The 109391-nt window shown below is 68.9% G+C and carries 99 protein-coding genes, 1 tRNA gene and 1 pseudogene; 57 read left to right on the forward strand and 44 right to left on the reverse strand.

The genetic code is table 11. From position 1 onward, the window contains the following. Positions 1–108, reverse strand: a 108-nt coding sequence (locus AB4112_RS29155) for a twin-arginine translocation signal domain-containing protein (protein ID WP_441724819.1), incomplete at its 3' end; no start/stop codon positions are given. Positions 109–390: 282 nt separating this feature from the next. Here AB4112_RS29155 and AB4112_RS29160 point away from each other — a divergent pair. From AB4112_RS29160 to AB4112_RS29170, 3 genes are all read left to right on the forward strand, one after another. Next, a complete protein-coding gene (locus AB4112_RS29160) occupies positions 391–1449 on the forward strand; it encodes an ABC transporter ATP-binding protein (protein ID WP_309792513.1) in 1059 nt (352 codons plus the stop codon). Positions 1450–1535: 86 nt separating this feature from the next. Further along, on the forward strand, positions 1536–2114 hold the full coding sequence (locus AB4112_RS29165) for a TetR/AcrR family transcriptional regulator (protein ID WP_309792512.1): 579 nt from the start codon (positions 1536–1538) through the stop codon (positions 2112–2114). Between the two features lie 68 nt (positions 2115–2182). Beyond that, the gene (locus AB4112_RS29170) at positions 2183–2359 is read left to right on the forward strand and encodes a hypothetical protein (RefSeq protein ID WP_309792511.1); all 177 of its coding nucleotides are present in this window, start codon (positions 2183–2185) and stop codon (positions 2357–2359) included. A 25-nt stretch (positions 2360–2384) separates the two neighbouring features. Here AB4112_RS29170 and AB4112_RS29175 read toward each other — a convergent pair whose 3' ends face one another. Then, on the reverse strand, positions 2385–3155 hold the full coding sequence (locus AB4112_RS29175; RefSeq protein ID WP_441724623.1) for a DsbA family protein: 771 nt from the start codon (positions 3153–3155) through the stop codon (positions 2385–2387). A 116-nt stretch (positions 3156–3271) separates the two neighbouring features. Continuing rightward, positions 3272–4576, reverse strand: a complete 1305-nt coding sequence (locus AB4112_RS29180) for a M48 family metalloprotease (RefSeq protein WP_441724822.1) — start codon at positions 4574–4576, stop codon at positions 3272–3274. 144 nt (positions 4577–4720) lie between these two features. On the opposite strand from AB4112_RS29180, the gene AB4112_RS29185 reads away from it, so the two are divergent. From AB4112_RS29185 to AB4112_RS29200, 4 genes are all read left to right on the forward strand, one after another. Further along, positions 4721–5863 carry a pyridoxal phosphate-dependent aminotransferase gene (locus tag AB4112_RS29185; RefSeq protein WP_441724625.1) on the forward strand — a complete coding sequence of 381 codons (1143 nt, stop codon included), beginning with the start codon at positions 4721–4723 and terminating at the stop codon, positions 5861–5863. Between the two features lies 1 nt (position 5864). Then, positions 5865–6635 carry a monofunctional biosynthetic peptidoglycan transglycosylase gene (mtgA, locus tag AB4112_RS29190; RefSeq protein WP_309792505.1) on the forward strand — a complete coding sequence of 257 codons (771 nt, stop codon included), beginning with the start codon at positions 5865–5867 and terminating at the stop codon, positions 6633–6635. Positions 6636–6701: 66 nt separating this feature from the next. Continuing rightward, a complete protein-coding gene (locus AB4112_RS29195; RefSeq protein WP_441724627.1) occupies positions 6702–7277 on the forward strand; it encodes a flavin reductase family protein in 576 nt (191 codons plus the stop codon). A 370-nt stretch (positions 7278–7647) separates the two neighbouring features. Then, positions 7648–12225, forward strand: coding sequence for a hypothetical protein (locus AB4112_RS29200; protein WP_441724629.1), 4578 nt, complete (start codon positions 7648–7650; stop codon positions 12223–12225). Between the two features lie 31 nt (positions 12226–12256). On the opposite strand, the gene gcvA is transcribed toward AB4112_RS29200, so the two are convergent. Further along, the gene (gene gcvA, locus AB4112_RS29205; protein ID WP_441724631.1) at positions 12257–13144 is read right to left on the reverse strand and encodes a transcriptional regulator GcvA; all 888 of its coding nucleotides are present in this window, start codon (positions 13142–13144) and stop codon (positions 12257–12259) included. A gap of 93 nt (positions 13145–13237) precedes the next feature. On the opposite strand from gcvA, the gene AB4112_RS29210 reads away from it, so the two are divergent. Next, positions 13238–13945, forward strand: a complete 708-nt coding sequence (locus AB4112_RS29210) for an SDR family oxidoreductase (RefSeq protein ID WP_441724633.1) — start codon at positions 13238–13240, stop codon at positions 13943–13945. Between the two features lie 132 nt (positions 13946–14077). Here AB4112_RS29210 and pncA read toward each other — a convergent pair whose 3' ends face one another. From pncA to AB4112_RS29225, 3 genes are all read right to left on the reverse strand, one after another. Continuing rightward, positions 14078–14794, reverse strand: a complete 717-nt coding sequence (gene pncA / locus AB4112_RS29215) for a bifunctional nicotinamidase/pyrazinamidase (RefSeq protein WP_441724635.1) — start codon at positions 14792–14794, stop codon at positions 14078–14080. Between the two features lie 78 nt (positions 14795–14872). Continuing rightward, a complete protein-coding gene (locus AB4112_RS29220) occupies positions 14873–15919 on the reverse strand; it encodes a bile acid:sodium symporter family protein (protein WP_441724637.1) in 1047 nt (348 codons plus the stop codon). A 146-nt stretch (positions 15920–16065) separates the two neighbouring features. Continuing rightward, positions 16066–16554 carry a class I SAM-dependent methyltransferase gene (locus tag AB4112_RS29225; protein ID WP_441724639.1) on the reverse strand — a complete coding sequence of 163 codons (489 nt, stop codon included), beginning with the start codon at positions 16552–16554 and terminating at the stop codon, positions 16066–16068. Between the two features lie 265 nt (positions 16555–16819). Between AB4112_RS29225 and AB4112_RS29230 the strand changes: the two genes are divergently transcribed. Beyond that, positions 16820–18436: a glucan biosynthesis protein gene (locus tag AB4112_RS29230; protein ID WP_441724641.1), complete on the forward strand. Its 1617-nt coding sequence runs from the start codon at positions 16820–16822 to the stop codon at positions 18434–18436. A 58-nt stretch (positions 18437–18494) separates the two neighbouring features. Continuing rightward, positions 18495–19274: a GNAT family N-acetyltransferase gene (locus AB4112_RS29235; protein ID WP_309792496.1), complete on the forward strand. Its 780-nt coding sequence runs from the start codon at positions 18495–18497 to the stop codon at positions 19272–19274. 95 nt (positions 19275–19369) lie between these two features. Here the strand turns inward: AB4112_RS29235 and AB4112_RS29240 are convergent, their stop codons facing one another. Together AB4112_RS29240 and AB4112_RS29245 are read right to left on the reverse strand one after the other, a co-directional pair. Continuing rightward, positions 19370–20035: a hypothetical protein gene (locus AB4112_RS29240; protein WP_441724644.1), complete on the reverse strand. Its 666-nt coding sequence runs from the start codon at positions 20033–20035 to the stop codon at positions 19370–19372. Further along, positions 20032–20580, reverse strand: a complete 549-nt coding sequence (locus tag AB4112_RS29245) for an RNA polymerase sigma factor (protein WP_441724646.1) — start codon at positions 20578–20580, stop codon at positions 20032–20034. Before AB4112_RS29245 ends, AB4112_RS29240 begins: the two co-directional genes overlap by 4 nt. 190 nt (positions 20581–20770) lie before the next feature. Between AB4112_RS29245 and AB4112_RS29250 the strand changes: the two genes are divergently transcribed. Next, the gene (locus tag AB4112_RS29250; RefSeq protein WP_441724649.1) at positions 20771–21577 is read left to right on the forward strand and encodes a hypothetical protein; all 807 of its coding nucleotides are present in this window, start codon (positions 20771–20773) and stop codon (positions 21575–21577) included. A 45-nt stretch (positions 21578–21622) separates the two neighbouring features. Here the strand turns inward: AB4112_RS29250 and AB4112_RS29255 are convergent, their stop codons facing one another. Then, a complete protein-coding gene (locus AB4112_RS29255) occupies positions 21623–22411 on the reverse strand; it encodes an aldolase (protein ID WP_441724652.1) in 789 nt (262 codons plus the stop codon). Positions 22412–22445: 34 nt separating this feature from the next. Beyond that, positions 22446–23147 carry a haloacid dehalogenase type II gene (locus AB4112_RS29260; protein ID WP_309792491.1) on the reverse strand — a complete coding sequence of 234 codons (702 nt, stop codon included), beginning with the start codon at positions 23145–23147 and terminating at the stop codon, positions 22446–22448. Positions 23148–23345: 198 nt separating this feature from the next. Here AB4112_RS29260 and AB4112_RS29265 point away from each other — a divergent pair, with 198 nt between their 5' ends. After that, positions 23346–24179, forward strand: a complete 834-nt coding sequence (locus tag AB4112_RS29265) for an AraC family transcriptional regulator (RefSeq protein WP_441724656.1) — start codon at positions 23346–23348, stop codon at positions 24177–24179. Here AB4112_RS29265 and AB4112_RS29270 read toward each other — a convergent pair. Together AB4112_RS29270 and AB4112_RS29275 are read right to left on the reverse strand one after the other, a co-directional pair. Further along, positions 24169–24918 (reverse strand): helix-turn-helix transcriptional regulator, encoded by a 750-nt coding sequence (locus AB4112_RS29270; RefSeq protein WP_441724659.1) that lies wholly within the window; start codon positions 24916–24918, stop codon positions 24169–24171. The two genes, AB4112_RS29265 and AB4112_RS29270, sit on opposite strands and share 11 nt — an antisense overlap. 118 nt (positions 24919–25036) lie before the next feature. Next, the gene (locus AB4112_RS29275) at positions 25037–27697 is read right to left on the reverse strand and encodes an ATP-binding protein (protein ID WP_441724662.1); all 2661 of its coding nucleotides are present in this window, start codon (positions 27695–27697) and stop codon (positions 25037–25039) included. 334 nt (positions 27698–28031) lie between these two features. Between AB4112_RS29275 and AB4112_RS29280 the strand changes: the two genes are divergently transcribed. The 6 genes from AB4112_RS29280 to AB4112_RS29305 all read left to right on the forward strand — a co-directional run bounded on the left by AB4112_RS29280 (position 28032) and on the right by AB4112_RS29305 (position 36242). Further along, positions 28032–29693 carry an NAD+ synthase gene (locus AB4112_RS29280; RefSeq protein ID WP_309792487.1) on the forward strand — a complete coding sequence of 554 codons (1662 nt, stop codon included), beginning with the start codon at positions 28032–28034 and terminating at the stop codon, positions 29691–29693. A gap of 201 nt (positions 29694–29894) precedes the next feature. Further along, positions 29895–30926 carry a cupin domain-containing protein gene (locus AB4112_RS29285; RefSeq protein WP_441724665.1) on the forward strand — a complete coding sequence of 344 codons (1032 nt, stop codon included), beginning with the start codon at positions 29895–29897 and terminating at the stop codon, positions 30924–30926. A 206-nt stretch (positions 30927–31132) separates the two neighbouring features. After that, positions 31133–32008: a hypothetical protein gene (locus AB4112_RS29290; RefSeq protein ID WP_441724668.1), complete on the forward strand. Its 876-nt coding sequence runs from the start codon at positions 31133–31135 to the stop codon at positions 32006–32008. 397 nt (positions 32009–32405) lie between these two features. Then, positions 32406–35057, forward strand: a complete 2652-nt coding sequence (gene alaS, locus AB4112_RS29295) for an alanine--tRNA ligase (RefSeq protein ID WP_441724671.1) — start codon at positions 32406–32408, stop codon at positions 35055–35057. A 115-nt stretch (positions 35058–35172) separates the two neighbouring features. Then, positions 35173–35625: a GcrA family cell cycle regulator gene (locus AB4112_RS29300; RefSeq protein ID WP_309792482.1), complete on the forward strand. Its 453-nt coding sequence runs from the start codon at positions 35173–35175 to the stop codon at positions 35623–35625. An 80-nt stretch (positions 35626–35705) separates the two neighbouring features. Further along, positions 35706–36242: a hypothetical protein gene (locus AB4112_RS29305; protein ID WP_441724674.1), complete on the forward strand. Its 537-nt coding sequence runs from the start codon at positions 35706–35708 to the stop codon at positions 36240–36242. Positions 36243–36315: 73 nt separating this feature from the next. Here AB4112_RS29305 and AB4112_RS29310 read toward each other — a convergent pair whose 3' ends face one another. Both AB4112_RS29310 and AB4112_RS29315 read right to left on the reverse strand, forming a co-directional pair. Further along, positions 36316–37530 (reverse strand): NADP-dependent isocitrate dehydrogenase, encoded by a 1215-nt coding sequence (locus tag AB4112_RS29310; protein WP_309792480.1) that lies wholly within the window; start codon positions 37528–37530, stop codon positions 36316–36318. Between the two features lie 84 nt (positions 37531–37614). After that, positions 37615–38199: a TIGR00730 family Rossman fold protein gene (locus tag AB4112_RS29315; protein ID WP_441724677.1), complete on the reverse strand. Its 585-nt coding sequence runs from the start codon at positions 38197–38199 to the stop codon at positions 37615–37617. Between the two features lie 598 nt (positions 38200–38797). On the opposite strand from AB4112_RS29315, the gene AB4112_RS29320 reads away from it, so the two are divergent. Then, the gene (locus AB4112_RS29320) at positions 38798–39778 is read left to right on the forward strand and encodes a LysM peptidoglycan-binding domain-containing protein (RefSeq protein ID WP_441724680.1); all 981 of its coding nucleotides are present in this window, start codon (positions 38798–38800) and stop codon (positions 39776–39778) included. A gap of 147 nt (positions 39779–39925) precedes the next feature. On the opposite strand, the gene AB4112_RS29325 is transcribed toward AB4112_RS29320, so the two are convergent. Together AB4112_RS29325 and AB4112_RS29330 are read right to left on the reverse strand one after the other, a co-directional pair. After that, on the reverse strand, positions 39926–41302 hold the full coding sequence (locus AB4112_RS29325) for a formimidoylglutamate deiminase (RefSeq protein ID WP_441724683.1): 1377 nt from the start codon (positions 41300–41302) through the stop codon (positions 39926–39928). After that, positions 41299–42645, reverse strand: coding sequence for a Fic family protein (locus AB4112_RS29330; RefSeq protein WP_441724686.1), 1347 nt, complete (start codon positions 42643–42645; stop codon positions 41299–41301). The genes AB4112_RS29325 and AB4112_RS29330 overlap by 4 nt, the downstream gene beginning before the upstream one ends. Positions 42646–42702: 57 nt before the next feature. Here AB4112_RS29330 and hutI point away from each other — a divergent pair, with 57 nt between their 5' ends. The 7 genes from hutI (at position 42703) to AB4112_RS29365 (ending at position 52301) form a co-directional block, all read left to right on the forward strand. Then, positions 42703–43914: an imidazolonepropionase gene (hutI, locus tag AB4112_RS29335; RefSeq protein WP_441724688.1), complete on the forward strand. Its 1212-nt coding sequence runs from the start codon at positions 42703–42705 to the stop codon at positions 43912–43914. Positions 43915–43995: 81 nt separating this feature from the next. Beyond that, positions 43996–44559 (forward strand): lytic transglycosylase domain-containing protein, encoded by a 564-nt coding sequence (locus tag AB4112_RS29340; RefSeq protein WP_441724691.1) that lies wholly within the window; start codon positions 43996–43998, stop codon positions 44557–44559. A 118-nt stretch (positions 44560–44677) separates the two neighbouring features. After that, positions 44678–47443: an SLBB domain-containing protein gene (locus AB4112_RS29345; RefSeq protein WP_441724693.1), complete on the forward strand. Its 2766-nt coding sequence runs from the start codon at positions 44678–44680 to the stop codon at positions 47441–47443. Between the two features lie 170 nt (positions 47444–47613). Further along, positions 47614–48927 (forward strand): NAD(P)/FAD-dependent oxidoreductase, encoded by a 1314-nt coding sequence (locus AB4112_RS29350; RefSeq protein WP_441724696.1) that lies wholly within the window; start codon positions 47614–47616, stop codon positions 48925–48927. Continuing rightward, positions 48924–49706, forward strand: coding sequence for a DUF1365 domain-containing protein (locus AB4112_RS29355; protein WP_309792471.1), 783 nt, complete (start codon positions 48924–48926; stop codon positions 49704–49706). Before AB4112_RS29350 ends, AB4112_RS29355 begins: the two co-directional genes overlap by 4 nt. Before the next feature lie 12 nt (positions 49707–49718). Further along, a complete protein-coding gene (locus tag AB4112_RS29360; protein WP_441724699.1) occupies positions 49719–50954 on the forward strand; it encodes a class I SAM-dependent methyltransferase in 1236 nt (411 codons plus the stop codon). Between the two features lie 12 nt (positions 50955–50966). Further along, positions 50967–52301 carry an MFS transporter gene (locus AB4112_RS29365; RefSeq protein ID WP_441724702.1) on the forward strand — a complete coding sequence of 445 codons (1335 nt, stop codon included), beginning with the start codon at positions 50967–50969 and terminating at the stop codon, positions 52299–52301. 31 nt (positions 52302–52332) lie between these two features. Here the strand turns inward: AB4112_RS29365 and AB4112_RS29370 are convergent, their stop codons facing one another. The 3 genes from AB4112_RS29370 to AB4112_RS29380 form a co-directional block, all read right to left on the reverse strand. Next, the gene (locus AB4112_RS29370) at positions 52333–55392 is read right to left on the reverse strand and encodes a beta strand repeat-containing protein (protein ID WP_441724705.1); all 3060 of its coding nucleotides are present in this window, start codon (positions 55390–55392) and stop codon (positions 52333–52335) included. Between the two features lie 112 nt (positions 55393–55504). Continuing rightward, a complete protein-coding gene (locus AB4112_RS29375) occupies positions 55505–56266 on the reverse strand; it encodes an SDR family NAD(P)-dependent oxidoreductase (RefSeq protein WP_441724708.1) in 762 nt (253 codons plus the stop codon). 6 nt (positions 56267–56272) lie between these two features. After that, complete coding sequence (locus AB4112_RS29380; RefSeq protein WP_441724711.1) at positions 56273–56974, reverse strand: DUF6134 family protein; 702 nt, start codon at positions 56972–56974, stop codon at positions 56273–56275. A 167-nt stretch (positions 56975–57141) separates the two neighbouring features. Here AB4112_RS29380 and AB4112_RS29385 point away from each other — a divergent pair, with 167 nt between their 5' ends. From AB4112_RS29385 to AB4112_RS29395, 3 genes are all read left to right on the forward strand, one after another. Further along, positions 57142–58071 (forward strand): esterase-like activity of phytase family protein, encoded by a 930-nt coding sequence (locus AB4112_RS29385; RefSeq protein ID WP_441724714.1) that lies wholly within the window; start codon positions 57142–57144, stop codon positions 58069–58071. A gap of 83 nt (positions 58072–58154) precedes the next feature. After that, complete coding sequence (locus AB4112_RS29390) at positions 58155–59471, forward strand: malonyl-CoA decarboxylase (protein WP_441724717.1); 1317 nt, start codon at positions 58155–58157, stop codon at positions 59469–59471. 13 nt (positions 59472–59484) lie between these two features. After that, positions 59485–61005 carry a malonate--CoA ligase gene (locus tag AB4112_RS29395; RefSeq protein ID WP_441724720.1) on the forward strand — a complete coding sequence of 507 codons (1521 nt, stop codon included), beginning with the start codon at positions 59485–59487 and terminating at the stop codon, positions 61003–61005. A 9-nt stretch (positions 61006–61014) separates the two neighbouring features. Here the strand turns inward: AB4112_RS29395 and AB4112_RS29400 are convergent, their stop codons facing one another. After that, positions 61015–61347 (reverse strand): hypothetical protein, encoded by a 333-nt coding sequence (locus AB4112_RS29400; protein ID WP_441724723.1) that lies wholly within the window; start codon positions 61345–61347, stop codon positions 61015–61017. 173 nt (positions 61348–61520) lie between these two features. Here AB4112_RS29400 and AB4112_RS29405 point away from each other — a divergent pair, with 173 nt between their 5' ends. Further along, positions 61521–61712, forward strand: a complete 192-nt coding sequence (locus AB4112_RS29405) for a hypothetical protein (RefSeq protein WP_441724726.1) — start codon at positions 61521–61523, stop codon at positions 61710–61712. A gap of 43 nt (positions 61713–61755) precedes the next feature. Here AB4112_RS29405 and AB4112_RS29410 read toward each other — a convergent pair whose 3' ends face one another. The 5 genes from AB4112_RS29410 to AB4112_RS29430 form a co-directional block, all read right to left on the reverse strand. After that, complete coding sequence (locus tag AB4112_RS29410; protein ID WP_441724728.1) at positions 61756–63015, reverse strand: glycosyltransferase; 1260 nt, start codon at positions 63013–63015, stop codon at positions 61756–61758. Between the two features lie 7 nt (positions 63016–63022). Next, positions 63023–64156, reverse strand: coding sequence for a radical SAM protein (locus AB4112_RS29415; RefSeq protein WP_441724731.1), 1134 nt, complete (start codon positions 64154–64156; stop codon positions 63023–63025). Further along, positions 64153–64392: a hypothetical protein gene (locus AB4112_RS29420; RefSeq protein ID WP_309792458.1), complete on the reverse strand. Its 240-nt coding sequence runs from the start codon at positions 64390–64392 to the stop codon at positions 64153–64155. Before AB4112_RS29420 ends, AB4112_RS29415 begins: the two co-directional genes overlap by 4 nt. 14 nt (positions 64393–64406) lie before the next feature. Further along, positions 64407–64751, reverse strand: a complete 345-nt coding sequence (locus AB4112_RS29425; protein WP_309792457.1) for a hypothetical protein — start codon at positions 64749–64751, stop codon at positions 64407–64409. 311 nt (positions 64752–65062) lie between these two features. After that, positions 65063–65138: transfer RNA gene (locus AB4112_RS29430), tRNA-Thr, on the reverse strand. A 376-nt stretch (positions 65139–65514) separates the two neighbouring features. Here AB4112_RS29430 and AB4112_RS29435 point away from each other — a divergent pair. From AB4112_RS29435 to AB4112_RS29460, 6 genes are all read left to right on the forward strand, one after another. Continuing rightward, entirely contained in the window at positions 65515–65838 is a 324-nt protein-coding gene (locus tag AB4112_RS29435) for a hypothetical protein (protein ID WP_309792456.1), read from the forward strand. Between the two features lie 191 nt (positions 65839–66029). Continuing rightward, entirely contained in the window at positions 66030–67376 is a 1347-nt protein-coding gene (locus AB4112_RS29440; RefSeq protein ID WP_309792455.1) for an RsmB/NOP family class I SAM-dependent RNA methyltransferase, read from the forward strand. Continuing rightward, positions 67373–67894, forward strand: coding sequence for a GNAT family N-acetyltransferase (locus tag AB4112_RS29445; RefSeq protein WP_309792453.1), 522 nt, complete (start codon positions 67373–67375; stop codon positions 67892–67894). Before AB4112_RS29440 ends, AB4112_RS29445 begins: the two co-directional genes overlap by 4 nt. Positions 67895–67900: 6 nt before the next feature. Further along, positions 67901–68197 (forward strand): DUF1294 domain-containing protein, encoded by a 297-nt coding sequence (locus AB4112_RS29450; RefSeq protein ID WP_441724738.1) that lies wholly within the window; start codon positions 67901–67903, stop codon positions 68195–68197. Positions 68198–68312: 115 nt separating this feature from the next. Continuing rightward, on the forward strand, positions 68313–69887 hold the full coding sequence (gene guaA / locus AB4112_RS29455; protein WP_441724740.1) for a glutamine-hydrolyzing GMP synthase: 1575 nt from the start codon (positions 68313–68315) through the stop codon (positions 69885–69887). Positions 69888–70073: 186 nt separating this feature from the next. Next, on the forward strand, positions 70074–70532 hold the full coding sequence (locus AB4112_RS29460) for a transglycosylase domain-containing protein (protein ID WP_374710602.1): 459 nt from the start codon (positions 70074–70076) through the stop codon (positions 70530–70532). Here the strand turns inward: AB4112_RS29460 and AB4112_RS29465 are convergent. Then, positions 70449–71111, reverse strand: coding sequence for a hypothetical protein (locus tag AB4112_RS29465; protein ID WP_309792450.1), 663 nt, complete (start codon positions 71109–71111; stop codon positions 70449–70451). The two genes, AB4112_RS29460 and AB4112_RS29465, sit on opposite strands and share 84 nt — an antisense overlap. A gap of 109 nt (positions 71112–71220) precedes the next feature. On the opposite strand from AB4112_RS29465, the pseudogene AB4112_RS29470 reads away from it, so the two are divergent. Further along, a pseudogene (locus AB4112_RS29470) lies at positions 71221–71316 on the forward strand (GMP synthase (glutamine-hydrolyzing)); the annotation flags it as partial. Positions 71317–71634: 318 nt separating this feature from the next. Here the strand turns inward: AB4112_RS29470 and AB4112_RS29475 are convergent. Then, the gene (locus AB4112_RS29475) at positions 71635–72540 is read right to left on the reverse strand and encodes a LysR substrate-binding domain-containing protein (protein WP_441724745.1); all 906 of its coding nucleotides are present in this window, start codon (positions 72538–72540) and stop codon (positions 71635–71637) included. A gap of 123 nt (positions 72541–72663) precedes the next feature. Here AB4112_RS29475 and AB4112_RS29480 point away from each other — a divergent pair, with 123 nt between their 5' ends. Next, complete coding sequence (locus AB4112_RS29480; protein WP_309792447.1) at positions 72664–73086, forward strand: DoxX family protein; 423 nt, start codon at positions 72664–72666, stop codon at positions 73084–73086. 45 nt (positions 73087–73131) lie between these two features. Continuing rightward, positions 73132–74004, forward strand: coding sequence for an NmrA family NAD(P)-binding protein (locus tag AB4112_RS29485; RefSeq protein ID WP_441724748.1), 873 nt, complete (start codon positions 73132–73134; stop codon positions 74002–74004). A gap of 229 nt (positions 74005–74233) precedes the next feature. Here AB4112_RS29485 and AB4112_RS29490 read toward each other — a convergent pair whose 3' ends face one another. The 5 genes from AB4112_RS29490 to AB4112_RS29510 form a co-directional block, all read right to left on the reverse strand. Continuing rightward, positions 74234–74866, reverse strand: a complete 633-nt coding sequence (locus AB4112_RS29490) for a hypothetical protein (protein ID WP_441724750.1) — start codon at positions 74864–74866, stop codon at positions 74234–74236. A gap of 108 nt (positions 74867–74974) precedes the next feature. Beyond that, positions 74975–75388: a nuclear transport factor 2 family protein gene (locus AB4112_RS29495; RefSeq protein WP_441724753.1), complete on the reverse strand. Its 414-nt coding sequence runs from the start codon at positions 75386–75388 to the stop codon at positions 74975–74977. 84 nt (positions 75389–75472) lie between these two features. Then, positions 75473–76072 carry an NADPH-dependent F420 reductase gene (locus AB4112_RS29500; protein WP_441724756.1) on the reverse strand — a complete coding sequence of 200 codons (600 nt, stop codon included), beginning with the start codon at positions 76070–76072 and terminating at the stop codon, positions 75473–75475. Between the two features lie 30 nt (positions 76073–76102). Beyond that, the gene (locus tag AB4112_RS29505; RefSeq protein WP_441724759.1) at positions 76103–76855 is read right to left on the reverse strand and encodes an SDR family NAD(P)-dependent oxidoreductase; all 753 of its coding nucleotides are present in this window, start codon (positions 76853–76855) and stop codon (positions 76103–76105) included. A 47-nt stretch (positions 76856–76902) separates the two neighbouring features. Next, positions 76903–77637 carry an SDR family NAD(P)-dependent oxidoreductase gene (locus AB4112_RS29510; RefSeq protein ID WP_441724762.1) on the reverse strand — a complete coding sequence of 245 codons (735 nt, stop codon included), beginning with the start codon at positions 77635–77637 and terminating at the stop codon, positions 76903–76905. Between the two features lie 271 nt (positions 77638–77908). On the opposite strand from AB4112_RS29510, the gene AB4112_RS29515 reads away from it, so the two are divergent. The 6 genes from AB4112_RS29515 (at position 77909) to AB4112_RS29540 (ending at position 85431) form a co-directional block, all read left to right on the forward strand. Next, on the forward strand, positions 77909–78805 hold the full coding sequence (locus AB4112_RS29515) for a LysR family transcriptional regulator (protein ID WP_309792440.1): 897 nt from the start codon (positions 77909–77911) through the stop codon (positions 78803–78805). A 290-nt stretch (positions 78806–79095) separates the two neighbouring features. Then, entirely contained in the window at positions 79096–80226 is a 1131-nt protein-coding gene (locus AB4112_RS29520; RefSeq protein WP_309792439.1) for an ABC transporter substrate-binding protein, read from the forward strand. Between the two features lie 19 nt (positions 80227–80245). After that, positions 80246–82000: an ABC transporter permease gene (locus tag AB4112_RS29525; RefSeq protein WP_309792437.1), complete on the forward strand. Its 1755-nt coding sequence runs from the start codon at positions 80246–80248 to the stop codon at positions 81998–82000. Positions 82001–82013: 13 nt separating this feature from the next. Then, a complete protein-coding gene (locus tag AB4112_RS29530; protein WP_441724766.1) occupies positions 82014–83105 on the forward strand; it encodes an ABC transporter ATP-binding protein in 1092 nt (363 codons plus the stop codon). Between the two features lie 9 nt (positions 83106–83114). Then, complete coding sequence (locus AB4112_RS29535; RefSeq protein WP_441724768.1) at positions 83115–84278, forward strand: mandelate racemase/muconate lactonizing enzyme family protein; 1164 nt, start codon at positions 83115–83117, stop codon at positions 84276–84278. A 25-nt stretch (positions 84279–84303) separates the two neighbouring features. Next, positions 84304–85431 carry a mandelate racemase/muconate lactonizing enzyme family protein gene (locus AB4112_RS29540; protein WP_441724771.1) on the forward strand — a complete coding sequence of 376 codons (1128 nt, stop codon included), beginning with the start codon at positions 84304–84306 and terminating at the stop codon, positions 85429–85431. Positions 85432–85864: 433 nt separating this feature from the next. On the opposite strand, the gene AB4112_RS29545 is transcribed toward AB4112_RS29540, so the two are convergent. Further along, positions 85865–86782, reverse strand: a complete 918-nt coding sequence (locus AB4112_RS29545; protein WP_441724774.1) for a LysR family transcriptional regulator — start codon at positions 86780–86782, stop codon at positions 85865–85867. 124 nt (positions 86783–86906) lie between these two features. On the opposite strand from AB4112_RS29545, the gene AB4112_RS29550 reads away from it, so the two are divergent. After that, complete coding sequence (locus tag AB4112_RS29550) at positions 86907–88076, forward strand: mandelate racemase/muconate lactonizing enzyme family protein (RefSeq protein WP_309792432.1); 1170 nt, start codon at positions 86907–86909, stop codon at positions 88074–88076. Positions 88077–88081: 5 nt separating this feature from the next. On the opposite strand, the gene AB4112_RS29555 is transcribed toward AB4112_RS29550, so the two are convergent. Next, the gene (locus AB4112_RS29555; protein ID WP_441724777.1) at positions 88082–88783 is read right to left on the reverse strand and encodes a GntR family transcriptional regulator; all 702 of its coding nucleotides are present in this window, start codon (positions 88781–88783) and stop codon (positions 88082–88084) included. Positions 88784–88953: 170 nt separating this feature from the next. Here AB4112_RS29555 and AB4112_RS29560 point away from each other — a divergent pair, with 170 nt between their 5' ends. The 5 genes from AB4112_RS29560 (at position 88954) to AB4112_RS29580 (ending at position 95693) form a co-directional block, all read left to right on the forward strand. Beyond that, the gene (locus AB4112_RS29560; RefSeq protein ID WP_441724780.1) at positions 88954–90105 is read left to right on the forward strand and encodes an ABC transporter substrate-binding protein; all 1152 of its coding nucleotides are present in this window, start codon (positions 88954–88956) and stop codon (positions 90103–90105) included. An 8-nt stretch (positions 90106–90113) separates the two neighbouring features. Further along, positions 90114–91859: an ABC transporter permease gene (locus AB4112_RS29565; RefSeq protein ID WP_309792429.1), complete on the forward strand. Its 1746-nt coding sequence runs from the start codon at positions 90114–90116 to the stop codon at positions 91857–91859. A 29-nt stretch (positions 91860–91888) separates the two neighbouring features. Next, positions 91889–92974: an ABC transporter ATP-binding protein gene (locus tag AB4112_RS29570; RefSeq protein ID WP_441724785.1), complete on the forward strand. Its 1086-nt coding sequence runs from the start codon at positions 91889–91891 to the stop codon at positions 92972–92974. A 33-nt stretch (positions 92975–93007) separates the two neighbouring features. Further along, complete coding sequence (dgoD, locus tag AB4112_RS29575) at positions 93008–94165, forward strand: galactonate dehydratase (RefSeq protein ID WP_309792427.1); 1158 nt, start codon at positions 93008–93010, stop codon at positions 94163–94165. Positions 94166–94310: 145 nt separating this feature from the next. Beyond that, positions 94311–95693: a DHA2 family efflux MFS transporter permease subunit gene (locus tag AB4112_RS29580; RefSeq protein ID WP_441724789.1), complete on the forward strand. Its 1383-nt coding sequence runs from the start codon at positions 94311–94313 to the stop codon at positions 95691–95693. A gap of 66 nt (positions 95694–95759) precedes the next feature. On the opposite strand, the gene AB4112_RS29585 is transcribed toward AB4112_RS29580, so the two are convergent. The 7 genes from AB4112_RS29585 to leuC all read right to left on the reverse strand — a co-directional run bounded on the left by AB4112_RS29585 (position 95760) and on the right by leuC (position 102498). Continuing rightward, positions 95760–96527, reverse strand: coding sequence for an SDR family NAD(P)-dependent oxidoreductase (locus AB4112_RS29585; protein ID WP_441724792.1), 768 nt, complete (start codon positions 96525–96527; stop codon positions 95760–95762). A 73-nt stretch (positions 96528–96600) separates the two neighbouring features. Further along, a complete protein-coding gene (locus tag AB4112_RS29590) occupies positions 96601–97407 on the reverse strand; it encodes an ABC transporter permease (RefSeq protein ID WP_441724795.1) in 807 nt (268 codons plus the stop codon). Beyond that, on the reverse strand, positions 97388–98242 hold the full coding sequence (locus AB4112_RS29595; protein WP_441724798.1) for an ABC transporter ATP-binding protein: 855 nt from the start codon (positions 98240–98242) through the stop codon (positions 97388–97390). Before AB4112_RS29595 ends, AB4112_RS29590 begins: the two co-directional genes overlap by 20 nt. Next, complete coding sequence (locus AB4112_RS29600; RefSeq protein ID WP_441724801.1) at positions 98239–99261, reverse strand: ABC transporter substrate-binding protein; 1023 nt, start codon at positions 99259–99261, stop codon at positions 98239–98241. Before AB4112_RS29600 ends, AB4112_RS29595 begins: the two co-directional genes overlap by 4 nt. A 110-nt stretch (positions 99262–99371) precedes the next feature. Beyond that, positions 99372–100424 carry a 3-isopropylmalate dehydrogenase gene (gene leuB, locus AB4112_RS29605; protein WP_441724827.1) on the reverse strand — a complete coding sequence of 351 codons (1053 nt, stop codon included), beginning with the start codon at positions 100422–100424 and terminating at the stop codon, positions 99372–99374. Positions 100425–100498: 74 nt separating this feature from the next. After that, the gene (leuD, locus tag AB4112_RS29610; protein ID WP_441724804.1) at positions 100499–101098 is read right to left on the reverse strand and encodes a 3-isopropylmalate dehydratase small subunit; all 600 of its coding nucleotides are present in this window, start codon (positions 101096–101098) and stop codon (positions 100499–100501) included. Positions 101099–101100: 2 nt separating this feature from the next. Further along, complete coding sequence (gene leuC, locus AB4112_RS29615; RefSeq protein WP_441724830.1) at positions 101101–102498, reverse strand: 3-isopropylmalate dehydratase large subunit; 1398 nt, start codon at positions 102496–102498, stop codon at positions 101101–101103. 320 nt (positions 102499–102818) lie between these two features. On the opposite strand from leuC, the gene AB4112_RS29620 reads away from it, so the two are divergent. The 4 genes from AB4112_RS29620 to AB4112_RS29635 all read left to right on the forward strand — a co-directional run bounded on the left by AB4112_RS29620 (position 102819) and on the right by AB4112_RS29635 (position 106154). Continuing rightward, a complete protein-coding gene (locus AB4112_RS29620; protein ID WP_441724806.1) occupies positions 102819–103709 on the forward strand; it encodes a LysR family transcriptional regulator in 891 nt (296 codons plus the stop codon). Between the two features lie 128 nt (positions 103710–103837). Next, positions 103838–104551, forward strand: a complete 714-nt coding sequence (locus tag AB4112_RS29625) for an ABC transporter permease (protein ID WP_309792419.1) — start codon at positions 103838–103840, stop codon at positions 104549–104551. Further along, on the forward strand, positions 104548–105258 hold the full coding sequence (locus tag AB4112_RS29630) for an ATP-binding cassette domain-containing protein (protein ID WP_309792418.1): 711 nt from the start codon (positions 104548–104550) through the stop codon (positions 105256–105258). Before AB4112_RS29625 ends, AB4112_RS29630 begins: the two co-directional genes overlap by 4 nt. 71 nt (positions 105259–105329) lie before the next feature. Continuing rightward, positions 105330–106154, forward strand: a complete 825-nt coding sequence (locus tag AB4112_RS29635) for a substrate-binding domain-containing protein (RefSeq protein ID WP_441724810.1) — start codon at positions 105330–105332, stop codon at positions 106152–106154. A gap of 154 nt (positions 106155–106308) precedes the next feature. Here AB4112_RS29635 and AB4112_RS29640 read toward each other — a convergent pair whose 3' ends face one another. Beyond that, entirely contained in the window at positions 106309–106869 is a 561-nt protein-coding gene (locus AB4112_RS29640) for a YdeI/OmpD-associated family protein (RefSeq protein ID WP_309792416.1), read from the reverse strand. Between the two features lie 69 nt (positions 106870–106938). After that, positions 106939–107853 carry a LysR family transcriptional regulator gene (locus AB4112_RS29645; RefSeq protein WP_309792414.1) on the reverse strand — a complete coding sequence of 305 codons (915 nt, stop codon included), beginning with the start codon at positions 107851–107853 and terminating at the stop codon, positions 106939–106941. A 208-nt stretch (positions 107854–108061) separates the two neighbouring features. On the opposite strand from AB4112_RS29645, the gene AB4112_RS29650 reads away from it, so the two are divergent. Beyond that, positions 108062–108763: an alpha/beta fold hydrolase gene (locus AB4112_RS29650; RefSeq protein WP_441724814.1), complete on the forward strand. Its 702-nt coding sequence runs from the start codon at positions 108062–108064 to the stop codon at positions 108761–108763. Between the two features lie 392 nt (positions 108764–109155). Then, the coding region (locus tag AB4112_RS29655; protein ID WP_441724816.1) for a hypothetical protein at positions 109156–109391 on the forward strand (236 nt) is incomplete at its 3' end.

A 109391-nucleotide genomic window follows, 5' to 3' on the forward strand; every position in this document is an offset into this window, starting at 1 on the left:
GGCCGGGGTCGCGGCGCGGGCGGGGCCGCCCGTCGCCAGCACGGCGGCGCCGCCCGCGGCGGCCAGCCCCATCAGGAATTCACGACGGTCGATCGCGTTCAGCATCATTCGTCTCCGGCTGATCTTGGTCCCCGGCCCGGCCGGAGACGGCGTTCAGTGTTTGTGCATGCATAATGGCGGGTGAGTGCCATATGCGTATTCGAATGCGATGATGGGTGAGTTACATGAACACATAGTAAGATTTTTGGGGCCTCGGCGGATTTCCAGGTCACGCCGGCGGAACTTGTAAGACCACTCGGTCGAAACCGGTTTGACCGGCCCCGGCCATCGGTTACCCTTCCGGCAACGATCGGGCGGCCGCGACACCGCCGGCATGACAGGGAGGGTGCGATGGCTTCGGTCTCGATCCGCGGTGTCACCAAGTCGTTCGGCGCGGTCCCGATCATCCACGGCGTCGACATCGAGATCGGCGACCATGAATTCGTCGCCCTGGTCGGCCCGTCCGGCTGCGGCAAGTCCACCCTGCTGCGCATGATCGCCGGGCTGGAGCGGATCACCGGCGGCGAGATCGCCATCTCCGGCCGCCGCATCAACGAGGTCCCGCCGAAGGAGCGGGACATCGCCATGGTGTTCCAGAACTACGCGCTGTACCCGCATATGACGGTGCGGGACAACATGGCCTTCGCCCTGATGCTGGCCAAGACCGACAAGGCCGAGATCGACCGGCTGGTCGGCGACGCCGCCGCCATTCTCGGCCTGTCCGCGCTGCTCGACCGCTATCCGCGCCAGCTCTCGGGCGGGCAGCGCCAGCGGGTGGCGATGGGCCGGGCCATCGTGCGCGACCCGCAGGTGTTCCTGTTCGACGAGCCGCTGTCCAACCTCGACGCCAAGCTGCGGGTGCAGATGCGCACCGAGATCAAGCTGCTGCACCAACGGCTGCAGACCACCTCGGTCTACGTCACCCATGACCAGGTCGAGGCCATGACCATGGCCGACCAGATCGTGGTGATGCGCGACGGGCGGGTGGAGCAGTCGGGCCGGCCGCTGGACCTCTATGACGAGCCGGCCAATGTCTTCGTCGGCGGCTTCATCGGGTCGCCGGCCATGAACGTGATCGACGGCACGGTGGGCGAGGGCGGGGTGCAGGCGGCCGACGGCACGGTGCTGCCGCTGCCGCCCGACGCGCGGGTGACGATGGGCCAGAAGCTGCGCTACGGCGTGCGGCCGGCGCATCTGCGGGTGATGGCGGACGGCGCCGGCCTGCCGACCCTGGTCGAGGTGGTCGAGCCGACCGGCGACGACACCTTCGTCTATGGCCGCATGGCCGGGCAGGAGATCTGCGCCCTGTTCAACCAGCGCCAATCCTTCGGGCCGGGCGACACCATCCGTCTGCAGCCTGACGTGACCCGGATCCACCTGTTCGACGCCGCGACCGAACGCCGCCTGTAGGGCATGGAATCGCGGCGAAGGGGCTTGACGGTCCTCCGCTGCGGCGATAAGTTAGTTAACGATCACTTACATCGTGAGTCGAGGCGATGGCCGGCAAGGGCAGGGACACACGGGCGCGGATGGAGGTGGAGGCGATCCGCCTCTTCGCCGAACGCGGCGTGGAGGGCACTTCGGTCCGCGACATCGCCGCCGCAGTCGGGGTCACCGAGGCGGCGCTGTACCGCCACCTGTCCTCGAAGGACGAATTCGTCGCCGAGCTGTTCGCGGTCCGCTACCTCGAGCTGGGGCAGAAGGTCTTCGCGGCGCAGGAGGGGCTGGCCGGCTTCGCTGCGCGGATGGGGGCGATGGTCGAGGCCTGCTGCCGGCTGCACGACCAGGACCCGTCGCTGTTCCGCTTCCTGCTGATCGTGCAGCACCGGGCGCTGCCGGCCTTCGATCCGGCCCAGCCCAATCCCGGCGACGTCATCGGCGCCGTCATCGCCGACGGCATCCGCGAGGGCGCCGTCACCATCGCCGATGCCCAGCTGGGCACCGCCATCGTCTTCGGCTGCGTGCTGCAGCCGGCGATCTTCCGCCTCTACGGCAGGCTGGAGCACGGCCTGTCGCACTACGCCCCGGCCCTCACCGCCGCGATCCTGCGGGCGCTGGGCGTCCGGTCCGCCTGACACCGCCGGGCCGTCACCGACGGCAAACTGGCACCATCCCCCAACCGTCTCAGCGAATGGAGACGTTCATGATCGACCCGATCGTGTTCCTGTTGATGATCGCCGCCATGGTCTGGCTCGGCGTCCAGGTGCTGACCCAACGCAGCGCCATCCGCGAGCTGGAATCCCGGCTCGACCACATCGACGATGCCGAGGCGGCCCTGCCGCCGGCGGGCCGTCACGCGAACCGGCGAGTCTCCGCCTGAGACCCGCCGATGCCTGTACTCCGGTTCAGCCCGCCCGGTCCTTGTCGATCTGGCTCTTCAGCGCGTCGAAGCCGACGGCGCCGGGGATGATCTGGTCGTTGATCACGAAGGCCGGCGTGCCCTGCACGCCCAGCTTCTGGGCCAGGTCCATGTTGTCGCGCAGCTCGGCCACCACCGACGGGTCGTTCATGTCCCGCTTCAGCTTGTCGAGATCCAGCCCGACCTGCCCGGCGACGGTGTAGACCACCTCGTCGGTCAGCGGGCCCTTGAAGCCCATCAGCTTGGTGTGGAAGTCGAGGTACTTGTCCTGCTTCTGCGCTGCCAGCGAGGCGCGGGCCGCGGTCACCGAGGCCGGCCCGAGGATCGGGAACTCCTTCAGCACCACGCGCAGCCCGGTGTCCTGCTTCAGCAGCTTCTCCAGATCGGGCTGGCTGCGCTTGCAGTAGCCGCAATTGTAGTCGAAGAACTCGACCAGGGTGACGTCGCCCTTGGGGTTGCCGATCACCGGCGAGGTCGGGCTGCGGAAGATCTGGTCCGCCTGGCTGGTCAGCGACGTGGCCTGGGCCTTGCGCTCATCCTCGTCCTTCTTGGCCTGATAGGCGTCCAGCGCCTCGACCACCACCTCGGGATGCGCGCGGATGTACTCGCGCACGATCTGCTCGATCGCATCCTTCTGCGCCGGGTCGATGGTCTGCTGGGCCTGCACCGCGGGCGACGCGACCGCCAGGGCGGCGACGGCGGCCAGGGCGGCGAGGCCCAGGCCGGCGAACCAGGGGCGGTGGCTGGGGCGGAACATCCGTGCGTCCTTTCGGTGGGGCATGTCTCTCTACTCGCCTTTCGCGGCGACGGGATCAATGGTAACGCGGCTGGCAGCGTCGTTCAGCCGCGAATTTCCGCAATCGGTGGTCTCGGTCAGCCCGGCTTGTCCTCGGCCTCGCGCTGCAGGTCCTGGGCCCGCCGCCACCCCGGGGATCCGCGCGGCAGCAGCTGCAGCGCCCGCGCGACCTGGGCCCGGGCGTTGGGCAGGTCGCCCCGCGCCAGGTTGTCCTCGGCCAAAGCGAGCGATGCCTTGCCCATGTCGCCGGTCTTGCCATAGGCGGTGCCGAGCAGGCGCCAGACGATCGGCAGCGTCGTCTCCGGGTCGACGCTGGCCCGCTCCAGGTCGCGGATGGCGCTGCGCAGCTCGGCATCCGAGCCGCGGTCGATCTTGGTCTGCGCCAGGGGGATCAGCAGCTGCGGCTCGCCCGGCAGCAGCGCCAGGGCACGCTCGTAATAGGGCCGGGCCTCGGCCAGCCGGCCGGTCTCGAGCAGGATCTGGCCGCGCAGCTCCAGGAAATACGGGTTGCGCGGCTCGGCCTTGATCAGCGCGTCGGTCCGGCCGAGGGCGTCGGCGAAGACGTTGCGGCGATAGGCGCCGATCGCTCGGGCATATTGCGCGGGAAGGCTGGTGTCGCTGGCGGGGTAGACGCGGCCCACCGTCTCCGGCTGGGTGAATCCGATCAGCTTGGCGCGCATCCGGGCGAACTGGTCGTCATAGCCCGGCGGCACCGGGCCGCCGCGCAGCGCCGACTTGTCGACCGCCTCCTGCACCGCCTCGATCCGGTCGGCGGTCAGCGGATGGGTGCGGCTGTAGTCGGAGCCGCGGGGATGCGCCAGCTCGGCATCCTGCATGCGCTTCAGGAAGCTCAGCATGCCGTCCGCCGGGATGCCGGCCTGGGCCAGGAAGCGCAGGCCGGCCTGGTCGGCCGAGCTTTCGATCCCCCTGGTGAAGTTGACCATGTTCTGCCGGACCATGTCCTGGGCGGTGAAGGCGCCGGCCATGGCGGCGTCGCCGCGGCCGGCTGCGGCCCCGGCGGCGGCGCCCAGCAGCGAGCCGATGGTGGCGATCAGCTTGCTGCGCTCCACCATCTCCTGGCCGCGCACCAGATGGCCGCCGGCGATGTGCCCGGTCTCGTGGGCCAGCACGCCCATCAGCTCGTCGGCGTTCCGCGCCTCGATGATCAGCCCGGTGTTAACGAAGATGTTCTGGCCGCCGGCGACGAAGGCGTTCACTCCGTCGTCCTGGACCAGGAAGATGCTCACCGCCTCCGGGGTCAGCCCGGCGGCCCGGAAGATTGGCGTCAGCATCCGGTGGATGCTAGTTTCGATCTCGGCGTCGCGGACCACCGGAATGCGTTGCGCCTGGGCTGCCGCAAGGGGCCCGACGACCGCCGCCACCGCCAGCGCCAAGATTCGAATGACCCGTCCCAACGCTCCGCTCCCTCCGTGCCGGCGATCCGCGCCCCTGGATCATCACGCTAGAAACGGAATGTGTCGAGCCGGCGGCGTCATGCCCTGTTCTGTCGAAGAGACCCACCTGTCATGAAGATCTCCCGCCGCGGCCAGGTGCCGCCCTTCATCGTCATGGATGTGATGAGCGTGGCCGCAGCGCGCGAGAAGACGCATGGCGACGTGCTGCATCTCGAGGTCGGCCAGCCCAGCACCCCGGCGCCGGCCGGGGTGCTGGCGGCGGCGCAGGCAGCGCTGCGCGACGACAGGATCGGCTACACCGTGGCGCTGGGCATTCCGCCGCTGCGCCAGGCCATCGCCGGCCATTACGGCCGGGCCTATGGCAGCACGGTGACGCCGGAGCAGGTGGTGGTGACCACCGGGTCCTCCGGCGCCTTCCTGCTGGCCTTCCTGGCCGCCTTCGATGTCGGCGACCGGGTGGCGCTGGCGGCGCCGGGCTATCCCGCCTACCGCAACATCCTGGGCGCGCTGGGCATCGAGGTGGTGGAGATCCCGGCCGGGCCGGAGACGCGCTACCAGCCGACTCCGGAGCTGCTGGAGCGGTTCGGCGGCAAGCTGGCCGGGCTGATCGTGGCCAGCCCGGCCAACCCGACCGGCACCATGCTGTCGCCCGAAGCGCTGGCCGAACTGACCGCCTATTGCGACGCCAACGCGATCCGGCTGGTGTCGGACGAGATCTACCACGGCATCACCTATGGAATGGGCACCAGGACGGCGCTGGAGACCAGCCGCAGCGCCATCGTCGTCAACAGCTTCTCGAAATACTATTCGATGACCGGCTGGCGGCTGGGCTGGCTGGTGCTGCCGGAAGAGCTGGTGCGGCCGGTCGAATGCCTGGCGCAGAACTTCGCCATCTCGCCGCCCACCCTGTCGCAATACGCGGCGGTGGCGGCCTTCGATTGCGGCGAGGAGCTGGATCGCAACGTCGTCCGATACAGCCGCAACCGCAGCCTGCTGCTGGAGGCGCTGCCGCGCGCCGGCTTCGACCGGCTGGCCCCGGCCGACGGCGCCTTCTACCTCTATGCCGAGATCGGCCACCTCACCAATGACAGCCTGGAGTTCTGCCGGCGCATGCTGGCCGAAACCGGGGTGGCGGCGACGCCGGGCGTCGATTTCGACCCGGTGCGCGGCCACGCGACCATGCGCTTCTCCTTCGCCGGCGCGACCGAGGAGATGGCGGAGGCGGCCGACCGGCTGCAGCGCTGGCTGCGCTGACATGGCCCGGCGCGCCGCGTCCCGCTGGCGGCCGCGCCTGCCGAGCTTGCGGCTGCCCAGCCTTCGGCTGCCGGGCGGGCTCGGCCGCTGGTGGGGCCGCCGGCGCTGGTGGTCGAAGATCCTGTGGGGCCTGTTCGCCCTGCTGGTGCTGGCACCGCTGGCGCTGACCATCGTCTACCGCGTGGTGCCGGTGCCGGCGACGCCCCTGATGGTGCTGCGCCTGTTCGAGGGCGAGGGCTGGCATCGCGACTGGGTGGCCTGGGACGACATCGCGCCGGTGATGGGCAAGGCGGCGGTGGCGGCCGAGGACAACCTGTTCTGCCGGCACGACGGCTTCGACTGGGTGTCGATGCGCGCGGCCTGGGACCGCTACCGCTCCGGCGTCGGCCGGCTGCGCGGCGGCAGCACCATCTCGAACCAGACCGCCAAGAACGTCTTCCTGTGGGACGGTCGCACCTTCATCCGCAAGGGCTTCGAGGCCTATCTGACCGTGATGATCGAGGCCCTGTGGCCGAAGCGCCGGATCATGGAGGTCTATCTCAACGTGGTCGAGCTCGGCCCCGGCATCTATGGCGTCGAGGCGGCGTCTCAGGCCTATTTCGGCAAGAGCGCCGCGCAGCTCTCGGCGCGCGAGGCATCGCTGCTGGCCGCGGTGCTGCCGAACCCGCGCGGCTGGTCGGCCGGCAAGCCGTCGCGCTACGTCGCCGGCCGCGCCGCCACCATCCAGCGCCGCATCGGCCAGCTCGGCGACCTGCTCGACTGCCTGGGTTGATGATGGCTGCCGCTTCACCGACTCCAACCTCCCGGGTAGGACCCCATGACTGCCGGACATGATCGCATGGACCCACACGTCTCTCCTGTCGGCCTCGACAAGGCCTACAGGCTGATCAACCACGGCCCCACGGTGCTGGTCTCCGCCCGTGCCGGCGGCGTGGACAATGTGATGGCCGCGGCCTGGGCCTGCGCGCTCGACTTCGCGCCGTCCAAACTGACCGTGGTGCTGGACAAGATCGCCGCGACGCGCGGGCTGGTCGAGGCCAGCGGCAGCTTCGTCATCCAGGTGCCGACCGTCGCGCAGCTCGAGCTGACGCGCGCGGTGGGCACACGCAGCCTGGGCGACGAACCCGACAAGCTGGAGCGCATCGGCGTCGAGCTGTTCCGGATGGCCGACATCGAGGCCCCTTTCGTCCGGGGGTGCTCGGCGTGGCTGGCCTGTCGGGTGATTCCCGAGCCGCATATCCAGCAGGCCTACGACCTGTTCATCGCCGAGGTCGTCGGCGCCTGGGCCGACACCCGGGTGTTCCGGGATGGTCGCTGGTTCTTCGAGTCCGCGGGACCGGAATGGCGAAGCCTGCACCATGTCTCGGGCGGCCATTTCTATGCGATCGGCGAGCCCCTGGCCGCCCCGGCGTAGAGGGCGGGCCAGGTTCGGGCGGCCCCATCGGGGCCGCTCGTCCTCTTCCATCGCCGACCGCGCTCCGTCGCCGACCGCGCCGTCGGGCTTGTGGATATGATCTTAAATTACGTCGAAAATTCAATTTGTTGCGCTGACCGGCCGCCTTGCCGATAGTGCGTTCGTCGCGGTCGGCCGCCACATCGCGCCGGACCGCGCCGCTTCGATCTCGCCGCAGACGCTCATGCCCTGCGGGGCTGGGATGTCCGCCCGAACGATCGCAGCGTGCGGAAGGCCATGCTCTCACGGGCTCATTAAGTCCGGGGGCGTCGCGACCGATCGGCCTTTGACGGCAACGGCATTGATTGCGGCATTGATTTGAGGAGGCATTATGCAAACCCCATTTCCGCCCTTCGCCAGCCTGGCGCTGCACAAGGGAAACAGCCAGAATCTCCAGCTCATCGGTCTCGGGACCGACGGCAGCCTGTGTCTGCCGGCCTGGCAATCCCACGCATCGGGGACCTGGACGATCCAGCCTTCCAACCGGCTGTCATTCCAGCACGGGACGTTCTCGGCCCTGGCCCTGGGCACCGGCAATCGCGGCTTCCTGCAGGTTCTCGCGCTGGGCGCGGACCGGCACATCTACCTGGTCGCATGGCAGGATGGATCGGGCGACTGGCATCCGCCTTCCGCTGTCACCAGCGGGCCGCTCGGCGATCCGGCGCGGACCTATGCGGCGGTGACGACCTGCCCCGGCAACAGCGGCTTCCTCCAGGTGTTCGGCCTGGGCACGGACGGCAAGATCTATCTGGTCGTCTGGCAGGACCAGAACGGCGACTGGCATCCGCCATCCGCGGCCACCAACGGGCCGCTCGGCGATCGGAGCTACTCCGCCATGGTCGCGGCCAATGGCAACAGCGGCTATCTGCAGGTGATCGGGCTGGGCACCGACCAGCAGGTCTACCTTGTCGCCTGGCAGGACCAGAAGGGCGACTGGCATCGCGACGGCCGCCTGCTTTCGAAGCCGGGGCGGCACTATTCCGAGGTGGTGGCGGCGAACGGCAACAGCGGCTTCCTGCAGGTGCTGGCCCTGGGCACCGACCGGAAGGTCTACCTGGCCGCCTGGCAGGACGGGAAGGGCAAGTGGCACCTCCCGGACACCTATGGCGGCCCGCTCGGCAACGAGAGCCGGCCCTATGTCGCGCTGGCCGCGGGCATGGGCGCCGACCGCAACCTCCAGGTCCTGTGCCTGGGCACGGACGGCAAGCTCTACCACCCGGCCTATCAGGACAAGTCGGGCGACTGGCACGCGCCGTCGTCCAAGACCTACGGCCCGCTGGGCGACCCGGCGTTGAGCTACCGGGCCCTGGTGCTGGGCAACGGCGACCAGGCCGGCAAGGATCATCCGGGGAACCTGCAGGTGGTCGGCCTCGGCGCCGGCGAGGTCGGCGACGGCCTGGCCTTTCTCGCCGCCTGGCAGAGCGGGGACGGCCATTGGCATGCGGGCAAGCCCCTGGGCAAGGTCCGGTCGCCGATCGTCAACTGGGAGGGCGCGACCGGGCAGAAGGTCGATGGCGGCTGCGTCGCCTTCGGGCGGTTCTGGGTGGCGCAGGGCAGCGCGGTCATCTCCTTCGATGCGATCTCCGGCGCGCGCGGGCGGAAGCTGTTCCCCTTCCCCAACAACGCCAGCCCGCGGGCCATCCAGCCCTATGGCGGCAAGCTCGCGGTCGTCTGCGATGACGGCAACCTCTATCTCGCCGACCCGGACACAGGGCAGATCGGCTTCAAGGCTTCGGTCGGGATTCCCACCTGGACGGCGGCGCAGGAGGGGGCGGTGTTCGTCGCGGGCTTCGGCGGCGTGACCCGGCTGGGGCCGGACGGCTCCATCGCCGGGCCGTACGGCCGGGAGGTTCTCGCCGGGGCCCCGGCGGTCGCCAACGGCGTCCTCTATATGCCGACCCATTCCTCGACCTTCGGCTCGAGCGTCGAGGCGCTGGATGCGACGACCCTGGCCAACCTGTGGTCGATCGGCGCGGACGGCAGGCCGGGGCCGGTCTTCTGCGACGGCTCCCGGCTGTGCTTCACCACCGAGCACAAGTCGCTCTACGTGTATGACGTGGGCGCCCGGTCGCCGGTCACGCCGAAGGGAAAGCCGATCGGGCTGGGCGCCGCGTCGGAGATCCAGCCGATCCTCAACGACGGCATCTGCTACGTCGCCTTCAGCGACGCAGTGCAGGCCGTCGAGGTGGCGACGGGCCGGCCGGGCCGGCGCTTCGCCCCGCTGCACAGCGCTCCCGAGGGCACGCCGATCCTGAACGAGAACGGCGTGCTGTTCTACGGCTCGATCGGCCCGATCTACGTGATCGACACCGCCTCCGCATCGGCCGGGCTGGGGACCTATGGCGACGGTGCCTGGCCTTTCCTCGCGGCCTGGCAGGATGGCGCGCTGTTCTATGCCGACAGCAGCAGCGCCGCCGCCGTCCGGCTGGACGAGCTGGTCCACCAGTACTACGCCGAGACCAGCCTGATCCGGGACTTCGACTTCTCCCGGGGCGTGGGTGCGGCCACCTCGGCGCCGAACTTCCAGGTCGAGGTCGCGCTGTTCGACAAGGACGGGTCGCCGCGCGCCGGACAATCCGTGCGCATCTCCGCGACCGCACCGACCACGGTGATCCATGACGGGCGGGCGACCCGGATCTCGCCGACCGACTTCCTCGACGTCACGGTCGACGGTGCCGGGCGGCTCCGCGTCGCCGTCCCGGCCGGTTCGGCGGACCGCAGCGGCACGTTCCGGCAAGGGCTGACGGCCCCGGAGCTGCTGCTGACCTCGCCCTTCATGGATCCCAGGATGCGGTTCGTGATCCGCCCGCACGGGCAGCTGCAGCAGCAGCTGGCGACCATCACCCAGGACCAGCTGCACGGCGCCAAGGGCTATGACGAGCGGGCCGTCGTCAACGACGCGTACCGCAACGACGGCAAGGCCATGGCGAGCGCCACGGGCGCGATCAACCAGATGTCCGGCATGGTCCACACCTCGATGGCCGATCCGCGCAAGCGCAGCGCGGGCAACATGTACTGCGACTCCGCCTGCGACATGGCGGTCGCCTGCTGCATGCCGGCCAGCGATCCGGCCTGCCGGGTGGTCTGCGACCAGTCCTTCTCCTTCGACCTGACGCTCGGCGCCGCGCATTTCCGGCTGCTGTCGTATGAGGAGGCGGGCGCCGCCGCGGCCGCGCTGGCCCCGGCGGCGATCCTGGGGGGCTGGGACGATTTCTGGGACGACATCAAGACCGGGGCGGCCAAGGTCACCAGCGCCGTCATCACGGCCGTCGCCGACGGCGCCGAGGCGGTGATCCACTTCGCGAAAGGCGCGGGCAACTACGTGGTCAAGGGCGTGATCGGCGCGATCGAGCAGGCCACCCTGGTGGTGCAAGGCATCTTCAACACCATCGCCTCCGCCATCCACCGGGTGGTCGAGGCGGTCAGCTTCCTGTTCGACTGGACCGAGATCGTCGATCTGCACAACCGGATCCGCGACGAGGTGACCGCGACCTGGACCGCGCTGGGCACGGGCGCCGGCGGGGTGTCCTATGCCGGCATCAAGGCGGCGCTGGACGAGCGGTTCAAGACGGCGAAGGCGGCGGCCGACGCGGCCTTCCAAACGGCCAAGATCGCCCTCGGCAACCAGACGTCGCTCGGCGCCCAGAAGGCGGCCTCGGGGCAGCCCAACGCGGCGGTCGGCTCGGGCCAGGACAACTGGCTGCTGGCCAAGCTGCAGTCCCATGTCGTCGCGCCGGTCGCGCCCGGTCGTCAGGCCGCCCCAGCGGCGGTCGCGGGCATCGTCTGGCCGGATTTCGATCCGGGCGACAAGGTCGCGGGCATCTTCGAGCGGTTCCTGGGCACCCTCGGCGACACCCTCAAGGGCGAGTTCTCGGCGACGATCGACCGGGTGCGGGAGGATCTCGATTTCCGCTCCAGCCCCGGCCTTCTCGCGCGGGGGCTGTCCGCGGTCATCGACATCGTGCAGGGCCTGCTGGATGCGGCCATCGGTGTCGGCAAGGCGGTCACCGACCTCCTGGTCGACCTGCTCGAGGCCCTGATCGGGGCGGTGAAGGAGTTCGTCACCCACGAGATCGAGATCCCCTACGTCTCCGACCTCTACGAATGGGCCACCGGCAACAAGCCGTCGCTGCTCGACGTGTTCGCCCTGATCGTCGCCATCCCTGCCGGCTTCGCCATGAAGCTCCTCTGCCGGCAGCCGGCCTATGCCTCGGGCGTCTCGCCGCTGCCACCGGCCGAACGGGTCCGGCGGGGGCTGCCGTCGCGCGTCGGCAAGCCGCTTCCGGTGGGCTGGATCACCATCGTGGCCGGGTGCGCGCAGACGGTCTGGAGCGTGGTGTCGGGTGTCCTGGGCCTGGTCGTTGTGGCGACGGAGAAACTCTCCCCCCCGACGTCGCTCACGCCGCTGGACTGGACGCGCCTCGGCCTGACGCTGGCGGCGCTGTTCCTGGTGCGCGGCGCCTTCGGGGCCGCGATCGGATTCCACCAGGGCCACCCGGACCCCCTGGTCTGGTCCATCTGGGCGGTGCCCACGCTCGTCCTGGTCGCCGACGTGGCGGCGATCGCCCTGGCCCCCCGACTGGCCAAGACGGGATTGCCCGAAGCGATCGCGATCTATGGTGCGGTTGCCGGCTTTGCCGTGGCGGTCCTCGGGGCGATTCAGTTCCTGAATGGCGACAAGACCGAAGGCGATGGCCTGGCCCTCGGCTTCGCCCTGGCCGTCGGCCTTTCCCTGGTCTGCCGGGTCGTCGTGGTGTTTCCCGAACCAAAGGTCAAAGCCGTCGGCGTCGTCGCGGGGGCGGGCTTCCTCTTCGGCTCGGGCGTGCTGGAGGTCGCGCGGGGCGTCCTGGGGGTCGAACGGGAGGTCGAGCCGGCGGCGCTTCCACGCAGGGCCGGTTCGCCGGGCTGAAGCGGCCGGGAGGGTCGGGCGCGCCGCGGGGTCACGCGGCGGGCCCGGCCGCCTCCGCCAGCAGCCACAGCCGCATCGCCGCGACCTTGCGGCTGTCCCAGGTCTCGGGCGGGGCCACGATGTGGAAGCCGCGGGCCCCGGCCTCCGGCAGGCGGATGTCCAGCGGCGCCACCAGCTGGCCGGCACGCAGCTCGCGCTCGACCAGCGGCCGCGGCACCAGGGCGATGCCCTGGCCCAGCAGCGCCGCCTCGATGGCGTGCAGGGTGTGGCTGAAGCGGACGCCGCGCCGGGCCTCGGCCTCGTCGCGGCCGACGGCGCGGTACCATTCCGCCCACAGGAAGTGGGAATCGTGCAGCAGCTTCACCCGGCCGCCGAGGTCGTCGAGGCCGATGGCGGCGTCGCACAGCGCCGGGCTGCACACCGCCACCGGGTCGGCCGGGAACAGCAGCTGCGACGCCAGGCCGGGGGCGATGCCGGTGCCGTAGCGCACCGCCAGGTCGACGCCGTCGCGCTGGAAGTCGACCAGATCGTTGGAGGCGGAAAGGCGGACGTCGATGCCGGGATGGCCGCGGGTGAAGCCGTCCAGCCGCGGCACCAGCCAGCGCGAGATGAAGCTGGGCGTGGTGCTGAGCGTCAGCACCTCGGCCTGGTGGGCGATCCGCGCCGCGGCGTCGGCGATCAGCCGGAACGCCTGCTCGACCGGCTGCAGCAGGGCTTCACCCGCCGCGGTCAGGGCCAGGCCGCGGGCCTGGCGCTCGAACAGCCGGGCGCCCAGCGACTGCTCCAGCCCGCGCACCTGCTGCGCCACCGCGCTCTGCGTGACGTTCAGCGCCTCCGCCGCACCGCGAAAACTGCGGTGGCGGGCCGCGGCGCGGAAGGCGCGCAGGGCGTTGAGCGGCGGCAGCCCGTCGGCCAGCATGAAGTTTTCCTACAGCCAGGATGAAGAACTTCGCGTTTGTCTCCTCCCGCCCGCGGGCGCATCTGTCAAGGGCAACACAGAGGGAGCACCGGGATGAGCACGACCGATCGGGTGGCCATCGTCACCGCCGCCAGCAAGGGCATGGGGGCGGCGATCGCCCGCGAACTGGCGGGGCGCGGCTACAAGCTGGCGCTGTTCGCCACCTCCGATGCGGTGACGGCCTTGGCCGAAGAGCTCGGCGGCATCGCGGTGCGCGGCTCGGTGACCGAGCCGGCGGACCTGCAGCGCCTGGTCGATGCGACGCTGGAGCGCTGGGGCCGGATCGACGCGGTGGTCAACAACACCGGCCACCCGCCCAAGGGCGACATCCTGGCGATCCCCGACGCCGACTGGCATCTCGGCCTCGACCTGGTCCTGGTCAATGTGGTGCGGCTGGCGCGGCTGGTGACCCCGGCGATGGAGCGGGCGGGCAAGGGCGCGATCGTCAACATCTCGGCTTTCGGCGCGGTCCAGCCCGGCGCGGCCTACCCGATCTCCTCGGTGCTGCGGGCGGGGCTGTCGGCCTTCACCAAGCTCTATGCCGACCGCTACGCCGCGGTGGGCATCCGCATGAACAGCGTGCTGCCGGGCTTCATCGACAGCTATCCCGAGACGCCGGAGCTGATCGCCCAGATCCCGTCGCGGCGCTTCGGCACGGTCGAGGAGATCGCGGCCACCACCGCCTTCCTGCTGTCCGACGAGGCCGGCTACATCACCGGCCAGAACCTGCTGGTCGATGGCGGGCTGGTGAAGGGGATTTGAGCGCGACCGCGTCCACCCAACGCTGTCATGCCACGGCTTGACCGTGGCATCCAGGGGTGGCCAGAGCGGCTCGTGGTGGCCCCTGGATTGCCCGGTCAAGCCGGGCAATGACAGGGAAGGGCGGCCGTCGGCTCACGCGATATCCGCCGAGACGATCTTCTGCACCCCGGCCGCGGTCATCGCGGTCCAGGCCTTGGCCAGCGACCCCTCGGCATCGATGCCGCGGCAGGCATCGTCGATGACGAAGGCCTCGAACCCCGCCTTGCGGGCGTCGATGGCGCTGAAGCAGACGCAGAAATCGGTGGCGACGCCGACGGCGAAGACCCGGCGGATGCCGCGCTCCTTCAGGTATCCGGCCAGGCCGGTGGCCGTGCCGTCGGCCTCGTTGAAGGCGGAGTAGCTGTCGACCGTCGGGTGGTAGCCCTTGCGGATCACCAGCTCCGCCGTCGGCAGCTTCAGGCCGGCCGACAGATCCGCGCCCGGCGTGCCCTGGACGCAATGGTCGGGCCACAGCACCTGGTCGCCATAGGGCAGCTTGGCGGTGTCGAACGGCTTGGCGCCCGGATGGGCCGAGGCGAAGGAGATGTGGCCCGGCGTGTGCCAGTCCTGGGTCACCACGATGTTGTGGAAGCGCGTCGCCAGCGCGTTGATCACCGGCACGATCTTGTCGCCGTCGGTGACCGCCAGGCTGCCGCCGGGCAGGAAGCAGTTCTGGACGTCGATGACCAGCAGCACGTCGGCGTCACCAGGCGTGATCGCGGTGGCGGCGAGGCTTGGCCGCAGCCATGCGGCGCTCGTGGCGGCGACACCGGCAGAAACCAGAAATGTGCGGCGGCTGAGCCGGGACATAATTTTCCCCCTCCGTTTCATGCAATGCCGAGAGGCTCGCATGGAGGGGGACAGGCAGCAAGTCCTAAAGCCGAGGTGTCAGGCGGCCCGCGCCGTCCGGCTGCGCGCCGGCTTCTCCGCCTTGTGCGCGTCGTGCGCCTCCGCATCCGTCACCGGGCGGGCGGCGAGGCGGCCGGCGATGACGCTGACCGCCATCAGCTGGAAGAAGTGGAACACCATGACCGGCGCCAGCACCAGGCCCAGCTGCGGCGTGGTGCCGAACATCAGCCGGGCCATCGGCACGCCGGTGGCCAGCGACTTCTTCGAGCCGCAGAAGGTGGCGGCGATGGTGTCGGGCAGGTCGAAGCCGAACAGGCGGCACAGGCCCCACATCACCGAGAAGGCGACGCCGAACAGCAGCACCACGCCGACCACGATCTCGACCAGCACGATCGGGTCCTGCTGCGACCAGATGCCGGACGCCATGGAATCGGCGAAGGAGCCGTAGACGATCGCCAGGATGATGGCGCGGTCGGCCATCTTGATCCGGCTGTAGTGGCGGGTGGCCCAGCCGCTGAGCAGCGGGCGCACCAGCTGGCCGAGGACGATCGGCAGCACCACCAGCAGCGCCACCTTCAAGAGCACCGGCCCCAGCGGCATCGGCGCGCCCTGGCTGTGGGTGTACCAGGCCATCATCAAGGGCGTGATCAGCACGCCGATCAGGCTGGACAGGGTGGCGTTGAAGATCGCCGCCGGCAGGTTGCCGCGGGCCAGCGAGGTCATCGCCACCGAGGAGGAGATGGTCGAGGGCAGGGCGGCGAGGAAGAAGAAGCCCAGCAGCAGTCCGGGTTCGAGCCAGTTGTGCCCGATGGCGCCGGCACCAAGCACCAGGGCCGGGAACAGGATGAAGGTGCCGGCGGTGGCCAGCAGGTGCAGCCGCCAATGCGACGCGCCCGCCTTCATTTTCTCCGGCGCCAGGGTCAGGCCGTAGAGGAAGAAGACGACGGAGACGCCGTAGGTCGAGATCCAGTCCCAGTGCAGGGGGCCGCCGGTGACGCCCGGCGTGGGCCACAGGCACGCGGCCACGGCAACCAGGGGCAGGGCGAACATGAACCAGTCGGGCTTAGCCCGGCGTGCCTTGGCCATTACGAACTCGCATCTTGCTACGGGTTACCCGTGCATTCTGTATACAAGATAGCAGCCGAGGCCCCCGGACCACCCCCGATCCGGCATGGGTGTGTTGCAGTGCGGAAATGGTTGCTGCGGTCGCGAAGCGGTGCGGCCGCCGGGACCTATCCGACCCGCCACAGGAAATAGGGCCACTCCGGCGCCGCGAAGGGCAGGGCGGTCCAGCGCCCGGCCCGCATCGGGCGGTCGCTGACCACCAGGCCGCCGGGCGCCATCAGCCCGTCGATCAGCCCGGCCAGCCAATCGGCCTGGGCGGCGTCGCGGGCGCGGTCCTCGCTGCCGAAATCGGCATGGGCCAGGGCCGCGGGCACCCATGGGGTCCGGCCGGACAGCGCCGGCAGGGTCTCGCGGAAATCGCCCAGCACCAGATCGGACGCGGCCGGCGTGGCATCCGCCGACGCATGCAGGTCGCGGTCGAAGCCGATGATGGTGCGATCGGGGAACAGCTTGCGCAGATGGCTGAAGGTGCGGCCCTTGCCCAGGCCGATCTCCAGCACCGGGCCGGGCAGGGCGCCGATCTCGGCCGCCGCCAGCTCCAGCGCCCGGCGCTGGGTGGTCATGCGGGCGATCATGCGGTCCAGGCGGCTGTCCATCGGGTACGCGCTCCAGCGGCGGGTGTGGGCCGGCACAGTAGGACGGACCGGCCGGGCGCTCAAAGGGCCACGCGTTGCGTCCCATCCTCCGAATGACGCATGCGTGGCCGCGACGGTTGGCATCCGGCGCGCGGGGTTGCTATGGTCGCGGCCTCGCGAAGCGGCCGGATAGTGCCCCCGCGGCGATCGGCGCCCCACTCGCGGGCCCCGGCCGCGACGGGGGCGGCTCGGCCGATGTCTCAACCCGGGGAAGAGACGGGAAACGATGCTCGACCGCCGCACCTTGCTGAAGCTTGCCGCTGCCACCCAGATGTTCGGGATGTTCGGAGGGGCCTCGGCCCTGGCGGCGCCGCCGGCCGGGCTGCGCTACGGCGACGCCAGCCCGTTCTCGTTCGACTGGCTGAAGAGCCGGGCGCGGGCGCTGGCCGCAGCACCCTACGCCTCGCCGCCGCGGCCGGACCCGGCGACCGTGGAGGCGATCGACTACGACGCCCACGGCAAGCTGAAGTACAAGCCGGAATACGCGCTGTATGGGGACGGCCAGCCGGGCGCCTATCCCGTCACCTTCCAGCATGTCGGCCGGTTCTTCCCCAAGACCGTGAAGATGCATGCGGTCGACCCCGCCGCCGGCACCGCGCGCGAGATCCAGTACGACCCGCAATACTTCACCGTCGGCCCGGACAGCCCGGCCGCCAAGCTGGCGCCGGAACCCTCGGCCTTCGCCGGCTTCTGGATCCAGGAGGCCAAGGACAAGGGCGACTGGAAGACCGAGGAGCCCTGGGTGGCCTTCCTCGGCGCCTCCTACTTCCGCGCCAAGGGCGAGCTCGGCCAGGTCGGGCTGTCGGCGCGCGGCATCACCATCACCCCGGGCTCGGGCGGGCCGGAGGAGTTCCCGGACTTCATCGGCTACTGGTTCGAGCCGGCCGGCTCCGACGCCGATGCGGTGACCGTCTACGCCCTGCTCGACGGTCCTAGCCTGTCCGGCGCCTACCGCTTCCTGATGCGCCGCACCGCCGGCGTGGTGATGGACATCCAGAGCGCCCTGTTCCTGCGCCAGCCGGTCGAGCGCCTGGGCATCGCCCCGCTGACCTCGATGTACTGGTACTCCGAGACGGTGAAGAAGACCGCGATCGACTGGCGGCCCGAGGTGCATGACAGCGACGGGCTGGCGATGTGGACCGGCAGCGGCGAGCACATCTGGCGGCCGCTGAACAACCCGGCCCGGATCGTGGTCTCCAGCTTCGCCGACCAGACGCCGAAGGGCTTCGGCCTGCTGCAGCGCGACCGTGTCTTCGACCATTACGAGGACGGGGTGCGCTACCACCTCCGCCCCTCGGCCTGGGTCGAGCCGCTGGGCGACTGGGGAAAGGGCGCGGTGCAGCTGGTCGAGCTGCCGACCGACGACGAGATCCACGACAACATCGTCGCCTACTGGCACCCGGACGCGCCGACCAAGGCGGGCGACGAGCTGGGCTTCGCCTACCGCCTGCACTGGCTGGCCGACGAGCCGTTCCCGACGTCGCTGGCCCGGGTGGTCGCCACCCGCCTCGGCCGCGGCGGCCAGCCCGGCCAGCCGCGCCCGGACGGGGTGCGCAAGTTCATGGTCGAGTTCCTCGGCGGCCCGCTGACCAACCTGCCCTTCGGGGTGAAGCCGGAGCCGGTGTTCTGGGCCTCGCGCGGCACCTTCTCCTCCTACACCCTGATGGAGGCGGTGCCGGACGACGTGCCGGGCCATTGGCGCGTCCAGTTCGACCTGGCGGTCGACGGCGACGACCCGGTCGAGATGCGGCTGTTTCTCAAGGCCGGCGATCAGGTGGCGTCGGAGACCTGGCTGTTCCAGTACCGCCCCTTCGTGTCGGATGCCTGGCCGGTCGGGAAGTAGTGCCCGCGGGCCGACGCCGGGTGGTGCGGATGCCGCCCGGCACCAGCCGGGGAGATCAATGACGGACGACGCGATCGTGGTCCTGGCGCGTGATCCTCTGCGCCACATCGTGCTGCTGAAGCACATCGTGGCGCATCCAGACGATGTGCAGGTGCATCAGCTGTGGGACAGGGCGGCGGCGGCGACGTTGGTGCTGCTGGCGACCGCGGCGAACTCCTACGATCGGCAGGCCTATCCCGCGGCGCAGGTCGCTGCCCTGATCTCAAGCGATCATCCGGACCTGACCGGAGCCCTGCTGGACCTTGTTCCGCGCGATGTCGGAGTCGTGTTCAAGCTGTCCAGCGATGCCGACCGTGACGCGGTCGCGGCGCGGTTTCCGATCGAGCCGACGACGCGCTACCTGTCCTTCACCACCGCCGCGCCATTCCGCCGGGATGACCAGGTCGAGCTGACGGTCACACCCGGCGATGCGATGCTCGACCTGTTCGAGACGCAAGGCCACGACCGGGGCTGGTTGCGCGACCTGCTCCGGTCCGGCCGGGCCTTCGTCGCGGCGCTGCAGCGGGACGGGCAATTGCTCGCCGCCTGCTTCGCCTTCGAGAACCATGGGCCGGTCTGGGAGGTCGGCGGCGTCTGCACCCCTCCGGCGTTCCGGCGGCAGGGCCATGCCGCCCGCGTGGTCCGCACCGCGTTGGCCGAACTCGCTTCGCGCCGCCTGGTTGCGCGCTACCAGGTCCACCATGAGAACGCGCCTTCGATCCGGCTGGCGGACTCCCTCGGCTTGCGGCGCTTCCTGACGCTGACCCACTTCCTGCACGACCCGGCCCGCCGCGGCTGACGACAGCGAGCCGGCGCCGTTAGCCGGCGCCGTTCGCCTGCCGCAGCGCCTCTGCCGGGTCAGCGATGTTCCTCAAGGCCGGGATCAGATGAGGCCTACAGCGCCTGGCCGCCGGCCGGCCCGCCGTTGTCGGGCCACCACAGGCGCCAGTCGTGCTGGCCGACCCGGCAGGCGATGCCGCCGCCGGTGCGGGAGCCGTCCGGCCCCTCGACCGCCTCGGTGAACTCCCGGCAGAAGCGGCCGGAAGCGTCGATGAAGGTCGAGACCGGGCGGACCCGGCCCGCGGTCGCGCCGTCGCGCCACGGTGTCTCGACGCCGTTCGGCGCCTGCTCGAGCACCTCGGCCCGCCTCGCGTCGATCGCCGTCTGGGTCGCCAGGCGGATCTGCTCCGCCGTCTCGATCCGGGCGACCCGCTCTTCGAGGCCGTCGATGACGCGCAGCGCGGTCCAGCCGCCGCCGACCACGGCCAGCAGCACTGCTGCGGCCGCGATCGCCCCGAGCCACAGGCGGGCCGGGCGGCGCCGCCCGGCCATGATTGCCGGGGCGGCCGCATCCCCGGCCAGCAGCCCGGCCAGGGCGGGTGGGAGCGGCTCCTCCACCGGGGGAAAGGCGGCGGCGAGCCGCGCCGTCATGTCGCGCTCGCGCCGCAGCGCCAAGGCCAGGGCCGGGTCGCGGGCCAGCGCCGCGTCGACCAGCCGGCGGCGCTCCGGCTCCAGCACGCCGTCCGCATACCCCGCGATCCAGTCGGTGTCGATCGTCAAGGTCGCCTCCATCCCCGAGGGGCCGCCACGGCCGTGGCGCCGACCAGGCGCCGCGACAGCAGATGGTGCAGCGCCTGGCGGCCGCGATGCAACCGGCTCATCACCGTGCCGACCGGCACCTCCAGCGCCTCCGCCGCGGCGGCGTGGCTGAGGCCGCCGGCCGAGACCAGGAGAAGCACGCTGCGCTGCTCCTCCGGCAGCCGGTCGATCGCGCGCTGCACCGCCGCCAGCATCAGGGTCGCCTCGACCTCGGCCTCGGCGTCGCCGCCCGGCAGTGTGTCCGGATCGACCGGATCGGCGGTCTCGCCGCGGCGGCGTCCCGCCCGCAGGCGGTCGAGATGGAGATGGTAGGCGATGCGGAAGATCCAGCCCTGCATGGTGCCGGTCGCGCCGGCCTGATGCGCCCGCTCCAGCGCCCGTTCGCAGGTGGCTTGCAGCAGGTCGTCGCCCTCCGAGGTCGAGCCGGCGAGCGCGCGGGTGAAGGCGCGCAGCCGCGGCAGCGACGTCAGCAGTGCCCCTTTCACCCGTTCTGCCGGATCGGACATTCCCTCATCCCATGGCTCCGGCGTCACCTGCGTCCGGTCTCGGCGCATAAACGCTTGAAACGGCCGCCCGGCCCAAGGCGGATGCAAATATTTTTACGAGATTTCCGGGAATGGCAGAGGCACTTCGGACGTCTGGGAAGTGAGACGAGCTGTTGCGGCTCGGTTCTACACACTGGTTCCGGAGGTCCTCATGCGTATCCGTTCCGCTGCGACACTGCCCTTGGTGGCCGCGTTCGGCCTGCTCTATGCGACCGGCGCCAGCGCGGCCGTCCTCGGGGATTTCGCCGGCCTCTCGAAGCCGCAGTTCATCACCGTCAAGGACAATGGCGGCGGGAACGGTGGCGGAAATGGCGGTGGCAACGGCGGCGGGAACGGTGGCGGAAATGGGGGCGGGAATGGCGGTGGCAACGGTGGCGGAAATGGGGGCGGGAATGGTGGCGGCAACGGCCACGCCGGCGGGAATGGGAACGCTGGCGGCAACGGCAACGGGAACGCTGGCGGCAAGGCCGGAGAAAACAGCAACGACCCCGATGCCGGGGGCAAGACCAAAGGCCGGGGCCAGGGCCTCGGCAAGCCCGACACCATCTCGCTCGACGACGACACCACCGACGCCCTGATCGGCTCCGGCTGGTCCCCGACCGTCGGCAACGGCGCGTTCCGCAATCACGGCCAGCGCGTCTCCACCATGGTCGGCCTGTCCAAGGCGCTCGGCTATGGCGCCCGCGTCGGCGCCATGCAGGCCAATTTCGGCACGCCGCAGGAGACGGGCATCCGCGCCCTGCAGGAGCGGATCGCCGACCTCAAGGCCGACCCGACTGCGGACCCGGCCCTGATCGACGCGCTCGAGGCGCAGCTCGCCGACCGGATCCAGCAGGTCAAGCCCGGCGTCGGGCCGACCGGCGAATGGGAAACGACGAATCTGGACGTCGACGGGAACGGGGTGGTCGACGATCACGACCTGTCGCTCGCCCGCCAGGGCTTCCACCCGTTCGATTGACGCCCGATCGTCAGCCGGCGCCGTCGGCCGCAATAGGCCCGCCTCTCAGGCCGCGAAGCCCGGATCCTGCCGCATCAGCTGGCGCTTGATGCTCTCCAGATGCAGCCGGGCGCTGTCGGCGTCGCCCGACCGCATCTGCTCATAGGTCAGCCGGGCGATCTCGGGCGACACCGGGCGCAGCGGGCGGCCGGTGCTCAGCGCCTTGACCTGCACCTCGGCCGCGCGCTCGAGGTAGTAGAGGTCGTCCCAGGCCTCGGCGATGGTCGGGCCCACCACCATCACGCCGTGGTTGCGCAGGAACACCACATCGGCGTCGCCCATGGTCGACGCGATGCGGTCGCCCTCGGCGGTGTCGAGCGCCAGGCCGTTATAGGCGTCGTCCACCGCGGTGCGGCCGTAGAACTTCAGCGCGGTCTGCCCGGCCCAGGCCAGCGGCTGGCCCTCGACCATGCTCAGCGCGGTGGCGTTGGGCATGTGGGTGTGGAACGCCGCCCGGGCGCGCGGCAGCCGCTTGTGCAGCCGGGCATGGATGTAGAAGGCCGTCGCCTCCGGCCTGCCGTCGCCGTCGATGACATTGCCCTCGAAATCGCAGACCAGCAGGCTGGAGGCGGTGATCTCGCAGAAGGCCAGGCCATAGGGGTTGACCAGGAACAGGTCGTCGCGCCCCGGCACCAGGGCCGAGAAGTGGTTGCAGATGCCTTCCTCCAGCCCCAGCCGCGCCGCCATGCGGAAGCAGGCCGCCAGGTCGATGCGGGCCTGGCGCAGCGCCGCCCAGTCGATCTCGCCCAGGTTGGACAGCCTGGGGCCGGCGGCGGGGTGCAGCTCATGGGCCATTGGGGGATCCTTTGCGTCGTCGCGGAGAGTGGGGTCAGAGCCAGCCGGCATCCTTGAACACCGCGGGCACGCCGTCCAGCGACGGCAGCACCGCATCGGGCTGGTAGCCGTCGGCCGGGCGGCGGCCGGTGCCGCGGTCGATCCAGATGTCGCGCAGCCCCAGCGCCCGGGTCGCCACCAGGTCGAGATGCGGGCTGGCGCAGATGTGGACCACCTCGTCGCCGGTGACGCCCAGCGCCCGGTGGGCGTGTGCGAAGATCCGGTGCGACGGCTTGTAGGCGCCGGCCTGCTCGGCCGTGACCACCCGGTCGATATGGCCGCCGAGCTGGGCGACGTTGCCGGCGATGATGTCGTCGTCGGTGTTGGAGATGATGCACAGCCGGAAGCCCGCCGCCTTCAGCGCCGCCAGGGTCGGCACCACCTCCGGGAAGGGCGGCATCCGGCCGATCGCGTCGGTCAGCACCGCGGCGTCGCGCTCGTCCGGGGCCAGGCCGAGGTCGCGCATCGCCAGGGTCAGCGCCGCGCCGGCGATGTCGCGGAAGCGGCGATGCGGCTGCTCGCGCTCCAGCGCATGTTCGTGCCGGTCGTAGGTCGCGATCAGCCGGGCGGGATCGACCGTCGCCGCCTTGCCGGCCAGGATGGTCCGCACCGCCTGGTCCAGCCCTTCATCCCACTGGATCAGGGTGCCGTAGCAGTCGAAGGTGACCCAGGCCGGGCGAGGGGTTCCGGACAGCATGGCGACGATTCTCCGCTGGTGGTGGGGACCGGTATGGCGGAGTGGTTGCCGATTGGGAAATTGGATTGTCGACTGCGATTCATCGGAAACGCAAATGCTCCGGCCGCGTCGCAGACTGATCGCCGCGCCGCGCAACCGCGATCAAATGCGAGGCACGGGGCCACGCCACAGTGCCGGGGAAGGCTGATGGGAGGGGACATGAACCCGGTCGAACGCGCGCTCTGGTTCATCGAGCACCAGTTCTCGGCGGAGATCACGCTCGACGCGATCGCCGAGGCCGGCGGGGTGTCCCGGTTCCATTTGTGCCGGGTCTTCGGCATGGCCACCGGCCATTCGGTGATGCGCTACGTGCGCGGCCGCCGCCTGACCGAGGCGGCGCGCAGCCTCGCCGCCGGGGCGCCGGACATCCTGGCCGTGGCGCTCGATGCCGGCTACGGCTCCCATGAGGCCTTCACCCGGGCGTTCCGCGACCAGTTCGGCTTGACGCCGGAGCTGGTGCGCGGCCAGCGCCGTGTCGACACCCTCGCATTGGTGGAGCCGATCAGAATGGACGAGACCCTGATCATCGATCTCGAGGCGCCCCGCTTCGAGACCGGCCGGACCCTGCTGGTCGCGGGACTAGGCGGCCGCTACACCTTCGAGACCAACCAAGGCATCCCGGCGCAGTGGCAGCGCTTCGCGCCGCAGATCGGCCATGTGCCGAACCAGGTCGGCGGCGCCGCCTACGGGGTCTGCTGCAACGCCGACGAGGCCGGCAATTTCGACTACATCGCCGGGGTCGAGGTCTCCAGCTTCGACGACCTGCCGGCGGATCTCGCCCGGGTGCGGATACCGGCCCGACGCTACGCCGTGTTCTCGCACCGCGACCACATCTCGAAGATCCGCGCCACCCATTACAGCATATGGGCCCGGTGGCTGCCGAGCTCGGGCCATGCCTTCGCCGATGCGCCGGGCTTCGAGCTCTACACCGCGGATTTCGACCCCTGGGCCGGCATCGGCCTGGTCGAGATCTGGATGCCGATCAAAGGCTGACCAGCGCGAGCGGCGGCCGTGCCGCCGGCCGGCTCGCCGCCGCCATGTGCCAGTCGGCGCGCATCGGGGGCCGGTCGCACTGCGCCAGCAGGCGGACCAGCTCGGCCTGCCGGCGTGTGCCGGTCTTCTCGAACACCCGGGCGAGATGGGTGCGGGCGGTGGTGTCGGCGATCGCCAGCCGGCCGGCCACGGCCTGCAGCCCGTCGCCGCGGCTGATCTCGGCGGCGAAGGCGGCCTCCGCCGCGGTCAGGCCGAACAGCTCCTGCAGCAGGGCCGGGTCGGGGGTGTCCCCGCGGTCGGGATCCATGATGAAGATCGCCGCCAGCGGCCCCTGGGCGCGCAGGCCGGCGGCGCCGTCCCGGACCGCGATTACGGTCAGCAGCAGGGGAAGCCGCCCGGACGGGCGCGAAATGCGCAGGCGGGTTCCGGCCAGGGCGGCCATGTCGATGGCATGGTGCAGCCTGCGGGTCTCGTTCGGCAGCGCCGCCGCGACGCCGGACGGCCGGGCGAACAGCCCGTCGGCGCGGGCGACGATCGCCTCGGCGCGGCGGTTGAGACGCAGCGGCCGCGCTGCCGCGTCGGTGAGGATGACGCCGAGGTCGAGCCAGTCCAGCACATCGTCGATGTCGCCGTCCGGCGATGCGCCCATGACGGTCTCGCGGGTCGACAGGGCAGCGAGCGGTGGAGTGTCCAGCATCAGGGAATAGTCGAGATCCACTCCATGATCGGTGCGCGCCATGGTCCTATCCCTCCATGCTGGACCGTCCCGCTGGTCGGCGGAGACGTGGATTCCAGCCTAGGCAGCGGGGCCCAGGCGCGCGTCGGGGCGGATGCCCAATTTTCGCGGGAAAGCCTACCTAGTTTTCGCCGGCGCCCAACAGCCAGGGTTCGCTGTGCAGGCGCAGCACCACATCCATCCGGCTGCTGGCGTTCAGCTTGCCCAGCACGGCGGAGACGTGGTGTTCGACGGTGCGGGGCGACCGCACCAGCCGCCGCGCGATGTCGCGGTTGCCCATGCCCTGGACGATCAGGGCCAGCACCTGCAGCTCGCGCCGGGTGAGGCCTAGCGGGTGGCGCCGGGCGGTCGCGTAGGGCCCGCGGCGCGGCTTCGGCAGCTGGGCGGAGACGCCCAGGCGCTGCGCCGTCCGGCGCGCCAGCAGGGCGGCGGGGCGCGCCTCCAGCGCCTCGAACATCGACACGGCGCGGGCCAGGGCCGGCCCGGCCTCGGCGCCCTGAGCCTGCGCCAGGGCCAGCGCCGCCTCATAGGGCAGGCCCAGCCGCGTCCATTCCGCGGCGGCGGCCAGGGGATCGCCGGACAGCTCGGCCATCCGCGGCGCCGGGATCCGCGCCGTCGCCATCGGCAGGGGCCCCGCCATCCCGCCGCGCCGCCACCACACCGCGAACTCGCCGAGCGTCCAGGGGTCGAAGCCGTCGAGGTCCATCGCCGCCAGGGCCGCCAGCTGCTCATGGCAGGCGCCCGGATCGTCCGCCAGCCACGCGGCCTCGACCAGCGCGAGCCGCGCCGGCGCGATCAGATGCAGGTCTTCGGTCTCCAGCGCATCCCGCAGGGCCTGCCGCATCAGGGCCGGGGCATCCGGCTCGCCCAGCCGCATCCGCACCCGGCCCAGCACGATCAGCGCCGGCAGGCGGATCACCGGCGCAAGCTGCCCGAAGCCGACCACGCCCTGGGCGATCGATTCGGCCTCGCGGAACCGGCCCTGCTCCAGGCGCAGCCGCGCCTGCCAGCCAATCTGGTAATGGGTCCAGGAATCCAGGTCGTGCCGGATCTCGAAGGCGATGCCGTCGGCCAGCACCCGTTCGGCCAGGGCGAAATCCTTGAACGCCACCGCATACTCGGCGAAGTTCATGTAGGCCCGCGCGGCGTGCTCGTGAAACCCGTGCTCCAGGGCCAGCGCCAGGCTCTCCTCCATCGGCTCCCGGCCGCCCGGTCGGCCGACGAACAGCAGGGCGGTGGCGACATTGTTGAGGGCGTGGACCCGGGTCTCGACATCGCCCAGCCGGTCGGCCAGCGCGATGGCGCGGCGACCCCAGTCAACCGCCGCGTCGACCTGGCTGCGCTGCAGGTGCAGCTGCGACCGCACGCTGTAGGCCATGGCCAGCTCCGGTCCCGGCGGCAGGCGCTCCAGCTCGCGCACCGCCTCGTCGACGCAGGTTTCCGCCTGCCGGACCTCGCCGCGGGACCACAGCAGCCGCGCCAGCCGGCGCAGGTTGAGGCCGACCTTGTCCATCCGTCCCAGCTCCCGCCACAGCGCGATGGCTCGTTGCCGCGCCTCGATCACCGTGTCGTCGATCGACAGCGCCAGCCCGGCCTCCTCGGCCCAGTCCTCGTGCAGCTGCGCCGCCACGGCCGCCGGGATCTGGTCGACATAGCGCAGGGCGGTCGCCAGATGGGCGGCGGCCTGCTGATGCGCGCCGAGGCTCGCGGCCTGCGCCGCCGCCTGCGGCGCCAGGGCCAGGACGCGCGGGCCGTCATCCGCCGCGGCGGCATGATGCACCCGGCGCGACAGCAGCAGGCCGGCCTGCGCCGCCGGGGCCTCGGACATCGCGGCCTCGACCCGGGCATGGAGGGATTGCTGCACCGCCGGCGACAGCCGTTCGAGCGTGGCCAGCCGCGCCAGCTCGTGGCGGAACCTCACGCCGCCCTGGCCGTCCCGCAGCAGCATGCCGCGGGCGATCAGCTGGTCGACCGCGGCATCGGCCCCGGCGCCCAGCAGGGCCCGCACCAGCCACGGCTCGACGCTGCCGGGCGCGATGCTGATCACCTCCAGGGCCTCGCGCTGGTGTGGTGCCAGGCGCGACAGCCGCGACCACACCGCGTCGCGGATCGATGCCGGGATGCCCGCCGCGGCGGTGTCGCTGCTGGCCAGGAGCTCGGTGACGAAGAACGGATTGCCGGCGGTGGCCTGGTGCAGGCCGGCGTCGGGCCGGCCGGCCCGGTGCGCCAGCGCTGCAACGGCGTCGGGCGACAGCGGTTGCAGGGTGACGCGGGTGGCGGTGGCCGAGGGCAGATCGCCCAGCACCTGCGCCAGCGGATGGTCGGCGCCGATCTCGTCGGTGCGGAAGCTCAGCACCAGCAGGACGCGCAGCACCGAGATGCGGCGGCCGAGATACTTCACCAGATCCAGCGTCGCATTGTCGGCCCAGTGCACGTCCTCGAACACCAGCACGGCGGGGTCGCGCGCGTCCTGCAGCGCGGCCAGCAGCGCCGGGAACAGGCGCTCCGGCGCCGCCGCCTGGTCGAGCAGCGCCGCCACGCGCGGACCGAACGCCTCGGCCATGTCCTGCAGCGGACCCAGGGCGCGTGGCGTGAACAGCGCCTCGCACCCGCCCCACAGCACACGCTGGCCAGGGCCGACACGACTGGCGAATTCCTGCAGCAGGGCGGTCTTGCCGATCCCGGCCTCGCCGCCGAGCAAGGCGGTGCCGCCCTGGCCGGCCGCGGCGCGCCGGGCAAGGCCGAGCAGAAGGTCAAGCGGCTCGTCGCGCTCGATCAGCATGGAGATAAGGTGCCTCCCCGGGGGCGTTCGGCGGACAAGCCCGGTTTCCGCGCCCATAGTGCCAAAGCCCGGCGCGTCCGGCCACCACCCCTGATCGGGTGCGTCGGGGATCGGCGGTGGGGGATCGGTGCCAAGTCCTGAGCATGGGCGCGCTCGGCCGGGGAGGCCTGCCGTCCTGCTGGGGGAGGCATGCAACTTTGCCGGGCGGGGTTGTCGGCCGGCGCTTGATTTTCTCATTCTGAGAATTAATCTGGGAGTCATCGCCTCCTTCGCTCGGCTTCAAGCCGACCCGGGCGGCTGCTAGGGTGCGCTGGATCTCACGCTTGGAATTGTCATGACCGATCGCCTCGTCATCGCTCTCGCCCAGTTGAACCCGACGCTCGGCGACGTGCGCGGCAACATCGAAAAGCTGCGCCGGGCGCGCCAGGAGGCGCAGGAAGGCGGCGCCGATCTGCTGCTGGCCAGCGAGCTGGCGGTCAGCGGCTATCCGCCCGAGGATCTGGTGCTGAAGCCCTTCTTCCTGGATGCGGTGGAGGAGGGGGTGCGCGAGCTTGCCGCCGAGACCGCCGACGGCGGCACCGCGCTGCTGGTCGGCGCCCCCTGGCGCGACGGCGACCGCACCCACAACGCGGTGCTGCTGCTCGACGGCGGCAAGGTCGCGGCGACCCGGTTCAAGCACGATCTGCCGAATTACGGCGTGTTCGACGAGAAGCGGGTGTTCGCCGCCGGGCCGATGCCGGGGCCGATCCCGTTCCGCGGCGTGCGGCTGGGCGTGCCGATCTGCGAAGACATCTGGTCGCCCGACGTGGTCGAGTGCCTGCAGGAGACCGGGGCCGAGCTGCTGCTGGTGCCGAACGGCAGCCCCTATGAGGCGGGCAAGGCCGACCAGCGGCTGCAGATCGTGCTGAACCGGGTGACCGAGAGCGGCCTGGCCATGGCCTATCTCAACCAGGTCGGCGGCCAGGACGAGCTGGTGTTCGACGGTGCCTCCTTCGTCATCGGCCGCAACGGAGCCCTGCGCCGCCAGCTGCCGTCCTTCCGCGAGCATGTCGCCATCACCGAATGGGTGCGGGGCGAGGAGGGCTGGGACTGCGCCGAAGGCGAGCGCGTCGCTCCGCCGGAGGGGGGCGAGGCGATCTATGGCGCGATGGTGCTTGGCCTCAGGGATTACGTGAACAAGAACGGCTTCCCTGGTGTTCTGATTGGACTTTCCGGCGGTATCGATTCCGCGATTTCGGCCGCGGTGGCGGTCGATGCGCTGGGCGCCGACCGGGTGCATTGCGTGATGCTGCCGTCGCCCTACACCAGCCAGCACAGCCTGGACGACGCGGCGGAATGCGCCGCGGCGCTGGGCACCCGCCTCGACAGCATCTCGATCGAACCGGCGATGCAGGCCTTCGGCGCCATGCTGGGGCCGCTGTTCGAGGGCACGACTCCTGACATCACCGAAGAGAACATCCAGTCCCGCGCCCGCGGCGTCACCCTGATGGCGCTGTCGAACAAGTTCGGCAAGATGGTGCTGACCACCGGCAACAAGTCCGAGATGTCCGTGGGTTACGCCACGTTGTACGGCGATATGTGCGGCGGCTATTCCGTGCTGAAGGACGTCTACAAGACCACGGTCTACGAGCTGTCGCGCTGGCGCAACCAAGTGCACCCGGAGGGCGCGATGGGCCCGGCCGGGCGGGTGATCCCGGAGCGGATCATCACCAAGGCGCCGACCGCGGAGCTGAAGCCGAACCAGACCGACCAGGACAGCCTGCCGCCCTATGACGCGCTGGACGACATCCTCAACTGCCTGGTGGAGGAGGAGAAGAGCGTCGACGAGATCGTCGCCCGCGGCCATGACCGGGCCACGGTGGCGCGGGTGTGGCGCCTGCTCGACCGCGCCGAATACAAGCGCCGCCAGGCCCCGCCGGGCGTCAAGCTGACCCGCCGCAACTTCGGCCGCGACCGGCGCTACCCGATCACCAACTCGACGCTGCGGCTGATCTGAGGAGGCGGATCTCCGCCGTCCCGCCGGGCTCGGGAGAGCGCCCGCGGCCAAACCTCACCGTCATTGCGAGGAGGCGCAGCCGACGAAGCAATCCATGAGCCCGCACGAGCGGCCCGATGGATTGCTTCGCTGCGCTCGCAATGACGGGTCAGTGTTTCGTGCCGCTGATATGGTGTGAGGCCACAGGGAGGGGACCGACCGATGTCGACCGGGAACAACACGTCGCCGAAGCCGATCTCGTCGCAGGACGTGCCGTGGACCGAGTGGGTGGATATCCCGCGCTTCACCACGCGCTACCGCCATCTGACCCGCGCCGTGGTCGGCGACGATTACCATGTCGGCGTCGTGATCGAGGAGCTGGGGCCGGGGAAGCAGAGCTCGCCGGCGCACTACCACATCTTCGAGGAGGAGCATGTCTTCATCCTCGAAGGCACGCTCACCGCCCGCATCGGCGCCGAACGCCACGAGATGAAGGCGGGCGACTATGTCTGCTACCCCGCCGGGCAGAAGGCCGGGCATTGCCTGCTCAACACCGGCGACACGGTCTGCCGCTACCTGGTGGTGGGCGAGCGCAGCCCGAACGAGATCTGCGTCTACACCGACAGCGGCAAGATGCTGGTGCGGCCCCTGGGGCGGCGCGCGCTCTTCGACCTGGCGGCGACGCGTAACTATTGGGACGGCGAGGAGACCGGCCTGCCGCCGGGCGAGGCGCCGCCGCCCGACGCCGCGGATGCCGAGGTGCCGGTCCGGCCCAGGCCGCCGATCGCGTCGGATGCCGTGGACTGGCGCGATGACGGCTTGGCCGGCAGCACCCGGTTCGGCGGCCGCTCGAAGCACCTGACCCATGCCGCCGTCGGCGCGGGCTATCACGTCGGGGTGCTGATCGAATCCCCGGCGCCGGGCCGGCGCCTGTGCCCGACCCACTACCACATGCTGGAGGAGGAGCACGCGCTGGTGCTGGAAGGCGAGGTGATGCTGATCCTCGGCGACGAGCGCCACGTCATGAAAGCGGGCGACTATGTCTGCTTCCCCGCCGGGCGCAAGGTCGGGCATTCCTTCCTGAACAGCGGCACGGGGCCGTGCCGCACTCTCATGATCGGCGAGCGCAACCCGAACGAGGTCTGCGTCTACCCGGATTCCAACAAGATGGCGGTCGGCGCCCTGCGCACCGAGCAGGACATCTTCGACATGGCCGGGACCCGGCGGTACTGGGACGGCGAGCAGACGGGCTGAGGAAGGGCGCCGCTCCACCGCCCTTTGCGCGTGGCCTCTTCCGCTCCTCTCCGTCATTGCGAGGAGGCGAAGCCGACGAAGCAATCCATGGTCCCGCACGAGCGGTCCGATGGATTGCTTCGCTGCGCTCACAATGACGAGGGAGGGTGAGGGGTAAACACAATGTGCATTGTGTTAACTGGAACGACTCGTTCATGATATGTTCCATGAAAACGCCACCAGAAGGTTTCGACATCCAGGCCCACTGCCGCAGCCTCGCGCTGCAGCAGATGGAGATGCTGACCGAGATCGCCGAGCTCAGCCTGCAGCTGGTCAGGGGCGAGGGCGCCCGTGCGCTCGACGCCCAGGCCCAGGTCAAGGCCGCGGCGCCCAAGACCGACGAGGCGGTGGCGGCCAGGGCCGAGGCGCGCGAGGCCGGGCTGGCCTTCACCCGCTTCACCCGCGCGGTGCACCAATCCCTGGCCCAGCGCGCCCGCACCGCCGCCAAGCTGTGCGCCCAGGACCGGGCCGAGACCCCCGACCGCCTGGCCGCCCGCAAGGCCCGCCGCGACCGCCACCACGACGAGGTGCAGGACACGCTGCAGGACATGATCTGCGAGGAGATCGAGGATGAGGGCCGCTTCAAGGCCCTGAAGGACGATCTCGAGGAGCGGGTCGATGGGCTCTACGAGGACCAGGATGTCCAGGTCGAGGACCGGCCGGTGGGGTCGGTGATGGCTGGGGTGGCCTGCGGCCTCGGCCTGTCCGAGACCTGGCAGCGCTGGCGCGGCGAGGAATGGCCGGGCACGCCGCGCCCGGCCCGGCCGGCGGGGAGCCCGGCGGAGATCCGGGCGATCCGGGCCAAGCGCCGGAAGGCGGTGACGGCCGCGGTCGAACGGGACTTTGCGCAATGCGCCGATCCCGCCTGGATCCCGGGGCTCCGGGCCGGGCTGGCGGTGCGGCTGCAGGAGCCCGATGTGATCGAGATGCTCGACACCGAGACCATCGCCACCGTGGCCCACCGCCTCTGCCGGTCGCTCGGGCTCAGCCTCATGATCTACGGCTTCAAACCGGAGGCCCCGGACGCTCCAGACACCGGGTGAAGGATGGGCCGGGGCCACCCCCTCACCCCCAATGCCGTCATTGCGAGGAGGCGCAGCCGACGAAGYAATCCATGGCGCCGCATGGACTGCCCGATGGATTGCTTCGCTGCGCTCGCAATGACGATAAAGGGGGAGGGTGAGGAGGAGAGCCGGCCTTCCCGATGAGCCCGGACAGGGGACTCAAAAAATCATCGGTGAAGGGCCATGCCGGGCGCCATCCGCGCAATCCCTGGGGAGTCCGCCGTCGCGGCCGCCGCGCCGGGGCGATGCTGCGTGGCATCGGCACCGACTCATCCGCGTCGCTTCCTGGACAGGCATCCGCCCGGCGCGCTACAAGCGACGGCTTGGCCGTCGGGTACCCCGGCGGCGCACCGCTCGAGGCCGAACGATCCCCGCGATGCAGACCGTCAACGACATCCGCTCCACCTTCCTCGACTTCTTCGGCGAGAACGGCCACGAGGTCGTGGCATCGAGCCCGCTGGTGCCGCGGAACGACCCGACTCTGCTGTTCACCAATGCCGGCATGGTGCAGTTCAAGAACGTCTTCACCGGCATGGAGACGCGGCCCTACAAGCGCGCCACCACCTCGCAGAAATGCGTGCGTGCCGGCGGCAAGCACAACGATCTCGAGAATGTCGGCTACACCGCCCGGCACCACACCTTCTTCGAGATGCTGGGGAATTTCTCGTTCGGCGACTATTTCAAGGAACAGGCGATCGATCTGGCCTGGGGCCTGATCACCAAGGAATACGGCCTGCCCAAGGACAAGCTGCTGGTCACGGTCTACCACACCGATGACGAGGCGGCGTCGCTGTGGCGGCGGATCGCCGGGCTGCCGGACGAGCGCATCATCCGCATCCCGACCTCGGACAATTTCTGGGCGATGGGCGACACCGGCCCGTGCGGCCCGTGCTCGGAGATCTTCTTCGACCACGGCCCCGGCATCGCCGGCGGCCCCCCGGGCAGCCCGGACGAGGATGGCGACCGCTTCATCGAGATCTGGAATCTCGTGTTCATGCAGTATGAGCAGGTGACGAAGGAGAGCCGAGTCGACCTGCCGCGGCCTTCGATCGACACCGGCATGGGGCTGGAGCGCATCGCCGCCGTGCTGCAGGGCAAGCACGACAATTACGACATCGACCTGATGCGGGCCTTGATCGAGGCCTCGGCCGAGGTCACCAACACCGACCCGGACGGCCCGTTCAAGACCAGCCACCGCGTCATCGCCGACCATCTGCGCGCCACCTGCTTCCTGATCGCCGACGGCGTCATGCCGTCGAACGAAGGCCGCGGCTACGTGCTGCGCCGGATCATGCGCCGCGCCATGCGCCACGCCCACATCATCGGTGCCCACGACCCGGTGATGTACCGGCTGGTGCCGGCGCTGGTGCGCCAGATGGGCGCCGCCTATCCCGAGCTGGTGCGGGCCGAGGCGCTGATCACCGAGGCGCTGAAGCTGGAGGAGGGCCGCTTCAAGCAGACCCTCCACCGCGGCCTGCGCCTGCTGGAGGACGAGACCGGCCGCCTCGGCGACGGTCAGGCGCTGCCGGGCGAGGTCGCGTTCAAGCTGTACGACACCTATGGCTTCCCGCTCGACCTGACCCAGGACGTGCTGCGCGGCCAGGGCCGCACCGTCGACACCGCCGGCTTCGAGACGGCGATGAACCACCAGCGCGCCGAGGCCCGCAAGGCCTGGTCCGGCTCCGGCGATGCGGCCACCGGCGCGGTGTGGTTCGAGTTGAAGGAAAAGCTCGAACCCACTGAATTCCTTGGATATGACACCGAGGCTGCGGAGGGCGTGGTCACGGCCCTGGTGGTCGACGGCAAGCCGGTCGACCAGGCCGCGCCGGGCAGCGAGGTCGTGGTCCTGGTCAACCAGACCCCGTTCTACGCCGAAAGCGGCGGCCAGACCGGCGATGCCGGCACCATTGTCCTGGCCGGTGGCGCGGGCGGCGCCAGCGTCGCGGTGCGCGACACCCAGAAGCAGGCCGGCGTGCTGTGGGCCCATATCGGCACCGTCTCCGGCGGCACGCTGAAGGTCGGCGACGCGGTCGAGCTGAAGGTCGACCACGCCCGCCGCAGCGCCATCCGCGCCAACCATTCGGCCACCCATCTGCTGCACGCCGCGCTGCGCCGCCGGCTGGGCGAGCACGTGACCCAGAAGGGGTCGCTGGTGGCGCCGGAGCGGCTGCGCTTCGACGTCAGCCAGCCGCGCCCGCTGACGGCCGAGGACATCGCCGTGGTCGAGGCCGAGGTCAACGCCCGGATCCGCGAGAACGCCGAGGTCACCACCCGGCTGATGACGCCGGAGGACGCGATTGCCGCCGGCGCCATGGCGCTGTTCGGCGAGAAGTACGGCGACACCGTGCGCGTCGTCGGCATGGGGCATGACGGCAACAAGGTCTATTCGCAGGAGCTGTGCGGCGGCACCCATGTCGGCCGCACCGGCGACATCGGCGGGTTCCGGCTGGTGTCCGAAGGCGCCGTCGCCGCCGGCATCCGCCGGATCGAGGCGGTGACCGGCGAGGGCGCTGTCGCCCATGCCGCCCATCGCGACGCGCTGCTGATCGACGCCGCCGCCACCCTGAAGGTGACGCCCGAGGAGCTGCCGGCGCGGCTGGCCGCCCTGGTCGAGGAGCGCCGCCGGCTCGAGCGCGAGGTTGCCGACCTCCGGCGCAAGCTGGCGACGGCGGGCGAGGGCGGGGCCGCGCCCGAGGTCAAGGAGATCGGCGGGGTCAAGTTCACCGGCCGGATCATCGACGACCTGCCGGCCCGCGAGCTGAAGCCGATGGCCGATGCGCTGAAGCAGCAGATCGGCTCCGGCGTCATCGCCCTGGTCGGCCGGGCCGAGGGCAAGCTGTCGGTCTGCATCGGCGTGACCGCGGACCTGACCGGGCGGTTCGACGCGGTGGCGCTGGTGCGCGCCGCGGCCGAGGCGGCCGGCGGCAAGGGCGGCGGGGGCCGTCCGGACATGGCGCAGGCGGGCGGGCCGGATGCGGCCCGGGCCGGCGAGGCGCTGGCGGCGGTCGAGGCGGCGCTGGCCGCCTGACTGTTGGAGGGGCTTGAAAGGTTGTGTCGCGGCTGTCGCGGATGTGGTAGCGTCTGCGTCCGAAGCCGCAATATGTGGTACGCGCATCGATCGCGCGTGATCTTGGGAGAAGCGGATGTCCTGGACCGATGAAAGGGTGACGCAGCTGCGTCAACTTTGGGGAAACGGGAAAAGCGCAAGCGAGATCGCCGAGATCCTGGGGGGTGTCTCTCGCAACGCGGTGATCGGCAAGGCCCATCGCCTGGAGTTGTCGGGCCGCCCGTCACCGATCAAGCGCAAGGAAGACGAGGAAGAGGAGACGGTGGTGGCCGTCGAGACGGCCGCGCCGGTCGCGGCGAAGGTCGCGGTCAGGCCGGCGCCCGAGCGCAAGTCCGGCGGCGCGACCATCCTCAACCTGACCGAGCGGATGTGCAAATGGCCGATTGGCGATCCGCGCGACAAGGACTTCCACTTCTGCGGCAAGGCGGCCCACGGCAACCTGCCGTATTGCGCCGAGCATGCCGCCATCGCCTACCAGCCGCCGGGCAAGCGCCGGGACGAGGAGCGCACCATCATCATGCGGGCGTGAACTCGCTTAAGGGTTGACGATTTCCCTCGCTAAATAGCAAAAGCTTCGGCATTAATTCCTCCCGGAACATAGGGGGAATCATGGTTCGAGGCATTCTGTCCTGCGCCGCCGGGCTTCTTGCCCTGGCGGCGTTTTCTTTGCCCGCTTTGGCGGATGAGTCGCCGATCAGCTTCGTGTCCGGGCCGCTGGCCGGGGCGGTGGCGCAGGACGCCAAGCACGACGAGGAGGCGCTCGAGGTCGCCGGCGGCCGGCGCCTCAGCGACGAGGCATTGTTCGAGTCGGGGGACTATATCGGCTGGGTCGACTGGTCGCGTCTCAACCTGCGCTACCGCTGGCGGGACACCGGGCAGATGGACGACCTGACCGACATGGTCAAGCGCGTCTTCAAGGCCAGCGGCGTGGAGGGCATCACGGGCGGGCAGGATGGGCTGGGCGGCTTCATCAGCCAGTACCGCACCTTCCGGCTGACCGGGACCAGGCCGATGAGCTGCGGTGTCTTCGGGCTGCACCGCCGGAACGACTGGATCTCCGGCTTCGCCTGCACGCCGGGCCAGGGCACGATCCCGCTGCGCACGATCATCGAGGGGCTGGCGGTCAAGGACGTGCTAGAACCCTGAGGCCGGTCGCGTCCGGGCATGAAAAAGGCCGGCTTGCGCCGGCCTTTCTCGTCTCTCCCGATGGTCGCGGGCCTCAGCCCATCGCCAGCTGCAGGTTCTGGTCCAGCTTGTCCAGGAACTGCTCGGTGGTCATCCAGGGCTGGTCCGGCCCGATCAGGATGGCGAGGTCCTTGGTCATGTGGCCGGCCTCGACCGTCTCGACGCAGACCTTCTCCAGCGTCTCGGCGAAGCGCAGCAGCTCCGGCGTCTCGTCGAAGCGCGCGCGGTAGGTCAGGCCCTGGGTCCAGGCGAAGATCGAGGCGATCGGGTTGGTCGAGGTCGCCCGGCCCTTCTGGTGCTCGCGGTAGTGGCGGGTCACCGTGCCGTGCGCCGCCTCGGCCTCGACCGTCTTGCCGTCGGGGGTCAGCAGCACCGAGGTCATCAGGCCGAGCGAGCCGAAGCCCTGGGCGATCGAATCCGACTGCACGTCGCCGTCGTAGTTCTTGCAGGCCCAGACGAAGCCGCCCTCCCACTTCATCGCCGATGCGACCATGTCGTCGATCAGGCGGTGCTCGTAAGTCAGGCCGGCCTTCTGGAACCGGTCCTTGAACTCGCTGTCGAACACCTCCTGGAAGATGTCCTTGAAGCGCCCGTCATAGCCCTTGAGGATGGTGTTCTTGGTCGACAGGTAGACCGGCATGTTGCGCAGCAGGCCGTAGGTCAGCGACGACTGGGCGAAGCCGCGGATCGACTCGTCCAGGTTGTACATGCTGAGCGCGACGCCGGAGCCCGGGAACTTGAAGACCTCCATCTCGGTCGGCTGGCTGCCGTCCGCGGGGGTGAAGGTCATGGTCAGGGTGCCGGGGCCCGGCACCTTGAAGTCGGTGGCGCGGTACTGGTCGCCGAAGGCGTGGCGGCCGACGATGATCGGCTTGCGCCAGCCCGGCACCAGCCGGGGCACGTTGCGGCAGATGATCGGCTCGCGGAAGATGGTGCCGCCGACGATGTTGCGGATCGTCCCGTTCGGCGACTTCCACATCTTCTTGAGCTTGAATTCCTCCACCCGCGCTTCGTCGGGGGTGATGGTGGCGCATTTCACGCCGACGCCGTACTTCTTGATCGCCTCGGCGGAATCGATCGTCACCTGGTCGTCGGTCTGGTCGCGGTACTCGACCCCGAGATCGTAGTAGTGCAGGTCGATGTCGAGGTACGGCAGGATCAGCTTGTCCTTGATGAACTGCCAGATGATGCGCGTCATCTCGTCGCCGTCGAGTTCGACGACGGGGTTCTTGACCTTGATCTTGGCCATGTCGGGATCTTTCGGCTTCGGACGGGAATGGCCGGGCTTATAGCACCCGGCCGGCGGGGACGGAAGGAAGCGGGCGCTAGCGGGCTATACCCATTTGTCGCTGGCCGGGCCGGCGACCGGCTCCGGCGCGGCGATGGCGCCGAACACCTCGTCGACCGTCTCGACCACCTGGAACAGGTCGCGGTGCTCCGGCCGGCAGAAGCCCTGGGCGATCATGTGGTCGACCAGGCGCAGGAACGGGCGCCAGTAGCCGTCGACATCGACGAAGACGATCGGCTTGGTGTGCAGCTTCAGCTGCAGCCAGGTCATCATCTCGAAGGTCTCGTCCAGGGTGCCGAGGCCGCCGGGAAGCACGATGAAGGCGTCGGAGTGGTCGAACATCATGCGCTTGCGGGTGTGCATGCTGTCGACGACGTGCAGCTCGGTCAGGCCGGTGTGCTCGACCTCCAGCGCCTGGATGTGCTCGGGGATGATGCCGACCACCTTGCCGCCCGCGCCGAGCGCCGCATCGGCGACGATGCCCATCAGCCCGACCCGGCCGCCGCCATAGACCAGCTGCAGGCCGCGGGCCGCGATCAGGGCGCCGAGCCTGGCGGCGGCGGTCTTGTAGCGGTCGTCGACCCGGCTGGCGGAGCCGCAATAGACGCAGAGGGAGCGGATGTCGGACATGAGCGCGCGGGCCTGGGACGGGGCAGGGAGCCGGCAGGGCCGGCGGCGCGACATTAGGGTGGGGCGGGCGGCCGGGCAAGATTCGATGCGGCCCGGCCAGCGGTTTGTTGCGAGTCCGTGACCGTGCGGATAGGTTGGCAGGAATAATATCGGGGCGGTTCAGGCGTTGAAGACACTTGTGCTTATCGGCGGCATCGCGCTCGCCGTGCTTGCGGCTATTCTCGCCATGGGTGAGTTCGGCGGAAAGCCGCATCGCGACGCAGCGCTGCCGACGGTCGTCTCCGCGCCGGCCGCACCCGCCCCTGCACCTGCGGCGACTGTCCCGACCGCATCGCAGCAGGCCGCAGTGGCACCGCCCGCCGCGCCGCCCGCCACCGGGGCGGCAGCGCCGGCCCAGCAATCTCCCGCGCCATCGGCCGCCGCCAAGCCAGCCGCGCTTCCGCCAGCCGCAGCCCCGCCCGCGCCCGCTTCGCCACGGGTCCTGGGCGGCGGGTTCGACGAACCGCCCCGGGCCGGAAGCGCGCCGGCGGCGCCCGCTGCCGCTCCGGCCGCGCCCGAGGCTGCGCCGACCCCGGCGACGAGCCAGGCACAGGCAGGATTGCCGGCCGCGCCGCAGCCCCAGGCCTCGGCTTCGCCGGCGGCGCCTCCCGCCCCGCACGAGGCCGGCCCCAATCCGGCGGGCGACCCCGATGACGCGCTGCGCTTCGACGCCATCCGGGTGAATGCCGAGGGCCTGCTGACCATCGCCGGGCGCGGCCCGGCCGGCGCCCGCATCATACTGCTCGACGGCGGGCGTGAGATCGGGTCGGCCGAGGCGGACGGGTCGGGCGGCTGGGTCTTCGTCTCCGACGGGCCGATCGCGCCGGGCGACCACCAGTTCTCGCTGCGCGTGGCCGGCGGCGGGGCCGAGGCCGCGTCGTCCGAGGTCGCGACGGTGGTGGTGCCGAAGCGCGGCCAGGACATCGCCGGCCGGGCGACGACCGACAGCGCTGCCGCTACCCCGCTCGTGGTGGTGACGCCGCAGCGGGGGCAGGGCGCGTCCACTGTGTTGCAGGCGCCGGTCGTGGCCGGCCCCTTGCCGCGGCCATCGGCGCCGGCCGGATCCCGGGCGAGCGCGTCCCTATCGATCGACGTCATCGATTATGGCGATGGTGGCGCTGTGATCGTCAGCGGCCATGGCGCCGCCGGGTCCGGCATCCGGCTGTATCTGAACAACCGGCCGGCCGGTGAAGGCCGGACCGACGGCAACGGCGTGTTCCGGATCCAGGCAACCGGTGAGATCGCGCCGGGCGTCTACCGCCTGCGGGCCGACCAGCTGGATGCCGGCGGCCGGGTCACCGGCCGGGCCGAGACCCCGTTCCAGCGGGCCGCGCCGGCCGAGATCGCGGTGGCCGAGGGGCGGGTCGTGGTCCAGCCCGGCAACAGCCTGTGGCGGATCGCCCGCCGGGTCTACGGGCAGGGCCCGCGCTACACCGTGATCTACCAGGCCAACCAGGAGCAGATCCGCAACCCGGACCTGATCTATCCCGGGCAGATCTTCACGGTGCCGGCCGGCCAGCCGGCCGCGGTTCCGGGCTGACGATCGAATTCTGCCCGATGGTGACGGCCGTCACAGCAGGCAGGCGGAATCGGGGTTAGGTTTGCATCAGCTCAGCGGCGTTTCTCGCCCGAGCGAGCCTCCCTGTTTCCCTTGTGGGTCCCGGCATGCCGGGGCCCTCTTTCTTTGTCAGCTCAGCAGCGCCGTCATCACCGAGCGGTAACGCGCCGCCACCGCCCGCTCATCGGCATGGTGCCCGTCGCGCACCCGCCAGCGGCCACCGGCCATCACGTCGCGGATCGGGGAATCGTTGCCGGCGAAGACGAAGCTGTCGAGCAGCGCGTCGCCCTGGCGGCCGATCAGCGCCGGGTGGTCGCTATCCAGCACCACCAGGTCGGCCCGGGCGTCGGCCTCGATCCGGCCCGAGGTCCGGCCGATCGCCTGGGCGCCGCCGTCGACCGCGGCCTGGAACAGCGTGGCCCCCACCGCCGGCCGGCCCGGCCCGGCGCCGACGCCGCGCTTCCGGTGCAGCAGGCGCTGGCCGTATTCGAGCCAGCGCAGCTCCTCGATCACCCCGACCGAGATGTGGCTGTCCGACCCGATGCCCAGCCGGCCGCCGGCGGCGAGATAGGGGGCGAGCGGGAACAGGCCGTCGCCGAGATTGGCCTCGGTGGTCGGGCACAGCCCGGCGATCGCGTCGCTGGCGGCCAGCGCCGTGGTCTCGGTCCCGGTCAGGTGGGTGGCGTGGACCAGGCACCAGCGCCCGTCGACCGGGGCGTGGTCGAGCAGCCATTCGACCGGGCGGGCGCCGCTCCAGGCCACGCACTGCTCGACCTCCTTGACCTGCTCGGCGATGTGGATGTGGATCGGCGACGACGGATCGATCGCCTGGATCCCGGCCACCGTCGCCGCCAGCATCTCCGGCGGCACCGCGCGCAGCGAATGCGGTGCGATGCCGATGCGGACATCGGCGTCGCCGGCGTGGTCGGCGCGCAGCCGGGCGGCGATGTCGAGGATGCCCTCGGCATCGTTCAGGAAGCGGCGCTGGCCGTCGCCGGCCTTCTGCCCGCCGAAGCCGCCGGTGTTGTACAGCACCGGCAGATGGGCGATGCCGATGCCGGTGGCCTTTGCGGCCGCGATCACCCGGCGCGACAGCTCGGCGCGGTCGGCATAGGGCGTGCCGTCCGGCTGGTGGTGCAGGTAGTGGAACTCCGCCACCGCGGTGTAGCCCGCCTTCAGCATCTCGATGTAGAGCTGGGCCGCGATCGCCTCGACCTGGTCGGGGTCGAGCACGCGGACGAAGCGGTACATCTGCTCGCGCCAGCTCCAAAAATCGTCGCCGGGGCCGGCGGCGGTTTCGGCCAGCCCGGCCATGGCGCGCTGGAAGGCATGGCTGTGCAGGTTGGCCATGCCGGGGAGGACGATGCCGGCGATCTGCTCGGCATCCCCGCGCTCGGCCCCGGCCGCGACCCGGGCGAAATTCCCGTTGGCGTCGATCTCGATCAGGACGTTCTCGGCCCAGCCGTCGGCCAGCAGGGCGGTCTCGGCGAAATAGCGCGTGGTCAAGATGGTCCCTTCTTTCCTTGCAGCCGCTCGGTGAGATCGGAGGGCGCGACATAGGCTTTGCCGCGTCCGACCTGCCGTTTTCGCAGCAGACCGGCTGCCAGCAGATCCTCCAGGTCGGCCCGCGCCGTATGATAGCTGACGCGATGCTTGTTCTTGTGTCCGTCGACGGTGACCTGCGCGCCCGGCGAGCGAGCGCCCGTTTTGAGAATGTCGAGCTGCCGATGGTTGAAGCGGCCCTCGTAAGGGGTCCCATCGAGCCAGGTCTCGACCAGCTCGATTTCCCGCGCCTTGCGGGCGAGGTAGTTCTGCAACCCTTCGATGGCGAGCCGCACCACCTTGGTCTGGTTGAGCAGGAAATAGGTCAGGTCATTATGGTCCAACTCGCTGTTCAGATAGGCCTTGGCGTATTGCACCGGCGACCGGCGGATAATGCTGGAGATGGAGATGAACTCCATCAGCCAGTATTTCTGCCGCAACAGCGACCAATAGAACAACGCTCGCGCCGTCCGGCCGTTGCCGTCGATGAAAGGGTGATCGTAGCCGATCATGAAGTGCAGGATGATGGCCCGGACCACGGGATGGATGAACTTGTCCGGCGGCGGGTTCAGGTCGTTGGCGAAGGCGCAGAATGCGTCAAGCCGCTGCGGCAGCGTATCGGCCTCCGGGGGGATGTGCAGAACTTCGCCGTCGCGCGGATCGACGACCTTGACGTCGTCCTTCGCTCGCCTCAGCCGGCCGGCCATCTCCGGCTTCTCCAGGGTTCCCTCGGTGACGACGCGATGCAGCTCGAGGATGATGGCCGGGGTCAGCGGCTGGTTGGCATGCTCGCGAACGAACTCCATGGCACGATAGTTGTTCAGCACCATCTGTTCGCCAAGGCTGCGCGGCTCACGATGATCGCGGATCATTTCGCGTGCCGCCTGCCGCGTGGTGGCCGCCCCTTCGAGGACGGAACTGGCGAAGGCTTCCTCGATCAACGAGGTCATGATGTAGCGGTCGCGTTGGGCGGTGGTCGCGGCCGGTGTTTCCGCCAGGATTTGGCCGCTCGCCTGGGTGTCGATCCAGTGCAGCACGGATCGCAGGATCGGCGGCTCGTTGAAGCGAAAGCGCTTGCCAGCCTTGTCGAGGAAGGGCAGTCCAAGGCTGCTGGCTCGTCTGGCACACTGCATGGCAAGCCACCAATCTTCGACGGGCAATTCCCGAGGAGGTTGGCGGAAGCGAACTTCATCCCACGATAGATACTCACCATCCGGTGATACCATGCCGATGTCGTATTCATATCGCAGCGCGTTCGCGATGCCGATGTTGGATTCGTCCAGGGACGGTGGCGATGAGATGCGCATGACAATGTTTTATAGCGAAACTCAAATTATAAAACATCTGCCTTGACGGAGAGATTCATGTGGGACCGGCTCTGGCTCAATGCGCGGCTGGCGACGATGGAGGGCGACGGATACGGCGCCATTCCCGAAGGCGCGATCGCGACGCAGGGCGACCGCATCGCCTGGGTCGGGCGGCAGGCGGACCTGCCCGGGGCGCCGGACCGGCTGGCCGCCGCGGTCGAGGATGCGGGCGGCGCCTGGGTCACGCCGGGGCTGATCGACTGCCACACCCATCTGGTGCATGGCGGCGACCGGGCGCGCGAATTCGCGATGCGGCTGCACGGCGCCAGCTATGAGGAGATCGCCCGCGCCGGCGGCGGCATCGTCTCCACCGTGACCGCGACGCGGGCGGCGGCGGAAGAGGAATTGTTGGAGTCGGCCCGGCGCCGGCTCGATGCGCTGGCGGCCGAGGGCGTCACAACCGTCGAGATCAAGTCCGGCTACGGCCTCGACCTCGCCACCGAATCGAAGATGCTGCGGGTGGCCGGGCGGCTGGCCCGGGACACCGGCATCCGGGTCCGGCGCAGCTTCCTCGGCGCCCATGCGGTGCCGGCGGAGGATCGCGACCATCCCGACCGCTACCTCGACCGCGTGGTTGAGGAGATGCTGCCGGCGATCGCCCGCGAGGGCCTGGCCGATGCGGTCGACGCCTTCGGCGAGACCATCGCCTTCTCGCCGGCGCAGGTCGAACGAGTGTTCCGGGCGGCGCAGGCGCTGGGCCTGCCGGTCAAGCTGCATGCCGACCAGCTGTCCGACCAGGACGGCGCGGCGCTGGCGGCTCGGTTCAAGGCGCTGTCGGCCGACCACCTGGAATACACCAGCGAATCCGGGGCGCAGGCGATGGGCCGCGCCGGCACCGTCGCGGTGCTGCTGCCCGGCGCCTATTATTTCCTGCGCGAGACCCAGCTGCCGCCGGTGGCGGCGTTCCGGCGGCACGGCGTGCCGATCGCGCTGGCGACCGACAACAACCCCGGCACCTCGCCGGCGACCTCGCTGCTGCTGATGCTGAACATGGGCTGCACCCTGTTCCGCCTGACGCCGGAGGAGGCGCTGGCCGGCGTCACCCGCAATGCGGCGCGGGCTCTGGGACTGGCGGCGGAATGCGGGCGGCTCGCGCCCGGGCTGGCGGCCGATTTCGTGTTCTGGGACGTGGCCGATCCGGCCGAGCTGTCCTACCGCATCGCCTTCAATCCCTGCCGCACCGTGATCCGGGCCGGCCAGCCGGTTTGAGGGGTCAGCCGGCCGGGGTTCTGTTCGACGGCGTCTTTGTGCTAGAAGCACGCCATCGATTGGCGGGGGAAGCCGGTTGCGTTGTTGATCGGGACGAGATGGGGCGCGGCGATCGCGGCATTGCTGCTCGGCCTGGCCGTGGCGGCCGGGCCGGCGCAGGCGGAGGATAGCTGCACATCCACCATCCTGGCGATGGAGGGCGCTTTCGGCATCCCCCAGGGGCTGCTGCTGGCGATCGCGCAGACCGAATCAGGTGGGAAGGGGGATCCCTATCCCTGGGCCCTGAACATCGGCGGGACCCCGATGTTCCCGAGCAGCCTCGCCGCCATGAAGGCAGCGATCGAGGACAACGGCGGCGGCGACAGTCCCAACATCGACGTCGGCTGCATGCAGATTTCCTTGCGCTATCACAAGGAAACGCTGCCGGACTACACGCTCATCTTTCAGCCACAATACAATGTGATCTACGGCGCCTACTTCCTGCGCCGGTTGTTCAACCAATACGGGAATTGGCTGCAGGCTATTGCGCATTATCATTCCAGCGACCCGGTTCGACAGTTCGCCTATGCCTGCCGGGTCTTGGAGCGGCTGAAGAAGATCCGCGGCCAGGGCAGCGGGGCAATTGAAGCTTGTACATCCGGTTGAGGGGACAAGGGATTGATTCGCCTTTTCTTTGCCGACCAGATCGGTCAGAAGATGGGACCATTGGGGGGCGTTGGCTCGATCAGCGCCGCGATCGAGCATTTTAGCGAAGCGGGGGACTATGAAGCCTGAGCAGAATGAGGGGCGCCACGATCGGCGCGGCGCAACGCGCCGAACCCTCCGGTACGGCGTCGGCCTGGCCCTGCTGGCGGGTGGCGCCCTGGCGCTGACCCCGGTCGCCGGCCGCGCCCAGCTCAACGCGCTGGTGGATCAACTGCAGCAGCTCGGCATCAACCCGTCGCAGCTGCAGCAGCAGGGCATCCAGCCCGACGGCTCGGCGATCCCGAGCGGCCCGCGCGTTCCGTCAACCGCACCGGCCACGGTGTCGACGTCCACGGTGGGCCCGGCGCCCTCGACCGTCACCCCTCTGCCCGGCTCGCGAATCGAGGGGGACTACCAGCGGCGGCTCAGCGGCGACATCACCCAGTTCGGCTACGATGTCTTCGCCGGCGGTGCGGTGGCCAGCCAGGTCATCAGCGGCGCCGTCAGCGAGAACTACGTCATCGGCATCGGCGACCAGATCGTGGTCACGCTGCGCGGCCAGGTGAACCAGGGCATCAACGCGACGGTCGACCGCGAAGGCCGGCTGATCCTGCAGGACCTGCCGCCGATCCCGGCCGCGGGCCGCGCCTTCGGCGATCTGCGGCGCGAGATCGAGACCCGGGTCAAGGAGAACTACGTCAGCACCGAGGCCTTCGTGTCGCTGGGCGACGTCCGGGCGATCTCGGTGACGCTGACCGGTGAGATCGGCAAGCCCGGCACCCAGACCCTGACCAGCTTCTCGACCCTGGTCGATGCGCTGACCGCCGCCGGCGGCATCAAGAAGACGGGGTCGCTGCGGTCGGTCATGCTGATCCGGCAGGGCCAGACCAAGGTCATCGACCTCTACGGCTTCCTGACCGGCAATGCCGGCGACAACGACCTGCTGCTGCAGGACGGTGACCGCATCGCCATCCCGACCATCGGGCGCACCGTCGCGGTGGCCGGCGACGTGGTCCGGCCGGGCATCTTCGAGATGCCGGCCGACGCCTCCGGCCCGCTCAGCGTCGCCGAGATGCTGGACTATGCGGGTGGGCCGATCCGCCCGGCGGGCAACCGCTTCAATCTGCTGCGGCTCGACCGCAACGGCCAGGACCAGGTCCAGAACCTCTCGGGCCAGACTGCCGTGCCGGTGCAGACCGGCGACATCATCCAGGTGACGCTGTCGCAGGACCTGCGGGTCGGCAGCGTCTCGGTCACCGGCAACGTCACCGTCGCCGGGGTCCGGCCGCTGACCAGCGCGCCCACCCTGCGCGCGCTGCTGTCCGATCCGCCGATCCTGGCAGACGACGCCTACATGCCGTTCGGCGTGATCCAGACCACCGATCCGAACTCGCGGATCCGCAAATTCGTGCCGGTCAATCTCGGCGTGGCGCTGCGGGGCGGCGGCAACATCCGCCTTCGCGATCGCGACAAGCTGATCGTGCTGTCGCGCGAGGACATCCGCTATCTCGGCTCGGACGACGTCCAGACCATGCTGTCCGGCATCCAGCCGGGCGCGGCCCGCTCCCCGGCGCCGGACCTGTCGCAGAATCCCCAGGCCGTGTCCCAGACGCTGAGCGCCATCCTGCCGCCGGCCAATGACGTGGCGTCGCCCCGGCAGGGCTGCCTCGGCCTGCGGTCCCTGGCGGAGGCGGTGCGCAACGACTCCACCGGCCGCTTCCGCAACGCGCGGCAGACGCTGCAGAACGACGCGAACGCGCTGCAGGTCAACCGGGCCTGCCCGCAGATCTTCGACGACCTTCCCGACCTGCTGCCCTTCGTGATCGAGCATGTGGTGTCGCTCGAAGGCCAGGTGCGGGTGCCGGGCAGCTATCCGATCATCCCGGGCACCTCGCTCGCCACCGTGATCGACATCGCCGGCGGCGCCACGGTCGAAGCCGACCGCGGCGCGATCGAAGTCGGCTACTTCTCGACCCTGTCGCCGTCCAACCTCAGCGGCTCCTGGCGGTCGGTGCAGAGCCTCGGCGCCTCGACGGCCTCGGTCCGGCTCAACCCCGGCGACAGCATCCGCGTGCCGCAGAGCGCGCAGCTGCGCGAAGAGGGCACGGTCACCCTGGCCGGCGAGTTCACCCATCCCGGCCGTTATGTCATCCGCCGCGGCGAGACGCTGCTGCAGCTGATCCAGCGCTCCGGCGGCTACACCAGCCAGGCCTTCACCTATGGCGCGGTGTTCACCCGCGAGGCGGTGCGGGCCCAGCAGCAGGAAGGCTTCGAGCGCACGGCCCGGGAGATCCAGGCCGGGCTGCCGCAGCTGGTCGCGTCCCAGAGCGACGACAGCAAGAACCCGGCCGCGGCCCTGCCGGCGATCCAGGGCCTGATCCAGGAGCTGAAGACCATTCCGGCGGTCGGGCGCATCGTGATCGAGGCCGACCCGACGGTGCTGGCCGCGCGGCCTGAGCTCGATTTCACGCTGGAGTCGGGTGACAAGCTGACCGTGCCGAAGCGGCCGCTCTTCGTCACGGTCTCGGGCGAGGTGCTCAACCCCGGCACGGTGCAGTACGCCGGCAACCATACGGCCGACGACTACATCGACCTCGCCGGCGGCCTGACCCGTGCGGCGGATGAAGGGCGTGCCTTCATCGTCCTGCCGAACGGCCAGGCGCAGCCGCTGGACCTGTCGTCCTGGAGCTACAGCTCGGTCAAGGTGGCGCCGGGGTCGGTGGTCATCGTGCCGCGCGACCTGAACCCGTTCAACCTCTACACCCTGGCCAAGGATGTCGGTCAGGTGTTCAGCAACCTGGCCGTGGCCGCCGCCTCGCTGGTGGTGATCGGCCGGAACAACTGACGCCCCGCCCGGTCGGGCGGGCCTGTCGGTCGGAAGAAGGGGCGGCACCGTCGGTGCCGCCCTTTTCGTTTGTCCCGGCCTCGGATCTGGCGGCCGTCCAGGTGATATGATCTGATCCCGGAAGGGCCCCGTAAGAGCGTTGAGGGCAGCAGGGGCACGGCGGCGGCAGCATGCGGATCGCAGTCATCGGAACGGGCATCAGCGGCCTCGGCGCGGCGCATCTGCTGCAGTCGCGGGCCGAAATCGTGCTGTATGACGGCGCGGCGCGGGCCGGCGGCCATGCCAACACCGTCGATGTCGGCCAGGACGGGCGGCAGGTGCCGGTCGACACCGGCTTTATCGTCTGCAACGAGGCGACCTACCCGAATTTCCTGCGGCTGCTCGGGACGTTGGGCGTGGCGACCGAGCCCACCGACATGTCGTTTTCCTTCAGTGCCGCCGGTGGCCGCTTCGAATATGCCGGCGACACGCTGGGCGGGCTGTTCGCGCAGCGGCGCAACGCCTTCCGCCCGGCGCATTACGGCATGCTGCGGGACATCCTGCGCTTCTACCGCGAGGCGCCAGGCCACCTGGACGCAGGTTCGGCCGACCTGACCCTGGGCGACCTGCTCGCCGGCGGCGGCTATGGCAGCGGCTTCGTGCACGACCACCTGCTGCCGATGGGCGCGGCGATCTGGTCCTGCCCGACGGCGGAGATGCTGCGCTTCCCGGCCCGGTCCTTCATCCGCTTCTTCGCCAATCACGGACTGCTTTCGGTGCGCGACCGGCCGGTCTGGCGCAGCGTGCCGGGCGGCAGCCGGGGCTATGTCGAGGCACTGACCGCCCCCTTCGCCGGGTCGCTGCGGCTCGGCACGCCGGTGGCGTCGCTCCACCGCACCGCGATCGGCGTGGTGGTGCGCGACGCGGCGGGGCAGGAGGACCGGTTCGACCAGGTCGTGGTCGCCACCCATGCCGACCAGGCGCTGGCGCTGCTGGCCGAGGCGGCGCCGCTGGAGCGCGAGGTGCTCGGCGCCTTCCGCTTCCAGGGCAACGACGCCGTGCTGCACGACGACCCGGCCCTGATGCCGCAGCGCAAGCGGGCCTGGGCCAGCTGGAACTATCTCAGCGAGGCCCGGCGCGGCGGCGCGGTCAGCGTCACCTACTGGATGAACCGGCTGCAGCCGCTGCCCGGGCTGCGGCCGGTCTTCGTCAGCCTCAACCCGTTCCGAATGCCGCGGCCAGGCAGCGTCCTGGCCCGGATCCGCTACGACCATCCGGTGTTCGACCATCGGGCGCTGGCGGCGCAGGCGGCGATCGGCACCATCCAGGGCCGCGGCGGGATCTGGTTCTGCGGCGCCTGGTGCGGCTACGGCTTCCACGAGGACGGCCTGGCCGCCGGCGTCGCCGTGGCGGAGGCGCTGGGCGCCAGGCGGCCCTGGGCGGTCGAGGACATGTCGCCGGCGGCGCAGCACTGCCGGCCGCTGCGTCCGGCGGAAGCGGCATGAACTCGGCGCTCTATCACGGCCGGGTGGTCCATGCCCGCACCGGCGCGGTCCGCCACCGCTTCGCCTACCGCGTGTTCTCGCTGCTGCTCGACCTCGACGAGCTGCCGCAGCTGGGCGCCGGGCTCCGTACTTTTGGTTACAACCGCTGGGCGCTGTTGTCCTTCCGCGACCGCGACCACGGCCCGCGCGACGGCAGTCCGCTGCGGCCCTGGGTCGAGCGGGTGCTGGCGCCACTCGGGCTCGGCCCGATCGGCCGGGTGCGGTTGCTGTGCTTCCCGCGGCTGTTCGGCTATGTCTTCAACCCGCTCAGCATCTACTACTGCGACGATGCCGCCGGCCGGCTGGCCGCGATCATCTACGAGGTGCGAAACACCTTCGGCGAGATGCATTGCTACGCCGTGCCGGTCGATCCCGGGCGGCGGCCGGCCGCCCCGGTGCTGCAGAGCTGCGGCAAGGAATTCTACGTCTCGCCCTTCATCGCCATGCGGGCGCATTACCGCTTCCGGCTGTCGCCGCCGGAGGAGGGGCTGTCGGTGCTGATCCGGCAGTCGGTGGCGGAGGGCGAGGTGCTGGTCGCCAGCCTGGTCGGCCGCCGGGCGCCGCTGACCGATGGCGGCATCCTGCGCGCGGTGCTGCGCCATCCGCTGGTCACGCTGAAGGTGATCGGCGCCATCCACTGGCAGGCCCTGCTTCTGTGGCGCAAGGGCGTGCCGCTGCACCGTCACCCGCCGCCACCGGCCCAGGCAATCACCCTCTTCGCGTCCCCCGACAACCCATAGCGACCCGGTTCGATGACGAACGACACCTCCTCCTCGATCGCGACGCTCGGCCAGCGGTCCGGCACCACCTACCGGCCGTCGCCGCTGATGCGCGTGATGCTGTCGCTGTCCGGCCGGCTCCGCGTCGGGCGGCTGACCATCCGCTTTCCCGACGGCAGCGGCCGGGTGATCCCGGGCAGCGAGCCGGGGCCGGAGGCGGTGCTGGAGATCCGCCGCAACCGGCTGGCGCGGCGCTTCCTGTTCGGCGGCAATCTCGGCTTCTGCGAGGCCTATCTCGACGGCGACTGGGCCAGCCCGGACGTCGAGGCCCTGTTCACCTACTTCCTGCTGAACGAGGACGGCATCGAGCGGGCGATGAACGGCCCGTCCTGGTCGCGCGGGCTGCAGCGCCTGCTGCGCGGGCTGCACCCCAACAACCGGCGCGGCGCCCGGCGCAACATCGCCCGGCACTATGACCTCGGCAACGATTTCTACGCCGCCTGGCTGGACCCGAGCCTGACCTATTCGGCGGCGATCTTTGCCGCGGCCGACGAGGCCCTGCCCTCGGCGCAGCGGCGGAAATACGCGCTGATGGCCCAACGCCTGGACCTCCGGCCCGGCCACCGGCTGCTGGAGATCGGCTGCGGCTGGGGCGGCTTCGCCCGCTTCGCAGCGACCGAGATCGGTGCGGCCGTGACGGCGGTCACGATCAGCCGCGAGCAATATGAATTCACAAAGAAATCGATATATGAGAATGCACTATCAGACAAAATTAATGTGATACTTCAGGACTATCGGGACATCGGTGGAAGCTTCGACCGCATCGCCTCGATCGAGATGTTCGAGGCGGTCGGCGAGGCCTATTGGCCGGCCTTCTTCGCCACGCTGCGCCAGCGCCTGGTGCCGGGCGGCCGGGCGGCGATGCAGGTCATCACCATCGCCGACCGCTATTTCGACACCTACCGCGCCGGGGCCGACTACATCCAGAAATACATCTTCCCCGGCGGCATGCTGCCGTCGCCCTCGGCCCTGGCCGGCCAGGTCGCCGCGGCCGGGCTGCGGCTGGACGAGATGGCCGGCTACGGCGCCGACTACGCCCGTACCCTGCGGCTGTGGAACGGCCGGTTTCAATCCGCCTGGCCGGCGATCGAGCCGATGGGCTTCGACCTCCGCTTCAAGCGGATGTGGGAGCAGTATCTGGCCTATTGCGCCGCCGGCTTCGCCGCGGGCACGATCGACCTGCAGCAGCTCTCGCTGACCCGCGACTGATGGCCTGACCGCATGGGCGATGCCCGCCCGCTCCGATCCTGGCGGCTTGCCGCCTATGCGTCGCCGGCCCTGCCGCTCGCGGCGCTGACCCTGCCGGTCTACATCCTGCTGCCGACCTTCTATGCCCGCGACCTCGGCATCGGCCTGTCCGCGGTCGGGGCGATCCTGCTGCTGGCGCGGCTGTTCGACGTGGTGGTCGATCCGGTGATCGGCGTGCTCAGCGACCGGCTGGCGACGCGCTGGGGCCGGCGCCGGCCCTGGGTGGTGGCCGGGCTGCCGCTGACCATGGCCGCGATCTGGTTCCTGTTCGTGCCCGGCCAGGGTGCCGGCGGGGCGCATCTCCTGGCCTGGAGCCTGGCGCTGCATCTCGGCTGGACCCTGATGATCCTGCCGATGTATGCGCTGGGCGCCGAACTGTCGGCCGACTATCACCAGCGCAGCCGCATCGCCGGCTTCCGCGAGGGCGCGGTGCTGCTGGGCACGGTGGTGGCGATCGGCCTGCCGGCGCTGGCCGGGCTGGGCGACCAGCCGGCGGCGGCGCTGCGCCTGCTGGCGCTGCTGCTGGTCGTCCTGCTGCCGCTGACCGTGCTGCTCTTCGTCCTGGCGGTGCGGGAGCCGCCGGGGACTCCCGCAGCCGGCGCGCCGGGGCTGCGGCGCGGCCTGCGGCTGATGGCCGGCAACGCGCCGTTCCGCCGGCTGATCGCGGCTTATCTGCTGAACGGCTTCGCCAACAGCCTGCCGGCGACCGTGTTCCTGCTGTTCGTCGACAGCATCCTGCAGGCGCCGGGCAGCGCCGGGCCGCTGCTGCTGCTCTATTTCGGGGTCGGGGTCTGCGCCATCCCGCTTTGGCTCCTCATCGCCCGGCATGTCGACAAGCACCGGGTCTGGTGCGGCGCGATGCTGGCGAACTGCGCGGTCTTCCTGTGGGTGCCGCTGCTGGGCCCCGGGGACCTGCCAGTCTTCACCGCCATCGTCGTGCTCAGCGGGCTGGCGCTGGGCGCGGATCTGGTGTTGCCGCCGTCGATGCAGGCCGATGTCGTCGATGTCGACCGGGTCGAGAGCGGCCAGCAGCGCACCGGCCTGTTCTTCGCGCTGTGGAGCATGGCGACCAAGCTGGCCCTGGCCGCCGCGGTCGGCGCCGCCTTCCCGATCCTGGAGGCCGCCGGCTACGACGCCGCCGCACCGGACGGCACCGGCGACCTCGCCCTGGCGCTGCTCTATGGCACGGTGCCGGTGGCGTTCAAGCTGGCGGCGGTGGCGCTGATGTGGCGATATCCCCTGACCCGGCGCCACCAGGCCGAGATCCGTGACCGGATCGAGGCCGCAGCCGCTGGCAGCCCGTCATGACCGGGCGATCGGTCCGGCGCTTCATCGGCGCTCACGTCACGAAGAAATCGGCACTGGTCATGGCGAGCCCGGCCGAGAGGGTCGCGAACTGGACCGCCGCGGTTCCGCCCAGCCCGTCATGGTCGAACAGCAGGGCGCCGGTCGCGCTGTTGTAGATGATGCGGTCGTCGACATCCTGCGCCGCGGCGCCCGCGTGGAAGGCGCCGGCCGCGAGCGATCCCGCCGCCAATCCGGTGAAGACGGCGTTTTCCAGCTGGATCGTGTCGGCGGGGACGCTGAAGTCGAGGACGCGGTCGATGTTGGCGGCACCGAGCGTCGTGTCGAAGCGGAAGCTGTCGTTGCCGCCGTCTCCGTACAGCGTGTCGGCCCCGGCGCCGCCATCGATGACGTTGGCACCGGCGTTGCCGACGATGGTCTGGGAAAAGGCGTTGCCGGTGAGAGCGATCGCCGCCGTGCCCACCGCGCTGGTGGTGGAGAGCACCTCGACCTCGGAGCCGGCGGTCAGCGTGTGGCTGACCGAGGCCAGGACCCGGTCGGACCCGCCGCCCGCCGCCTCGACGACCCTGTCGCCGGAGTTGTCGACATAGTAGAGGTCGTTGCCGCCGTATCCGTACAGCGTGTCGGCCCCGGCGCCGCCATTGATGGCATTGGCGCCGGCGTTGCCGGCGATGATCTGGCCGAAGGCGTTGCCGGTGAGGGCGATCGCCGCCGTGCCCGCCACGCTGGTGGTGGAGAGCATCTCGATCTCGGATCCGGCGGCCAGCACATAGTTGACCGAGGCCAGGACCCGGTCGGACCCGCCGCCCGCCGCCTCGATGACCTTGTCGCCGGCTTCGTCGACATAATAGAGGTCGTTGCCGCCGTATCCGTACAGCGTGTCGGCCCCGGCACCGCCATCGATGACGTTGGCGCCGGCGTTGCCGGCGATGGTCTGGCCGAAGGCGTTGCCGGTGAGGGCGATCGCCGCCGTGCCCGCGACGCCGGTGGTGGTGAGTATCTCGACCTCGGAACCGGCGGCCAGCGCGTAGCTGACCGAGGCCAGGACCCGGTCGGACCCGCCGCCCGCCACCTCGACCACCCGGTCGGCGGCCGTGTCGACATAGAAGAGGTCGTTGCCGCCACGCCCGTACAGCGTGTCGGCGCCGGCGCCGCCAATGAGGCTGTCGTCGCCGGCACCGCCGTCGAGGGTATCGTTGCCGGCATCTCCGGTCAGCACATTGGCGGCGGCGTTGCCGGTCAGGAGGTTGGCGAGGGTATTGCCGACGAGGTTGAAGTTCGCCCCGCCGGTGGCGACGGCGTTCTCGACATTGTCGTCCAGGACATAGGTGAGGCGGCCGAGGGTGCTCGACACCTGGACCGTATCGATCCCGCCGCCCGCGGCTTCGCCCACGCTGTCGAATTGCAACGAGCCGCTGATCAGGGTGACGTCGCCCAGGATGTAGGTGTCGTTGCCGTCGCCGCCGAGGAGCTGGTCGATGCCGGCGCCGCCATTGAGCGTGTCGTCGCCGCCCTGGCCGTAGAAAAGATTGTGCGCGCCGTTGCCGGTGAGGACGTTGCCGAGGTCGTTGCCGATCACGTCGAGGCCGGTGCCACCGGTGACCTGCACGTTCTCGATGTTGGCGTCGAGATAGTACCGGATGTTGGCCTGGAAGCTGACCAGCACCGTGTCGACGCCGCCGTTCGCCGCCTCGACGACGCGGTCATACTCCCATCCGCTCTGGTCATCGATGAAGGTCTGGTCGTTCAGGACATAGGTGTCGTTGCCGGCGCCGCCGACGAGCGTGTCGAGGCCGGCGGCGCCATCGAGCACATCGTTGCCGTCATTTCCGGTCAGCGTGTTGAGGGCGGCGTTGCCGGTCAGGGCGTTCGCCAGCGCGTTGCCGGCGAGGTTGAAATCCAGCGTCCCCACGACGATGCCGTTCTCGACATTGGCGACCAGCGTGTAGCCATTGGAGATCATGTCGGGATCGTCGATCGCGGTGACACTGATGGTGTCGATGCCGGCGCCCGCGCCTTCGACGACGATGTCGTAGGGATGCCCGATCCCGTTGGGGAAGGCGGTGCGGTCGCCGAGCTCGTAATAGTCGTTGCCGGCGCCGCCCTCGAGGGTGTCGCGGCCGGCGAAGCCCTGGAGATAGTTGTTGCCGGCATTGCCGACCAGGTGGTTGTCGAGCGCGTTGCCGAAGCCGTTGACGCTGTCCGCGCCGGTCAGGACGAGATCCTCCAGGTTGTTGCCCAGCACCCAGCGGATCGGCGAATACACCGTGTCGTGGCCCTCCCCGGCGAAGTCGACCGGCGTGTCCTGCAGGTCGGCCACCACATAGGCGTCGTCGCCGGTGCCGCCATACATGTATTCGACGCCGCCGCCGAACCCGGCGATCAGCGTGTCGTTGCCGCCGAAGCCGCGGATCAGGTCGTTGCCGCCGCCGCCGTCGAGCACATTCGCCGCGTCGTTGCCGAACAGGTCGTTGGCCAAGCCGTTGCCGGCACCGTCGATCGCCGCCGCGCCGGTGAGGGTCAGGTCCTCGATCTCGCCGAAGCCGGCGAGCGAGAAGCTGACCGATGCCTCGATGCGGTCCTGCCCGGGATCGGGGGCGAGCAGGACGACATTGGCCCCGGCCAGGACGTAGACATCGTTGCCGTCGCCGCCGGACAGCGTGTCCGCGCGGTCGGCGAAGCTGCCGTCGGCGACGAGCCGGTCATTGCCGGTGCCGCCGCTGAGGTAGTCGCTGCCCGTGCCGGCATAGAGGGCATCGTCGTCGGCGCCACCCGTCAGGGCATCATTGCCGGCGCCGCCATCCAGCGTGTCGGAACCCGCGTCGTCCTGCAGCGTGTCGTCGCCGTTGCCGCCCTCATGCCAGTCATTGCCCGGCCCGCCGCTGGTGATGTCGTTGCCGTCGCCCCCGACCAGATGGTCGTTGCCGCTCGCGCCGATGATGAGGTCGTTGCCGTCGCCGCCATCCAGCAGGTCGCTGTTGCTGCCGGAGCTGATCGTGTCATTGCCGGCGAGCCCATAGACCACGATCGGGTCGTTGATGGTGACGAAACTGAGATTGTCGTCCCCGGGAGTGCCGAAGAACGGATCGGGCATGAGGAGTCCTCCATGCCGGCCCTATCGCCGGTCAAGTCTCCGCACGCTAGGCGGTCGCGCAGGCCTTGTCGTCATTCGAACGGATGACGCCGTCCGGAATGGGCCACGGCTCTCACTTGCCGGTGAAGCGCGACACCAGCGGGAAGTAGAGCGCGTGGGGCAGGGCGCGCAGCAGCTTCAGGAGGAAGGCGAAGCGGCGCGGGAAGGCGATCTCGAACCCGTCCCCGGCGAGGCCGGCGACGATGCGGTCGGCGGCCTCCTCGGCCGAAATCAGGAACGGCATCGGGAAGCGGTTGCGGTCGGTCAGCGGCGTCCTGACGAAGCCGGGGCTGACCAGCTGGATCTTGAGGCCGAGGCGGCGGAAGTCGAAGCGCAGCGCCTCGCACATCGCGATCAGCCCGGCCTTGGTCGCGCTGTAGCCGATCGCCCCGGGCAGGCCGCGATAGCCGGCGACCGAGGCGATCACCGCGAGATGGCCCCGCCGCCGGGCGCGCCAGTCCGGCAGCAGCGCCTCGATGCAGGCGGCGGTGGCGACCAGGTTGAGCTCGACGATGCGGCGGAAGGCGGCGAGGTCGAAATCATCGGCGGAATCGGGCGCGTAGGTGCCGGCGCCGAGGATGGCCAGCGCGATCGGGCCGTGCTCGGCCTGGATGCGCGCGACCGTGCCGCGCACCGCCTCGGCGTCGGTGACGTCGGCAGGGTAGGGCAGCAGGCGGCCAGCGGGGCCTTCCGTCGCCAGAGCTGCCAGCGCCTCGGCGCCACGTGCGGTGCAGGCCACCCGCCAGCCGTCGCGGGCCAGGCGCAGGGTCGTCGCCCGGCCGATGCCGGAGGATGCGCCGGTGATCCAGGCGACGCCGTCAGCGGGTCGAGCCATGGGGCCTCATGCTGCGTGGCCTTCCAGGCGGTAGGTGACCTCGCTGCCGCGGGCGGTGAAGGCCAGCTTCACCCAATTCCCGTTGGCGGCGTACCAGATGTCGAGGGTGATCTCGCCGTCGATGTGGTAGCGCGTCGCCCGCACCGGTCCGGACGGGGTGTCGACCATCTCCTGCCCCAGGCCGCGGCTGGCGACCGGCAGCAGCTTGCCGCTGCGGGTGTCGAGCAGCTGGGTCTGCCCGATCAGCCGTGGGGTCCAGTAGCTCGATGGGATGACGCCGCCCGGCGCGTCGTAGTCGCCGAAGGTGGAGCGGATGCGCAGCGCGTCGCCCACCCGCCGGCCGTGGACGACATAGGGCTTGCCGTCGTCGTCGGTGGTGGTCTCGATCGCCACCAGCCGGTCGCCCTCCCAGGTCTCGTGGTTGCGGTGGGTGAAGCGGAACACCGGGATGCCGGCGAAGGTGACGACCAGGTCGACCGCGATGCGGACATCCAGGCGGTTGCCGACCCACGTGAAGTCGAGGCGGTGGGTGCCGATGTCGTCGCCGCCGCGCAGCACCCGGAAGGCGATGTCGTGGTCGCCGGGCGCCGCCAGCGACCGGGCCGGCAGCAGCAGCAGCCCGGCGGCCATCGCCGCCCCACCGGTCAGCAGGGTGCGACGTGCCAGGTCGCCACGTGGGGGTGCCGGTGCCGTCGCTCCGTGATCCATGGGCCTTCTCGCGTCGCCACGTCCTGGCCGCGCCATGGCGGGCACGACCGGTTTTCTGTACGGATGCAGGGCGCGGCCGGATCAGACGGCCATGCCCGTCCTTCGCTGCAAGGGTGACGATGATACGCCGGCTTCACCGCTTGTCTCTATCCGCGTTGTGCTGCGTCTTGCTCCTCAGTGCCTGCGCCACGCTGCGCCAGGGCCCGGTCGAGGCCGACCCGTTGCGGCTGGCGCCCAGGACCCTGGACAGCCAGGGTCGCATCGGCCGGCTGACCTATCAGGGCGCACTGGTGCTCAGCGGCGGCACCGCCCGGTTCGGCGGCTTCTCAGCGCTGCATGTGGATGCGGATGGCGAGGGCGTGATCGCGATCTCCGATCGCGGCGCCGTGCTGCGCGGGCGGCTACGGCACGATGCGGAGGGCCGGCTGGCCGGTTTCGCCGTCGACCGGCTCGACCCGCTGCCGGGCGCCGACGGCAAGCCGGTGCGGGGCGAATGGAGCGATGCGGAGAGCCTGGCGCCGCTGCCGGACGGCCGCTTCGCCGTCGGCTTCGAGCACCGCGCCCGCATCGGGCTCTACGACGCCGGTTTCGCCCCTCCGCAGGCCGAACTGCCGCTGCCGGAGGGCATCGAGGTCGAGCCGAACCAGGGGCTGGAGACCATGGCGACGCTGGCGGATGGCCGGCTGCTGCTGGTGGTCGAGGCCGACGGCACGCCCGACCCGACGCTGCACCAGGCCTGGCTCGGCGGCGCCGCGGGCTGGGACCGGCTGTCCTACCGCGCCGAGGCCGGCTTCAAGCCGGTCGACGCTACCCGGCTGCCGGATGGGGACATCCTGGTGCTGGAGCGGCGCGACCCGATCCTGCTGACTATGGGCGGCCGCATCGTCCGGCTGCGCGCCGACGACATCCGGCCCGGCGCGGTGCTGGCTGGCGAGGAGCTGGCGCGGCTGAACGGTCCCGATCTTGGCGAGAATTTCGAAGGCATCGCCGCCTGGCGGGATGCCGATGGCGCGACCCGGATCGCGATCATTTCTGACAACAACTTCCTGATGCTGCTGCGCACCGTGCTGGCCGAGTTCACCCTCGATCCGGGGTAGCAGGGCAGCGCCCGCGGCGGTTGTCCGCCGGCCTCGAACCGGCCTAGCCTGACCGACCTGTCGGAAGCGGAAACACGGGCGTCATGCAGATCACCGACCTCATCAACTCGATCGCCGACCGCGGCCTCGAGCTCTTCGCCTTCGGCCGCGGCCGGGCCCTGCCGGAGGATCTGCCCGGCATCTGCCGGGCGCTGCTGTCCGAGCGCGGCGAGGCCTCGGGCATCGCTTTGGCGCGCGAACTGGTCGCGCTCTACGGCCGGCTGGATGCGGCCGGGCGCGAGGCGTTCTTCACCCTGCTGGCGCGCGAATTCGGCCCCGACCACGATGCGATCGCCACCGCCGCCCGGGCCTTCGTCGCCGAACCCAGCGCCGACGGGGCCCTGGCCCTGGCCGAGGCGGCCGAGCCGCCGCGCCGCGAGCTGCTGCGCCGGATCAACATGCTGCCCGAGGGCACGGAGTTCGTGATCGACCTGCGCGCCGACGCGCTCGACCTCGTCGACGGGAAGCCGGAGCTGCGAATCGTGGATGCCGACCTGAAGCACGTCCTGACTTCCTGGTTCTCCGGCGGGTTCCTGGAGCTGCGCCGCATCACCTGGGAGACGCCGGCGATCATCCTGGAGAAGCTGATCCAATACGAGGCGGTGCACGCCATCCCGGGCTGGGAGTTCCTGCGCCGGCGCCTGGCCGAGGACCGGCGCTGCTACGCCTTCTTCCACCCGGCGCTGCCGAACGAGCCGGTGATCTTCGTCCAGGTGGCGCTGGTGCGCGGGCTGGCCGGCAAGGTCGGTCCGCTGCTCGACCCCGACGCGCCGGTCGGCGACCCGGCGGCCGCCGACACCGCGATCTTCTATTCGATCACCAACACCTTGAAGGGCCTGCGCGGCATCTCCTTCGGCAGCTTTCTGCTGAAGCATGTGGTGGCCGACCTGCAGCAGACCCTGCCGAACCTCACCACCTTCTCCACCCTGTCGCCGATCCCCGGCTTCCGCCATTGGCTGGAGACGGTGGCGCCACAGCACGACCGGCCCGCGATCCACGCCGCGGCCGAGGCGCTGCTGCCGGTGCTGGCCGGGGAGGGTGGGCTGGAGGCGGTCGGCGCGGACAAGGCGCTCAAGGCCTCGCTGTTCGGCCTGTGCGCCCGCTACCTCGGCGCCGAGCTGCGGCCGAACGGCCGGCTGATCGACCCGGTGGCCCGCTTCCACCTCGGCAACGGCGCCCGGCTGGAGCGGCTGAACTGGGCCGGCGACACTTCGCCGAAAGGGCTGGAGCAGGGCTGGGGTCTTCTGGTCAATTACCTCTATGATCCGGCCGAGCTGGAGCGGAACCACGAAGCCTTCGTCAATGCCGGCCGGGTGGCGACGAGCCGCGCGGTCGCCCGCCAGCTGAAGCCCTATCTCTGACTCGCCGAGCCGCATGACCAATCTCTACGACGCCCTCTCCGCCCGCTTTCCCGAAGACCGCAGCAAGACGGCGCTCGACCTCGCCGACGGCCGCCGCATCAGCTATGGCGCGCTGGAGGCGGCGAGCGCCCGCATTGCCAACCTGCTGCGGCGGCTGGGCGTGGCGCCGGGCGACCGGGTGATGGTGCAGGTCGACAAGTCGCCGGAGGTGGTGTCGCTCTATCTCGGCTGTCTGCGGGCCGGGGCGGTCTACCTGCCGATCAACACCGCCTACACCCGTGGCGAGGTTGCCTATTTCGCCGGGGATTCCGAGCCGGCGCTGGTGATCTGCCAGCCGGCCCGGCTGGTAGAGATCGAGGCGGTGGCGCAGCCCGTCGGCGCCAGGGCGGTGCTGACCCTCGGCGCGGCCGGGGAGGGGACCCTGCCCGAGGCCGCGGCCGCCGAGAGCGACAGCTTCGAGACGCTGCCGCGCGGGCCGGACGACCTGGCGGCGATCCTCTACACCTCCGGCACCACCGGCCGCTCCAAGGGGGCGATGCTCAGCCACGACAACCTGCTGTCGAATGCGCTGACCCTGCATGATTACTGGGGCTTCCGGCCGGACGACGTGCTGCTGCACGCTTTGCCGATCTTCCACACCCATGGCCTGTTCGTCGCCACCAACTGCGCGCTGCTGGCCGGCGCCACCATGCTGTTCCAGCCCAAGTTCGACGCCGCCGAGGCGCTGCGCCTGCTGCCGCGCGCCACGGTGATGATGGGAGTGCCGACCTTCTACGTCCGGCTGCTGGAGCAGGAGGGCCTGACGGAAGAGCTGTGCCGCGGCATGCGCCTGTTCATCTCCGGCTCGGCGCCGCTGCTGGTCGACACCTTCGAGCAGTTCCGGCAGCGCACCGGCCACACCATCCTCGAACGCTACGGCATGACCGAGACCAACATGAACACCTCGAACCCGCTCGACGGCGAGCGGCGGGCGGGGACGGTCGGCTTCCCCCTGCCGGGTGTGTCGCTGCGGGTGGTCGATGACAATGCGAAGTCCCTGCCGCCGGGCCAGATCGGCGTGCTCGAGGTCAAGGGGCCCAACGTGTTCAAGGGCTATTGGCGGATGCTGGAGAAGACGGCGGCGGAGTTCCGCGCCGATGGCTTCTTCATCACCGGCGATGTCGGCGTGGTCGACGACCGCGGCTATGTCTCGATCGTCGGCCGGGCCAAGGACCTGATCATCTCCGGTGGCTTCAACATCTATCCGAAAGAGGTCGAGAGCCTGATCGACGCCATTCCGGGCGTCGAGGAATCGGCGGTGATCGGCCTGCCGCACCCGGATTTCGGCGAGGCGGTGGCGGCGGTGGTGAAGATGCACCCGGGCGCCGCGCCGCTCGACCCCGCCGCGGTCCAGGCGGCGCTGCAGGACCAGCTCGCCCGGTTCAAGCAGCCCAAGGCGGTGTTCGTCGTGGCGGAGATCCCGCGCAACGCCATGGGCAAGGTGCAGAAGGCGGCGCTGCGGGCGCAGTACCAGGCGACGTTCACGTCGTCCTGACGCTCGCGGTCACTTGCAGGCGGGGTCACCGATCTCGAGGCGGAACTTGCGCGGCCCCGGGTCCGACCGCGATTCGCCGACGACGCGGATGTCCAGCGCGCAGGTCCCGGCCTGGATGCGGTAGAGGTCGTCGCCCACCCGCTCGATCCGGTCGATCGGGGCTTCGTCCAGCTTCCGGGCCACGTCGCCGTTGTCCAGGATCGCCTGGATTTCGGCCGCCCGCTGCCAATAGGGCGGCAGCGCGGCCTGGGCCCCGGCCATCGCGGCCACGAGCAGGATGGCGGCGGCGCCTCCGGCCGCGGTCCTGCGCCGAAACCTGTCACTGAAGAATCGAACGGTCATCGATGGTTCCCCCGGGGCGAAGAGTGCCGCAGATGGCCGTCACCGCCAACCGGTGCGGAGGAACCGGGCCGCTATCCCTCATCTGGGGGATGTGGCTTGGCGGAAGATGACCTAGTTTCTGCGAGCAGGCACGGTGGTTCGGGTTGATCGGATTCAGGTCTGTTGGAATTGCGATGAATCATTCAGAACTGGAATTGCGGCGATCCGCGGGGCGGATGGTCCACGACCATGGCGGGGAGGCGCCGCGGAAGGCGCGGGTGCGGGCCGAGTGGCTGGAGAAGATCGGTGCATCCTCCGCCGCCGAGACGTGGCGCCAGATCGCCACCCGCTGCGTGGAACTGCTGCAGGCTGTCCGGGTCCAGTGACGGCCACCCATTGGAGGATGAGAATCCTCGATCGGTCGGCGCGCTAGAGGCAGATCCTCAAGCCGCCGGGCGGGGTGTGCCGGCGCTTGGCCCAATGGCAGACGCGCTCGCTCCAGACGAGGGTCCGGCTCGAGCCCGTCTGTCCCGGCTCCGCCGCCATCCGTCCCATGCCCTCGGGGGCCGATGCCTGAACCGCGGCCGCCGCATAGATCGAGGACATCGTCTGGTTGTGCCGGTCGAGCGACAGCCGGCCGGTGTCGGCGAGACGGTGCGCGCTTGCGGCGAGGGCTCTGCGTGCCGGTGGGTCCCGGATCAATCCGGACAGCGCCTCGACATAGGCCTGGACCCGGCGGTCCTCCGTCATGGCATTGGACACGAGCCGCGCATCCACCCCGTCCTGGAACAACTCGCCGATATGCTCCATGCCCGGCCCGCTCGACGTCACGATCGCCGCACCTGCGGCGGCCGCTTCGACCAGGCCCATGCCGAAACTCTCGAACAGGGTCGGGGAAAAGAAGATATCGACCTGGGCGAGGCGGTCGAGATAGGTCGCCCGCGGCATCGTCGCATGGACCTCGACCCCGATTGCTTCCAGGCGCTCCGCGGCATCCGGGGGACAGCCGGACACCACCGTCGCTCGAAAGCTGTTTCCCAGCTGGGCATGGAGCCGTTCCAGGACCGCGACGGCGAGGCGACCGCCCTTGTCCTCGAAGGTGCGGCCCATGAACAGGATGGTGGGGATCTCGGATGATCCGGCCCGCGGCGGGGACGCCGGCACCGCCGGGTAGACCACCTCGGTCTTGGCGGCGAGCGCGGCGACGATGGCAGGGTCGATCAGCGGATTGCCCAGGATTTCACTGAAGAACTGCCGGTGGGCGCGTTCGCTGCGAAGCATGATCCGCGTGCAGCCCGGGTCGGCATAGCGCACCGCCATCGCGGCTTCTCGGCGCTGGACCTGCGCTTCGCCGGGGCGACGCGACCCTTCATGGATCCCGAGCGCAAAGAACGCGCCGATCTGCAACGGCAGCAGCAGGCAGTCGGCGTCCACCACCCAGGGCAGGGCGGTATCGACCGGGAAGCGGGCGGAATGGATCAGGTCCACCCGATGCTCATCGTCGAACCGCACCCATTCGCATTCGCTGTGATCATGGATCGGCGAGAACGGATCGCTCGACGCTGCCTCGTATTGAAAGCAGGTGCCGTACGCACCTTCGCAATATTCGATATCCGGCGCGGGATTGTCGGTCAGGGCACCGTGGATGCCGTCGTGCAGTTCGTGGGAGGGACCGAGAAGGACGCGCATGGCCGACCTATTGGGCTGGAAGCAGCGCTGCGGCCCGGCCGGCCGTGGCGGGCGCGACCCGGCTGCGCATGTGACCGATCAGGCCGCCCAGGCCGCAGCATTCCGGCGTGTGGCCGATGTCGTGCCGCGACGCGGTGTATTGCTCATGCGGGCACCATCCGTTGCAGATCGCGAAATTCGGGCAGGCCCGCATCGCGTCCACGGCCTCTTGCCTGCGCAGACGCAATTCCTGCATCGCCGGCCCCGACCGCAGCGCGGCAAAGCTGTCGGCGACGATGTTGCCGAAGGTGTAGGCCGGATTGCCGTTGAACAGATCGCAATGGGCGATCTCGCCATCGGGCTCGACCAGGAAATAGGATCCGAAGCAATTGCCCGCCAGCACGCAGGTGGCGCTGGGCCGGCCCGTCAGCCGCTTCAGCAGGGAACTGAACTCGCGGATCCGGATGGTGGGGTCGCCATGTTCCAGCCATCGGTCGAAGAGGCGGGACAGGAACGCGCCCATCTCGCCGGGCGTGACGTAGTGCCGTGCGCTTTCGCCGGGACGGGCGTCCGGCGCATTCCGGGGCTTGGCGGCCAGCAGGCCGAAGCTCGTGATGCCCTGGTCGAGGCAGAAATCGAACACGAAGTCGGGCCCGAGGTCGAGGGTCTGGCGATCGACGACCATCAGGACGCTGACCGGGATGCCGTGACGCTTCAGGATGTCGATCCCGCGGCGGACCCCGTCATAGGATCCCCGGCCGGCGACGTCGCGCCTTTGCCGGTCATGCACGACGGCAGGGCCGTCGAGGCTGACGCTGACGGAAAAGCGGTTCGACCCGAGGAAGCGGGCCCAGTCGTCGTCGATCCGGGTGGCGTTGGTCTGCAGCGAATTGACGATGGTCTGACCCGGGCGCCGCAGCCGCGCCTGGGTGTAGATGGCCCGTTCGAAGAAGGCCTGGCCGAGCAGGGTCGGTTCGCCGCCATGCCAGATGAACTCGATGGTCTGGTGCAGCGGATCGGCCAGCACCCTCTCGGTCATCGCGGCGAGCACCGGGAAGGTCATGATCTGATCGTGGCCGGCGCGCCAGTCGTTGCAGTAGTCGCAGCGCAGGTTGCACAGCCGCGTGGCCTTGACGATCAGCGCCACATAGGCGCCGCTCACGTTCCGTCCCCCCGGGCCGCGACGATCCGGTCGAGGGCGGCGGCCTGTTCCGCGGTCACGCCGTCCGGCGGTTGCAGCAGCGATCGCGACCAGGGGTCCATCGCGGCCCGGAGCAAGGCGTCGAGGATGGCGCGTTCAGAGTCCGGAAGACTGTCGCCGAACCTCTGGATGCTTTCGGCGAAGGCTTCGGTCGTGGTCGGGTCGATCGTCAGCCGCTCGGAGGGGGATTTGAGCATGGCTGCACCACGCGCTAACGCTTCACGCTGACGAACAGGCGCTGGAGGATCTCGATATCCTCGCCGAACTCGATCTTGTCCTTGCGCTCCCAGACCGGATCGATCCGGACCCATCCCTGCGGGCCGCCGGCGGGCAGGTTCAAGGCGCTGATGATGGCGCGGGCGGATGTCCGGAGGTCCGCCGTGATCCGCGAGATGGCGATCGTCTCGGGGTGCAGGTCCCGGGCCATCTCGACCAGAAGCTGGGCGATGGACCGCTGCTCGGCCGGAAGGTCTTTCGACCATTCCGTCAACTTGGCGGTGAAGGCTTGGATGTCTTTCTGCGAGGCGGGTGCAGATCCCTTTTCCGGTTTGGCCATAACGAACTCCTGGTCCGTCGACAATTTCGGGGTGTGTGATTATTTCATGTTTACGGTAATTTTATTCCGATCTCGGCCGTTGCCCGGGGACGCAAGCGACGTTTTGCACTCGATGACAAACGGCCTGGGTGTGGACGGCTTTCATCGGACCATGGAACAGGGGCGCCCCGCATCCCCCATCTGAGGGAGTTGCCCGTCCTGAAATTGGTGTAGGGCGGAGCCTGGATCGGGCGCTGCGGGCCCGGCCCGGAGCCGGCGCTTCGCCGTCGTGGCGACCACAGCCCCCAAAACCGAAACCGAAGGGCAGGGGGTGGTGCCGGATGCAGGGGTCGAACCCGCGACCTTCGGTTTACAAAACCGCTGCTCTACCGACTGAGCTAATCCGGCGTCGGCCCATTCCCTAACGACTCCGGCGGGTCCTGTCCAGCCGGGAGCGGTGCTCCGACGGCCGAATCTGCGGCCGTTCCGGGCCCCGTTCTCCAGGCGCCCGCGGGCCCGCCGCTTTGACCTTGACTCCGCCCGGGGGCGGGCATACATGGCCTGTGACGCCGAACGAGCCCAGCCCGCCGGCGCCTATCGCACAACGAGAGACAGATGGACGACCACCCTAGTCGTGGCGTCGCCAAGGCCGATCGGGCCGCGGTGACGTCACCGGAACATCACAGAATCGCGCTCGGCTCCGGCCGGGTGGATGGCGTGAGCCGGACCTAGGGTCGGTACGCCGTTCGCCCCATCCGCGCCGCGTGCGGATACGGAGCGAACGATGAACCTCGCTTTTCTCGCCTTTTTCGATCGCCGCCTGCGCGTCACGCCGGGTGCCGTCGTGTCCCCCCGTGCCGAGGCGCTGGCCGCCCTGCCGCGGTTCCGCAACCGTGACCTGCGGCACGATCCCGTCCCGGACCACGAGACGGTGGTGCAGCGCTGGGCCCGCGACCCGGGCACCGGCAAGCTCGCCGCCCAATGGTCCGAGCGCCCGACCGAGCCGACGGCCCCGGCCGCGCCGGTCGACGACCTGGCCGAGCACCGCGCCCGCCGGGCGCCGCGCTACCGCTCGCGCTTCGTCTGGACCGACCGCCGCAGCGCCTGACGGCGTGTCTCTCCGGTTGCAGGTTGGGCGTCACCTCTCCCGCCGGACGCGGGAGAGGTGACGTGGGGCCCCTGCATTGACGGCCTCCGGGACGAGGCGCGCGGCTGGCCTGTGCCCCAGGCGGGCGGGCAAAGCTGGCCCTGGCGGCGGAAGCGCGGTAGAAGGCGCGTTTTCCTGTTACGCTCGAGTCCATGACCCCCTCCGCCCGCATCCAGGCCACGATCGATATCCTCGAGCGTCTCGCCATCGAAAACCGCCCGGCCGATGCCTTGGTCTCGGCCTATTTCCGCACCCGCCGCTTCATCGGCTCGAAGGACCGCAGCGAGGTCGCCGCCCGGGTCTATGCGGTGCTGCGCCACCACGCCCGGCTGGGCTGGTGGCTGGCCCGGGTCGAGGCCGAGGACACGCCGCGCAACCGCGTCATCGCCGAGCTGACCCTGTCCGAGGGCGTGGCGGTGAAGGACATGGGCCGGCTGTTCTCCGGCGAGACCTATGCGCCGATTCCCCTGGACGGCCCCGAGGACAGGCTGGTCAAGGCCACCTCCGGCCAGGCGCTGGACGACGAGGCGATGCCGAAGCCGGTGCGGTCGGAGATCCCGGACTGGGCCTCGCCTTCGCTGGAGGCCATGTTCGGCGACCGCTTCGAGGTCGAGGTCAACGCGCTGCTCGACCAGGCGCCGCTCGACCTCCGGGTCAACGAGCTGCGCGCCGACCGCGACGAGGTGCTGAAGACCCTGCTGGCCGGCAAGCTGGACGTCGTGCCGACGCCGCTGTCGCCGGTCGGCATCCGGGTCAAGGGCCGGCCCCAGCTCGGCCGCCACCCGGCCTTCCAGTCCGGGCTGATCGAGGTGCAGGACGAAGGCTCGCAGCTGATCGCGCTCCTGGTCGACGCCCGGCCGGGCCAGCAGGTGGTGGATTTCTGCTCCGGCGCCGGCGGCAAGGCGCTGGCCCTGGCGGCGCGGATGCGCGGCAAGGGCCGGGTCGTCGCCTGCGACGTGTCCAAGGGCCGGCTCGACCGCGGCAAGGAGCGGCTGCGCCGCGCCGGCATCGACAATGTCGAGCCGCGCCTGTTGGAGAACGAGCGTGACCGTTGGGTGAAGAAGCAGCGCGGCAAGTTCGACCGCGTGCTGGTCGACGTGCCGTGCACCGGCACCGGCGCCTGGCGCCGCAACCCGGATGCGCGCTGGCGGCCGATGGACCTGGAGCGCCTGCTCGGCGTCCAGCGCGAGATCCTGGACAGCGCCGCCCGCCTGGCCAAGCCGGATGGCGGCCGCGTGATCTACGCCACCTGCTCGCTGTTGCGCGAGGAGAACGAGGCCCAGGTCGAAGGCTTCCTGGCGACCCATCCCGACTACCATCTGCTGCCGATCGAGACGATCTGGGACGAGGTGGTGGGCACCGGCCCGGCGCCGACCACCGGCATGCTGCGCCTGTCGCCCGCGGCCAACGGCACCGACGGCTTCTTCGTCGCGGTGATGGAGCGCGGCACCAGCGCCGGAGCGGCGGCCGACATATCGGCGCCCGTCGACCCGGAATGATCCGACGGGCCGGGGTCGCGGATGCGGCCGCGATCGCCGCGATCCACGTCCAGGCCTGGCAGGAGAGCTATCGCGGGCTGATCCCCGACGACTACCTGAACCGGCTCGGCGTCGCCGAACGCACCCGCAGCCATGCGCGCTGGCTGGAGAAGGAGGGGCGGGGGGCGAGCTTCCTGGCGCTCGACGGCCGCCGCCCGGTCGGCTTCGTCCAGTGCGGTCCGGCCCGCGGCGCGCCGCATCCCGGCTGGGGCGAGGTCTACGCCCTCTACCTGCTCGAGGAGGCCAAGGGCCTGGGCCATGGCCGCGCCCTGATGGTGGCCGCGGCCGACCATCTGGCGGAGCAGGGGTGGACGCCCTTCCTGCTGTGGGTCCTGACCGCGAATTTCCGCGCCTTCGGCTTCTACCGCCATCTCGGCGGCGCCGTCTTCGCCGAGAAGATGGAACGCTTCGGCGGTTCCACCCTGGCCGAGAGCGGCTTCCGCTTCGACGGCCGGATCCCGGGCGCGCTGGACGGCTGAGGGCCGATGCCGAGTGTCTGGCCGAGTGTCTGGGCCATCCTGGCGCTGTATCTGCTGGCGATCAGCGTCGTCGCCTTTGCCGCCTTCGCCTGGGACAAAAGCTGCGCCAGGGCCGGCCGGCGCCGGATTCCGGAGCGGACGCTGCTGACCCTGGCGCTGGCCGGCGGCACGCCCGGCGCCATCGCCGGCCAGCGGCTGCTGCGCCACAAGACGCAGAAGCAGCCGTTCCGCTCGCGCCTGCGGTGGATCGCCATCGCCCAGGCGCTGCTGGTCGTGGCGCTATGCGCGCTGGCGATGCTCTGAGCCGCTGCCTCCATCTTCGCGCATGGACGCCTCGCGCCGGGCGCGGGCGCCATCGCTTGTCGTACGGGCGGCGGACGTATAAATCTCCGTCTCACCGCCCGACCCCGGAGTTGCCATGACCGCCCCGACCGCTACGCCGTCGCCGGACCGCGTTCTCATTCTCGATTTCGGCAGCCAGGTCACCCAGCTGATCGCCCGCCGGGTGCGTGAATCCGGCGTCTATTGCGAGATCTGGCCGTTCAACCAGGCCGGCGACGACCGGATCCGGGCCTTCGACCCGCGCGGCATCATCCTGTCGGGCAGCCCGGCCTCGGTCACCGAGGCGGCCTCGCCCCGCGCGCCGCAGCTGGTGTTCGAGCTCGGCATTCCGGTGCTCGGCATCTGCTACGGCCAGCAGACCATGTGCGAGCAGCTCGGCGGCGCGGTCGAGGCGGGGCACCATCGCGAGTTCGGCCGCGCCTGGCTGGATGTGCGCGAGAACTGCACCCTGTTCGACGGCGCCTGGGCGCTCGGCGCGCGCGAGCAGGTGTGGATGAGCCATGGCGACCGGGTCACCCGGCTGCCGGACGGCTTCCGCATCGTCGCCACCAGCGAGAACGCGCCCTTCGCCGCCATCGCCGACGACACCAGGCGTTTCTACGGCGTGCAGTTCCACCCCGAGGTGGTGCACACGCCGCATGGCGCGGCGCTGCTGCGCAACTTCACCCACCATGTCTGCGGCTGCACCGGCCTGTGGACCATGGCCGCCTTCCGCGACCAGGAGATCGCCAAGATCCGCGCCCAGGTCGGCACCGGAAAAGTCATCTGCGGCCTGTCCGGCGGCGTCGACAGCGCCGTGGCGGCGGTGCTGATCCACGAGGCGATCGGCGAGCAGCTGACCTGCATCTTCGTCGACACCGGCCTGATGCGCACCGGCGAGGCGGAGCAGGTGGTGTCGCTGTTCCGCGGCCATTTCAACATCCCGCTGATCCATGTCGATGCGTCGGAAATGTTCCTCGGCCGGCTCGAGGGCATCAGCGACCCCGAGCAGAAGCGCAAGACCATCGGCGCCGCCTTCGTCGAGGTGTTCGACGCCGAGGCGGAGAAGATCGACGGCGCCCGCTTCCTGGCCCAGGGCACCCTCTACCCCGACGTGATCGAGAGCGTGTCCTTCACCGGCGGCCCGTCGGTGACGATCAAGAGCCACCACAATGTCGGCGGCCTGCCGGACCGGATGAAGCTGGCGCTGGTCGAGCCGCTGCGCGAGCTGTTCAAGGACGAGGTCCGGGTGCTGGGGCGCGAGCTCGGCCTGCCCGAGGATTTCGTGGGCCGCCACCCCTTCCCGGGGCCGGGGCTGGGCATCCGCATCCCCGGCGAGATCCGCCGCGACATGCTGGAGATCCTGCGCAAGGCCGATGTGATCTATCTCGAGGAGATCCGCCGCGCCGGCCTGTACGACGCGATCTGGCAGGCCTTCGCCGTGCTGCTGCCGGTGCGCACGGTGGGCGTGATGGGCGACGGCCGCACCTACGACTTCGTCTGCGCGCTCCGGGCCGTGACCTCGACCGACGGCATGACCGCCGACTACTACCCGTTCGACCACGAATTCCTGGGCCGGGTCTCGACCCGCATCGTCAACGAGGTCCGCGGCATCAACCGCGTGGTCTACGACATCACCTCGAAGCCGCCCGGGACGATCGAATGGGAGTGAAGGGGAATCGATGTGTCCCGGCCGAGAAGGCAATATCCATCTCTACGGCGATGGTTGCTTAAGCTCCATGTCGACCTGCTAACGATAGATGGCGTCATCGATCCGTTTGCCGCCGCTTATCCAGCCGAGTTGAGTACCTTTGAGCGCCTCGTTCTGACCCTGGAGGATCGTCGATTCTTCAAACATATGGGGATCGATTGGCGGCGACTTGTCCGCGAAGGGTGCAGAGCAGTCGCTTTCCAAAAGCACGGCGGCGCAAGCACAATCGACATGCAGCTCGTGCGAACTGCGACAGGCTATCGGGACCGGAAAATCCGGCGGAAATTACACGAAGCGCTTCTCGCCTACATTATCCAGCATCGATATTCGAAGCTCGAAATACTCCGATCATATTTGCGAATCGCTTATTTCGGAACTGGCATGAAAGGTAGCGAGGCGGCTGCCTATCGACTTTACAATATGCATCCGACACAATTGAACGTTGATCAGGCCGCGAGCGTCGCCGCGATGCTGGTTTTTCCGCGTCCTCGCGATCCTGGCGAGGGTTGGACGCGCAAGCATTTACGAAGGGCGAATTACATAAAAGCGGTCTACGCGCGATACAAAGAGCGCTTTGACAAGATCGAGGAAAGAATATTCTCCTAGACTTGATTCCGAGTAGGGAAGTCGCCGACCGAAGTAAATTTCCTCGCGTCGATGTTCGACGATGTCGGTCAGATCGCGCAAAAATGCATACGTTGCGGCCTGTACGCTGTTGAGCCGGGCTTTCGGCTCGATCAAATCGGACCAGTTAGGAGACGCGCCGCTCGCCCGCTCCCGCAGCACCTGTTCGATTGATTGGCCAGCATGATAAAAGCGCTGGTGAACTTCCCGCTCGAAGCGAAGAGTGCGGCTGTAATCGACAGCCAGCCTGATCCGTAGATAGATTGAATTGAGTGCTCCATTCCATATGAAAAGCTGCTCTCGATAGGTTGTCAGCGCTTCGTTGCTGTCCTGGCTGGAGTTTGGCGCCAACGAGCCGATGAGGCGGCGCATGGCGTTGTGCCGATCTGCCGACTTGGTTGAAATTTCCTCCAAAAGCTTTTTCAGCTCTTCCAGTTCTGCTTGGTACCCGAGTTGGCGTTGCTGCGCGCGCCACACCCCGAGCTGCCATCGCTGCACCAGGAAGTTTCCGACGATGCCGGTAACGATTGCGCCTACAAGTATGGGCCAGATAGCAGCCATCTTCAGTTATCCGAACTAGGTGCGGGTTGAGGATAGCTGACCCCGCGCAAATAGTCAGTGTTGAATGCCGATTTCGTTTAATGCCAATGCCTTATCGGTTAGGATCACGCGGGTCTCGACCCGCATCGTCAACGAGGTTCGCGACATCAACCGCGTAGTCTACGACATCACCTTGAAGCCGCCCGGGACGATCGATTGGGAGTGAGGGGGCAACCGACGGCGACAGCATAGTTGGGGCGGCGAATTTCGCTGCCGTGCTGCTGCTCTGTCGATCCCTTCGTCACTGGCTCGGAAGCTCTTCTATGTCCGCGTTCTCGGGTCGCTTGCAGAACCGATCTGCGCGCAATCCTCGGAGTATGCAAAGTGCCTTCGGTGGGAGGGATATGGCGTAGAATGGCGTGCAAATTGGCGGATCTGGTTTGCGCCCATCCTCGCCGTTCCCGGGCAAAGTGAGCCGTTCCCAAACCGACAGACGTAACTTCAGAATGTTGATTTCGAGGGCCGGACGAAGATGTTCGTCTCGCTATTCCAGATACGGCGTCAGCACATCTTCGATCCATTTCATGAATGCGCGGACTCGGCGCGACAGATTACTCCGATGGGCTACGACGAGGGACACGTCGAGCGCCCGGCGACGAAAATCGGGTATGATCTCCACAAGCGCTCCACTCTCCAAGTATCGGCCAATCCCCAAGAGCGGCGCCTGAATCAGGCCAAGGCCGGCGAGGGCAGCGGCTTCGTAGGTCTGCGCGCTGTTGACGTGCAGCGCCCCTGGCAACCGAAGCGTCGCGTAGCTGTCGCCGTCCGGATATTCCCATCCATAGGGTCTTGCGCCCAGCACCGCCGAAAAATGAATTGTCCGATGTTCCTGACGCTCGAGATCTTCCAGCGATCGAGGGACGCCATAGCGCGCCAGATAGGCGGGACTGGCAGCGTTGACCATGCGCAACTTGCCCAGAGGGCGGGCAATCAGCGTCTCGTCCCTGATAGGTCCCAGCCGCAATACACAGTCGAAGCCCTCTTGAACCAGATCGACTTGCCGATCCGTACTCGACACCTCCAGCTCCAACTCCGGGTGAGCCGCCATGAAATCCGGCAAGGCCGGCACGACCGTTGAGCGCGCCACCTCGGTCGGAAGATCGACCCGTAAACGCCCGCGGAGCGCCACGCGATCGCTTGCGAACATCGAATGCAGGTCATCGACTTCGGCAAGCAGATCGCGAGCGCGGGCATGAAAGACCCGTCCGTCCTCCGTCAACTGCACGCTGCGCGTCGTCCGGTGCAGAAGTCTGACACCGACATCTTCTTCCAGCTTCCGGACCGCCGTCGAGGCCCGTCCCTTCTGAATGCCCAGGCTATCGGCCGCGCGTGTGAAGCTCCCCATTTCCGCGACCGTTACGAAAATGAGGATGGGTTCGAGATTCTGCATTTTCGGGCCTCGTCATTGTTCACCGCAGAGAGAACAGTGAGTTCATTTCTTCGGTGTTTATCATATTCCATAGGCACAGTAAGCAGTGCGCCTCGAAGGCAGTAACCCTTCGGAGAACCACAAATGTCTGAAACGATGAACCCACATCAGGCGCCTGACGCCATGACCTTGCATCGCGCCCTGTGGGCCGGCCGAATCATGAGCGCGTTTGTCGTTATCGCTCTGGTGGCAGACGGCACTATTCAGCTTTTTGCGCCGGCGCAGATCGCCAGCATGTTGCAGGAAACCGGGTTCGCGATGGACCTGACCCATGTCGTGGGTCCGATCATCCTCGCCTGCGCCATCCTTTACGCGATCCCGGCCACCGCCGTCCTCGGCGCGATCCTGGTGACGGGCTTTCTGGGAGGCGCCATCTGCGCTCATGTCCGCATCGGTGAGTTGGGGTCTCCGCCGGAAATCGTTTCCCTGCTTCTGGGGGCGCTGACATGGGGCGGCCTCTACGCGCGCGATCCCCGTATCCGGGCTCTTCTGCCGCTCAACCGTTGAACCAACTGGGGCAGTGCGCTGTCCCTCAAGATCAGGTGAAAACACATGTTTCTAGTAATGGGAATCACGGGAAAAGTCGGCGGCTCGACGGCACGGCATTTGCTGGCGCAAGGCAAAAAGGTCCGTGCGCTGGTCCGCGACCGCGCGAAGGGGGCAAGCTGGACGGACCAGGGCGTGGAACTGGTCGACGGCGATTGGAACGATGCGGCCGCCATCGAGCGGGCGCTCAAGGGCGTCGACGGCGCGTTCGTCATGTTGCCCGCTGTCTGGGCGCCGTCGCCCGATTTCAAAGAAGCAAAGGGTGTGATTGCAAGCTATGTCGAGGCGCTCACCAGGGCCGCGCCGCCGCGGGTGGTCGCGCTCTCGTCGATGGGGGCAAACAGGACCAGCGGATTGGGGATGATCACGGCGCTGTCGCTGCTGGAGCAGGGCTTTCGCGACCTGGCATCGCCAATCGCCTTCGTGCGCGCCGGCGGGTTCTTCGAGAACTTCCTTTACGGCCTGCACGTCGCCCAGGGCGGCACGCTGCCCGTCTACTACGCTCCGACCAACCGGAAATCGACGATGGTCGCAACCAACGACATCGGCGCTGAAGTGGCGACGCTGCTGATCGGGCCGGCGTGGTCGGGGAGTCGCATCGTCGAGCTAGGCTCGATGGTCAGCGCGGATGAAGTCGCGGCTCAGTTGGGCGAAGTCATGCAGCGCGACGTCAAGGCGTTTGCCGTCCCACGGGCCGGGTGGCCAGCAGCGTTGGAGCAACTCGGCATTCCGAAGGGCCAGACCGGACCGGCCGAAGCGATGTTCGAGGCCGTCAACGCGGGCTGGATGGACCTTGGCGTCAGGGACACGGAGCACGTAGCGGGTACGACGTCCGCACGCGATGTATTCGAGGCTGCACAGAACGCCGCCAAGGTGTAAGGCTCGGGCATGAGAGGAACCGCGTGCTGGCAGAGTGTGCGTGGCGCATCGTGCAGACTCTTGCGAGCCGTGACGGTCTTTTGCCGACGGGGCCATCGTAAAGGCACACCGCTCCGTCGGGCGTCTCCCCGCTCTTCGAACGGCGCCCATGCGCCGTCAGGCCCACCCCAACCTTCGCGACGCTGTGGCCTTCAGATATCCGGTCGCGCGAAGTCGGCGCCGGGACCTGTCAGGGCTTCACGAACCGATAGGCGAAGCGATCGGTCTCGCCCTTGATCGAGGGATCGAACACCTTGATCGCGTGCGGATCGTCCTCGTTCGCGAGCATGGTGCTTTCCGCGTCCAGTACGAAGCCGGCCGCCTCCACCTCCTTGCGGACGGAGGCAGGGTCGATCCGATGCAGCGACTGGGTGTCGCCCGTGCCCGACCCAGCGGCGGCGGCGTGGTCGACGATGACGTAGAACCCACCCGGCTTAAGCCGCTCGTAGACGGCTCGATTGAAGTCGGCCGCTGTCGCGCCCTTGTCCTGGATCAGCGCGGTGTGGAGATCGTGATAGAACAGGTGCAGCCACAGGACATCCGCGGGCTGCGTGGCCTCCGGCATCGCCACGAGGTCCGCCGAGACGGCTTCGACGTTCTCTCGGCCCGGCTCCTTCGCAAGCGTCCGCATGCGGCCGACCGGATCGTTCTTGAAGTGGGCGACTTCGGCCGGCACGAAGCTGTAGACCCGTCCTTCGGGGCCCACGATGTCGGAGAAGAGACGGGTCCAGTCGCCGTCGCCCGGGTAAACGTCGATCACGGTGGAGCCCGCACCGATGCGGGCGAACCGGATCAGCTCGGATAGCTTGGATTGGTCGTACATCGAAATCTCCCTTGCGGTTGGGCATGCGGCGAGCGGGCGGCGTGCGAGGAGGGCAATCCACGGCTGATCCACCGTCTACCCCGACCCGATGGCTGTAGAGGGCCGGCGCTACCCAGGCTCGGACGCGTCTATCTGGGAGGCCCGGGCCAGTGCTTGCGTGTCGACATACTCCCGGATGTTGGTCAGTCTGCCGTCCCGGACCGTGATGGCGAAGATCCAGTCGTCCTCGAACGTCTTGTTCGTGGCTTTGATCTTTCCCCTCGTGAAGCCGACGACGAGGACCCGGTCTCCTTGCGCCACGAACTCCCGGGGTTCCGTGGACGTCTCTATCGACTTGGATGCCGTCTCAAGCAAATCCGCCAGCCCGGCGTGTCCGTGACGCGTTCCGGCCAGCGGCCAGTCTTCGCCCGGAATGATCCACTCGATGTCTTCGGCGACCAGCGCCAGCAGAGCCTCCCTGTCGCCGCGTCCGACCGCGGCGAAGAAGTCCTTCACGGTCTGGATGTTCTTCTCAATGCTCATGGGAATTTCTCCATCTCGCACGGATCGGATCGCCCTCGACCCGATCCGTGCATCGTGGCCCTGCCGGTGAGCCCATCGTGTTCATCAGTCGAACTTGACCAAGTCCTTGAAGATCAGATGACCCCAGCTATTTCCGCGCGCCTGGACCAGCAGCCCGCCTTCCGAAAGCCCGCCAAGTTTGATCGGCGAGAAACCGAGATTTTCCGCAAGTGCGCCAATCTCATCTGCCGCGCCGTCATCGTCGCTCGCCAGGAACACGACTCTCCTGCCCCCATGTACCGCCGGATCTTGGTCAAGTGTGGCAGCACCCAAATGGTTGAAGCCCTTGACCAGCTTGGCGCCCGTGAAGGCCCGCGCCACGTTCTTGGCGGAGGATTGGTCCACCAGCTCGTCGGGTGACACGCCGTAGGCATTGGTCACATCGACGATCGTCTTCCCCTGCCAGGCGGGGAGCGCCTTCGCGACGTCCGGGTGCGCCTCGAAACGGACGGCCAAAAAGATGACGTCCGCCTTGACGGCTTCGGCCAGTGTTTTGGGAATGATCGTGGGTCCGATCGCGGCCGCGTCGGCTGCAAAGCTTTCCGGGTCGCGCGTGGTGGCCACGGACGCCTCGATGCCCTTGCGGGCAAATGCCTTGGCGAGGGCTCGGCCGATCTTGCCGAAGCCAATAATTGCGTAGCTCATAATGGTTATCCGATCTCTTGTGACGCCGGGTCAGACCTGAGCCATGCCTCCATCGACGGCGAGGTCCACGCCGGTGATGTAAGAGCTTTCGTCAGAAGCAAGGAACGTGACGGCATTCGCGATTTCTTCTGGCTTACCTCTGCGACCCATCGGGACCTGCGAAGCAAATTGGGCGGCCGCTTGTTCGGCTTGCTCGGGGGTAAGGCCCGTCGTCGTCTCCAACGCCGGGGTCTCGGTGGGTCCGGGGCTCATTGAATTCACGCGGATCTTGCGATCCTTCAGCTCCAGTGTCCAAGCGCGCGCGAAGCTTCGCACCGCGGCCTTACTCGCGGCGTAGGTGCTGAATCCTGGCAGCCCCAACACGTTGGAGACCGAGGAGGTCAGGATGATCGAACCGCCGTCTTTGAAGAGCGGAAGCGACTTCTGGACCGTAAAGAACAGCCCCTTCACATTCACATCGAAGGTCTGGTCGAAATGGGCCTCAGTCGCCGCCGCGAGCGGTGCGATCGTCCCCGCGCCTGCGTTCGCGAAGAGAATGTCGATGTGACCATGTTTCTCCTTCACGACGGCATAGAGCCGGTCCAGATCCTCCAGGCGCGACACGTCGCCCACGACCGTCGTAACGTTTCCCGCAATGGAGGCTGCGGCCTCTTTCAGCTCCTTCTCTCGTCGGCCGGTGATCACGACGTGCGCGCCTTCTGCCACGAAGCGCTTGGCTGTGGCCAACCCGATCCCGCTGCTTCCGCCGGTGATGACAGCGACTTTGCCTTCAAGTTTTTTCATGATGTTCTATCCTTCGTTTGTGGCCCAGACGCGGGACCGCGCCGGGGTCAGAGCTGCGCCAGGCCGCCGTCGACGGCGACTTCGCTGGCGGTCATGAAGCTGCTGTCCGACGATGCGAGAAAGGCCGCCACGGCCCCGATCTCCGCCGGATCGGCCATGCGCTGGAGCGGAGTCATCGAGGCGAAGGCCTTCTGGCCCTCCTCGCCCAGCGCTTCCTTCGCGAGTTCGGTCGCCGTCGCCCCGGGCGACAGCACATTCACCCGGATGCCGGTGCCCTTGAGGTCCTCCGCCCAGGTCCGCGCGAGGTTGCGCACTGCCGCCTTGCTCGCGCTGTAGGCGGTGAATGCCGGGGCGCCCGTGGTGCCGGCGCTCGATCCGGTCAGGATGATCGAGCCGCCCTGGCCCATCAGCGGCAGCGCCTTCTGGACCGTGAAGATCGTACCCTTCACATTGGTGTCGAAGGTTTCGTCAATGTGCTCGGCGGTGATCTCGCCGAGCCGAAGCGGGCTTCCCGCCCCGGCATTGGCGAAGACGATGTCGAGGGTTCCACGCTCGGCCTTCACCGCCGCGTAAAGCCGGTCGAGGTCGGCCTCGTCGGAGACCGAGCCCTTCACCGCGCGGGCACTGGGCCCGAGGTCGGTCACGGCGGCGTCGAGCGCTTCCTGCCGGCGGCCGAAGATGAAGACGAAGGCGCCCTCCTCGATGAAGCGCTTTGCCGCGGCGAGGCCGATGCCGGTAGCGCCGCCGGTGATTACGGCGGTCTTTCCATTCAATCTGGTCATGACGTGCATCCTTCCAGGCTTTCGCCTTGATCATTGGGGGGACGCCCCCGAGCACCTCAACGTGGGTACGCTGAGGTCAGGCGTTGAGCGCGGAAGCGCGCACATCGGTGGTGCGAAATCGATCCGGTGGTCTGCTAACACCAGCCGCGACGATAAGTGCCCGCCGTTCGGAATTGGGCCGTGCTGGTCGACCTGTGCCACGATGACCGTCCGTACGGCTGCACGACGAGTTAAGGCTTGGAGAACGCGCCGCGCGGTGCAAGGTTGCACCATGATCGACTGGGATGACGTTCGCTACTTTCTTGCCGTCGCGCGCGGAGGCTCGGTGCGGGCCGCCGCCCAGCGCCTCGGGGTGAATCACTCGACCGTGCTGCGGCGCGTCGCCCAGCTCGAGGAGCGCCTCGGGGCGCAGATGTTCGAGAAGCTGCCTTCGGGCTACCGCCTGACGGCTGCGGGCGAGGAGGTCCTCGAGCTCGCGAACCAGATGGAAGCGTCGTCGCTCCAGCTGGAGACGCGGGTCTTCGGGCGCGACCAGAGCGTGCGCGGGCTTCTGCGGGTGACGCTGGCGCCGCCCCTCGCGACACACCTGCTCATGCCGGACTTCGCCGATTTCGCGCGTCTGCATCCGGACATCGAGATGGAAATCCTGTCGTCCGGCGAGCTGGCAAACCTGACCAACCGAGAGGCCGACGTCGCGATCCGCGTCGTCTACGACCGCAAAACCCTGCCGCTCAATCTTCACGGCCTGAAGGGACCGGAGCTGTTCGGCGGTGTCTACATGTCCCGCGCTCGGCTGGCCGCGTGGCGTGCGGGTGCGCCGGATCCCATCCGGTGGATCGTCATAAGCATGCATGGCATCCCGGACTGGGCCCGCGAGGGCGAGGTTCGCACCACAGGGGTTCCGTTCAGGACCACGGACGGCGAGGCGCAGATCGTGGCAGCCCGGCAAGGGCTCGGGATGACGATACTGCCGTGCTTCGTCGGAGATGCCGACCCCCTGCTGGTGAGGGTGCCGGGCACCGGCCTGTACATGCATGGAACGCTCTGGCTTCTCACGCAGGGGGAGACACGCAAGACGAAGCGCGTGCGGCTCTTCACCGAGTTCGTATCCCGCAGGCTCGCCGTGTACGCGCCGCTTCTCACGGGGCTGTCCATATCGCGCGATTGATGCGCGGCAGGGAGCCGATGGCGGAGTACCCCGCGGGGCCTTTCTCGCTGCCATCCTGATAGGGCATCATCAGGACGCGTGCGCGGCTCGACTTCTGGCGCAAAGCTCGGCTGCGGCAACTGGCATCGGTAAGACGATGCCACTTCGGCATCAATTCACGCCGTATCGGCATTGGCCTCGCCTGATCCTGCTGTCTATCGTGACAAGCAATCTCGGCAAACTGCCCGAAAAGAGAAGATCGACAGGATAAACTCCTGTCGGCCGATATAAATCAAATGGGGAGACGCTTGATGGAGACGCTGAGTCGGCGTTCGGCGATTTCGCTTGCCCTGGCAACCCCGCTGTTGACTGTGAAATGGCGGCCGGCCGCGGCCGCCGCGCTGCCGGATTACTATCCGGCCGATTATTCCGGCGTGATCGAAGCCTCCAAGGCCGAGAGCGGCATCCTGGTCTACTCCAATGTCGGCGAGATGAACTGGCGCCCGGTGCTGCAGCAGTTCAGTGCGCTGTATCCCTGGATCAAGGTGCAGACGCTCGACCTCAGCAGCAACGAGGTCTTCGAGCGCTATTACGCGGAGCAGGCGACCGGCAAGAGCGCGGTCGACATGGTCGTGTCGCACAGCGCCGCGACCTGGCTCGACTTCGTCGACAAGGGCAATGCCGAACCCTTCCAGTCTGCCGAGGACAGCCATCTGCCGGACTGGTCCCGGCCGGCGCCGAACATCTACACCATCTCGGTCGATCCCTACGTCATTGCCTACAACAAGCTGCTGCTGCCGGAAGCGCAGTGGCCGAAGTCGATCGGCGACATCGTCAAGCTGGTGAAGGACAATCCGGGCCAGTTCGACCGCAAGATCGCCACCGGCCAGCCGATGGCCAGCGCGGCCAGCCAGAACATGATGGCCCACTACGTCAACGCGGTCGGCGAAGAGCGCGCGCTGGCGGAATTCTCGGCCCTCGGCCCGATCTCCGACCTGTACCGCTCGGCCGGCCCGATCATGGAGAAGATCACCACCGGCGAGTACCTGATCGGCTACCGCCTGTCGGGCATCCAGCTGTTCCCGCTGATCGCCGACCCGACCCGCGCCAGCGTGCTCGGCTGGGCGTTCCCGGCCGACGGCACGCTCATGCTGATGCGCCACATCGCCATGGCGAAGACGGTCAAGAACCGCAATTCGACCCGGCTGCTGATCGATTTCGTCCTGTCGCGGGACGGGCAGGTGGCCCTGGCCTCCGGCGGGCTGATGCCCTACCGCAGCGATGTCAGCCTGCCGGACGGGCCGAACGGCTACACCTACCAGAAGATCGCCCAGCAGATCGGCGAGAAGAACATCATCCGCACCACCTTCGAGCCCCGGCTGCTGCGCCCGCCGCAGGAGCTGGTCGACAAGGTGAACGCCGCCTACAAGGTCCAGGGCTGAGCGGCGGGGCCCGGTCGTCATGGCACAGGCTCGACCGGCAGGCGCCGGCTATAGCGGGGCGCCAGGCTTCGGCACGCATCGCGACACCCCGGTGGCCCGGCTCTGGCGCTTCTGGCGCAACCGGCTGCCGCTGGTGGTGCGCTGGGCCATCGCCCTGTTCCTGCTGGCGCTGCTGATCTCCCCGATGCTGCCGCTGCTGTACCAGGCCTTCATCGACCGTCCGCTCTACGAGGACGGCCAGGTCTGGACGCTGCAGAACTTCCGGGAGCTCGTCTCCGACCCCAACTTCCAGTCGGCCTGCGTCAACACGCTGTGGTTCGCGATTCTCGGCACCGCGATCTCGACCACCACCGGCTTCATCGTGGCCCTGGCGCTGGAACGGTTCGACCTGCCGTTCCGCCGCACGCTGAAGATCCTGTTCCTGTCGCCGATCTTCATCTCGGCGCTGATCCTCGCCTTCTCCTGGTCGATGCTGTACGGGCCCAGCGGCTATGCCGCGATCCTGCTCAAGGCGTCGCTCGGGGTCAGCCTGCCGAACCTCAACTCGCTGGTCGGGATGAGCGTGCTGGCCGGGGTGTCCGCGGCGCCGATCAGCTACCTGTTCTTCGCCTCGGCGATGCGGAACATCCCGCCGACGCTGGAGGACGCGGCGCGGACCGCCGGCGCCACACCGCTGCGGGCGGTGCTCGGCGTCGTCCTGCCGCTGATGCGGCCGTCGCTGATCTACTGCATCCTGCTCAACCTCGTCATGAAGTTCGACCAGCTCGCCGTGCCGCTGGTGGTGGGCGAGCCTGCGCGGATCAAGGTGCTGGCGACCTATCTCTACGAGAAGGGGCTGCAGACCCAGTCCGACTACGGCATCGTCAGCGCCACGGCGGTGGTGATGCTGGTCGTGGTCCAGGTCGTGATCGCGCTGCAGAAATACGCGCTGGGCGACGTCCGGCGCTACACCACGATCGGCGGCCGCAGCATGAAGCGCGGCATGATCCGGCTGGGCGCCGCCGGCTGGGCCGTCTCCGGCGCGCTGCTGGCCTACACGCTGCTGACCACCGGCATCCCCAGCGCCTTCCTGATCCTGCGCTCCTTCTGCTCCTTCATGTCGCCGCTGATCCCGATCAGCCAGGTGCTGACGCTGGACAATTTCCGGCTGGTGCTGGGCTACGACGCCTATGTCCGCAGCATCATCAACACCATCATCATCGCCACGGTCGGCGGCTTCGGCGCCCTGGTCCTGACCTTCGCCTCCAGCGTCGTCGCCTACCGCTCGCCGCCGCTGCTGCGCCGGGTGGTCGAGCAGACGGCCTTCATCCCGCGCGCCATCCCCGGCATGGTGGTCGGCATCGGCATCTTCTACGCGGCGGTGATCCTGCCCGGCGGCGGCTACCTGCGCGGCAGCCTGGCGATCCTGATGATCGCCTTCACCATCCGCTACTTCTCGGGCGGCTTCGCCGTGCTGGGGCCGTCCTTCCACCAGATCGGCCAGGATCTCGAACGCGCGGTCCGGGTGGCGGGCGGGGGCGAGATGCGCTCGATCTGGGCGGTCACCATCCCGCTGCTGCGCCCGGCGCTGGTCGGCTGCTTCCTGCTGTACTTCGTGCAGTTCTTCAAGGAATACGCGGCCGCATCCTTCCTGTTCGGGCCTGACACGGCAGTGGTCGGCACCACGATGCTGCAGCTCGACCTGATGGGCAATCTCGGCCCCGTCGCCGCGCTGTCGGTCATCGTCCTGGCGCTGACGCTGCCGATCGCGGTGCTCGTCTATGCCAAGGATTGAGGGGGGCCAGGGATTGAACGCGATCACCCGGATGGACATCGCCGTCGGCCTCTCCGGCATCAGCAAGTCGTTCGGCAGCCTGACCGTGCTGGACGATGTCAACCTGACGGTCGCCGAAGGCTCGTTCACCTCGCTGCTCGGCCCCAGCGGCTGCGGCAAGACCACGCTGCTCAACATCATCGGCGGCCTCGACCGCCCGACCGCCGGCGAGATCCGGTTCGGCAGCGACCCGATCTATTCCGACCGGCAGGGGATCAATGTCCCGACCGAGCGCCGCAACATCGGCTATGTGTTCCAGAGCTATGCGCTGTGGCCGCACATGACCGTGCTGCAGAATGTCGGCTACGCCCTGAAGATCCGTCGCGCGCCGGCCGCCGAGCGCCAGCAGCGGTCGCGCGAGATGCTGGACAAGCTGGAGCTCGGCGCGCTTGCCGACCGCTATCCCTTCCAGCTGTCCGGCGGCCAGCAGCAGCGCGTCGCCATCGCCCGGTCCCTGGTCTACCGCCCGCGCCTGCTGCTGCTGGACGAGCCGCTGTCCAACCTCGACGCCCAGCTGCGGGAGCGCGCGCGGGCCTGGCTGCGCTCGGTGCATGACAGCTTCGGCCTGACCACGATCCTGGTGACCCATGACCAGAGCGAGGCGCTGTCGATGAGCGACCAGGTGGTCCTGCTCAGCCGCGGCTCGGTCGAGCAGGTCGGCACCGCCGCCGAGGTCTATGAGCGGCCCCGCACCGCGCATGTCGCGGAGTTCGTCGGCGGCGCCAACCTGATCCCCGGCCGCATCGGCGCCTCCGGCACCGAGGTGGTGACCGAGGCCGGCATCACCGTGGCGGCCCGCACCACATCGGCCCTGGCCGAGGGCACGCCGATCTGCGTCGCCATCCGGCCGCAGAAGATCCGGCTGCTGGCGCCCGGCGACGTGGCCGAGGGGGCGGGGACGGTGCTGCCCTTCACGCCCGGGACGGTGCTGTACCAGGGCTCCAGCTTCGAGATCACCGGGTCCACGCCGCTGGGCGACCTGCGGGTGCTGGCCGACCGCGCGCCGCCGGCCCAGGACGCCCGAGTCCTGCTGCCGGCGGAAGACTGCCTCTGCGTCAACCCCTGAGGGGCGAGCATGATGATGAAGATCGCCACCGTCGAACCGCTGCCGATCGGCCGCTACCTCTATGTCCGGATCACCACCGAATCCGGCCTGGTCGGGATCGGCGAATCCGGGGCCTGGGGGCATCTGGAGGCCAGCGCCGCGGCCATCGCCAAATTCGGCGCCTACCTGGTCGGCCGGGATGCGCGGCCGATCGAGCATCACTGGAACGTGATGCACCGCTCGCACCACTTCACCGGCGCGGCGATCACCGGCGCGATCTCGGCGATCGACATCGCGCTGTGGGACCTCAAGGGCAAGCAGCTCGGCGTGCCGGTCCATGAGCTGCTGGGCGGCGCCATGCGCCGGAAGGCCCGGCTCTACGCCCATGTGAAGGGCCGCACCATCGACGAGCAGGCGGCGCATGTCTCCGCCCTGCGCAAGGCCGGCTTCACCGCGGTCGGGCATCTCAACCCGCTGCTCGACGAGAACATCGAGGAGCCGTATTTCCGCGCCCATGCCCGCAAGATGCGGGACGCGATCCGCAACGTCGCCCGGCTGCGCGAGGCGGCGGGGGAGGACATGGATCTCTGCATCGAGATCCATCGCCGGCTGACGGTGCCGGAGGCGGTGACCCTGGCGCGGGGCATCGAGCCCTACCACCCGATGTTCTTCGAGGACCCGCTGCCGCCGGCCAATCCCGACGCGATGGCCTGGGTCGCCGACCACATCCCGATCCCGATCGCGACCGGCGAGCGTTACACCGGCCTGCACCAGTTCCAGACCCTGCTGGCCCGGCGCGGCGCGCAGTTCCTGCGGCCCTGCATCTGCCTGTGCGGCGGCATCACCGGCGGCCGCAAGATCGCGGCGCTGGCGGAGGCGCATGACGTGCAGATCGTGCCGCACAACCCGCTGTCGCCGGTCAGCCTGGCCGCCTGCCTGCAGCTCGGCGCGGCGATCCCCAACCTGGCGATCCAGGAATACCCGTCGGCCACCCCCGGCGCGGACGGCTCGGCCCTGCTGCCGGCGCATGACGTGGTGACCGGGCTGGACCAGCCGCGGGACGGCTTCATCCGCATCCCCGACGGCCCCGGCCTGGGCATCGAGCTGGTGCCGGGGGTCGAGCATCGCGAGCCGGTGCGGCCGCGGCCCATTCAAATGCGTCCCCATGCCGATGGCAGCGTCGTCGACCAGTAGCGTCAACCATTCCGAGGATCATCCGATGTCAGCCACAGAAGACGCCGCGCCCGGCCGCGGGGCGGTCAAGATCACCCGCGTGTCGACGGCGGACTACCAGTGGAAGCGGGCGCGGCCGATCTCGAACGGCCTGCACACCTACACCACCTCCGACATGACCGTGGTCAAGATCGAGACCGATGTGGGGGTGACCGGCTATGGCGTCGGCCGTCCGCGCCCGGGCGAGCGCGAACTGCGCGCCAGCTTCCTCGAGACGCTGGTCGGCCGCGACCCGACGATGACCGAGGCCATCTGGGCCAGCCTGTGGAGCCCGAAGCTGTCCGGCCGGCGCGGCTACGAGACCCGGGCGCTGTCGTCGATCGACCTGGCGCTGTGGGACATCAAGGCCAAGCTGGCCGCCATGCCCCTCTACAAGCTGCTGGGCGGCTACCGCACCCGGATCCCGTTCTACATCGCCGGCGGCTACTACTCCGAGGGCAAGGGCTTCAAGGAGCTGCAGCAGGAGGTCGAGTCCTATGTGGCGCTCGGCGCCAAGGCGGTGAAGATGAAGATCGGCGCGGTGCCGATCAAAGACGACATCGCCCGCATCAAGGCGGTGCGCGAGGCGATCGGCCCCGACGTCAAGCTGCTGATGGATGCGAACTGCGCCTATCGCTACTACGACGCGATCCAGCTCGCGCAGCGGGCCGAGGAGTACGAGCCGTTCTGGTTCGAGGAGCCGGTGCAGCCGGACGACTATGACGGCTTCCGCAAGATCGCGGCGGCGACGTCGATCCCGATTGCGACCGGCGAGAACGAATACACCAAGCACGGCTTCCGCGACCTGATCGCCACCCAGGCGGTCGCCATCCTCAACCCCGATGCGCGCTACATGGGCGGGGTGACGGAGTTCATGAAGGTCGCCGCCATGGCCCAGGCCCACGGCCTGGACATCTGCCCGCATGGCGACCAGCAGGCCCATCTGCATCTGCTGGCGGCGATCCCGAACGCCCGGCTGCTGGAGTTCTATCCGAAGAAGGTCAACGCCATGGCGGGCGAGGTCTACCTGCACCCGCCGGTGCTGAACGACGACGGCACGGTCACGGTGTCCGACCTGCCGGGGATCGGCCTCGACCCGAACGAGGAGGCGCTGGCGCCCCACCGCATCGGCTAGACCGGAATGAACTGAGGTCGGGTCACGTCAGTGCATCGGGGCAGGGGCTGGCAGGATGTCGAGCGTCTTCACCTTGCCTCTCCCGCAAGCGAGACCTTGTCAGAAATCCCCTGGATCTTCTCGGCGGCTCGCGACGACATCGGCCGCACTCAAAAATGAGTCCCCCCTCCCCTTGTGGGAGGGGGTAGGGGGAGGGGGTTCTCGATGTCCAGAACCGGCCAGGATTCTGGCAATCTGGCCCCGATGGCGAAGCCTGTCGTTTGCCCATTCGCGCGCGGACGCGCGCAGACCCCTCCCCCTGACCCCCTCCCGCAAGGGGAGGGGGGACAAGAAAGGGGCGGGCTCGGTCTATTCTGAAAAGGTCTCGCAAGCGGGAGAGGCAACGCATTGGTGCGGTCCCTCCCAGCGCGATCTGATCCAAATTCGTCCGGCTCTACTCCGCCTCGGGGTCGAGGCCCTGGCCGGCGGCCCAGGCGCGGGCCAGCAGCCAGAAGGCCTCGGCCTGGGCGCTCTGGCGCGCCCGCGGCCGGAACAGGCGGATCTCGATCGGGATCGGCGGCGTGGCCGGGCCGATGGCGGCCAGCCGGCCGGCCGCGAGGTCGTCGCCGGAGATGCTGCGCGGCAGCCAGGCGGCGCCGCGGCCGTTCCGCACCATGCTGTGCAGGACCGCGGCCAGATGCGAGGTGAAGACCGGCTGCTGGCTGATCCGGCGCCCGTGGACGCCGGAGACGATGCGGCCCAGCCCGGATTCGGCGCTGTAGGCCAGGTAGGGAAGGGTCGCCGGGTCTTGCGCGGCAAGGTCCGGCGCGACCACCAGCTGCAGGGCGTCGTGACCGATGGGCAGGGCCTTGAACAGGGAGGCGTCGAGCCGGTTCGGCACGGCATCGTGGTAATGGCAGATCAGGAAATGCGCCTGGCCGTTGGCAAGCACCTGCTCGCAGCCCTGCATGCTGTCCGAGATCAGCCTCACGCTGCCGACCGCGGCGCTGGGCGCCAGCGAACCCAGCCAGTCCGGGAAGAAGGCGAAGGACAGCGAATGGGTGGCGGCGAAGCGCAGCGCCGTGGCCTCGCTGCTGCCGGCCTCGCGCGCCGCCTCCCGGCCCTGGTGCAGCCGGCGCAGCGTCTCGGTCGCGGCCGGCCGGAACTGGCGGCCGGCCTCGGTCAGCCCGACGCGGTGCGTCGCCCGGTCGAATAGCGGCGTCCCGACCCAATCCTCCAGCGACCGGATGCGGCGGCTGAAGGCCGGCTGGGTGACATGGCGCGCCCGGGCCGCCCGGGAGAAGTTCCCGGTTTCGGCCAGGGCGACGAAGTCCTCGAGCCAGGTCAGCTCCATCGATGATGCCGAACGCACATGGTTTCACGCTCCAACGGCATTGGCCCTCGGCCGGGTCTCTTCGCTACGGTGCCGTCCGAAGGGTTGGTATCCGCAGGCGGCCGGCAGCGGCCGACGCCAAACGGAAAAGAGGATTGCAGGTATGAGGATCGTCGATATCCGCGAGAAGACCGTGTCGATCGCCTCTTCCATCGCTAATGCCTACATCGATTTCTCCAAGATGACGTGCTCCGTGGTGGCCGTCGTGACCGATGTGGTGCGGGACGGGAAGCCGGTGGTCGGGTTCGGCTTCAACTCGAACGGGCGATACGGGCAGGGGGCGCTGATCCGCGAGCGGATGGTGCCCCGCCTGCGGGAGGCGGACCCGGCGGCGCTGGTGGACGAGGGGGCGGACAACCTGGACCCCTTCGCCATCTGGGCCACGATGATGGCGAACGAGAAGCCCGGCGGCCACGGCGAGCGCTCGGTCGCGGTCGGCACCGTCGACATGGCGGTGTGGGACGCCGTCGCCAAGATTGCGGGGCAGCCGCTGTGGCGCCTGCTGGCGGACCGTTACCGCGGCGGGCAGGCCGACGACAAGGTGTGGGTCTACGCGGCCGGCGGCTACTACTACCCCGGCAAGGATCTGACGCAGCTCAAGGACGAGATGCGCAGCTACCGCGACCGCGGCTACCGGGTGGTCAAGATGAAGATCGGCGGCGCCCCCCTGGCCGAGGATCTGCGCCGCATCGAGGCGGTGCTCGGGGTGGTGGGGGAGGGCGGGTGCCTGGCGGTCGACGCCAATGGCCGCTTCGATCTTGCCACCGCCGTCGCCTATGCCCGGGCGCTCGAGCCCTACGGGCTCTACTGGTACGAGGAGGCGGGCGACCCCCTCGACTATGCCCTGCAGAAGGAGCTTTCGGCCGTCTATCCCGGTCGGATGGCGACGGGGGAGAACCTGTTCTCGCACCAGGACGCCCGCAACCTCTTGCGCTATGGCGGCATGAATCCGGAGCAGGATGTGCTGCAGTTCGACTGTGCCCTGTCCTACGGCCTCGTCGAATATCTGCGCACGCTGGACGTGCTCGCCGCGGCGGGCTGGTCCACCCGCCGGGTGGTGCCGCATGGCGGGCACCAGATGTCGCTGAACATCGCGGCCGGCCTGCATCTCGGCGGCAATGAATCCTACCCCGACGTGTTCCAGCCCTTCGGCGGCTTCGCCGACGGGATCGCGGTGGAGGACGGCTTCGTCGGCCTGCCCGACCTGCCCGGGATCGGCTTCGAGGCCAAGCCTGCCCTGTACAAGGTGATGAAGGGGGTGCTCGACGCGTAGCCGTCTCATGGTTTTGCCGAGAATGCGCCTCTCTCGGAAATGCGGGCGAGCAGGCGGTCCCTGGCCGCCGTGACGTGGTCGAAGACAGCCTCGCCCACCGCCGTCGGATCATGGGCCTCGAAGGCCAGGATCATCTTCTCATGCTCGGCGATGACCGCGTCATACACATCCGGGGTGTAGCCGCCGAGACTGTCCGCGACCGTCCGCACCACCCGGGTGCGCCCCTCCAGGATCAGCTCGGCTTCGGGGTTCTTCGCGATCTCGTAGATCCGCTTGTGGAAGACGATGTTCTCCCGCGACGCCACCATCGGCTTTCCGGATCGGATCAGGACGCTCAGATCCTCGTGCAGCCGGCGGAGGGTGGCGACCTCGGCGTCCGTGGCCCGCTCGACCGCCCGGTGGGCGAGCATCGACTCGATCCCGACCCGGATGTCGTAGATGTTGCGGATGTAGCCCTCGGTGATGGCCTCGATCCGGAAGCCGCGATGGGCCAGCGAGATCAGGATGCCTTCGCCCTCGAGCTGGCGAAGCGCCTCGCGGATCGGCATGTGGCTGACGGCATAGCGCGACGTCAGGGCCTCGATCGTCAGATGCGTCCCCGGGACGAACTGCCCCGACACCAGGTCTCCGATGATGGCGCGCTTGACCCTGAGATAGGTCGGCTCGTTGAGCGGCGCTTCGAGAGCCGGGCTCGCCCAAGGGTCCACAAGTCTTCTCCTGACATCATCTTACCTCGCCAGATTATCGCAGTCCGGCGTTGACGCGCAAATATATTTGCGCAAATGTATGATCCGACAAAACGAGGCGTCCGGGAGGCGCCGTTGCCAGCGAAGCCTGGCCAAAGAAGTCTGGCCAAAGAAAGTCTGGGAGGAACGTCATGGCTCATTCCGACGATCGCTCGTTCTTCGGTTCACAAGGCGCCTGGTCGCGCCGCAAGCTGCTGCAGGGGGGCGCACTGGCCGGGCTGGGCGCCCTCGGCCTGTCCCTCACCGGGAGATCGGGCCTCGCCCTGGCGGCGTCGCCGGAGCCGGATGCCGGGCTGGTCGCCGCGGCCAAGGCCGAAGGCACCTTGACCTATTATCACACCACCGCGATCGACCCGACCGCGGTGTGGACCAAGGCCTTCACCGACAAATACGGGATCACGACGCAGAACGTCCGCGGCCCCAGCTACCCCCTGTTCGAGCGCTGGCTGACCGAGGAGCGGGTCGGGCAGCACATCGCCGATCTGGTGCAGATCACCGACACCGTCCTGATCGAATCCGCCCATGACGAAGGGCTGGTGGCGGACTACGTCCCGGCTTCGGCGGCGGGCATCCGGCCGGAGATGAAGAAGGACGGCGTCTGGTACACCATCTTCGTCAACGCCATGGGGATCGCCTGGAACTCCAGCAAGGTCACGCCGGAGGAGGACAAGCTGATCCGCGAGGGCGGCTGGAACGTCCTGACCGACCCGCGATGGGCCGGGCGCATCGCGACGGGCACCCCGGCCTCCGGCGGCAGCAGCTATTCCTATGTCTACATGTTCCTGGGCGGGAAGCGGCAACAGTTCGGGCCGGACTTCTTGGCGAAGATGGCCGCCCTGAAGCCGCAGGTCTACGAGAGCAAGTCACCGATGTACGACCGCCTCGCCGCGGGCGAGCACGCCATCGTCGACCAGGCGTCGCAGAGCGACATGGGCGGCTTCTACCTCAAGGGCGCGCCGATCCGCTGGGTGTTCCCGGACCCGACCCCCGCCAACCTGACGGTCCAGACGATTTCGGCCAAGGCCCCGCACCCGAACGCGGCCCGGCTGTTCCAGGACTGGGCCACGAGCGCCGAGGGGCAGGCGGCCTGGTTCAAGGTCGCAGGCGTCGCTTCGGCGCGGGCGGACACCGTCGATCCCCGCAAGGCGGCGAAGGCCGACTGGTACAAGGAAGACTGGTACGCGGATCCGAAAGACCTCTACATCGACTATCTGAACGACCCCGGCTACGTCGATCCCGCGAAGCCGATCATCGCCGAGTGGAACCAGATCTTCGGCCGCTGAGGCGCGCGATGACCGTCTCCGCGACCGCGCCCGTGCTGAAGACCGAGGACCATCCGGCCGGCTACGCCGCGATGCGCCGCCGCCGGCGCGGCCTGATGCTTCCGCTCGCCCTCGGGCTCCTCCTCACGGTGCTGGTCCTGGTTCCGATCGCGCTGATGTTCGTCGGCGCGGTCAGAACCGGGACCTTCGTGGACCCGCGGGCGCAGTTCTCGCTGCGCAGCCTCGCCGCGGTCTACACGACGCTGCCCTACCTCAAGACCCTCGCGGTCACCGTCGGGGCATCGCTTCTGGTGTCCCTGGTCGCCTGCGTCATCGGCATCGCCCTGGCCTGGCTGCTCGCCAGGACAGATCTGCCCGCCAAGGGGGTGATGGAGAACGCAGTCATCGCCCCCCTCTACCTGTCGCCGTTCGTCGGGGCGCTGGCGTGGCTCATCCTCGCGTCGCCGAATGCCGGCCTGCTGAACGTCCTCGCCCGAGATCTGCTCGGCGTCACCGGATCCATGATCAACGTCATGACGGCCAGCGGGGTGATCCTGGTCATGGCGCTGTACAACGTGCCCTACGCCTACATGACCGTTTCGGCCGCGCTGAAGGGCATGGACCCGTCGATGGAGGAGGCGTCCTATCTCAACGGGGCTGGCACGCTCGCGACCGCCTGGAAGGTGACCTTTCCGGTGGTCCGCCCGTCGATCATCTCGGCCTTCTTCTTCGTCTTCGTGCTGACCTGCGGCACCTTCTCGATCCCCGCCGCCCTCGGCGGCACGCAGGCGATGCCGTTCCTGGCCGTCGACATCTACCGGGCGGTCGCGACCTTCCCGCTCGACTATTCCAGGGCGGCCGCGATCGGCACGCTGCTGTTCTGGATCTCGCTGATCGGCGTGTTCTTCTACCGTTTCGCGTCGAGGGTCGCGACGCGCTTCGTCACGGTGACCGCCCGCGGCTATCGCACCCGCATGGTCAAGCTGCGCGGCTGGCGGCTGCCGGCGATCCTGATGATCCTGGTCTATGTCACGCTCGCGATCATCCTGCCCTATCTCGCGCTGCTGTACGTCGCCTTCACCAGCTTCACCTCCTCCTCCATCCTCGACGCGACCTTCACCCTGGCGAATTTCTGGTCGGTGGCCGGCTCGGTGGCGGTGCGGCAATCGATCGGCAACACGCTGCTCGTCGGGCTCCTCGCGCCGACGCTCTGCGTCCTGCTCGGCATCGTCATCGCCTATGCGGTGCGGCGCCTGCATGTGCGCGGCAGCGGCATCCTGGACTACATCGCCATGTTCCCGATCGCCGTCCCCGGCATCGTCTTCGGCACCGGCATCTTCTGGACCTACCTGATGACGCCGGCCTACGGGACGATCTGGATCCTGGTGATCGCCTTCGTCGCCTCCTACATCCCCTTCGCCTACCGCATGATCGACACCTCGATCATCCAGATCGACAAGTCGCTGGAGGAGGCCTCCGCGGTCTGCGGCGCTTCGCATTGGCGGACGGCGCGGCAGGTGACGTTCAAGCTGATCCGGCCCGGCGTCCTTTCGGCCTGGATCCTGGTCTTCATCTTCTCGATCCGCGAGATCAGCGCGGCGATCCTCCTGGCGTCGCCGAGCAACAAGGTCCTGTCGGTGATGTCCTGGGACTATCTCGAATTCGGAAACGTGCAGAACGCCGCGATCATCGGCCTGCTGCAGACGGCCATCCTGGTCGCGGGGATCGTCGTCGGCCGGTATGTGCTGCGCGTCCGGCTGTCCCAGGCGGTGTGACCGGCGACCGGAATTCTCGAAGGAGCATCATGGCCAAGCTCAGCGTGGAAGATCTCGTCGTGGCCTATGGCAGCGTCACGGCGGTGCGCAACGTCTCCTTCACCGTCGAGGACGGGGAGTTCGTCTCGCTTCTGGGGCCGAGCGGCTGCGGCAAGACCACGACGCTGCGCTGCATCGCCGGCCTCGAAGGCTCCTCGGCGGGAACCATCCGCATCGGCGGCGAGGTCGTGGCGGCGGACGGCCGGGACGTGCCGCCCGAGAAGCGCGGCATCAACATGGTGTTCCAGTCCTATGCCGTCTGGCCCCACATGACCGTCTTCGAGAATGTCGCCTATGGCCTGCGGACCCGCCGCGAGCCCGCCGCCACCGTCGACGCCAAGGTCGGCGAGGCCCTGAAGATGGTCGGTCTCGACGGGTTCGCGGCGCGCTACGGCACCGAGCTCAGCGGCGGCCAGCAGCAGCGGGTGGCCCTGGCGCGCGCCATCGTCACTTCGCCGCGCCTGCTGCTGTTCGACGAGCCGCTCAGCAACCTGGACGCGGGGCTGCGCGACCGCATGCGGTTCGAGCTGGTCGCGCTGCAGCGGCGGCTGGGGCAGACCTCGCTCTACGTCACGCACGACCAGTCCGAAGCGATGCTGATGAGCGACCGGATCATCCTGATGAAGGATGGCGAGATGATCCAATCCGGCAGCCCGCGGGACCTCTACGACCGGCCCGCCAGCCGCTTCGCCGCCGAATTCATCGGCAACGCCAACATCCTGCAGGGCGACATCGTCCGCGCCTCGAGCGATGGTCGCGCGCTGGTCTCGCTGGCGGACGGGCTGACGATCGAGGGGCTGTTCTCGCGGCCGGAGGCCGTCAGGCTGTCGGGCGCCATCCTGGTCTGCATCCGGGCCGAGAGCATCCAACGGATGCGGGACGCGGATGACGGCCCCAACGCCTTCGATGCCGAGGTCACGTCCGCCAGCTTCCTCGGGCCGGTGGTCACCTGCCTCCTGCGCATCGGCGGGCTCACCCTCCGCGCCGAGCTGCCGGCCCGCACCGCGCCCGCCGCGGGAGAGACCATCCGCGTCCGGATCGAGCCGGACGCCGTCACCCTGATTCCGAATGGCTGAACGGCCGTTCAATCTTTCCTGAAGGACAGAGACATGCGCATCGACAGCATCGAGACCATCCTGGTGGACAAGTACCTGTTCGTCGAGATCCGGACGGACAACGGTCTCGTGGGGCTCGGCGAAGGCGGGGCGTGGGGCTTCCACGAGGCGACGGCCGGCGCCGTCCTCCGCTTCAAGGACTACCTGCTCGGGCAGGATCCGCTGCGGATCGAACACCACTGGCAGTACATGTACCGCTGGGCCCATTTCCGCGGTTCGGCGGTGATGGCGGCGATCAGCGCCATCGACATCGCGCTGTGGGACATCACCGGCAAGCATTTCGACGCCCCGGTGCACGCGCTGCTCGGCGGCAAGGTCAGGGACAAGGCGCGGGCCTACTACCACGTGTTCGGCGAGACCAAGGAGGAGCTGTTCTCCGGCATCGAGGACGCCAAGAAGATGGGGTTCACGGCGGTCGGCCACCTGACCCCCTTCCTCGACAGCCGCCGCGAGGTGCCGTATTTCCAGACCCATGCCGAGAAGATCGGCGACGCCGTCGACACGGTCCGGCAGTATCGCGAGATCGCCGGGCGGGGCATGGATCTGTGCATCGAGATCCATCGCCGGATGACCCCCTATGAGGCGGTCCAGCTCGGGCGGGCGATCGAGCCGTTCCACCCTCTGTTCATCGAGGATCCGATCACGCCCGACAACCTGGACGAGATGGCCTATGTGGCGGACAAGATCTCCATCCCGATCGCCACGGGCGAGCGCATGACCTCGCTGTGGGAATTCCAGATGCTGCTGGCCCGCAACGCGGTCCAGCTGGTGCGGCCGGATGTCTGCATCGTCGGCGGCATCTCGGGCGCCCGCAAGATCGCGGCGCTGGCCGAGGCGTCGCATGCGGGGGTCGTGCCGCACAATCCGCTCAGCGCGGTCTCCACGGCGGCGTGCCTGCAGATCGCGGCGACCGCCCCGAACTTCGTGCTCCAGGAGTTCCCGAACGACACCTGGGACGTCACCGACAAGCGGCCGGATTCCGACAGCTTCCTCATCGGCGCGGCGCGGCACGACGGCGAGGGCTTCCTGACGATCAGCGACGAGCCGGGGATCGGCATCTCGCTTCGCCCCGATGCCGCCGAGAAGTTCCCGTACCGGGCCCGGAAGATGCACACCCGGCTGCACAAGGACGGCTCCGTCGTCGACCAGTGAGGCGGGGCGACGACGGAACGGTCGGGACAGGCCCGGGCCGTTCCGTCGTGGTCGCCTTTGCGGCCCGATTGTCATAGACCTCCCCGGCGTGGGGCGACGACTTCGCGGGGATGACCGGCGGCGCGGCGTCGGGCCTGAGGTGAGAATGGAAAAACGCAAGAGCGTGCCGCTGATCGTGGCCTCGGCCATCATCATGCAGCAGATCGATTCCACGGCGCTGGCGACCGCGCTGCCCTCGATGGCCGACTCCTTCGGCGTTCCCGCCCTCAGCCTGCATTCCGCGATCACGATCTACCTGCTGTCGCTGGGCATCTTTCTGCCGATCAGCGGCTGGGTGGCGGACCGCTTCGGCGCCCACACCGTGTTCCGCTGGGCGATCGGTATCTTCACCGTCGCCTCCCTGCTGTGTGCGGCGTCGACCAGCCTGACGGCCCTCATCCTGGCCCGCATCCTGCAGGGCTTCGGCGGCGCCCTGATGCTTCCGGTCGGGCGGCTGATCCTGGTGCGCTCGGTCTCGCCGGCGGAGCTGGTGTCGGCGATGATCCTGATGGGCCTGCCGGCGGTGATCGGCCCCGCCGTCGGTCCGCTTCTCGGCGGCTTCATCACCACATTCGCCTCCTGGCGGTGGATTTTCTGGATCAACCTGCCGGTGGGCCTTCTGGGGATCGTGCTGACCACGCTGTTCATCGAGCCCATTCCGCCCTCCGAGCCCAAGCCGTTCGACTGGCCCGGCTTCATCCTCACCGGCCTCGGCATCGGTGCGCTGATCTTCAGCCTCGATACGATGGCACGGGGCGGCGACCTCGAAGCCGTCGGGCTCGCGATTGCCGGCGCGGCCGCGCTTGCGATCTATGGGCTGCATGCGCGCCGCGCCCGGCACCCCATTCTCGACCTCCGCTTGTTCCGCTTGCCTGCGTTCCGGTCCAGCATGCTGGGCGGGTCGCTGTTCCGGATCGGCTTCGGCGCCTTGCCCTTCATGCTGCCGCTGCTGATGCAGGAGGTGTTCGGATACACGCCGCTGGAATCGGGCGGGATCACCTTCGCGTCCGCCATCGGCGCCTTCGGCATGCGGACGGTGGCACGGCGGATCCTGCACCGGTTCGGGTTCCGCCGGGTGCTGCTTTGGAATGCCCTGATCGCCAGCGCCTCCATGGCACTCTGCGCCACCTTCACGGCGGGCATGGCGCCGTATGTCATGATGATCGTGATCTTCTTGGGCGGCGTGTTCCGCGCGCTCCAGTTCACCAGCATCAACACCCTGGCCTTCGCCGAACCCTCCGCGACCGAGATGAGCCACGCCACGGCCTTGTCCCAGATGGCGCAGCGGATCTCGCAAAGCGTCGGCGTGGCCTTCGCCGCCACCCTGCTGCACCTGTTCAGCGGCGGGGCAGCCCATCCGACTGGCCATGCCTTCGAGCTGGCGTTCCTGGTGGTGGCGCTGGTGTCCTCGCTGTCGTTCCTGTCGTTCCTGGCGCTGCCGGGGACTGCCGGCGACGTGCTCGCCGGGCGGGTGCGCGAACCGGCCTGATGCTCCCGGGTGAGCTGAGGCGGCCGTCGCGCAGGGATTGGAACAGCGTGAAGACGGTCCTTTCGATCAGTAGGTCGCGCGGCCGCCCGAGAGGTCGAAGACGGCGCCGGTCGTGAAGGAATTCTCGGCGCTGGCCAGCCAGGCGATCATGGCGGCGGCCTCCGCCAGCTCCAGGAACCGCCCGCGCGGAATCCGGCTGAGCATGTATTTGATGTGCTCCGGTGCCTGCTCCATCGCGCCCGGCGTGCGGGCGACGGCCGGGGTGACGCAATTGACCGCGATGTCGTGGCCGGCCAGTTCCTTGCCCAGCGACTTGGTCATGGCGATGACCGCGGCCTTGGCCGCGCTGTAGGCGGCAGCGTTGGGATTGCCCTCCTTGCCGGCGATCGACGCGACATTGACGATGCGGCCGTAATTCTGCGCCGTCATCACCGGCGCGACGGCCCGGCAGCAATAGAAGGTGCCGTTGACGTCGACGTCCAGCACGCTGCGCCAGGCGTCCAGCGGATAGTCCGCCAGGGGCGCGTTCGGACCGACGATCGCGGCGTTGTTCACCAGGATGTCGATGCGCCCCAGCGCCTCCACCGTCCCGGCCACCGCGGCCTCGACGCTGGCACTGTCGGCGATGTCGACCCGCATGGTGTGGATGTCGTCCCGCCCGGTGGCGGCGGCCAGCGTGCCCTTCGCGGCCTGCAGGCCGTCCTGGTTGATGTCCCAGATGACCAGTCGCGCGCCGGAGCGGAGGAAGCGGTCGGCCACCTCATGGCCGATGCCCTGCGCGCCGCCGGTCACCACGGCGACGCGCCCGTCGAGATTGATCGTGTTGAGCTGCAAGATCGTTGCCTCTGATGAAAATGGGTCGGGCGGGCAGGGGATGCCGGCCCACCCCGATCCCCTGTAGGGTCTCTCAAGCGTTGGCGCCCACCGGCTGCCCGGCGACCGGGCGCCATCGCATGAAGCGCTCCTCGAACATCGACACCGTGGTGTCGAGCACGAGCGCGAACACGGTCAGCAGCAGGATGCCGGCGATCACCGAATTGATGTCGAACACTCCCTCGGCGAGCAGGATCAGGTAGCCGATCCCTTTTTCCGAGCCGAGATACTCGCCCACCACGCTGCCGACGAAGGCGATGCCCACCGCGTTGTGCAGGCTGGAGAACACCCAGCTCATCGCCGACGGCACATAGACATGGCGCAGCAGTTCGCGTGAATTCGCGCCCATCATCCGCGTGTTGGACAGCACCACCGGGCTGACCTCGCGCACGCCCTGGTAGACGTTGAAGAACACCACGAAGAAGACCAGGGTCACGCCCAGCGCGACCTTCGACCAGATGCCGAGCCCGAACCAGAGCGCGAAGACCGGCGCGAAGATCAGGCGCGGCATCGAGTTGAACGCCTTGATGAACGGGTCGGTCACGGCGGCGAGGAACGGGTTGAGCGCCAGCCACAGGCCGATCCCCAGTCCCAGGACGGTGCCGATGGCGAAGGCCAGGAGGGTTTCCAGCAGGGTGGTGTAGAGATGGATGAAGACCGACCCGGTGGCGAACCAGATCCACAGGCGCCTGGCGACGCCGACCGGATCGCCGAAGAAGAAGGTCGACAGCAGCCCCGTCGTGGTCAACAGCCACCACAGGAACAGGCCGCCGAACAGCAGGACCAGGCGGCAGGCCAGGACCAGGCCGTGGTTGCGCGGGTCACGAGCGGTTGCGGGCATAGCTTTTCAGCACCTCTCCCTTCAGCACGTCCCAGATCGCGGCGTGCAGTTGCAGGAACCGCTGCGTCATCCGGATCTCCGCGACCTGGCGCGGGCGCTCCAGGTCGATCTCGAATTCCGCGATGGGCCGTGTGCCGGGACCTGCGGACAGAACCAGGACGCGGTCTGACAGCGAGATGGCTTCCTCCAGGTCATGGGTCACGAACACCACCGACTTGCGGTCGGTCGACCAGATCTGCAGCAGCTCGTCCTCCATCAGCTGCCGGGTCTGGATGTCGAGCGCGCTGAACGGCTCGTCCATCAGCAGGATGCGGGGGTTGAGCGCGAGCGCCTGGGCCAGGCCGGCCCGCTTGCGCATGCCGCCCGACATCTGGTGCGGATATTTCCGGCCGTGCCCGTCGAGCCCGACCCGCACCAGCCATTCGCGCGCGATCTGCAGCGCCTCCGCCTTCGGCTTGCCGTGGAACAGCAGGCCGGCGGCGACATTGTCCTCCGCCGTCTTCCAGGGCATCAGCGCATCCACCTGGAACAGGTAGGATGCGTCCTTGTTCAGCCCCTGGCTCAGGGGCTGGCCGAAGACGCTCAGCGTGCCGGAGGAGGGGCGCATCAGCCCGGCCGCCACGTTGAGCAGGGTGGACTTGCCGCAGCCGGTCGGTCCGACGACGGACAGGAACTCGCCCTCCCGCACCGTCAGGTTCACGTCCCGCACGGCGGTGTAGGTCTTGCCGGCCCCTTCGTTGCTGGCGAAGGTGCAGGTCACCCCGTCGAACCGCAGGGCATGCGCTGCGTCCTGCGGCATGGCCTGCTCGCTGATCCTGCGGACGGCGACGCTCACCGGACTGCCCCCGCCGCCTTGGTGGCAAAGCTGTTGTCATAGGTGGCGCCGAGATCGATCGGCGCCGAACCGATGCTGGGGTCGAAGGCGGTCAGGACGTTGCGCACGGTCTGCGCGCCCTGGTCCGACAGCACGCCGGTCTGCGAGATGCAGCGGCGGCTGTTCTCGAACGCCTTGGCGTAGAGCACCTTGTCGTCGCCGACATATTCCGGCGGGACGCTGTCGGCCACCTGCTGCGGCGTCGCCTGGGCGATCCAGTGTTCGGCGCGGACGATGGCGTTCGTCACGGCCTGCACGGTCTTCGGGTTCTCGTCGATGAAGGCTTTCGTCGAGTACAGGCTCGATTCGGGATAGTCGGAGCCGAAGACCGCCTTGTTGCCCTCCGCCGTCCGCATCTCGGCGAGCGGGATCATGTCGCCGCTGTCCGTCAGGATGGTGGCCGAGGGATCGTTGACGATCAGCGCGTCGATCTGTCCGGCCCGGATCGCCGCCACGGCGCCGGCGGCCTGGCCCACGCCGATGATCGACACGTCCTCCGGCTGCAGCCCAGCCTGGTGCAGGATGTAGTTGAGCGCCATGTGGGTGCTCGACCCCGGCGCGCTGACGCCGACCCGCATGCCCTTCAGGTCGGCGGCCGTGCGCACCTTGCCCTCGTTCTTCTTGGCGATGCCGAAGATCCAGGCGGGGCAGTTCACCTGGGCGGCGAAGGTGACTAGGCTCTGTCCCTTGGCGGCCATGGTGATGGTGTTGGAATAGGCGCCGGCGACGACGTCCGTGCTGCCGCCCATCAGCGCCTCCAGCGCCTTCGACCCGCCGGAGAAGGCCGCGATGGTGACGTCGAGCCCCTCGTCGTTGAAGTAGCCGAGCTGCTTCGCCACCAGAAGGGGCAGGTAGGTCACGCCGGTCGAGGCGGCGCCGATATGGACCTCCGCCTTCTCCGGCCGGTCCTGGGCGCTCGCCGCCGCGGTCACCGACAGGATCGTGGCCGCACACAGCGCCAGCGTTGTTCCGAGCTTCATGATGTCTCCTCCGTTTGCTTCGTCTTGTTGGTTGTGAGTCCGAGGCAGGTGGGCCGAACGTTCCGGGGACGGCCGGGCGAAGCGGGCGACTCCGGCCCGGCCGACAATCCCTAGGCTGCCGCCCGCAGCGCCTGGACCACCGCGTCGCCCATCTCCGTGGTGCCCACCCGCCGGGTGCCGGGCTGATAGATGTCGCCGGTGCGATAGCCCTGGGCGAGCACGGTGCGGACCGCGTTTTCCACCTGCCGCGCCTTGTCCTCCAACTCGAAGCTCTCGCGCAGCATCATCGCCAGCGACAGGATCGCGGCCAGCGGGTTGGCCACATCCTGGCCGGCGATGTCAGGGGCCGAGCCGTGGACCGGCTCGTACAGGCCTTTGCGGTCGACCCCGAGCGAGGCCGAGGGCAGCATGCCGATCGATCCGGTCAGCATCGCCGCCGCATCCGACAGGATGTCGCCGAACATGTTGCCGGTGACGATCACGTCGAACTGCTTCGGGTTCCGCATCAGCGACATGGAAGCGGCATCGATGAACAGATGGCTCAGTTCGACATCGGGGTATTCGCGGCCGACGCGGGTCATCACCTCGCGCCAGAGCTGCATGGTCTCCAGCACATTGGCCTTGTCGACCGAGCAGACCTTGCGCCGGCGCTTGCGCGCGGCCCGGAAGGCGGCATGGGCGATGCGTTCGACCTCGGATTCGGAATAGCGCATGGTGTTGAAGCCGACGCGCTCGCCCTTCTCATTGGTCTCGAAGCCGCGCGGCTTGCCGAAATAGACGTCGCCGTTGAGCTCCCGCAGGATCACGAGGTCGAGCCCGTCGACCACCTCCGGCTTCAGCGTCGAGGCGCCGATCAGTTCGGGGAACATGAAGGCGGGGCGGAAATTGGCGTACAGCGTCAGCGCCTCGCGCAGCTGCAGCAACCCGGTGCCGGGGCGGCGTTCGCGCGGGATGCTCGCCTCGTCGGCCACCCCGACCGAGCCGAACAGGATGGCATCGACGCGCCGCGCCAGGGCCAGGGTCTCGTCGGGCAGCGGCTTGCCGCGCGCGTCGATGCCGGCCTGGCCGACCGGGGCCTCCTCGGTTTCGGCCTGGGGCGCCACCAGCCGCAGCACCTTCACCGCCTGGCCGACGACCTCGGGGCCGATGCCGTCGCCGGCCATGATCGCGATCTTCACGAACGTCTCTCCTTGAACTCGAATCTCTGGGCGAACACGAATGTCTGAAACGGCGAGGGCTAGGCGTCGCGGCCCTCGTGGCTGCGCTCGAACGCGTCGATCCGGTCGGACTGCGCCAGGGTGTAGCCGAGCTCGTCGATGCCGTTGACGAGGCAGGTCTTGGCGAAGGCCTCGATCTCGAAGGGATGGTGCGTGCCGTACGGCAGGACCACCTGCTGCGCCGGCAGGTCGACCGCCACCGTCGCGCCCGGGGCCGCCTCGAGATGCGCCAGCAGCGGCGTCACCACCTCCTGCGGCAGCACGATCGGCAGCAGGCCGTTCTTCAGGCAGTTGGTGAAGAAGATGTCGCCGAAGCTGGGGGCGATGGCCGCCCGGATCCCGTAGTCGTACAATGCCCAGACTGCGTGCTCGCGGGAGGAGCCGCAGCCGAAGTTGCGGTTGGCGACGATGATCCGGGCGGGGCGGTAGGGCGGCCGGTTCAGGATGAAATCCGCGACCTCCGATCCATCCTGGCGGAAGCGAAACTCGGCGAACAGATACCGCCCGAAATCGTCGGAGCGCATCTTCTGCAGATACTGCGCCGGGATGATCTGGTCGGTGTCGCAATTGACCCGGGCGATCGGCACGGCCACGGCTTCCAGATGGTCGAGACGATCCATGGTCAGCCTCCCGCCATCAGCCGGCGGACATCGGTCAGCCGGCCGGTCACGGCCGCCGCCGCCGCCATCGCCGGACTCATCAGATGGGTGCGTGCCCCCGGCCCCTGGCGGCCGACGAAGTTCCGGTTGGAGGTCGAGGCGCAGCGCTGGCCCGGCGCGACCATGTCGCCATTGGTGGCCAGGCACATCGAGCAGCCGGCGAAGCGCCAGTCGAAGCCGGCGGCCTTGAAGATCCGGTCCAACCCCTCGGACTCCGCCTGCGCCTTGATCTGCTGAGATCCCGGCACCACCCAGGCCTCGACCCCGCCGGCCACTTTCCGGCCCTCGACAACCGCGGCCGCGCTGCGCAGGTCCTCGATCCGGCTGTTGGTGCAGGAGCCGATGAACACCCGGTCGATGCCGATCTCCTCCAGCGCCGTGCCGGGCACCAGACCCATATAGGCCAGCGCCCGTTGCATGCCGTCGCGCCGGTCGGGATCCGCCACATCGGCCGGGTCCGGAACCCGCGCGGTGATCGCCACGGCATCCTCGGGCGTGGTGCCCCAGGTCACCATCGGCGCGATCGCCGCGGCGTCCAGCGCGACCTCCCGGTCGAACACGGCTTCCTCGTCGGACGGCAGGCCGCGCCATTGCGCCACCGCCCGGTCCCAGTCGGCGCCCTTCGGGGCATAGGGGCGGCCCGCGAGATAGGCGAAGGTGGTGTCGTCCGGGGCGATCATCCCCGCCCGGCCGCCGGCCTCGATCGACATGTTGCAAACCGTCAGCCGGCCTTCCATCGACAGCGCCCGGATGGTGCTGCCGGCATATTCCAGAATATGCCCCGCCGCACCGGCGACCCCGATCTCGGCGATGATCGCGAGGATGATGTCCTTGGCGGTCACCGCCGGCCCGAGCGTGCCGTCGATGCTGATGCGCATGCGGCGCGGCCGGCGCTGCCACAGCGACTGGGTCGCCAGCACATGCCCGACCTCGGTGGCGCCGATGCCGAAGGCCAGCGCACCGAGCGCCCCATGGGTGGAGGTGTGGCTGTCGGCGCAGACGATGGTCATGCCCGGCAGGCTCAGCCCCTGCTCGGGCCCCACCACATGGACGATGCCCTGGCGCGGGTCTTCCAGGCCGAACAGGGTGATGCCGGAAGCCGCGGCGTCGCGCTTCAGCGCCTCGATCATGGCGCGGCGTTCGGGGTGGTTGATCGAGGCCATGTCCCGCCCGTGGGTGGGGACGTAGTGGTCGGGCATGCCGAAGATGCGCTCCGGCGCCCGTGGCTTCAGGCCGCGCTGGCGCAGCATGTCGAAAGCCGTGGCGGTGACGTCATGGATGAAGTGGCGGTCGATGAACAGCAGGTCCTGGCCATCCTCCCGCGTCATGATCCGGTGCCGGTCCCAGATCTTGTCGAACATGGTCTGCGGCACAGTGCTCGCTTCCGGGCTCACGGTTTCCTTCCCATGCCGCGCGGCGGGGCAGGGGCGGCGATCACCCCGAAAACCCGCCCGCGGCGACATCGTGGAGCGGGACGCCGGGCCATCTCGGCCGGCCTCGCTTCAGGGCGTTGCGGTTCGATTTTCACCATGCTGCAACAGTTCATGCGCCGCCCGGAATCGTGATTGGGGACCCTGCCATCGCGATCGGCGATGGCAGGCCCGGCCCGATCTGTCAGAGTGCAAGCCTCGGCGCGGGAGCATCAGGCTCCGGCGACTGCGAGATCGGTTTGGAGCGCGGAATGCAGATCGACCTGGTGTCCCTGAAGCTCTTCGTCTCCATCTGCGAGCACCGGAGCATCTCCCGCGCCTCGGAGGTCGAGCACATCGCCGCATCGGCGGTCAGCAAGCGCATGTCCGATATGGAAAAGAGACTGGGGACCCCGCTGTTCCACAGGAGCAACCGCGGGATCGAGCTGACCTCCGCCGCCCACGCCCTGCTGCGCCACGCCCACACCATTATGCGGGACCTGATGCAGATGGAGCGGGAACTCGTCGACCACGCGACGGGGATGCGCGGCCAGATCCGCATCCATGCGAGCGTGTCGACCATCGTGCAGTACCTGTCGACCGACCTCCGCGATTTCCTGGCCCTCCACCCAGCCATCCGCATCGACCTGGAAGAGGGGCTGAGCCGCGAGGTGAGCCGCGCCGTATCGGAGAACGCGGCCGATATCGGCATCTTCGGCGGCCCCATGCCGTTCTCCGATCTTCGCGTCTTCCCCTATCGCAGCGACCGTCTCACGGTGATCATGCCGCCGGACCATCCTTTGAGCGGGGCGGATGGGGTGACCTTCGCCGAGATCGCCAAGCACGATCTGGTCGGGCCCCAGCTGGGCAGCTATCTCGATTCCCTGGTCACGCGCGCCGCCGCAGAGCTCAACCAGCCGCTGCGCCTGCGCCTCAGGGTGAACGGATTCGAGCCGGCCCGAGGCATGGTCGAGGCCGGGCTCGGCATCGCCCTCGTGCCCGAACTCCATGCCGCGCGATATGTGGAGAACGGCCAGGTGGTCGCCGTCAGGCTCGATGAGCCCTGGGCCGTGCGGCACTGGAAGATCTGCACCCGCGACGCGGCCTCGCTGCCGCCGCCGGTCCACCTCCTGGTCCAGCATCTCACCTCCCGCGAGGCATAGACCGAACGCCCCTTCCGTCATCGCCATCGGCGATGGTCGCGCAGTTCTGCGCCGTTTTCTTCCCCCGCCGGCTGGCACCGCGGCACTGTTGACCTCTATCATGGGCAGCTGGACGCAGGAGCCGCGAGATGACGGATTTCATGGATGCCTTCGCCGCCGCCCTGCATCTGATCCTGGGCGGCGACCCCGAGCTGGTCGCTATCGTGCTGCGGTCTCTGGCAATCAGCCTGTCGGCGACAGCCTTGGCGGGGCTGGTCGGGCTGCCGTTCGGCGCCCTGGTGGCCGTGTCCCGCTTCCCCGGGCGGTCGGCGGTGGTGATCGTGCTGAACGCATTGATGGGGCTGCCGCCGGTGGTGGTTGGTCTGGTGGTCTACCTGCTGCTGTCCCGGGCCGGGCCGCTGGGATCGCTCGGGCTCCTGTTCACGCCTGCCGCAATGGTCATCGCCCAGGCCTGCCTGATCACCCCGATCATCGCGGCCCTGGCGCGGCAGACGGTCGAGGATCTCCACGCGAATTATGACGAGCTGTTCCGCTCACTCCGCGTCGGCCGCCTGCGCGCCGTGGCGACACTGCTGTGGGACGGGCGGCTCAGCCTGGCCACCGCGCTCCTCGCCGGGTTCGGCCGGGCATCGGCCGAGGTCGGCGCCGTCATCATCGTCGGCGGCAACATCGACAAGGTCACGCGGGTAATGACCACGGCGATCGCGCTCGAGACCAGCCGCGGCGACCTCGCCCTGGCGCTCGGATTGGGCCTGATCGTGCTGTGCCTGTCGCTGGCCATCAATGCTGGGGCGCTGGCCTTGGGCCAGGCCGCGCGGCGGGGGGCGGGTGCTGCGTCGTGACCATCCTGCCGCTGCGGCTTTCGGGCCTGTCCTATGTGGCAGGCGGGCGGGCGCTGATCGATGCCGTCGACCTGGCGATAGGAGCCGGGGCCCCGACGGTGATCCTGGGCCCGAACGGGGCCGGAAAGAGCCTGCTTCTGCGGCTGTGCCACGGCCTGTTGGCCCCGGCCGCGGGGACGGTGTGCTGGCTCGGGCCCGACGCCCAGGATGCGCCGAGGCGACAGGCGATGGTGTTCCAGCGGCCCGTTCTGCTGCGTCGGACAGTCGCCGCCAATCTCGACTACGTGCTCACTCTGCGTGGGCTGAAGAGATCCCGGCGGTCCGAGCGCATTGCCACATTGCTGGCCGAGGCGGGCCTGTCCGGGTTGGCCGGGCGGTTGGCGCCGCTGCTGTCGGGCGGCGAGCAGCAAAAGCTGGCCCTCGCCCGGGCGTGGGCCGTGGAACCCGAGGTTCTTTTCCTGGACGAGCCGACCGCCAGCCTGGATCCGGGCGCCACGCTTGCGGTGGAAGCGCTGATCAGCCGCATCGCCGCCGGGGGTACGAAGATCGTCATGACGACCCATGACATGGGCCAGGCGCGGCGAATCGCGGCTGAAATCATCTTCCTGCATCGCGGCAGGATGCTGGAGCAGGGGCAGGCAGCTGCATTCTTCGCCCAGCCCGAGACCGATACCGCCGCCAGATTCCTTGCGGGTCAGCTCATCTGAGGATAGCGCAAATGCTTCTTGCGCTATGCTCTCGGCGGCCGACCGTGATCGTAACAACCGGGGAGGGCGCCATGATCGCCAAGCGTCTCGTTCTGATTGTCGGACTTCTGCTCGGCCTCGTCATCCCGGCCGAGGCCGCCGACCGCTTCATTACCGTCGCGTCCACCACCTCGACTGAGAATTCCGGGCTATTCCCCTATCTATTGCCGATATTCACCCGGGAGACCGGGATCGAGGTTCGGGTGGTGGCCCAGGGCACCGGCCAGGCGATAGAAACGGCGCGGCGGGGAGACGCCGATGTGCTGTTTGTGCACCACAAGCCTTCGGAGGAGAAGTTCGTGGCCGCGGGCGATGGCGTCGCCCGCTTTGACGTGATGTACAACGATTTCGTCCTGGTCGGACCGACCGCTGATCCCGCGGGCATCGGCCACACGAGGGATGCCGCCGCCGCGCTGGCGAAGATCGCGGCGGCGCGGGCTCCGTTCCTGTCGCGGGGCGACGACAGCGGCACTCATCTGGCCGAGTTGGCGCTGTGGAAGGCGGCCGGTATCGACGTCAAGGCGGCGAGCGGCGGCTGGTACCGCGAGGCCGGGTCGGGCATGGGCGCGACCCTGAACACGGGCCGCGAGATGCAGGCCTACGTGTTGACCGACCGTGCCACTTGGGCCAGCTTCAAGTCCAAGGGCGACCTCGTCGTCCTGGTCGAGGGCGACCCGGCACTGTTCAACCAGTACGGCGTGATCCTGGTGAGCCCGACGAAACATCCCACAGTGAAAGCGGCAGACGGCCAAGCCTTTATCGACTGGTTGGTGTCCGGCAAAGGTCAGGCGGCCATTGCCGGGTATCGGATCGACGGGCTGCAGTTGTTCTTCCCGAATGCGCGGCCGACTGGATAGCGTCCGCGCCACGGCTGTCGCGGGCGTCCAAGCGGCGTTCGGCCGTAGAATGGGCTAATTTCGGGTAGTGCGGGATAGGATTGCAGAGCGAGATCAACCGAATGTTTTCGATAGTCGCTGATCATCTCTCGGTACGCATCCACAGTTTCACCATCTATCGCCGCTCCAGAAGCCCTCGTCCTTCGAAGATCGCAGGCATCACCTTCTCGATCCGCGCGGTCCGCGTTCCAGACTGCTTCGCGCCGGCGAAGTGAAACAGGTATCCCCTTTGCCGACCCGGCGTCAGCGCCTCGAACGCGCGCTTGAACTGCGGATCGTTGCGGAACTTCTCCTTCAACTCCTCGGGCACGGGAAACTCCGGGGGCTTCGTCTGGACCTTCAAACCGGCCTTCTCGGCCGTCACGGCCTCGCGCACGTAGGCCTCGATGGTGGCCGCCTTCGTCGCAATCTCTTTGGCGCTGCTGAACTTCATCACCCGCGCTGCCTGAACCTGCCCGAGCTGCACCAGCAGCTTCTTCGGGTCCTTCAGCAGCGCACCCTGAAAGAAGCCCAACGCGCAGTATTCTTTGAAGCCCTGAATGATGACGACGTTTTTTCCATCCACTGTGTAGCAGGGCTTTCCCCACTTGCACTCCTCTCTTAAGTCGAACCCAGACAAGATCATCTGCAGCTCGGCAATCTCGGCCTGCCACCGCTCCTGATACGCCATCTCCATGCTGCAGCTCCGTTGTTGCAAGTCGGCGTGACGCTGATGGTCGTTCGAAGGTTGCCTGTGATGAATCTATCAGCTCTGCGATCCCAAGTTCGAATTGCCGTCGACGCCGAGCGCCTCGACTAGAAAATCAATGAACAGGCGTACTCGCAGCGGGAGTTGGCGTCCGAACGGATGTAAGACGTGGACTGGCGTTGTGAACATCGGTATCTCTGGCAGCACTATACTTAAGCGGCTGGCGGCAAGATCATCCTCGATCGCGAGGCGCATGAACTGCGTGATGCCGACCCCCCTTACGGCCGCCTCGATCAACGACTGAGCATCGTCTGAATCGAAAGGCCCATCGGGTACGATCCGCGTGCCGTCGGCAAAAGTGAATGGTTGCGGCCGGCCCCCGAGCAGGTGGCGAAGGCAGGCGTGCCGCTTGAGATCATCGACTGCCTGCGGGATGCCCCGTCGCTGCAGGTACTTTGGCGATGCGCCCAGGACATAGTGCAGGACACCCAACGAGCGGCCGATCAAAGTCGTATCTTCCAGTTCCCCGATCCGCACCGCGATGTCGAAGCCTTCGCGGATCAGATCGATACGGCGGTCCGTGACACTGAGGTCGAGCTTGATGTCTGGATAGCGATCCAGGAACGAGCCGGCCCATGCCGAGATCAGGGGGCGGCCAAACGTTGTTGGCACGGTGACCCGGAGCACGCCGCGCACATTACCCGGCACCTGCACGATGTCCTCGGCTTCCTCGATGGCACGCAGATGGGCGGCCACCTGCTCATAGTACGCGGCGCCTTCGGAAGTCGGGCTGAGCGTGCGCGTCGACCGCTGCAGAAGGCGCACGCCAAGACGTTGTTCCAAGCGCGCGACGCTTTTAGATACCGCCGAAGGGCTGGCGCCGATCAGCCGGGCTGCGCCAGCGAAAGACCCGGCATCAACGGTCCGCACGAAGGCGAGCAGACCGGCCGTCTTTTCCAGAATCGTCGCCATTCGGGACATCCATTCTCGAAAGAACGGAAAGGCTATCATCTATTCGGCGATCGATGATCGAATGATTGTAACCAGCGCAGGGAACCGGGGCGCTTTGCCTCTCACCGCCTGGCGCCGGGGCGGTCGTCGCCGACCCAATCGAGCAAGGGCCGAGCGGATAGCCAGAATTAGATTTTCAGTCTCATTTCGTACAAGCAAGGAGTGCAATGTGTCTACGCAAGCCAAACCAACCATCGTTTTCTGCCACGGCATCTGGGCTGATGGCTCGTGCTTCAGCAAGGTGATCCCGCCCTTGCAGGCCGACGGGCACGAGGTGATCGCGGTTCAATATGGCCTGGACTCGTTCGAAGAGGACGTGGCGACGGTGAAGCGCACGCTCAACCGCGTCGGCAGCCCCGTCCTGCTCGTCGGTCATTCCTATGGCGGAGCCACCATCACGGCCGCGGGAGTCGATGAGCGTGTGGCGGGCCTCGTCTATATCGCAGCGGTCGCCCCCGATGCGGGCGAGACCGTACAGAACCAACTCGACAAATATCCATCGGATATTTTCACTCGCGTCGAGGTCGCGGATGGGCGTGCGTGGATGCTTCCGAACGGCACCGAGTTCTTTGCCGGAGATCTCTCCGGGGAAGACCAGAAGCTCGTGTGGGCTACCCATTATGCTCCTGTCTTCGATCTGTTCCACCAACAGAAGCTCAGCGCCGACGACATCGCGTGGAAGTCGAAGCCGAGCTGGTACGTTCTGGCTACGCAAGACCACACTGTGCATCCCGATTTGCAGCGCTGGGTCTCGGAGCGCATGGGAGCGACCGTCACCGAGGTGGCGAGCAGCCATGTTCCCATGCTTTCGCACCCGAACGTTGTTGTCAGCGTAATCCGCAAGGCCGCGGCCGCTGTTCAAGACGGCTGACGACTGCCGATACCCGCGGAGTGGAAGTGGGAGGCCGTCGCGAAGCGGTCTCTCGCAGAGTACGGTGACGGGTTATGGTGACAGTGCGCATTTAGCCGGCCTTCTCGGTGCTGCTGCCGTCGCAGAGGAACTGGTCGGTGCCATCGGAATCCAGACCCCACACATCCGTCCCGGCTGGCATCTCCAAGCTTCTCGGGACCTCGCCGAACCGCAGATCAGTCCGCTGCAGTTCGCGTTGGTTGAGCGGAATGGTTTAGATCGGATCATCTGATCGCACCGAGGCAACGAGGGGTCGCGAAGGCGCTCGGCATCAGATCCCGAAGTGACTGGAGCCGAACTCGTTTCGGCCTGTGCCGTTGCGTTAACTCCGATCTTTGTTCATGATGTGTTCCATGAACAAACCGCAGACCGCTCAGACAGCAGAGGCCCCGGCCGCTCCCCAGGAGGAGCGGGCGGCGCGGCATCTGCGGCTGCTGGCCCGGGCGGCCGAGATCCAGATGGAGGTGATGGAGGCGACCCGCGCCGAGGCGGTGAAGACGCCGCAGCCCGGCGTCGACTATTGCCAGCGCATCGCCACTGTCACCCGCTCGCTGCGGCTGACCTTGCTGCTGGAGGACCGGTTCTCCCG

Source organism: Inquilinus sp. 2KB_23 (genome assembly GCF_052115705.1).
Lineage (GTDB): Bacteria > Pseudomonadota > Alphaproteobacteria > DSM-16000 > Inquilinaceae > Inquilinus > Inquilinus ginsengisoli_A.

Excerpts from the sequence above, each read along its gene's own strand:
- AB4112_RS29160 (WP_309792513.1), top strand. The coding sequence starts at position 391 with ATGGCTTCGGTCTCGATCCGCGGTGTCACCAAGTCGTTCGGCGCGGTC.
- AB4112_RS29165 (WP_309792512.1), top strand. The coding sequence starts at position 1,536 with ATGGCCGGCAAGGGCAGGGACACACGGGCGCGGATGGAGGTGGAGGCG.
- AB4112_RS29170 (WP_309792511.1), top strand. The coding sequence starts at position 2,183 with ATGATCGACCCGATCGTGTTCCTGTTGATGATCGCCGCCATGGTCTGG.
- AB4112_RS29175 (WP_441724623.1), bottom strand. The coding sequence starts at position 3,155 with ATGTTCCGCCCCAGCCACCGCCCCTGGTTCGCCGGCCTGGGCCTCGCC.
- AB4112_RS29185 (WP_441724625.1), top strand. The coding sequence starts at position 4,721 with ATGAAGATCTCCCGCCGCGGCCAGGTGCCGCCCTTCATCGTCATGGAT.
- mtgA (WP_309792505.1), top strand. The coding sequence starts at position 5,865 with ATGGCCCGGCGCGCCGCGTCCCGCTGGCGGCCGCGCCTGCCGAGCTTG.
- AB4112_RS29195 (WP_441724627.1), top strand. The coding sequence starts at position 6,702 with ATGGACCCACACGTCTCTCCTGTCGGCCTCGACAAGGCCTACAGGCTG.
- AB4112_RS29200 (WP_441724629.1), top strand. The coding sequence starts at position 7,648 with ATGCAAACCCCATTTCCGCCCTTCGCCAGCCTGGCGCTGCACAAGGGA.
- gcvA (WP_441724631.1), bottom strand. The coding sequence starts at position 13,144 with ATGCTGGCCGACGGGCTGCCGCCGCTCAACGCCCTGCGCGCCTTCCGC.
- AB4112_RS29210 (WP_441724633.1), top strand. The coding sequence starts at position 13,238 with ATGAGCACGACCGATCGGGTGGCCATCGTCACCGCCGCCAGCAAGGGC.
- pncA (WP_441724635.1), bottom strand. The coding sequence starts at position 14,794 with ATGTCCCGGCTCAGCCGCCGCACATTTCTGGTTTCTGCCGGTGTCGCC.
- AB4112_RS29220 (WP_441724637.1), bottom strand. The coding sequence starts at position 15,919 with ATGGCCAAGGCACGCCGGGCTAAGCCCGACTGGTTCATGTTCGCCCTG.
- AB4112_RS29225 (WP_441724639.1), bottom strand. The coding sequence starts at position 16,554 with ATGGACAGCCGCCTGGACCGCATGATCGCCCGCATGACCACCCAGCGC.
- AB4112_RS29230 (WP_441724641.1), top strand. The coding sequence starts at position 16,820 with ATGCTCGACCGCCGCACCTTGCTGAAGCTTGCCGCTGCCACCCAGATG.
- AB4112_RS29235 (WP_309792496.1), top strand. The coding sequence starts at position 18,495 with ATGACGGACGACGCGATCGTGGTCCTGGCGCGTGATCCTCTGCGCCAC.
- AB4112_RS29245 (WP_441724646.1), bottom strand. The coding sequence starts at position 20,580 with ATGTCCGATCCGGCAGAACGGGTGAAAGGGGCACTGCTGACGTCGCTG.
- AB4112_RS29250 (WP_441724649.1), top strand. The coding sequence starts at position 20,771 with ATGCGTATCCGTTCCGCTGCGACACTGCCCTTGGTGGCCGCGTTCGGC.
- AB4112_RS29255 (WP_441724652.1), bottom strand. The coding sequence starts at position 22,411 with ATGGCCCATGAGCTGCACCCCGCCGCCGGCCCCAGGCTGTCCAACCTG.
- AB4112_RS29260 (WP_309792491.1), bottom strand. The coding sequence starts at position 23,147 with ATGCTGTCCGGAACCCCTCGCCCGGCCTGGGTCACCTTCGACTGCTAC.
- AB4112_RS29265 (WP_441724656.1), top strand. The coding sequence starts at position 23,346 with ATGAACCCGGTCGAACGCGCGCTCTGGTTCATCGAGCACCAGTTCTCG.
- AB4112_RS29270 (WP_441724659.1), bottom strand. The coding sequence starts at position 24,918 with ATGGCGCGCACCGATCATGGAGTGGATCTCGACTATTCCCTGATGCTG.
- AB4112_RS29275 (WP_441724662.1), bottom strand. The coding sequence starts at position 27,697 with ATGCTGATCGAGCGCGACGAGCCGCTTGACCTTCTGCTCGGCCTTGCC.
- AB4112_RS29280 (WP_309792487.1), top strand. The coding sequence starts at position 28,032 with ATGACCGATCGCCTCGTCATCGCTCTCGCCCAGTTGAACCCGACGCTC.
- AB4112_RS29285 (WP_441724665.1), top strand. The coding sequence starts at position 29,895 with ATGTCGACCGGGAACAACACGTCGCCGAAGCCGATCTCGTCGCAGGAC.
- AB4112_RS29290 (WP_441724668.1), top strand. The coding sequence starts at position 31,133 with ATGAAAACGCCACCAGAAGGTTTCGACATCCAGGCCCACTGCCGCAGC.
- alaS (WP_441724671.1), top strand. The coding sequence starts at position 32,406 with ATGCAGACCGTCAACGACATCCGCTCCACCTTCCTCGACTTCTTCGGC.
- AB4112_RS29300 (WP_309792482.1), top strand. The coding sequence starts at position 35,173 with ATGTCCTGGACCGATGAAAGGGTGACGCAGCTGCGTCAACTTTGGGGA.
- AB4112_RS29305 (WP_441724674.1), top strand. The coding sequence starts at position 35,706 with ATGGTTCGAGGCATTCTGTCCTGCGCCGCCGGGCTTCTTGCCCTGGCG.
- AB4112_RS29310 (WP_309792480.1), bottom strand. The coding sequence starts at position 37,530 with ATGGCCAAGATCAAGGTCAAGAACCCCGTCGTCGAACTCGACGGCGAC.
- AB4112_RS29315 (WP_441724677.1), bottom strand. The coding sequence starts at position 38,199 with ATGTCCGACATCCGCTCCCTCTGCGTCTATTGCGGCTCCGCCAGCCGG.
- AB4112_RS29330 (WP_441724686.1), bottom strand. The coding sequence starts at position 42,645 with ATGCGCATCTCATCGCCACCGTCCCTGGACGAATCCAACATCGGCATC.
- hutI (WP_441724688.1), top strand. The coding sequence starts at position 42,703 with ATGTGGGACCGGCTCTGGCTCAATGCGCGGCTGGCGACGATGGAGGGC.
- AB4112_RS29345 (WP_441724693.1), top strand. The coding sequence starts at position 44,678 with ATGAAGCCTGAGCAGAATGAGGGGCGCCACGATCGGCGCGGCGCAACG.
- AB4112_RS29350 (WP_441724696.1), top strand. The coding sequence starts at position 47,614 with ATGCGGATCGCAGTCATCGGAACGGGCATCAGCGGCCTCGGCGCGGCG.
- AB4112_RS29355 (WP_309792471.1), top strand. The coding sequence starts at position 48,924 with ATGAACTCGGCGCTCTATCACGGCCGGGTGGTCCATGCCCGCACCGGC.
- AB4112_RS29360 (WP_441724699.1), top strand. The coding sequence starts at position 49,719 with ATGACGAACGACACCTCCTCCTCGATCGCGACGCTCGGCCAGCGGTCC.
- AB4112_RS29365 (WP_441724702.1), top strand. The coding sequence starts at position 50,967 with ATGGGCGATGCCCGCCCGCTCCGATCCTGGCGGCTTGCCGCCTATGCG.
- AB4112_RS29370 (WP_441724705.1), bottom strand. The coding sequence starts at position 55,392 with ATGCCCGATCCGTTCTTCGGCACTCCCGGGGACGACAATCTCAGTTTC.
- AB4112_RS29375 (WP_441724708.1), bottom strand. The coding sequence starts at position 56,266 with ATGGCTCGACCCGCTGACGGCGTCGCCTGGATCACCGGCGCATCCTCC.
- AB4112_RS29380 (WP_441724711.1), bottom strand. The coding sequence starts at position 56,974 with ATGGATCACGGAGCGACGGCACCGGCACCCCCACGTGGCGACCTGGCA.
- AB4112_RS29390 (WP_441724717.1), top strand. The coding sequence starts at position 58,155 with ATGCAGATCACCGACCTCATCAACTCGATCGCCGACCGCGGCCTCGAG.
- AB4112_RS29395 (WP_441724720.1), top strand. The coding sequence starts at position 59,485 with ATGACCAATCTCTACGACGCCCTCTCCGCCCGCTTTCCCGAAGACCGC.
- AB4112_RS29400 (WP_441724723.1), bottom strand. The coding sequence starts at position 61,347 with ATGACCGTTCGATTCTTCAGTGACAGGTTTCGGCGCAGGACCGCGGCC.
- AB4112_RS29405 (WP_441724726.1), top strand. The coding sequence starts at position 61,521 with ATGAATCATTCAGAACTGGAATTGCGGCGATCCGCGGGGCGGATGGTC.
- AB4112_RS29410 (WP_441724728.1), bottom strand. The coding sequence starts at position 63,015 with ATGCGCGTCCTTCTCGGTCCCTCCCACGAACTGCACGACGGCATCCAC.
- AB4112_RS29420 (WP_309792458.1), bottom strand. The coding sequence starts at position 64,392 with ATGCTCAAATCCCCCTCCGAGCGGCTGACGATCGACCCGACCACGACC.
- AB4112_RS29425 (WP_309792457.1), bottom strand. The coding sequence starts at position 64,751 with ATGGCCAAACCGGAAAAGGGATCTGCACCCGCCTCGCAGAAAGACATC.
- AB4112_RS29435 (WP_309792456.1), top strand. The coding sequence starts at position 65,515 with ATGAACCTCGCTTTTCTCGCCTTTTTCGATCGCCGCCTGCGCGTCACG.
- AB4112_RS29440 (WP_309792455.1), top strand. The coding sequence starts at position 66,030 with ATGACCCCCTCCGCCCGCATCCAGGCCACGATCGATATCCTCGAGCGT.
- AB4112_RS29445 (WP_309792453.1), top strand. The coding sequence starts at position 67,373 with ATGATCCGACGGGCCGGGGTCGCGGATGCGGCCGCGATCGCCGCGATC.
- AB4112_RS29450 (WP_441724738.1), top strand. The coding sequence starts at position 67,901 with ATGCCGAGTGTCTGGCCGAGTGTCTGGGCCATCCTGGCGCTGTATCTG.
- guaA (WP_441724740.1), top strand. The coding sequence starts at position 68,313 with ATGACCGCCCCGACCGCTACGCCGTCGCCGGACCGCGTTCTCATTCTC.
- AB4112_RS29460 (WP_374710602.1), top strand. The coding sequence starts at position 70,074 with ATGGGGATCGATTGGCGGCGACTTGTCCGCGAAGGGTGCAGAGCAGTC.
- AB4112_RS29465 (WP_309792450.1), bottom strand. The coding sequence starts at position 71,111 with ATGGCTGCTATCTGGCCCATACTTGTAGGCGCAATCGTTACCGGCATC.
- AB4112_RS29475 (WP_441724745.1), bottom strand. The coding sequence starts at position 72,540 with ATGCAGAATCTCGAACCCATCCTCATTTTCGTAACGGTCGCGGAAATG.
- AB4112_RS29480 (WP_309792447.1), top strand. The coding sequence starts at position 72,664 with ATGTCTGAAACGATGAACCCACATCAGGCGCCTGACGCCATGACCTTG.
- AB4112_RS29485 (WP_441724748.1), top strand. The coding sequence starts at position 73,132 with ATGTTTCTAGTAATGGGAATCACGGGAAAAGTCGGCGGCTCGACGGCA.
- AB4112_RS29490 (WP_441724750.1), bottom strand. The coding sequence starts at position 74,866 with ATGTACGACCAATCCAAGCTATCCGAGCTGATCCGGTTCGCCCGCATC.
- AB4112_RS29495 (WP_441724753.1), bottom strand. The coding sequence starts at position 75,388 with ATGAGCATTGAGAAGAACATCCAGACCGTGAAGGACTTCTTCGCCGCG.
- AB4112_RS29500 (WP_441724756.1), bottom strand. The coding sequence starts at position 76,072 with ATGAGCTACGCAATTATTGGCTTCGGCAAGATCGGCCGAGCCCTCGCC.
- AB4112_RS29505 (WP_441724759.1), bottom strand. The coding sequence starts at position 76,855 with ATGAAAAAACTTGAAGGCAAAGTCGCTGTCATCACCGGCGGAAGCAGC.
- AB4112_RS29510 (WP_441724762.1), bottom strand. The coding sequence starts at position 77,637 with ATGACCAGATTGAATGGAAAGACCGCCGTAATCACCGGCGGCGCTACC.
- AB4112_RS29515 (WP_309792440.1), top strand. The coding sequence starts at position 77,909 with ATGATCGACTGGGATGACGTTCGCTACTTTCTTGCCGTCGCGCGCGGA.
- AB4112_RS29520 (WP_309792439.1), top strand. The coding sequence starts at position 79,096 with ATGGAGACGCTGAGTCGGCGTTCGGCGATTTCGCTTGCCCTGGCAACC.
- AB4112_RS29525 (WP_309792437.1), top strand. The coding sequence starts at position 80,246 with ATGGCACAGGCTCGACCGGCAGGCGCCGGCTATAGCGGGGCGCCAGGC.
- AB4112_RS29535 (WP_441724768.1), top strand. The coding sequence starts at position 83,115 with ATGATGATGAAGATCGCCACCGTCGAACCGCTGCCGATCGGCCGCTAC.
- AB4112_RS29540 (WP_441724771.1), top strand. The coding sequence starts at position 84,304 with ATGTCAGCCACAGAAGACGCCGCGCCCGGCCGCGGGGCGGTCAAGATC.
- AB4112_RS29550 (WP_309792432.1), top strand. The coding sequence starts at position 86,907 with ATGAGGATCGTCGATATCCGCGAGAAGACCGTGTCGATCGCCTCTTCC.
- AB4112_RS29560 (WP_441724780.1), top strand. The coding sequence starts at position 88,954 with ATGGCTCATTCCGACGATCGCTCGTTCTTCGGTTCACAAGGCGCCTGG.
- AB4112_RS29565 (WP_309792429.1), top strand. The coding sequence starts at position 90,114 with ATGACCGTCTCCGCGACCGCGCCCGTGCTGAAGACCGAGGACCATCCG.
- AB4112_RS29570 (WP_441724785.1), top strand. The coding sequence starts at position 91,889 with ATGGCCAAGCTCAGCGTGGAAGATCTCGTCGTGGCCTATGGCAGCGTC.
- dgoD (WP_309792427.1), top strand. The coding sequence starts at position 93,008 with ATGCGCATCGACAGCATCGAGACCATCCTGGTGGACAAGTACCTGTTC.
- AB4112_RS29580 (WP_441724789.1), top strand. The coding sequence starts at position 94,311 with ATGGAAAAACGCAAGAGCGTGCCGCTGATCGTGGCCTCGGCCATCATC.
- AB4112_RS29590 (WP_441724795.1), bottom strand. The coding sequence starts at position 97,407 with ATGCCCGCAACCGCTCGTGACCCGCGCAACCACGGCCTGGTCCTGGCC.
- AB4112_RS29600 (WP_441724801.1), bottom strand. The coding sequence starts at position 99,261 with ATGAAGCTCGGAACAACGCTGGCGCTGTGTGCGGCCACGATCCTGTCG.
- leuB (WP_441724827.1), bottom strand. The coding sequence starts at position 100,424 with ATGGCCGGCGACGGCATCGGCCCCGAGGTCGTCGGCCAGGCGGTGAAG.
- leuD (WP_441724804.1), bottom strand. The coding sequence starts at position 101,098 with ATGGATCGTCTCGACCATCTGGAAGCCGTGGCCGTGCCGATCGCCCGG.
- leuC (WP_441724830.1), bottom strand. The coding sequence starts at position 102,498 with ATGTTCGACAAGATCTGGGACCGGCACCGGATCATGACGCGGGAGGAT.
- AB4112_RS29620 (WP_441724806.1), top strand. The coding sequence starts at position 102,819 with ATGCAGATCGACCTGGTGTCCCTGAAGCTCTTCGTCTCCATCTGCGAG.
- AB4112_RS29625 (WP_309792419.1), top strand. The coding sequence starts at position 103,838 with ATGACGGATTTCATGGATGCCTTCGCCGCCGCCCTGCATCTGATCCTG.
- AB4112_RS29635 (WP_441724810.1), top strand. The coding sequence starts at position 105,330 with ATGATCGCCAAGCGTCTCGTTCTGATTGTCGGACTTCTGCTCGGCCTC.
- AB4112_RS29640 (WP_309792416.1), bottom strand. The coding sequence starts at position 106,869 with ATGGAGATGGCGTATCAGGAGCGGTGGCAGGCCGAGATTGCCGAGCTG.
- AB4112_RS29645 (WP_309792414.1), bottom strand. The coding sequence starts at position 107,853 with ATGGCGACGATTCTGGAAAAGACGGCCGGTCTGCTCGCCTTCGTGCGG.